Origin of the sequence: Rhodococcus sp. SJ-3 (assembly GCF_051918125.1) — a bacterium.
Lineage (GTDB): Bacteria > Actinomycetota > Actinomycetes > Mycobacteriales > Mycobacteriaceae > Rhodococcus.
In genome coordinates this window covers 1,950,126-2,063,338 of sequence record NZ_CM123306.1, presented here as the reverse complement: position 1 = coordinate 2,063,338, position 113,213 = coordinate 1,950,126, and the positions used below count along the sequence as shown (strand labels likewise).

At 63.9% G+C, this 113,213-nt stretch carries 108 protein-coding genes and 2 pseudogenes (2 of these 110 cut by a window edge); 70 read left to right on the top strand and 40 right to left on the bottom strand.

The window, feature by feature from the left end; all coding sequences use genetic code 11:
• Both ACTDXD_RS09390 and ACTDXD_RS09385 read left to right on the top strand, forming a co-directional pair.
• On the top strand, positions 1 to 1,484 hold the 3' portion of the coding sequence (locus ACTDXD_RS09390) for an acyl-CoA synthetase (RefSeq protein WP_440126781.1). 52 nt of this gene lie to the left of the window's left edge; only the last 1,484 of its 1,536 coding nucleotides appear in the window; its start codon lies off the left edge, out of view; the stop codon is at positions 1,482 to 1,484.
• Complete coding sequence (locus ACTDXD_RS09385; protein ID WP_440126780.1) at positions 1,481 to 2,989, top strand: aldehyde dehydrogenase family protein; 1,509 nt, start codon at positions 1,481 to 1,483, stop codon at positions 2,987 to 2,989. Before ACTDXD_RS09390 ends, ACTDXD_RS09385 begins: the two co-directional genes overlap by 4 nt.
• Here the strand turns inward: ACTDXD_RS09385 and ACTDXD_RS09380 are convergent.
• Entirely contained in the window at positions 2,977 to 3,612 is a 636-nt protein-coding gene (locus ACTDXD_RS09380) for a TetR/AcrR family transcriptional regulator (RefSeq protein ID WP_440126779.1), read from the bottom strand. The genes ACTDXD_RS09385 and ACTDXD_RS09380 overlap by 13 nt on opposite strands.
• Before the next feature lie 104 nt (positions 3,613 to 3,716).
• On the opposite strand from ACTDXD_RS09380, the gene ACTDXD_RS09375 reads away from it, so the two are divergent.
• The 9 genes and pseudogenes from ACTDXD_RS09375 (at position 3,717) to ACTDXD_RS09335 (ending at position 13,771) form a co-directional block, all read left to right on the top strand.
• The gene (locus tag ACTDXD_RS09375; protein ID WP_440126778.1) at positions 3,717 to 4,607 is read left to right on the top strand and encodes a metal-dependent hydrolase; all 891 of its coding nucleotides are present in this window, start codon (positions 3,717 to 3,719) and stop codon (positions 4,605 to 4,607) included.
• A pseudogene (locus ACTDXD_RS09370) lies at positions 4,604 to 5,663 on the top strand (PDR/VanB family oxidoreductase). Before ACTDXD_RS09375 ends, ACTDXD_RS09370 begins: the two are co-directional and overlap by 4 nt.
• A gap of 13 nt (positions 5,664 to 5,676) precedes the next feature.
• Complete coding sequence (locus ACTDXD_RS09365; RefSeq protein WP_440126777.1) at positions 5,677 to 7,182, top strand: flavin-containing monooxygenase; 1,506 nt, start codon at positions 5,677 to 5,679, stop codon at positions 7,180 to 7,182.
• Positions 7,179 to 8,033, top strand: a complete 855-nt coding sequence (locus tag ACTDXD_RS09360; RefSeq protein WP_440126776.1) for a short-chain dehydrogenase/reductase — start codon at positions 7,179 to 7,181, stop codon at positions 8,031 to 8,033. The genes ACTDXD_RS09365 and ACTDXD_RS09360 overlap by 4 nt, the downstream gene beginning before the upstream one ends.
• A gap of 13 nt (positions 8,034 to 8,046) precedes the next feature.
• Positions 8,047 to 9,507, top strand: coding sequence for an alpha/beta hydrolase fold domain-containing protein (locus ACTDXD_RS09355; protein WP_440126775.1), 1,461 nt, complete (start codon positions 8,047 to 8,049; stop codon positions 9,505 to 9,507).
• A gap of 157 nt (positions 9,508 to 9,664) precedes the next feature.
• Positions 9,665 to 10,933, top strand: a complete 1,269-nt coding sequence (locus ACTDXD_RS09350; protein ID WP_440126774.1) for a cytochrome P450 — start codon at positions 9,665 to 9,667, stop codon at positions 10,931 to 10,933.
• A gap of 69 nt (positions 10,934 to 11,002) precedes the next feature.
• Positions 11,003 to 12,187, top strand: a complete 1,185-nt coding sequence (locus tag ACTDXD_RS09345) for a thiolase family protein (RefSeq protein WP_440126773.1) — start codon at positions 11,003 to 11,005, stop codon at positions 12,185 to 12,187.
• A 12-nt stretch (positions 12,188 to 12,199) separates the two neighbouring features.
• Positions 12,200 to 12,961 carry a crotonase/enoyl-CoA hydratase family protein gene (locus ACTDXD_RS09340; RefSeq protein ID WP_440126772.1) on the top strand — a complete coding sequence of 254 codons (762 nt, stop codon included), beginning with the start codon at positions 12,200 to 12,202 and terminating at the stop codon, positions 12,959 to 12,961.
• 39 nt (positions 12,962 to 13,000) lie between these two features.
• Entirely contained in the window at positions 13,001 to 13,771 is a 771-nt protein-coding gene (locus tag ACTDXD_RS09335) for an SDR family NAD(P)-dependent oxidoreductase (protein ID WP_440126771.1), read from the top strand.
• A gap of 80 nt (positions 13,772 to 13,851) precedes the next feature.
• Here the strand turns inward: ACTDXD_RS09335 and ACTDXD_RS09330 are convergent, their stop codons facing one another.
• The gene (locus ACTDXD_RS09330; protein ID WP_440126770.1) at positions 13,852 to 15,534 is read right to left on the bottom strand and encodes an acyl-CoA synthetase; all 1,683 of its coding nucleotides are present in this window, start codon (positions 15,532 to 15,534) and stop codon (positions 13,852 to 13,854) included.
• Positions 15,535 to 15,653: 119 nt separating this feature from the next.
• Here ACTDXD_RS09330 and ACTDXD_RS09325 point away from each other — a divergent pair, with 119 nt between their 5' ends.
• Both ACTDXD_RS09325 and ACTDXD_RS09320 read left to right on the top strand, forming a co-directional pair.
• The gene (locus ACTDXD_RS09325; protein ID WP_440126769.1) at positions 15,654 to 17,174 is read left to right on the top strand and encodes an aldehyde dehydrogenase family protein; all 1,521 of its coding nucleotides are present in this window, start codon (positions 15,654 to 15,656) and stop codon (positions 17,172 to 17,174) included.
• A 70-nt stretch (positions 17,175 to 17,244) separates the two neighbouring features.
• Complete coding sequence (locus ACTDXD_RS09320; RefSeq protein ID WP_440126768.1) at positions 17,245 to 18,471, top strand: amidohydrolase family protein; 1,227 nt, start codon at positions 17,245 to 17,247, stop codon at positions 18,469 to 18,471.
• A 47-nt stretch (positions 18,472 to 18,518) separates the two neighbouring features.
• Here the strand turns inward: ACTDXD_RS09320 and ACTDXD_RS09315 are convergent, their stop codons facing one another.
• The 7 genes from ACTDXD_RS09315 to ACTDXD_RS09285 form a co-directional block, all read right to left on the bottom strand.
• On the bottom strand, positions 18,519 to 19,292 hold the full coding sequence (locus ACTDXD_RS09315; RefSeq protein ID WP_440126767.1) for a TetR/AcrR family transcriptional regulator: 774 nt from the start codon (positions 19,290 to 19,292) through the stop codon (positions 18,519 to 18,521).
• Positions 19,293 to 19,445: 153 nt separating this feature from the next.
• Positions 19,446 to 19,637 (bottom strand): ferredoxin, encoded by a 192-nt coding sequence (locus ACTDXD_RS09310; protein WP_440126766.1) that lies wholly within the window; start codon positions 19,635 to 19,637, stop codon positions 19,446 to 19,448.
• Positions 19,638 to 19,671: 34 nt separating this feature from the next.
• Positions 19,672 to 19,818: a DUF1059 domain-containing protein gene (locus ACTDXD_RS09305; RefSeq protein ID WP_440126765.1), complete on the bottom strand. Its 147-nt coding sequence runs from the start codon at positions 19,816 to 19,818 to the stop codon at positions 19,672 to 19,674.
• Between the two features lie 30 nt (positions 19,819 to 19,848).
• The gene (locus ACTDXD_RS09300; protein ID WP_440126764.1) at positions 19,849 to 21,423 is read right to left on the bottom strand and encodes a class I adenylate-forming enzyme family protein; all 1,575 of its coding nucleotides are present in this window, start codon (positions 21,421 to 21,423) and stop codon (positions 19,849 to 19,851) included.
• Complete coding sequence (locus ACTDXD_RS09295) at positions 21,416 to 22,948, bottom strand: class I adenylate-forming enzyme family protein (protein WP_440126763.1); 1,533 nt, start codon at positions 22,946 to 22,948, stop codon at positions 21,416 to 21,418. Before ACTDXD_RS09295 ends, ACTDXD_RS09300 begins: the two co-directional genes overlap by 8 nt.
• Positions 22,948 to 23,781: an enoyl-CoA hydratase/isomerase family protein gene (locus tag ACTDXD_RS09290; RefSeq protein ID WP_440126762.1), complete on the bottom strand. Its 834-nt coding sequence runs from the start codon at positions 23,779 to 23,781 to the stop codon at positions 22,948 to 22,950. Before ACTDXD_RS09290 ends, ACTDXD_RS09295 begins: the two co-directional genes overlap by 1 nt.
• Before the next feature lie 32 nt (positions 23,782 to 23,813).
• Positions 23,814 to 24,635: an enoyl-CoA hydratase/isomerase family protein gene (locus ACTDXD_RS09285; RefSeq protein WP_440126761.1), complete on the bottom strand. Its 822-nt coding sequence runs from the start codon at positions 24,633 to 24,635 to the stop codon at positions 23,814 to 23,816.
• Between the two features lie 118 nt (positions 24,636 to 24,753).
• Here ACTDXD_RS09285 and ACTDXD_RS09280 point away from each other — a divergent pair, with 118 nt between their 5' ends.
• The 3 genes from ACTDXD_RS09280 to ACTDXD_RS09270 all read left to right on the top strand — a co-directional run bounded on the left by ACTDXD_RS09280 (position 24,754) and on the right by ACTDXD_RS09270 (position 27,643).
• On the top strand, positions 24,754 to 25,437 hold the full coding sequence (locus ACTDXD_RS09280) for a hypothetical protein (RefSeq protein WP_440126760.1): 684 nt from the start codon (positions 24,754 to 24,756) through the stop codon (positions 25,435 to 25,437).
• A gap of 72 nt (positions 25,438 to 25,509) precedes the next feature.
• Positions 25,510 to 26,409 carry an enoyl-CoA hydratase/isomerase family protein gene (locus ACTDXD_RS09275; protein ID WP_440126759.1) on the top strand — a complete coding sequence of 300 codons (900 nt, stop codon included), beginning with the start codon at positions 25,510 to 25,512 and terminating at the stop codon, positions 26,407 to 26,409.
• Positions 26,410 to 26,428: 19 nt separating this feature from the next.
• Entirely contained in the window at positions 26,429 to 27,643 is a 1,215-nt protein-coding gene (locus ACTDXD_RS09270) for a cytochrome P450 (protein WP_440126758.1), read from the top strand.
• 89 nt (positions 27,644 to 27,732) lie between these two features.
• Here the strand turns inward: ACTDXD_RS09270 and ACTDXD_RS09265 are convergent, their stop codons facing one another.
• On the bottom strand, positions 27,733 to 28,875 hold the full coding sequence (locus ACTDXD_RS09265) for a thiolase family protein (RefSeq protein ID WP_440126757.1): 1,143 nt from the start codon (positions 28,873 to 28,875) through the stop codon (positions 27,733 to 27,735).
• A complete protein-coding gene (locus tag ACTDXD_RS09260) occupies positions 28,872 to 29,309 on the bottom strand; it encodes a Zn-ribbon domain-containing OB-fold protein (protein WP_440126756.1) in 438 nt (145 codons plus the stop codon). Before ACTDXD_RS09260 ends, ACTDXD_RS09265 begins: the two co-directional genes overlap by 4 nt.
• 139 nt (positions 29,310 to 29,448) lie before the next feature.
• Here ACTDXD_RS09260 and ACTDXD_RS09255 point away from each other — a divergent pair, with 139 nt between their 5' ends.
• From ACTDXD_RS09255 to ACTDXD_RS09245, 3 genes are read left to right on the top strand one after another with little or no spacing between them, the layout of a single operon-like run.
• The gene (locus tag ACTDXD_RS09255; RefSeq protein ID WP_440126755.1) at positions 29,449 to 30,288 is read left to right on the top strand and encodes an amidohydrolase family protein; all 840 of its coding nucleotides are present in this window, start codon (positions 29,449 to 29,451) and stop codon (positions 30,286 to 30,288) included.
• A 43-nt stretch (positions 30,289 to 30,331) separates the two neighbouring features.
• Entirely contained in the window at positions 30,332 to 31,399 is a 1,068-nt protein-coding gene (locus ACTDXD_RS09250) for an acyl-CoA dehydrogenase family protein (RefSeq protein WP_440126754.1), read from the top strand.
• Positions 31,400 to 31,410: 11 nt separating this feature from the next.
• Positions 31,411 to 32,598: an acyl-CoA dehydrogenase family protein gene (locus ACTDXD_RS09245; RefSeq protein WP_440126753.1), complete on the top strand. Its 1,188-nt coding sequence runs from the start codon at positions 31,411 to 31,413 to the stop codon at positions 32,596 to 32,598.
• 62 nt (positions 32,599 to 32,660) lie between these two features.
• Here ACTDXD_RS09245 and ACTDXD_RS09240 read toward each other — a convergent pair whose 3' ends face one another.
• Positions 32,661 to 33,881 (bottom strand): CaiB/BaiF CoA transferase family protein, encoded by a 1,221-nt coding sequence (locus ACTDXD_RS09240; protein WP_440126752.1) that lies wholly within the window; start codon positions 33,879 to 33,881, stop codon positions 32,661 to 32,663.
• Positions 33,882 to 33,979: 98 nt separating this feature from the next.
• Between ACTDXD_RS09240 and ACTDXD_RS09235 the strand changes: the two genes are divergently transcribed.
• From ACTDXD_RS09235 to ACTDXD_RS09220, 4 genes are read left to right on the top strand one after another with little or no spacing between them, the layout of a single operon-like run.
• On the top strand, positions 33,980 to 35,551 hold the full coding sequence (locus tag ACTDXD_RS09235) for an aldehyde dehydrogenase family protein (RefSeq protein WP_440126751.1): 1,572 nt from the start codon (positions 33,980 to 33,982) through the stop codon (positions 35,549 to 35,551).
• Positions 35,552 to 35,576: 25 nt separating this feature from the next.
• Positions 35,577 to 36,425 carry a mycofactocin-coupled SDR family oxidoreductase gene (locus ACTDXD_RS09230; RefSeq protein WP_440126750.1) on the top strand — a complete coding sequence of 283 codons (849 nt, stop codon included), beginning with the start codon at positions 35,577 to 35,579 and terminating at the stop codon, positions 36,423 to 36,425.
• Between the two features lie 8 nt (positions 36,426 to 36,433).
• Positions 36,434 to 37,267 carry an NAD(P)-dependent oxidoreductase gene (locus ACTDXD_RS09225; protein ID WP_440126749.1) on the top strand — a complete coding sequence of 278 codons (834 nt, stop codon included), beginning with the start codon at positions 36,434 to 36,436 and terminating at the stop codon, positions 37,265 to 37,267.
• Positions 37,264 to 37,566, top strand: a complete 303-nt coding sequence (locus ACTDXD_RS09220; RefSeq protein ID WP_440126748.1) for a hypothetical protein — start codon at positions 37,264 to 37,266, stop codon at positions 37,564 to 37,566. Before ACTDXD_RS09225 ends, ACTDXD_RS09220 begins: the two co-directional genes overlap by 4 nt.
• Before the next feature lie 15 nt (positions 37,567 to 37,581).
• On the opposite strand, the gene ACTDXD_RS09215 is transcribed toward ACTDXD_RS09220, so the two are convergent.
• The 5 genes from ACTDXD_RS09215 to ACTDXD_RS09195 all read right to left on the bottom strand — a co-directional run bounded on the left by ACTDXD_RS09215 (position 37,582) and on the right by ACTDXD_RS09195 (position 43,454).
• Complete coding sequence (locus ACTDXD_RS09215; RefSeq protein WP_440126747.1) at positions 37,582 to 38,202, bottom strand: cysteine hydrolase; 621 nt, start codon at positions 38,200 to 38,202, stop codon at positions 37,582 to 37,584.
• On the bottom strand, positions 38,199 to 39,215 hold the full coding sequence (locus ACTDXD_RS09210; RefSeq protein WP_440126746.1) for a Rieske 2Fe-2S domain-containing protein: 1,017 nt from the start codon (positions 39,213 to 39,215) through the stop codon (positions 38,199 to 38,201). The genes ACTDXD_RS09215 and ACTDXD_RS09210 overlap by 4 nt, the downstream gene beginning before the upstream one ends.
• Before the next feature lie 32 nt (positions 39,216 to 39,247).
• The gene (locus ACTDXD_RS09205; RefSeq protein WP_440126745.1) at positions 39,248 to 40,549 is read right to left on the bottom strand and encodes an amidohydrolase family protein; all 1,302 of its coding nucleotides are present in this window, start codon (positions 40,547 to 40,549) and stop codon (positions 39,248 to 39,250) included.
• Between the two features lie 39 nt (positions 40,550 to 40,588).
• Positions 40,589 to 41,821, bottom strand: coding sequence for an amidohydrolase family protein (locus tag ACTDXD_RS09200; protein ID WP_440126744.1), 1,233 nt, complete (start codon positions 41,819 to 41,821; stop codon positions 40,589 to 40,591).
• Between the two features lie 61 nt (positions 41,822 to 41,882).
• Positions 41,883 to 43,454, bottom strand: coding sequence for an ANL family adenylate-forming protein (locus ACTDXD_RS09195; RefSeq protein WP_440126743.1), 1,572 nt, complete (start codon positions 43,452 to 43,454; stop codon positions 41,883 to 41,885).
• Between the two features lie 75 nt (positions 43,455 to 43,529).
• Between ACTDXD_RS09195 and ACTDXD_RS09190 the strand changes: the two genes are divergently transcribed.
• Positions 43,530 to 43,922, top strand: coding sequence for a pyridoxamine 5'-phosphate oxidase family protein (locus ACTDXD_RS09190; RefSeq protein WP_440126742.1), 393 nt, complete (start codon positions 43,530 to 43,532; stop codon positions 43,920 to 43,922).
• Between the two features lie 48 nt (positions 43,923 to 43,970).
• Here the strand turns inward: ACTDXD_RS09190 and ACTDXD_RS09185 are convergent, their stop codons facing one another.
• Positions 43,971 to 44,690 carry a TetR/AcrR family transcriptional regulator gene (locus ACTDXD_RS09185; RefSeq protein WP_440126741.1) on the bottom strand — a complete coding sequence of 240 codons (720 nt, stop codon included), beginning with the start codon at positions 44,688 to 44,690 and terminating at the stop codon, positions 43,971 to 43,973.
• A gap of 115 nt (positions 44,691 to 44,805) precedes the next feature.
• Between ACTDXD_RS09185 and ACTDXD_RS09180 the strand changes: the two genes are divergently transcribed.
• Positions 44,806 to 45,603, top strand: coding sequence for an SDR family NAD(P)-dependent oxidoreductase (locus ACTDXD_RS09180; RefSeq protein ID WP_440126740.1), 798 nt, complete (start codon positions 44,806 to 44,808; stop codon positions 45,601 to 45,603).
• 21 nt (positions 45,604 to 45,624) lie between these two features.
• Here the strand turns inward: ACTDXD_RS09180 and ACTDXD_RS09175 are convergent, their stop codons facing one another.
• Genes ACTDXD_RS09175 through ACTDXD_RS09165 form a run of 3 tightly spaced genes read right to left on the bottom strand, consistent with a single transcriptional unit; the run spans position 45,625 to position 48,109 of the window.
• Positions 45,625 to 46,428 carry an enoyl-CoA hydratase/isomerase family protein gene (locus tag ACTDXD_RS09175; RefSeq protein ID WP_440126739.1) on the bottom strand — a complete coding sequence of 268 codons (804 nt, stop codon included), beginning with the start codon at positions 46,426 to 46,428 and terminating at the stop codon, positions 45,625 to 45,627.
• A gap of 56 nt (positions 46,429 to 46,484) precedes the next feature.
• On the bottom strand, positions 46,485 to 47,297 hold the full coding sequence (locus tag ACTDXD_RS09170; protein ID WP_440126738.1) for an enoyl-CoA hydratase/isomerase family protein: 813 nt from the start codon (positions 47,295 to 47,297) through the stop codon (positions 46,485 to 46,487).
• 26 nt (positions 47,298 to 47,323) lie between these two features.
• A complete protein-coding gene (locus ACTDXD_RS09165) occupies positions 47,324 to 48,109 on the bottom strand; it encodes a coniferyl-alcohol dehydrogenase (protein ID WP_440126737.1) in 786 nt (261 codons plus the stop codon).
• A 137-nt stretch (positions 48,110 to 48,246) separates the two neighbouring features.
• Here ACTDXD_RS09165 and ACTDXD_RS09160 point away from each other — a divergent pair, with 137 nt between their 5' ends.
• Genes ACTDXD_RS09160 through ACTDXD_RS09140 form a run of 5 tightly spaced genes read left to right on the top strand, consistent with a single transcriptional unit; the run spans position 48,247 to position 55,253 of the window.
• Positions 48,247 to 49,524, top strand: a complete 1,278-nt coding sequence (locus ACTDXD_RS09160) for a cytochrome P450 (RefSeq protein ID WP_440126736.1) — start codon at positions 48,247 to 48,249, stop codon at positions 49,522 to 49,524.
• A 17-nt stretch (positions 49,525 to 49,541) separates the two neighbouring features.
• A complete protein-coding gene (locus ACTDXD_RS09155; RefSeq protein ID WP_440126735.1) occupies positions 49,542 to 51,038 on the top strand; it encodes an acyl-CoA carboxylase subunit beta in 1,497 nt (498 codons plus the stop codon).
• Between the two features lie 53 nt (positions 51,039 to 51,091).
• On the top strand, positions 51,092 to 52,729 hold the full coding sequence (locus ACTDXD_RS09150) for an AMP-binding protein (RefSeq protein ID WP_440126734.1): 1,638 nt from the start codon (positions 51,092 to 51,094) through the stop codon (positions 52,727 to 52,729).
• Entirely contained in the window at positions 52,726 to 54,378 is a 1,653-nt protein-coding gene (locus ACTDXD_RS09145) for a thiolase C-terminal domain-containing protein (protein ID WP_440126733.1), read from the top strand. The genes ACTDXD_RS09150 and ACTDXD_RS09145 overlap by 4 nt, the downstream gene beginning before the upstream one ends.
• Positions 54,375 to 55,253 carry an alpha/beta hydrolase gene (locus ACTDXD_RS09140; RefSeq protein WP_440126732.1) on the top strand — a complete coding sequence of 293 codons (879 nt, stop codon included), beginning with the start codon at positions 54,375 to 54,377 and terminating at the stop codon, positions 55,251 to 55,253. The genes ACTDXD_RS09145 and ACTDXD_RS09140 overlap by 4 nt, the downstream gene beginning before the upstream one ends.
• A 6-nt stretch (positions 55,254 to 55,259) precedes the next feature.
• On the opposite strand, the gene ACTDXD_RS09135 is transcribed toward ACTDXD_RS09140, so the two are convergent.
• Genes ACTDXD_RS09135 through ACTDXD_RS09120 form a run of 4 tightly spaced genes read right to left on the bottom strand, consistent with a single transcriptional unit; the run spans position 55,260 to position 58,295 of the window.
• Positions 55,260 to 55,994 (bottom strand): ESX secretion-associated protein EspG, encoded by a 735-nt coding sequence (locus tag ACTDXD_RS09135; protein ID WP_440126731.1) that lies wholly within the window; start codon positions 55,992 to 55,994, stop codon positions 55,260 to 55,262.
• Positions 55,991 to 57,334, bottom strand: coding sequence for a PPE domain-containing protein (locus ACTDXD_RS09130; RefSeq protein WP_440126730.1), 1,344 nt, complete (start codon positions 57,332 to 57,334; stop codon positions 55,991 to 55,993). The genes ACTDXD_RS09135 and ACTDXD_RS09130 overlap by 4 nt, the downstream gene beginning before the upstream one ends.
• 2 nt (positions 57,335 to 57,336) lie before the next feature.
• Positions 57,337 to 57,666, bottom strand: a complete 330-nt coding sequence (locus tag ACTDXD_RS09125) for a hypothetical protein (RefSeq protein WP_440126729.1) — start codon at positions 57,664 to 57,666, stop codon at positions 57,337 to 57,339.
• On the bottom strand, positions 57,663 to 58,295 hold the full coding sequence (locus tag ACTDXD_RS09120) for a DUF3558 domain-containing protein (protein ID WP_440126728.1): 633 nt from the start codon (positions 58,293 to 58,295) through the stop codon (positions 57,663 to 57,665). Before ACTDXD_RS09120 ends, ACTDXD_RS09125 begins: the two co-directional genes overlap by 4 nt.
• A 265-nt stretch (positions 58,296 to 58,560) precedes the next feature.
• Between ACTDXD_RS09120 and ACTDXD_RS09115 the strand changes: the two genes are divergently transcribed.
• A complete protein-coding gene (locus ACTDXD_RS09115) occupies positions 58,561 to 59,895 on the top strand; it encodes a 3-hydroxyacyl-CoA dehydrogenase NAD-binding domain-containing protein (protein WP_440126727.1) in 1,335 nt (444 codons plus the stop codon).
• Between the two features lie 5 nt (positions 59,896 to 59,900).
• On the opposite strand, the gene ACTDXD_RS09110 is transcribed toward ACTDXD_RS09115, so the two are convergent.
• Entirely contained in the window at positions 59,901 to 60,755 is an 855-nt protein-coding gene (locus tag ACTDXD_RS09110; protein ID WP_440126726.1) for a helix-turn-helix transcriptional regulator, read from the bottom strand.
• A gap of 101 nt (positions 60,756 to 60,856) precedes the next feature.
• On the opposite strand from ACTDXD_RS09110, the gene ACTDXD_RS09105 reads away from it, so the two are divergent.
• A complete protein-coding gene (locus ACTDXD_RS09105; protein ID WP_440126725.1) occupies positions 60,857 to 61,615 on the top strand; it encodes an SDR family oxidoreductase in 759 nt (252 codons plus the stop codon).
• A gap of 5 nt (positions 61,616 to 61,620) precedes the next feature.
• Here the strand turns inward: ACTDXD_RS09105 and ACTDXD_RS09100 are convergent, their stop codons facing one another.
• Positions 61,621 to 62,070 carry an Lrp/AsnC family transcriptional regulator gene (locus tag ACTDXD_RS09100; RefSeq protein ID WP_440126724.1) on the bottom strand — a complete coding sequence of 150 codons (450 nt, stop codon included), beginning with the start codon at positions 62,068 to 62,070 and terminating at the stop codon, positions 61,621 to 61,623.
• Between the two features lie 80 nt (positions 62,071 to 62,150).
• Between ACTDXD_RS09100 and ACTDXD_RS09095 the strand changes: the two genes are divergently transcribed.
• The 3 genes from ACTDXD_RS09095 to ACTDXD_RS09085 all read left to right on the top strand — a co-directional run bounded on the left by ACTDXD_RS09095 (position 62,151) and on the right by ACTDXD_RS09085 (position 66,174).
• The gene (locus ACTDXD_RS09095) at positions 62,151 to 62,864 is read left to right on the top strand and encodes an AzlC family ABC transporter permease (RefSeq protein ID WP_440126723.1); all 714 of its coding nucleotides are present in this window, start codon (positions 62,151 to 62,153) and stop codon (positions 62,862 to 62,864) included.
• Positions 62,857 to 63,186, top strand: a complete 330-nt coding sequence (locus ACTDXD_RS09090; RefSeq protein WP_440126722.1) for an AzlD domain-containing protein — start codon at positions 62,857 to 62,859, stop codon at positions 63,184 to 63,186. The genes ACTDXD_RS09095 and ACTDXD_RS09090 overlap by 8 nt, the downstream gene beginning before the upstream one ends.
• 102 nt (positions 63,187 to 63,288) lie before the next feature.
• Complete coding sequence (locus tag ACTDXD_RS09085; RefSeq protein ID WP_440126721.1) at positions 63,289 to 66,174, top strand: UPF0182 family protein; 2,886 nt, start codon at positions 63,289 to 63,291, stop codon at positions 66,172 to 66,174.
• Here ACTDXD_RS09085 and ACTDXD_RS09080 read toward each other — a convergent pair.
• Complete coding sequence (locus ACTDXD_RS09080) at positions 66,168 to 66,719, bottom strand: TetR/AcrR family transcriptional regulator (protein WP_440127593.1); 552 nt, start codon at positions 66,717 to 66,719, stop codon at positions 66,168 to 66,170. The genes ACTDXD_RS09085 and ACTDXD_RS09080 overlap by 7 nt on opposite strands.
• Before the next feature lie 158 nt (positions 66,720 to 66,877).
• Between ACTDXD_RS09080 and ACTDXD_RS09075 the strand changes: the two genes are divergently transcribed.
• From ACTDXD_RS09075 to fabG, 4 genes are all read left to right on the top strand, one after another.
• Positions 66,878 to 68,023: an acyl-CoA dehydrogenase family protein gene (locus ACTDXD_RS09075; RefSeq protein WP_169689572.1), complete on the top strand. Its 1,146-nt coding sequence runs from the start codon at positions 66,878 to 66,880 to the stop codon at positions 68,021 to 68,023.
• A 31-nt stretch (positions 68,024 to 68,054) separates the two neighbouring features.
• The gene (locus ACTDXD_RS09070; protein ID WP_169689573.1) at positions 68,055 to 69,272 is read left to right on the top strand and encodes an acetyl-CoA C-acetyltransferase; all 1,218 of its coding nucleotides are present in this window, start codon (positions 68,055 to 68,057) and stop codon (positions 69,270 to 69,272) included.
• Between the two features lie 147 nt (positions 69,273 to 69,419).
• Positions 69,420 to 70,181 (top strand): glucose 1-dehydrogenase, encoded by a 762-nt coding sequence (locus ACTDXD_RS09065; protein ID WP_054810478.1) that lies wholly within the window; start codon positions 69,420 to 69,422, stop codon positions 70,179 to 70,181.
• A gap of 25 nt (positions 70,182 to 70,206) precedes the next feature.
• A complete protein-coding gene (fabG, locus tag ACTDXD_RS09060; RefSeq protein ID WP_440126720.1) occupies positions 70,207 to 70,965 on the top strand; it encodes a 3-oxoacyl-ACP reductase FabG in 759 nt (252 codons plus the stop codon).
• Here fabG and ACTDXD_RS09055 read toward each other — a convergent pair.
• Positions 70,934 to 72,748, bottom strand: a complete 1,815-nt coding sequence (locus tag ACTDXD_RS09055; RefSeq protein ID WP_440126719.1) for a flavin-containing monooxygenase — start codon at positions 72,746 to 72,748, stop codon at positions 70,934 to 70,936. The two genes, fabG and ACTDXD_RS09055, sit on opposite strands and share 32 nt — an antisense overlap.
• Before the next feature lie 327 nt (positions 72,749 to 73,075).
• Positions 73,076 to 73,549 (bottom strand): hypothetical protein, encoded by a 474-nt coding sequence (locus ACTDXD_RS09050; RefSeq protein ID WP_440126718.1) that lies wholly within the window; start codon positions 73,547 to 73,549, stop codon positions 73,076 to 73,078.
• An 842-nt stretch (positions 73,550 to 74,391) separates the two neighbouring features.
• On the opposite strand from ACTDXD_RS09050, the gene ACTDXD_RS09045 reads away from it, so the two are divergent.
• Positions 74,392 to 74,622, top strand: coding sequence for a cold shock domain-containing protein (locus ACTDXD_RS09045; RefSeq protein WP_440126717.1), 231 nt, complete (start codon positions 74,392 to 74,394; stop codon positions 74,620 to 74,622).
• 31 nt (positions 74,623 to 74,653) lie between these two features.
• On the opposite strand, the gene ACTDXD_RS09040 is transcribed toward ACTDXD_RS09045, so the two are convergent.
• Entirely contained in the window at positions 74,654 to 75,358 is a 705-nt protein-coding gene (locus tag ACTDXD_RS09040) for a hypothetical protein (protein ID WP_440126716.1), read from the bottom strand.
• Positions 75,359 to 75,688: 330 nt separating this feature from the next.
• On the bottom strand, positions 75,689 to 76,624 hold the full coding sequence (locus tag ACTDXD_RS09035) for a LysR family transcriptional regulator (RefSeq protein ID WP_440126715.1): 936 nt from the start codon (positions 76,622 to 76,624) through the stop codon (positions 75,689 to 75,691).
• Between the two features lie 99 nt (positions 76,625 to 76,723).
• Between ACTDXD_RS09035 and ACTDXD_RS09030 the strand changes: the two genes are divergently transcribed.
• The 7 genes from ACTDXD_RS09030 to ACTDXD_RS09000 all read left to right on the top strand — a co-directional run bounded on the left by ACTDXD_RS09030 (position 76,724) and on the right by ACTDXD_RS09000 (position 85,460).
• The gene (locus ACTDXD_RS09030; protein WP_440126714.1) at positions 76,724 to 77,515 is read left to right on the top strand and encodes a cyclase family protein; all 792 of its coding nucleotides are present in this window, start codon (positions 76,724 to 76,726) and stop codon (positions 77,513 to 77,515) included.
• A 24-nt stretch (positions 77,516 to 77,539) separates the two neighbouring features.
• Positions 77,540 to 79,174 carry a thiamine pyrophosphate-binding protein gene (locus tag ACTDXD_RS09025; RefSeq protein ID WP_440126713.1) on the top strand — a complete coding sequence of 545 codons (1,635 nt, stop codon included), beginning with the start codon at positions 77,540 to 77,542 and terminating at the stop codon, positions 79,172 to 79,174.
• Between the two features lie 40 nt (positions 79,175 to 79,214).
• Positions 79,215 to 80,630: an MFS transporter gene (locus ACTDXD_RS09020; protein ID WP_440126712.1), complete on the top strand. Its 1,416-nt coding sequence runs from the start codon at positions 79,215 to 79,217 to the stop codon at positions 80,628 to 80,630.
• On the top strand, positions 80,627 to 81,775 hold the full coding sequence (locus ACTDXD_RS09015; protein WP_440126711.1) for a thiolase family protein: 1,149 nt from the start codon (positions 80,627 to 80,629) through the stop codon (positions 81,773 to 81,775). The genes ACTDXD_RS09020 and ACTDXD_RS09015 overlap by 4 nt, the downstream gene beginning before the upstream one ends.
• A complete protein-coding gene (locus ACTDXD_RS09010) occupies positions 81,735 to 82,091 on the top strand; it encodes a Zn-ribbon domain-containing OB-fold protein (RefSeq protein ID WP_440126710.1) in 357 nt (118 codons plus the stop codon). The genes ACTDXD_RS09015 and ACTDXD_RS09010 overlap by 41 nt, the downstream gene beginning before the upstream one ends.
• Positions 82,092 to 82,097: 6 nt before the next feature.
• Positions 82,098 to 83,762 carry an ATP-dependent acyl-CoA ligase gene (locus tag ACTDXD_RS09005; RefSeq protein WP_440126709.1) on the top strand — a complete coding sequence of 555 codons (1,665 nt, stop codon included), beginning with the start codon at positions 82,098 to 82,100 and terminating at the stop codon, positions 83,760 to 83,762.
• A 186-nt stretch (positions 83,763 to 83,948) separates the two neighbouring features.
• Positions 83,949 to 85,460, top strand: a complete 1,512-nt coding sequence (locus ACTDXD_RS09000; RefSeq protein ID WP_440126708.1) for a 2-hydroxymuconic semialdehyde dehydrogenase — start codon at positions 83,949 to 83,951, stop codon at positions 85,458 to 85,460.
• Here ACTDXD_RS09000 and ACTDXD_RS08995 read toward each other — a convergent pair.
• Positions 85,424 to 85,876: a hypothetical protein gene (locus ACTDXD_RS08995; protein ID WP_440126707.1), complete on the bottom strand. Its 453-nt coding sequence runs from the start codon at positions 85,874 to 85,876 to the stop codon at positions 85,424 to 85,426. The two genes, ACTDXD_RS09000 and ACTDXD_RS08995, sit on opposite strands and share 37 nt — an antisense overlap.
• On the opposite strand from ACTDXD_RS08995, the gene ACTDXD_RS08990 reads away from it, so the two are divergent.
• From ACTDXD_RS08990 to ACTDXD_RS08970, 5 genes are all read left to right on the top strand, one after another.
• Complete coding sequence (locus ACTDXD_RS08990) at positions 85,868 to 86,290, top strand: hypothetical protein (RefSeq protein ID WP_440126706.1); 423 nt, start codon at positions 85,868 to 85,870, stop codon at positions 86,288 to 86,290. The genes ACTDXD_RS08995 and ACTDXD_RS08990 overlap by 9 nt on opposite strands.
• Positions 86,283 to 86,702, top strand: a complete 420-nt coding sequence (locus ACTDXD_RS08985) for a RidA family protein (RefSeq protein ID WP_440127592.1) — start codon at positions 86,283 to 86,285, stop codon at positions 86,700 to 86,702. The genes ACTDXD_RS08990 and ACTDXD_RS08985 overlap by 8 nt, the downstream gene beginning before the upstream one ends.
• A gap of 2 nt (positions 86,703 to 86,704) precedes the next feature.
• A complete protein-coding gene (locus ACTDXD_RS08980) occupies positions 86,705 to 87,229 on the top strand; it encodes a 3-hydroxyanthranilate 3,4-dioxygenase (RefSeq protein WP_054804887.1) in 525 nt (174 codons plus the stop codon).
• A 2-nt stretch (positions 87,230 to 87,231) separates the two neighbouring features.
• On the top strand, positions 87,232 to 88,257 hold the full coding sequence (locus ACTDXD_RS08975; protein ID WP_440126705.1) for an amidohydrolase family protein: 1,026 nt from the start codon (positions 87,232 to 87,234) through the stop codon (positions 88,255 to 88,257).
• Between the two features lie 578 nt (positions 88,258 to 88,835).
• A complete protein-coding gene (locus ACTDXD_RS08970; protein ID WP_440126704.1) occupies positions 88,836 to 89,441 on the top strand; it encodes an IS110 family transposase in 606 nt (201 codons plus the stop codon).
• A 112-nt stretch (positions 89,442 to 89,553) separates the two neighbouring features.
• Here the strand turns inward: ACTDXD_RS08970 and ACTDXD_RS08965 are convergent.
• Positions 89,554 to 90,477 (bottom strand): annotated as a pseudogene (locus tag ACTDXD_RS08965) (transposase).
• A 587-nt stretch (positions 90,478 to 91,064) separates the two neighbouring features.
• On the opposite strand from ACTDXD_RS08965, the gene ACTDXD_RS08960 reads away from it, so the two are divergent.
• The 13 genes from ACTDXD_RS08960 (at position 91,065) to ACTDXD_RS08900 (ending at position 102,994) form a co-directional block, all read left to right on the top strand.
• On the top strand, positions 91,065 to 91,619 hold the full coding sequence (locus ACTDXD_RS08960; protein WP_440126703.1) for an aromatic-ring-hydroxylating dioxygenase subunit beta: 555 nt from the start codon (positions 91,065 to 91,067) through the stop codon (positions 91,617 to 91,619).
• Positions 91,620 to 91,657: 38 nt separating this feature from the next.
• Entirely contained in the window at positions 91,658 to 93,067 is a 1,410-nt protein-coding gene (locus ACTDXD_RS08955; protein ID WP_440126702.1) for an aromatic ring-hydroxylating oxygenase subunit alpha, read from the top strand.
• The gene (locus ACTDXD_RS08950) at positions 93,064 to 93,702 is read left to right on the top strand and encodes an isochorismatase family protein (RefSeq protein WP_440126701.1); all 639 of its coding nucleotides are present in this window, start codon (positions 93,064 to 93,066) and stop codon (positions 93,700 to 93,702) included. The genes ACTDXD_RS08955 and ACTDXD_RS08950 overlap by 4 nt, the downstream gene beginning before the upstream one ends.
• Complete coding sequence (locus ACTDXD_RS08945) at positions 93,699 to 94,964, top strand: NADH-ubiquinone oxidoreductase-F iron-sulfur binding region domain-containing protein (protein ID WP_440126700.1); 1,266 nt, start codon at positions 93,699 to 93,701, stop codon at positions 94,962 to 94,964. Before ACTDXD_RS08950 ends, ACTDXD_RS08945 begins: the two co-directional genes overlap by 4 nt.
• Complete coding sequence (locus ACTDXD_RS08940) at positions 94,961 to 95,182, top strand: ferredoxin (protein WP_440126699.1); 222 nt, start codon at positions 94,961 to 94,963, stop codon at positions 95,180 to 95,182. The genes ACTDXD_RS08945 and ACTDXD_RS08940 overlap by 4 nt, the downstream gene beginning before the upstream one ends.
• Before the next feature lie 35 nt (positions 95,183 to 95,217).
• Complete coding sequence (locus ACTDXD_RS08935; protein ID WP_440126698.1) at positions 95,218 to 95,991, top strand: SDR family oxidoreductase; 774 nt, start codon at positions 95,218 to 95,220, stop codon at positions 95,989 to 95,991.
• Between the two features lie 36 nt (positions 95,992 to 96,027).
• Positions 96,028 to 97,041 (top strand): hypothetical protein, encoded by a 1,014-nt coding sequence (locus tag ACTDXD_RS08930; protein WP_440126697.1) that lies wholly within the window; start codon positions 96,028 to 96,030, stop codon positions 97,039 to 97,041.
• Between the two features lie 44 nt (positions 97,042 to 97,085).
• Positions 97,086 to 98,222 (top strand): protocatechuate 3,4-dioxygenase, encoded by a 1,137-nt coding sequence (locus ACTDXD_RS08925; protein ID WP_440126696.1) that lies wholly within the window; start codon positions 97,086 to 97,088, stop codon positions 98,220 to 98,222.
• Positions 98,219 to 99,109, top strand: coding sequence for a carbon-nitrogen hydrolase family protein (locus ACTDXD_RS08920; protein WP_440126695.1), 891 nt, complete (start codon positions 98,219 to 98,221; stop codon positions 99,107 to 99,109). The genes ACTDXD_RS08925 and ACTDXD_RS08920 overlap by 4 nt, the downstream gene beginning before the upstream one ends.
• The gene (locus tag ACTDXD_RS08915; protein ID WP_440126694.1) at positions 99,106 to 99,363 is read left to right on the top strand and encodes a hypothetical protein; all 258 of its coding nucleotides are present in this window, start codon (positions 99,106 to 99,108) and stop codon (positions 99,361 to 99,363) included. Before ACTDXD_RS08920 ends, ACTDXD_RS08915 begins: the two co-directional genes overlap by 4 nt.
• A gap of 2 nt (positions 99,364 to 99,365) precedes the next feature.
• Positions 99,366 to 100,220 carry a GntR family transcriptional regulator gene (locus tag ACTDXD_RS08910; protein ID WP_440126693.1) on the top strand — a complete coding sequence of 285 codons (855 nt, stop codon included), beginning with the start codon at positions 99,366 to 99,368 and terminating at the stop codon, positions 100,218 to 100,220.
• A 26-nt stretch (positions 100,221 to 100,246) separates the two neighbouring features.
• Entirely contained in the window at positions 100,247 to 100,996 is a 750-nt protein-coding gene (locus ACTDXD_RS08905; RefSeq protein WP_440126692.1) for a maleate cis-trans isomerase family protein, read from the top strand.
• A 63-nt stretch (positions 100,997 to 101,059) separates the two neighbouring features.
• Positions 101,060 to 102,994: an oxidoreductase gene (locus ACTDXD_RS08900; RefSeq protein WP_440126691.1), complete on the top strand. Its 1,935-nt coding sequence runs from the start codon at positions 101,060 to 101,062 to the stop codon at positions 102,992 to 102,994.
• A gap of 7 nt (positions 102,995 to 103,001) precedes the next feature.
• On the opposite strand, the gene ACTDXD_RS08895 is transcribed toward ACTDXD_RS08900, so the two are convergent.
• Positions 103,002 to 103,820, bottom strand: a complete 819-nt coding sequence (locus ACTDXD_RS08895; protein WP_054809633.1) for a GntR family transcriptional regulator — start codon at positions 103,818 to 103,820, stop codon at positions 103,002 to 103,004.
• A gap of 210 nt (positions 103,821 to 104,030) precedes the next feature.
• On the opposite strand from ACTDXD_RS08895, the gene ACTDXD_RS08890 reads away from it, so the two are divergent.
• The 5 genes from ACTDXD_RS08890 to ACTDXD_RS08870 all read left to right on the top strand — a co-directional run bounded on the left by ACTDXD_RS08890 (position 104,031) and on the right by ACTDXD_RS08870 (position 108,907).
• Entirely contained in the window at positions 104,031 to 105,464 is a 1,434-nt protein-coding gene (locus ACTDXD_RS08890; protein WP_440126690.1) for a purine-cytosine permease family protein, read from the top strand.
• Positions 105,465 to 105,578: 114 nt separating this feature from the next.
• Positions 105,579 to 106,412, top strand: coding sequence for a VOC family protein (locus tag ACTDXD_RS08885; RefSeq protein ID WP_440126689.1), 834 nt, complete (start codon positions 105,579 to 105,581; stop codon positions 106,410 to 106,412).
• Between the two features lie 80 nt (positions 106,413 to 106,492).
• Positions 106,493 to 107,293 carry an SDR family NAD(P)-dependent oxidoreductase gene (locus ACTDXD_RS08880; protein WP_440126688.1) on the top strand — a complete coding sequence of 267 codons (801 nt, stop codon included), beginning with the start codon at positions 106,493 to 106,495 and terminating at the stop codon, positions 107,291 to 107,293.
• On the top strand, positions 107,290 to 108,051 hold the full coding sequence (locus tag ACTDXD_RS08875; RefSeq protein WP_054804873.1) for an SDR family oxidoreductase: 762 nt from the start codon (positions 107,290 to 107,292) through the stop codon (positions 108,049 to 108,051). The genes ACTDXD_RS08880 and ACTDXD_RS08875 overlap by 4 nt, the downstream gene beginning before the upstream one ends.
• Positions 108,052 to 108,088: 37 nt before the next feature.
• Complete coding sequence (locus ACTDXD_RS08870) at positions 108,089 to 108,907, top strand: SDR family oxidoreductase (RefSeq protein ID WP_054810440.1); 819 nt, start codon at positions 108,089 to 108,091, stop codon at positions 108,905 to 108,907.
• Between the two features lie 63 nt (positions 108,908 to 108,970).
• Here ACTDXD_RS08870 and ACTDXD_RS08865 read toward each other — a convergent pair whose 3' ends face one another.
• From ACTDXD_RS08865 to ACTDXD_RS08845, 5 genes are all read right to left on the bottom strand, one after another.
• Entirely contained in the window at positions 108,971 to 109,852 is an 882-nt protein-coding gene (locus ACTDXD_RS08865) for an alpha/beta fold hydrolase (protein WP_440126687.1), read from the bottom strand.
• 189 nt (positions 109,853 to 110,041) lie between these two features.
• Positions 110,042 to 111,046: an acetamidase/formamidase family protein gene (locus tag ACTDXD_RS08860; protein WP_440126686.1), complete on the bottom strand. Its 1,005-nt coding sequence runs from the start codon at positions 111,044 to 111,046 to the stop codon at positions 110,042 to 110,044.
• Positions 111,043 to 111,369 (bottom strand): hypothetical protein, encoded by a 327-nt coding sequence (locus ACTDXD_RS08855; protein ID WP_054804870.1) that lies wholly within the window; start codon positions 111,367 to 111,369, stop codon positions 111,043 to 111,045. Before ACTDXD_RS08855 ends, ACTDXD_RS08860 begins: the two co-directional genes overlap by 4 nt.
• The gene (locus tag ACTDXD_RS08850; protein ID WP_440126685.1) at positions 111,366 to 112,250 is read right to left on the bottom strand and encodes a hypothetical protein; all 885 of its coding nucleotides are present in this window, start codon (positions 112,248 to 112,250) and stop codon (positions 111,366 to 111,368) included. Before ACTDXD_RS08850 ends, ACTDXD_RS08855 begins: the two co-directional genes overlap by 4 nt.
• A 57-nt stretch (positions 112,251 to 112,307) precedes the next feature.
• Positions 112,308 to 113,213 carry the 3' portion of a hydantoinase B/oxoprolinase family protein gene (locus ACTDXD_RS08845; protein ID WP_440126684.1) on the bottom strand. The gene runs 849 nt beyond the window's last position, so the window shows 906 of its 1,755 coding nt (coding positions 850–1,755); the start codon falls outside the window, past its right edge — the gene reads right to left on this strand; its stop codon occupies positions 112,308 to 112,310.

Sequence of the window (113,213 nt, the reverse complement as noted above, 5' to 3'; positions counted from 1 at the left end):
CCGCCACCATCTACGGCGACCGCACGCGCACCTTCCGCGAACACGTCGATCGGATCGCACGTCTCGCCGCAGGCCTGCACAGTCTCGGTGTGTCCTCCGGCGATCGCGTGGCGATGCTGTCACTCAACAGTGATCGCTACGCCGAGTACCTCATTGCGATCCCGTGGGCCGACGCCGTTCTCAATCCCGTCAACATCCGGTGGAGCCCCGCCGAGATCGCCTACTCGCTCAACGATTCGGGCACAACGGTGCTGATCGTCGACGACGCATTCGCCGCAGCAATACCTGCTCTGCGTGCCGCATGCCCCGACCTGGCCACCGTCGTGTACGCGGGGGAGCACGACGCCCCCGAAGGCACCGTGTCGTACGAAGAGCTGATTGCGTCGCACGGCCCGGTCGAGGATGCGCGCCGGTCCGGAGACCAGCTCGCCGGCATCTTCTACACCGGTGGGACGACGGGCTTCCCCAAGGGCGTGATGCTCAGCCACGCCAACATGGTGACCTCGGCAGCCGGAACCGTCGCGACCGGCGAACTGCTCTCCGGCGAAGCGCGTCTGCTCCATGCGGCCCCGATGTTCCACCTCGCGGACCTCGCCGCGTGGGCGGGCCAGGTCATGCTCGGTGGACCGCACATCGTCGTGCCGTTCTTCGAGCCGGTCGCTGTGCTGAAGGCCATCGAGCAGCATCGTCCCACCGACGTCCTGCTGGTCCCGACCATGCTCCAGCTCCTCGTCGACCATCCTTCGGTGGGCGAGCACGACCTGTCGGCGATGCAGCGGATCCTCTACGGGGGCTCGCCCATCGGCGAAGGTCTGGCCACCCGGATCCTGACGATGTTCCCGGGCGTGCGAATGACCCAGGCGTACGGCATGACCGAGGTTGCACCCGTCGCCTCGCTCCTGCTGCCCGACGATCACACTGGCGTCACGTTGCGCTCGGGCGGGCGGGCTGCGCCGCATTCGGAGCTGAGGGTGGTCGACCTCGACGGCACTCCCGTTCCGACCGGCACCGTCGGCGAGATCTGTGTGCGCGGCGGCCATGTCATGCAGGGATATTGGAACAAGCCGGACGAGACCGCAGCCGTACTGCGCGACGGCTGGTACCACACCGGCGACGGCGGCTACCTCGACGAGAACGGGTTCGTCTTTGTCGTCGACCGGCTCAAGGACATGATCGTCACCGGTGGGGAGAACGTGTACTCCGCCGAGGTCGAGAGCGCACTGAGCAAGCATCCGGCGGTCGCGCAGTCCGCGGTGATCGGATTGCCGTCCGAGACCTGGGGCGAAACCGTGCACGCCGTGGTGATCCTGGCAGCGGGTGTCGAGGTCACCGCGGAAGAGCTGCAGGCGTTCTGCAAGGAGCACATCGCCGGTTACAAGACCCCGCGAAGCTTCGACTTCGTCGATGCCATCCCGATGTCGGGCGCGGGCAAGATTCTCAAGCGTGAACTCCGGGAATCTTTGGCGGCGGACGGCACACGATGACTCCCGATATGGCGGGCGCCGATATCCGGTTGTCCGACGACGAATTCCGGTCGCTGGATCCGGCCACCGGCGACGAGATCGACCGGTTCCGAATCCACGACGAGCGTGCCGTGCAGACGCGGGTGGATCGCGCCCGGTCCACGTCGGCCTGGTGGCAGCACCAGGGGGCGACCGGCCGCGCCGAGCACCTGCGGCGGTGGCGCACGTGGATCTGGCGTCACGCGGACGAGGTCGTGGATCTGCTTCACCGGGAGAACGGCAAGCCCCGCGACGACGCCTTCATCGAGGTCGTCCTGACCGTCGAACACATGCGGTGGGCAGAGGAGAACGCGGCACGTGCGCTTACGCCACCGAAGTCGGGCCCGGGCCTGCTCTTCGCGAACTACACGACGTCGGTCGAGTACGTGCCGCTCGGGGTGGTCGGCATCATCTCGCCGTGGAACTACCCGCTCTACGCACCGAACAGTTCTGTGTCGTTCGCGCTTGCCGCCGGAAACACGGTCGTATTGAAGCCGAGCGAGTACACCCCGGCGGTGGCGGCCTGGTATGTAGAGGGGTTCTACCGAGCCAACCCGCATGCACCGCTCGGAATCGTCGGGCTTACAACGGGATTCGGTGAGACCGGCGCTCTGCTCTGCAATTCGGGTGTGGACAAGATCGGGTTCACAGGTTCGACGCGCACGGGCAAGAAGATCATGGAGCAGTGCGCCCGCACCCTGACGCCGGTGTTGCTCGAATGTGGTGGCAAGGATCCCGTCGTGGTCGCCGAGGACGCCGATCTGAGAGCGGCGGCACGGGCGATCGCGTGGGGAGCGTTCAGTAATGCGGGGCAGACGTGTGTCGGCGTCGAGCGCGTGTACGTGGTCGGCGGGGTCCGCGACAAGTTCCTCACCGAACTGCGCCGCCAACTCGAACAGGTACGACCGGGCAGCGGCGACGACGCCACCTACGGACCCATGACGATGCCCGCGCAGATCGAGGTGGTGCGCCGTCATATCGACGCGGCCGTCAAGGACGGTGGACAGTTGCTGCTGGGCGGCCCGGAGTCCGTGGGGGAGCGGTACATCGAGCCGGTCGTGATTCTCGATACGGCCGAGGAGTCGGACGCCGTCCGGGAGGAGACGTTCGGTCCGACCGTGACGGTGCGGACGGTCAGTGATGTCGACGCGGCCGTGAAGCTGGCCAACGCCAGTGATTTCGCGCTCGGGGCGTCGGTCTTCTCACGTCGGCGTGGTGTCGAGATCGCCGAGCAACTCCGTGCGGGTCAGGTGTCGATCAACTCCGTGGTCGCGTTCGCGGGGATGGGTGCAGTACCGATGGGTGGGGTCGGCGAGAGCGGATTCGGGCGTGTCCACGGTATCGACGGGATGCGGGAGTTCGTGCGTACCCGAAGTGTCGTGCGTCAGCGCTTCTCGTTGCCGGGTTTCGAGTTGATCGCGCTGCGTCGCAAGGCGCATGTGCTGCCGATTCTGCGGCGGGTCCTGGGGCTACGTCACGGGCGGTGAGGCGCCAGGATCGGTAACAGCCGTTCTCGCGCGAACGAGGCCAGATCCTCTCGGGTCTGCAGAGGAACCAGCGCCTGGGGGGTGAGGACGACGGAGTGCGCCACCCGCACGACGACTTCGGCACGGCCGACGAGGTCGTCGACGGGTGGCAGGAGGCCGGACGCGACTGCATCGTCGAGAATCGCCACCGCGGCGTGCGTGGCGGTGGTCAGGAGCGTGCCACCCTGGGTGGTCAGCCGGGGGAGTGCGCTGTCCGTCTCGAGGGACAGCATCCGGTTCCACACCGGGTGCTCGCGCATCCGCGTGACGGTGGTCGCGAAGACGTCACCGACGAGGTCGTCGATCGTCCCAGCCGCCTGCGCGGTGGCGACGACTTCGTCGATCAGGCGGGCAGCGCTGCGCGCGGTGACGGCCTGGGCTATCTCGTCGCGGCTGCCGATGCGCCGGTAGACGGTCACCCGCCCCACGCCGGCGCGTCGTGCGATGTCGTTGACGGTGGTCAGTCGCACCCCGACTTCACTGAACTGTGCCTCGGCCGCGTCGAGGATCGACTCGATCTCGGGCGGGTTGGTCGCGCCGATCGCCGGTGGCGATACGGCCGTGGGGGGTTGTTCGGCTGGCATCGGTCCAGGTTATCCCGATTTCAGCTGAAACATTGAAACATCTTATGTGTATATGTATCTTCTCTGTATCGAGTGGTTACACGTACCGACCGAGGAGACAAAGCATGCCGTCACATCACGGCGCTCCGACGCCCTACACCGAGGAAGCACTGGCGATCACCGCCCGTAACGTGCGCTTCGACTGGTCGGGGGTGCCCCTGCAGTACGTTCCCGGCGACTCGTACGCCACGCAGTTCTGGAACGTCATGCACCTCGTCCTTCCAGAAGGCGAACGCGCCATGGCCGATGTGTTCGGTCGATCCCTGGACTACATCGACGACCCGCGCCTGCACGAAGAGGTCGTCGGATTCGTCGGCCAGGAAGCAACGCACGCGAGCTCCCACGAGAGCTTCCGCAAGTACCTCTCCGAGCACGACGTCGACATCGCGCCCGTACTGGACCGCATCGGATACATCGTCGACCAGATCTTCGGCGACCACGGCCTCACGGGGCGTGCGGGACGGTTCTGGCTGCGCGAACGCCTCGGCATCTACGCCGCCGCCGAACATTTCACCGCCGTCGTCGGCGAGTGGCTGATCGACAACACACCGTTCGACCGCCGCGGAGTCGATCCGACGATGCTCGACCTGCTGCGCTGGCACGGCGCCGAGGAGATGGAACACCGCAACGTCGCGTACGACGCCTTCCAGTACGTCGACGGCAGCTACGCCCGCCGCGTGCGCACCGCGTTCATCGCGTTCGCGGGTCTAGCGCTCCTGTGGTTCAGCACCACCGCCTACATGTACCGCATCGACACCACCGAAACGCGTCGCGTGTCCTGGCCCCGCGCCTACCGACGTTCGGCGAAGGCATCGATGATCCCGACCCTGACCTTCCTCGCGAAGCAGATCCCGCCCTATCTCAGGCGCGACTTCCATCCGTCGCGGATGGGCGACATCGGCAAGGCTGTTCGTTACCTCGCGAAGTCGCCTGCCGCCAGGGAGGCCGCAGCATGAGCACCGCAACCACCCCGTCGCCGTTCCTCGGCGCGGTGATGCACGCGACCAGGGCCTACTCGAAGCTGTTCAGCGAGAGCAGGTTCGCGCCGATCCTGTCGAGGCCCGCTCCCGTGCGGCACAGCGACTACGATCGACTGCTGCGCGTCGAGACACGCACCGTAGAGGCCGACGGAGTCGTCTCGCTGACGCTGGTCTCCCCGGACGGCGGGGTACTGCCCACCTGGGTTCCCGGTGCGCACATCGATGTATTCCTGCCGTCGGGTCTGCAGCGTCAGTACTCGCTGTGCGGCGACCCCGCGGATCGCACCCGCTACCGCATCGCCGTGCGCCGCGTCGGCGACGGCGTGGGCTCCGCAGAGATCCACGAGACGGTCGCCGAACACAGCACGATTCGAGTCCGCGGACCCCGCAACGCATTTCCGCTCGCCGACGCGCCGTCGTACCTCTTCGTCGCCGCCGGGATCGGAATCACGCCGATCCTGCCGATGATCCGCAGTGTCGCAGGCACCGGCACTCCGTGGAAGTTGTACTACCTCGGCCGCTCCCGCGACACGATGCCGTTCCGGAACGAACTGTCGGCACTGACCGGTGGCGACGTCATGATCCGGCCCGACGACGAATTCGGCATCACCCCGATCGCCGAAATACTCGACCACGCGCAACCTCACGGTGCCATCTACCTGTGCGGTCCGGCGCCCCTGACGAAGGACGCACACCAGCAAGCCCCGCTCGTGGCACCCACCTGCTCGCTGCACACCGAACGATTCAGCCCGCCTCCCGTCGTCGGAGGGGGAACCCTTCGAACTGCGCCTCGCCCGGACCGGAACCACCGTCCAGGTCGCTGCGGACGGGACTGCCCTTTCCGCCATCCGGCGTGCGGTCCCCGGCGCGACCTACTCGTGCAGGCAAGGGTTCTGCGGCACCTGCAAGGTGCGTGTGCTGTCCGGCGACGTCGATCACCGCGACACACGCCTCTTGGATGAACAGCGAGCGGAATCGATGCTCCCATGCGTGTCGCGTGCGGCGGGACCTGTACTCGAAATCGATCTGTGAAACGAGCCGAATCATGACTGATACACACCTGCGTGTTGCCGTCGTCGGTGCCGGATTCGGTGGCCTGGGAACGGGAATCAGGCTCCTGCAGGACGGAATCGACGACTTCGCGATCTTCGAACGCGCCGAGACCCTCGGCGGGACCTGGCAGGCCAACACCTACCCGGGCGCTCAGTGCGACATACCGTCGATCCTCTACTCTTTCTCGTTTGCGCCCAAGCCCGACTGGAGCAGGCTCTACCCTCTGCAGGAAGAGATCCAGCAGTACCTCGAGGACTGCGCCGACAAGCACGGACTCCGCCCCCACCTGCATCTGGGGACCGAGGTGATCGAGGCAGCCTGGGACGACGCAGCGCAGCATTGGCGCGTGGAAACCGATCACGGAAACTACACCGCCGACATCCTGGTCGCTGCGATGGGCCCGTTCAGTGAGCCGTCCGTGCCGGATCTGCCCGGTCTCGACTCGTTCGCCGGTGCCACCTATCACTCGGCGGACTGGAATCACGAACATGATGTCGCCGGGCGCCGCGTGGCGGTGATCGGCACCGGAGCGTCCGCCGTGCAGTTCATCCCGCGTCTGCAACCACAGGTAGGCCATATGACGGTGTTCCAGCGGACACCCACCTGGATCCTCCCTCACCCCGACCGGCCGGTCGCCCCGCGTGTGCAGCGGCTCTTCGCGAAGGTGCCTGCCACTCAGCGGGCCGCGCGCAGAGCCCTGGATCTCGTTCAGGAAGCCCTCGTCCCTGGACTCGTCTACCGACCCGGATTGCTCAGCGGCGCTGCGGCTCTCGGCCGGTGGCACCTGCGGCGTCAGGTCGAAGACAAAGTCCTCGTCGAGAAGCTCACCCCCACATACGCCTTCGGTTGCAAGCGGCCCACGTTCTCCAACAAGTACTACCCGGCGCTGGCATCCGAGAACGTCGATGTCGTCACCACCGGTATCGATCATGTCGAACACGACGCGGTCGTGACGGGCGACGGCGCCAGGCACGAGGTCGACACCATCGTGTTCGGCACCGGATTCAAGCTGTTGAACAACAGTGGTTTCGCCCGACTGCGTGGCCGCGACGGTCGGTTGCTGTCGGAGCAGTGGTCGGGCGGCGAGATGACCGCCTACCTGGGGACCACGATCGAGAACTTCCCCAACATGTTCATGCTGCTGGGCCCGAACTCCGTGGTGTACACCTCCCAGGTGGTCACCATCGAGACACAGATCGAGTACCTGCTGGCGGCTCTGCATGCCATGGACGCCGCCCACATCGACAGTGTCGAGGTCCGGGCCGATGTCCAGCAGGATTTCGTCGAGGACACCGACCGTCGTCTCACCGGGTCGGTGTGGAACTCCGGTGGTTGCAGCAGCTACTACCTGAGTCCGTCGGGCCGCAACTTCACGTTCTGGCCCGGCTTCAACGCGTCGTTCCGGCGACGGATGTCGACATTCGAGCTCGCCGACTACCGCCTCGGCAAGGTCCTCGGCTCCACCCCGCGGCGCGCTTCGAAGGAGACCACGGTATGACGCGCGCACTCGACCTCGCGGGCAAGGTCGCTCTCGTGACCGGCGCTGCCCAGGGCATCGGATTGTCCATGGCCCGGGAACTTCTCGGACGCGGCGCTCGCGTGGTGCTCGTCGACCGCGACGAGACCACGCTGAAGAAGGCCGCCGACACCCTCGATGTGAACTCGACCTTCGTCGCGGTCGCCGACGTCACCGACCGTGATGCAATGGCCGATGTCGTCACCCGGGCCGCGGAGGACTTCGGTCCGATCGACGTGGTCATCGCCAACGCCGGGATCACCCCGCCGCCCGCGACCATCCGCACCTCCGATCTCGCCGAGTTCGACCGCGTGATGGCGGTGAACCTCACCGGCGCACTCAATACGATCCACCCCGCTCTCGACGGAGTCGTCGAACGCGGAGGGCACGTCGTCGTCGTGTCCTCCGCGGCTGCGTTCAGCCCGGGACTCGGCGGATCCGCGTACATGGCGAGTAAGGCCGCGGTCGAACAGGTCGGACGCGCTCTGCGACTCGAACTGGCTCACACCGGTGCGACGGTCACGGTGGCCTATTACGGATTCGTCGACACGGAACTGGCGCGCAACACGCTCGACCGCGATCCCTTGGGCGTGCGCGTCGGTCAGCTGTTGCCGTGGCCGATGAACAGGCGGGTGCACCCCGATCATGCGGCTGCTGTCACTGTGCGCGCGATCGAACGACGGGCACCACGCGTCGTCACGCCGATACTTTGGGGTGCGTACTCGGCTCTACGCGGGATTGTCAACCCTCTGATCGACGAGTGGGTCGTGCGGAACCGCACGGTGCACACCCTCATCGAGGACCTCGAGCGGCGTGAGTCGGTCGGGCGATGACCGGAGCCGATCGATGACCGTGAGTCGCCGTAGTAGAGCGCTCGCGGCAACCACCCGCACGCTGCTGCGCCCGATCTTCGAGCACGCCGACCCGTCCGGTCCCGGGCGCGCGATCCTCCGGGGCACGGTCGCAGCCGGTTCTGTACTCGGTGGATTGAGCGCGGCCACGGGCACCGCGGTCGTCGACGATGTCGTGCCCGGCGAGATGATCGTGCCTGAGCATGCCCTCGACAACGAGATCATCCTGTACCTGCACGGCGGCGGTTACGTCGCAGGGTCGGCGAGACAGGAGCGGGCAGTCACCTCGGATCTCGCCATTGCGACGGGAATGCGGGTGCTCGCACTCGACTACCGGCTCGCGCCCGCACATCGATTCCCTGCCGCTCGCACGGATGCCCTCGCCGCATACCGGTCGCTGATCGCCCGTGGCCATTCACCGGGCCGCATCGCGATCGTCGGAGTGTCGGCTGGAGCGCATCTCGCGATGAGCATGTTGACCACGTTGATCGAGAACGGCGACGCCGGGCCCGGCGCGGTCGTGTTGTTCTCCCCGCTGCTCGACACATCCGGTGAGGAGGCCCTGCGCGCCGACGCCCTGACCCGCGACCCGTTCCTACCGCCGATCTTCGCGCAGCGCTGCGCGGATATCTATGTGGGCAGCGAGGATCGGAGCTCGCCGCACGTCGACGTGTTCCGTGCGCCGCCGTCTATGCTTGCCGAAATGCCGCCCATCGCCAGCTTCGTCGGCTCCACCGAATGCTTCGGATCCGACGCCGCGCGCCTGAATGCCGCGCTACTCGACGCTGGTGTTCGCAGCTCGACGTTCACCGTGCCCGGACAGGTGCACTCGTTCGTCTCTCTGTGCCGTCGGCTTCCCGAGGCACACGCCGCTGTCGTCGACGCGGCCGCGTTCGTGCGCAGGCATCTGCGCGCCGAACCTCGAGAACTCTCCGAATACTCAGACCTCCCAGAAGAGGACAGCGCTATGACCGGTATGCATTCTTTGACGGCCACCGACGACTCGTTTTTCGACACGGCTCCCGTGCGGGGCAGCCACACCACATTCGTACCGATCTCGCCCGAACGACTGTGGCGTGCGCTGTCTGCCGACGACGCCGTGCAGGCGTGGAGCCCCGGTGTGACACAGGCGAAGTGGGACGACTCGGTCGACCGCGGCATCGGGGCCGTGCGCAACGTGACACTTCTCGGCGCGGCAACCGTCGAGGAACGTTTCTACCGCTGGGACGAGAACCGTCGCATGACGTTCACCGCCGACAGCATCAGCCGGCCGATCTGCCGTGCCTTCGCGGAGGATTACGTCCTCGAGCCGGAGGGGGCAGGTACCCGCTTCACGTGGCGTGCGGCGATGGACCCGGTGGGCCCGGCCTTCGTGCACAAGATCGCGGGCGCGGGACTGAGTGCGGTGCTCGCGCATATGACGAAGGGGCTGGTGCGCCGCAGCCTGGAGGGATAACGGGTTCGAATGTTCCCGGAAGAATGTGAGCCGTTGTTCTATCGACTTCCTTACGGAATGGTATACGGTATGGGTGTCCGGGCCCGCGCGGATGAGCGCGGGCCCGTTGCTCCACCCATAGCTTCGTCGCCATAACCAACCGGTATCCGGAGGTAGCATGAGCAACGTCTCCACTGCGTCGACTCGGCCGTACCACTCGCTGGATATCTCCGCGTCGTCCTTCTGGGACCAGGACTTCTTCGAGCGCGAACGGACCTTCGCACAGTTGCGCGCAGTCGACGGGCTCACCTGGCATCGCCCCACCGAGTCGCTCTTCCCTCATGAGGAACAGGGCTACTGGGCCGTCACTCGGCACGCCGATATTCGTTATGTGAGTGCACATCCCGAACTGTTCTGTTCGTCGGCCGGCATCAGCATGGATCCCATGCCTGCCGAGATCCAGAAGGGGATCAGCTTCTTCCTCACCATGGACCCCCCGGAACACACCCGCTATCGACGCTTGATCAGCATGGCGTTCACGCCCAAACAGGTGCGCACGATCGAAGAGCAGATCATCGCGAACGCCGCGGCGATCGTCGACGAATTCCTCCGCGAACTCGACTCGGGTGACCCCGTCGACTTCGTCCGGTCCGTATCCAAGAAACTGCCGATGCAGACCGTGTCGCAGATGATCGGGATCGATCCTGCGAAACATGAGGCCGTTGCGTACGCAGCGGAAGCACTCTTCAGCACCAGCGACGACGAATACGCCGGCATCGAAGAGCGCGCAACACACATGATGACCCAGCTCGGTGTGCTCACGCAGGCGGGCGTCGAACTCGCACAGCAACGCAGGGCAGATCCGCAGGGCGACCTGATGACCAACATCGTGCAGGCCGAGGTCGACGGTCACCGGCTCACCGACGAGGAAGCCGGATCGTTCATGGTCCTTCTTGCCTCTGCAGGCAACGACACCACCAAGCAAGCGACCTCGCATGCGTTCAAGGTGCTGAGCGAGAATCCCGAACAGATCGCATGGCTCCTCGAAAACTGGGACGAACGTGGACCGGACGCCGTGGACGAGTTCGTCAGGTGGTCGACTCCCGTGATCGAGTTCGCGCGTCACGCGGTGGTCGATACCGAGGTTGCGGGCACCCCGATCAAGGCAGGCGACAAGCTCGTCATGTTCTACTGCTCCGGAAACTTCGACGAGGAAGTCTTCGACCGGCCCCTCGAGTTCGATGTGGGTCGAGTTCCCAACCCGCACGTCGGCTTCGGTGGTGGCGGTCCGCACTTCTGTCTCGGCAAGCAGTTGGCCGTCCTGGAATTGAAACATCTGTTCCGTGAACTCCTGAACCGGCTTCCGAAGGTCGAAGTATCCGACCCCGAGTATGTGCACAGCGATTTCGTTCACGGCATCAAGAGGATGTCGGTCAGGAAGCTCTGACACTTCACCGATCGACTCCGTCCACCCGGGGTGGGCACAGTCACCCCCTGATCACGCGAGGTTCAACGCATGCCCAACCCTGTCATCGTCGGTGCGGTACGCACACCCATCGCACGATCCTTCAAAGGCTCTCTGGTCGACACCTCGGCGGAGGAACTTGCCACGGCCATCCTCCCGGAGGTGATCCGCCGCTCCGGCATCGATGCCGCAGACATCGACGACATCATTCTCGCCGAAGCCAACTACGGCGGCGGCGATCTCGCCCGGTACGCCGCTGTCGCTGCAGGACTCGAGAACGTTCCGGGTCAGGCCGTCAACCGTCATTGCGCAGGCAGTCTGACCGCGATCGGCAACGCCTCCGCGCAGATCGGCTCGGGCATGGAACGCGTGCTGATCGCAGGCGGTGTGCAGTCGCTGTCCACCGGTCCACTGATGAAGTGGCGTGTTCCCACACCGGGCGGAACCGAATACCGCGAGCCGTGGATCCCGCCGAGCCACCCCGAGACTCCGGATGCGCCGACGATGGACATGGCGATCACGGTCGGCTGGAACACCGCGAAAGCGGTCGGCATCTCGCGTGAAGACATGGATGCGTGGGCAGCCCGCTCGCATCAACGCGCCGTCGCTGCCATCGACGCGGGGAAGTTCGTCGAGGAGATCCTGCCTCTGAAGGTGGCCGGTGCTGACGGTTCGTTCATCGACTTCAGTGTGGACGAGCATCCGCGACGAGATACGACAGTCGAGAAATTGGCCGGGCTGAAAGTGTTGCATCCTGAGATCGAGGGATTTTCGGTGACTGCGGGTAACAGCAGCGGCATCAACGATGCTGCCGCAGCGGTTGTTCTTACCGACGGCGCCTATGCCCGCGACAAGGGGCTGAACGTGCTCGGCTCCGTGAAAGCGTGGGCATCCTCCGCAGTGGCGCCGCGGCACTGCGGACTCGGGGCCGTGACCGTGATCGACAAAGTGTTGGATCGCGCCGGCCTCACCCCGTCGGATGTGTCGCTGTGGGAAATCAACGAGGCTTTCGCCTCTGTCCCCATCGCCGCGTGCCGTGAGTTCCGCCTCGACGAAGAACTGGTGAATGTCTCCGGAAGCGGGTGCAGCCTCGGCCATCCGATCTCGGCGTCGGGTGCCCGCATGGTCACGACGATGATCTACGAATTGTCCCGGCGTGGTGGAGGAATAGGTGTGGCCGCCATGTGTGCAGGCGGCGGCCAGGGTGGCGCCGTCGTGATCGAAGTAGAAGGCTGAGAGGGAAACCGCATGTCGGACGAAGTACTGGTCGAGCGCCGCGGGCGCATACTGATCGCCACGATCAATCGGCCGGATGCACGAAATGCCGTGAATCGCGCGGTCAGCCAGCGGCTCGCCGATGCGATGGACGAGTTGGACGAGAGTCCCGAACTGTCCGTCGGTATCGTTACCGGTGCCGGTGGAAATTTCAGCGCGGGAATGGATTTGAAAGCATACGCCGCCGGCGAAATTGCCGCCGTCGAAGGACGCGGTCTCGGGTTCACCGAGAAGCCGCCCCGGAAGCCGCTCATCTCGGCTGTCGAAGGCAACGCTCTTGCCGGAGGAACCGAGATCGTCCTCGCCACAGACCTCGTCGTGGCGTCGAAGGACGCAAAGTTCGGGTTGCCCGAGGTCAAGCGCGGTCTCGTCGCCGGTGGTGGTGGCCTCCTTCGGCTGCCCGAACGCATTCCCTACCAGAAGGCCGTCGAGCTCGCCTTGACCGGCGACACATTCAGCGCTGAAGAGGGCGCCGGCTACGGGTTCGTCAACGTGGTATCGGAGCCGGGTCAGGCTCTGACCGAAGCGATCCGGTTGGCGGAACGCATCACCGAGAACGGGCCCCTGGCAGTAGCTGCGACCAAACAGATACTCGCCGAGTCGCGGAGCTGGTCGGACGACGAGAAGTGGAAGAAACAGATGGATCTGCTCATCCCGGTCTTCATGTCCAAGGATGCAGCCGAAGGCGCGAAAGCGTTCGCCGAGAAGCGGAAACCGAACTGGACCGGTAGTTGATACCGGGCGCGAAGCAACCGAACAACAGGAGGGGAACATATGTCATTCGAGGGTGAGGTCGTACTTGTCACCGGCGGCGCCGGCGGGCTCGGTGCGGCCACAGTACGGAAGCTGCACGCAGAAGGGGCGTCGGTGGTGATCGCCGACATCGCCGACGAGTCTGCGCAGAAACTGGCCGATGAACTCGGCAACAAGGTCGTGTATGCGCGCACCGACGTGCTGGACGACGACTCCGTGGAGCAGACGCTGGCGAAGGCCGATGAGCTCGGCACCCTCAGGTACGCCGTGATCGCCCACGGCGGGATCGGGGTGCTGGAGAAGGTCGTCAACCGCGACGGCACACCGCACTCGCGCAAGGGATTCACCGACACGATCTCGCTCTACCTCACGGGCACGTACAACGTGCTCCGCCTCGCCGCGGCCAAGATCGCGAAGTTGGATCCCAAGCCGAACGGGGAGCGGGGCGCCATCGTGATGACCAGCTCCATCGCCGGCTTCGAAGGGCAGATGGGGCAGTCCGCGTACTCGGCGGCGAAGGCCGGCGTCATCGGTCTGACATTGACGGGTGCTCGTGATCTCAGTTCGGTCGGTATCCGGCTCAACTCCATCGCCCCGGGAACCATGCGCACACCGCTGCTCGAGCTGATCGGTGAAGAAGGACTCGAGAAGTTCGCCAAGAACATCCCGTTCCCCAAACGCCTCGGCACACCCGACGAGTATGCGTTCCTCGCCCAGCATCTGCTGGAGAACCCGTACATCAACGGCGAGGTCGTGCGTCTCGATGGAGCACAGCGATTCCAGACTCGCTGAGTTGCACGCTGCGAAGGGGAGTGTCCTCCGTAGGCCGGGAGGACACTCCCCTTCGTCGTCGGGAACTATGACGTCGGGAACTATTCGGTACCGAGCGACGCGGCCTGCGCACGGGCCCAGCGGTAGTCGGCCTTGCCCACGGGGCTCCGCTGGATCGTCTCGGCGAAGATCACCGACTTCGGAAGCTTGTAGCGCCCGATCGACTTCGCGGCGTGATCCACCACATCGTCGGCCGTCGCTTCATGGCCCGGCAGTAGCTGGACGATGGCAACGACCGCTTCACCCCACTTGTCGCTCGGCCTTCCGGCGACGAGAACGTCGGCGACAGCGGGATGCGAGCTGATCGCCATCTCCACTTCTTCGACGAAGATCTTCTCGCCGCCGGAGTTGATGGTGACCGAGTCGCGGCCGAGGAGATGGATCGAGCCGTCGTCGAGCAGTTGCGCGCGATCGCCCGGCAGGACGAACCGCTCACCGTGGACCAGCGGAAATGTTGCCGTGGTCTTCTTTGCGTCGCCCTTGTAACCGAGTGGTACGAACCCGCGTTGCGCGAGCCACCCCAGGTCGTCGTGCCCCGGCTCTGCGAGGCGGTCGAGATCCTCGGTCAGGACACAGGTGTTCGATCCGGGAGTGAACTGCCCCGTCGAGATCGAACCTGCGTTGGATACATGTGTCATCTGCGTTCCGGTCTCGGACGAGCCGGCGCCGTCGACCACCACAGCGTTCGGTACGAGGTCGAGAAGACGCTGTTTGACCGTGGGCGACAGGATTGCGCCACCGTTCGCGAGGATGGACAGGGAAGACAGGTCGGCGTCGGTCTTCTCGAACTCGGAGGCGAGGGGACGTGCGATTGCGTCGCCCACCATCATCAGCGCTGCGGGTCGTTCGGAGGCGATCGTCCGCACTACCGCTTCCGGATCCAAGCGGTCGACGACCGGTGAGAACACGAGGGTCTGGCCGGTGAGAATTCCCGTGAGGGCCGCCCATTGAGCTGCGCCGTGAATCAGGGGCGGCAGCACGAACAGTGTGAGTCCCGGATTGTCGGCTGCGCGGGTGGCCAATTCGTCGGGCGACGAGATGCATTCGCCGGTGAATACGTTCCGGCCGCCACATGAGGCCATGAAAATGTCGTGCTGGCGCCACAGAACGCCTTTCGGCATTCCCGTGGTCCCACCGGTGTAGAGAATGTAGAGGTCGTCCGGCGACAGCGTGTCGAGTTCGGCCTCCGGTGAGGAGTCGGCCAGCACGGTTTCGTAGTCGACCGCACCGGGGAGCAGGGGGGCACCCGATCCGTCGGCGATCTGGATCAGCACTTCGAGGTGGGGGAGGTGCGGCAGTACTCGTGCCAACTGCGGCGCGAATGCCGCGTTGTAGACGAGCGCCGTCGTCCCCGCGTCGGAGAGAAGGTATTCGAGTTCCTTCTCCACATAGCGGTAGTTGACATTGAACGGTGCCACACGAGCGCGGAATGCGCCGAGCATCGCCTCGAGATATTCGTTTCCGTTGTAGGCGTAGATGCCGAGGGTGTCCTGGCCGACTTCGTGTCCGTCGAGTTGGTCGCGTTCGATTCGTGCGCCGAGCCCTCGGGAATTCACATAGGCGGCGAGTCTTCGTGATCGCTCGGCGAGCTGGCTCTGGGTCAGCCGCCGGTCGCCGAAGACGACGACTTCTCGGTCGGGGATGGACGACGCGACAGCGTCGACGAGTTCCGGAATGGTGAATTCTCGGGTGACCGTCGTGGACTGGGCGGTGAGGTCGGTCAAAGCGACTCCTGTGGGATCAGCTAACCCGTCACATGAACTATTCGTCCGACTGTAATATATACGGCAACCCTTGCGGTAGGGTTCGGGCCTGGTAACTCGAAGTCGAATGGGGGATGACGATGAGCACGGTCGAAAACCTCGACGTCACAACGCAACACGAATCCGGTGCGGAATTGTCACGCATCCTCGAGCTCCAGCGCAGCGCCTTCCTAGCCGACGGGTTTCCCTCGGCCCGGACGCGTCGAGGCCGCATCGATCGGCTCGTGGCGCTGATGGTCGACAATGCGGACGAGTTCGTCGGCGCGCTGATCCGGGATTTCGGCAGTAAATCACGCACAGGCACGATGTCGATGGAGATCGTCGGCATCATCGGCGCACTCGAGCACACCCGTGCGCACGTGGCGAAGTGGATGAGAACCACACCGCTGATGCGTGCGGCCAGGGCGGTCGGGCTTCGTGCCGAAGTGGTGCCGTCGCCACTGGGGGTCGTGGGAATCATCGGGCCGTGGAATTTCCCACTTCATCTGGTGATCATGCCTGCTGCGGCGGCGTTCGCAGCGGGAAATCGCGTGATGATCAAGATGTCCGAGATCACCCCGGAGACGGCGGACCTGTTCGCGTCCCTGGCCCCGAAGTACTTCGACGAGTCGGAGCTGGCCGTTGTCACCGGCGGCCCGGAGGTCGGTGCAGCGTTCTCGTCGCTCCCACTCGACCATCTCTTCTTCACAGGTTCGACGAGTGTCGGGAAACGGATTCACGCAGCAGCGGCGCAGAATCTGGTACCTGTCACGCTCGAGCTCGGCGGCAAGAACCCCGTCGTGGTGGGGCCGCGTGCCGACGTCGAACGTGCCGCCGAGAGGGTGGGTCTCGGGCGCATGGTCAACGGCGGTCAGGTCTGCATCTGCCCCGACTACGTGATGGTGCACGAAAGGGAAGCCGAAAGGTTCTCCACTGCGGTGCTTTCCACGTGGCGCAGACGATTCCCCACCGTGGTCGAGAACCCCGAGTACCCCTCGTGTGTCAACGCCGCGAATTTCGACCGGGTGGTGGGACTGATCGACGACGCCCGCTCCCGCGGTGCCCACGTACAGGTTGCTGTGCCGAGCGGCGAGCAACTCCCCGATGCATCGACGCGTAAGGTTCCTCCGACCCTCATCTCGAACGTCTCCGACGACATGCGTATCACCCAGGAGGAGATCTTCGGCCCGGCGCTCGTCCTCATTACTTACCGCGAACTCACCGAGGTCGTGGACTACGTGAACCGGCGGCCCTCGCCGCTGGTTGCCTACTGGTTCGGCCCGGACGACGACGACTTCCGCCGGTTCGTCCGCAGTACTCGCACCGGTGGAGTGGCGCGAAACGAGTTCGGGATTCATATGCTTCCGTCTGCCGCGCCATTCGGTGGAGTGGGCAACAGCGGAATGGGGGCTTATCACGGTCGCGCAGGTTTCGACACGTTCAGTCATCACCGGTCCGTTGTGGGAACCGATCTTCCCTTCATGCTCACCACGTCGAGCGCTGTACCGCCGTTCGGGTGGGTGCCGCGCGCGATCGTGTCTCTGACGATGCGGATTGCCCGACGCCGCAGCGGCAAGCGCCTGCGCGGCAAACATACTGTATTGACAACAGTAAGGGTGTAGTCTGGGCTCGACGCGGGGGCTGATCTGCGCGCGCACCGTGTACTGAAACTTCGACCGGAGGTGAACGACGATGACCGTCGTGTCCGAGAATTCAACCCGCATCGACGAAGTCGTGTACGACCGGCCTGTCGACTGCGACAACCACTACTACGAAAAGATCGATGCGTTCACACGGCACCTCGATCCCGCATTCAAGGATCGCGGCGTCGAAGTGATCAAACGTGGGCGCCACACCGAATTGCTGGCCGGTGGAAAGCTTTTCGAGTTCGTTCCGAACCCGACATTCGATCCTGTGATCGTCCCCGGAGCGCTGGACCTGCTGTTCCGCGGACAGGTCCCGGACGATGTCGACCCGCGAAGCCTGATGAAGGTCGAGCCGCTCAACCCTGCCTACCAGGATCGCGACGTTCGCGTCGGCATGATCGCGCAACAGGAGATGTCAGGGGTCATTCTGCTTCCCACGCTCGCATGCGGCGTCGAGGAGGCGCTCAAGAACGACATCCCCGCAACCATGGCGAGCGTGACGGCATTCAACAAGTGGCTGGACGAGGACTGGGGATTCAACTACAAGGGCCGCATCTTCTCCGCGCCCATGCTGGCGCTGGCAGACCCCGACGAGGCCGCCGCGGAAATCGACCGGCTTCTCGAACGCGACGTGAAACTCGTCTACATCCGTCCCGCGCCGGTGCCTGCCGGCCACGGGACATCGAAGTCACTGGGCGACCTGACCTACGACAAGGTGTGGGCGAAACTGGAAGAAGCCGATATTCCGGTCGCGTTCCATCTCAGCGACAGCGGATACAACGGTTCGATCGCACGTGCGTGGGGTGCACCGGAACGGTTCGTGCCGTTCAAGACGTCGAACCCGCTCGCGAACATCGTCGTCTCCGATCGCGCAATTCATGACACCATGGCGAGCTTGATCCTCGACGGTGTGTTCACACGCCATCCGAAGCTGCGCATCGCCAGCATCGAAAACGGTTCGGACTGGGTGCAGCTACTGGTCAAGCGACTGAACAAACAGGCGAACCAGACCCCGTGGGCATTCACGGAGGCGCCGGCCGACACGATTCGCCGGCACCTGTGGGTCGCGCCGTACTACGAGGACGACGTTCGAGCGCTGGCCGACCTCGTCGGCACAGATCGCGTCCTGTTCGGTTCCGACTGGCCGCACGGTGAAGGCCTCGAGAAGCCGACGGATTTCGTCGAAGAGCTGGACGATTTCGACGAGACCGAGAAGGACGCGATCATGCGTACCAACGTCCTCGACTACCTGGGCATCTCCTACACCCGGTGATTCCGGGGTGGGTGTGCTCGCCCGGCGAGCACACCCACACTGCTCTTCTATTCCGCGGGCGCGGTCTTCGCCCGGGACGCGCGCGCGGTGGTCTTCTTGGTCTTGCTCGCAGCCGGCTTCTCCTGCTCGAGGAGTCGGCTCGTGTAGTCGAGGATGCAGTTGAGGCCGTACTCGAAGTTGTCATCGTTCGGTGCCCCGCCGACCCGGCCGTGTGCTGCGGCTTCTGCCAGAAGCGGTGTGCTGTCCGGGGTGATGACCAAATTCTCGTAGTACGCCTGCGACGTCGGGTCGTACTTCTTGCCGCGCTCCTGCAAACGTGCGAGCACGACGGATCCGCGCACATGTAGCTGGACGGCCGAGTACGCGTCGAATGCGTCGTCGAGAGACAGACCGCCCTTCACGAGATCGGCGATGATGTGCTCGATCTCGCGCGCGCCCAACGTGGCGTTTCTGGGGCTGAGCGACGATCTGATGAGGATCAGGTCGCAGAGGATCGGGTTCTCCATGAAGGCCTTGCGCGCCGCGTGTGCGTGATTGTAGAGGCGTTCCCGCCAATCCGAACCCGAGTCGCCCATCACGGCCTCGACCTGCATCTGTTCGAGGGCGCGATCGGTCATCGCATTGAGGAGTTCGTCCTTCTTGCGGAAGTACCAGTAGATGCTCGTGACGCCGACTCCGAGGTGCTTCGCGAGCTGCGGCATGCTCAGATTGTCGACCGGGATCTCCTCGGCGAGTTCGAACGCGCCGGCGATGATGTCCTCGGGGTTGATGGATCCGCGCTCACGCCGTTCGCGCTTCTGAGGTTCTTCTTTTCGCGCCATTGCTCTCCGACTTCCGTCCACAGTTGATCCGCAGAGTCGGGCAGCGCAGGCCTGAAGCGGCCCGCGGTGGTACGGACTGCCGGTGGCACCGAGTGCTGCCGACCCCATGGTCGCTCACTGTAGCTCATACCGGAACACCGCCGGGAAGCCAGCTCACTCGATGACACGGAGTGCAGCAGAGGGACAGTTGTTCACTGCTGTGCGCAGATCCGATTCATTGCAGGCGGCTGCGGCCTCGTCATCGATGATCACGTAACCTCCGTCGCCTACCTCGAACACGTCTGGTGCGGTGGCCTCGCACAATCCGTGGCCGACGCACCTGTCGCCGTCGACTTCCACGCGCATGTGTCACTCCTTTCCGGATCGGCGGGATTCAGGTTCAGTACGCCATGAACAGAATCTCGTCGCGGCTGTACTCGTGGTCGGGGTGGCGTTCACTGAGGTGCTGCCTCACCTTCTCGACGAGATCGTCCTCGTCGGTACCGCGCACGTACTCGCCGCATGGGCAGGTCAATCGTTTCTTCATGTCGTCCTTCGCTCCGGTCGGGGCTGTGGTTCATGCATTGCTGGTCGTCAGTAGGTGGCGAAGTCGAGTCGCGTCGACCTTTCCTGTGCCTCCGCGCGGAATGGTCTCGTCCGAATCGAGCACGAGCCACACCGTCGGAACTTTGAACGAACTCAACAGTTCTTTTGCTGCCGAGCGTAATTCGGACGGATCGAACGGGCGTGAGCAGATCACCGCGGCAGCCACTCGTGGACCGGTATCGTCGCCGACCCGCGTGACGAAGGCGTTCTCCACTCCGTCGATCCTTTTCAAGGCCGCCTGAACTTCGCTCGGGTACACGGTAGCTCCGCTGACCTTGAACATGTCGTCGATCCGTCCACGGTAGAAGAGGAAACCCGCATCGTCGATGTAACCGAGATCGCCCGTGGGATAGAAGCCGTCGGGTGTGAAGACATCCTCGCGGCTGCGGCCGCAGATGCCGTGCAGGACATGGGGTCCTCGGACCTCGATCCGGCCCTCTCGGCCGGTGAGCGCCTGCTTGCCCGATTCGATGTCTGTGATACGGACTTCCATGCCGTCGAACGGTATGCCGCAACTGCCCCAGGCTCCTCGCGGCATATCGGTGTCCAGGGGGTAGCCGGCGTAGGGGCCGAAGGTCTCGGTCATCCCGAACAGATTCGCGCGGGAGCCGGGTTCGCCACGTTCGCCGACGGGTAACAGCGCGGCGAGACTGCCGGGCCGCAACCACGAAAGGTCGACTCCCACTTCGTCGACCGCGCGCGCCAATGCTTCGGCCTGGTCGGGCCACCCCCGGAACAAGGTCACCCGTTCTCGTTCGAGGAGTTGCAAGGTCGTGGCGGCCACCGGTATCTCCTCGGTGACGAGGGTGGCGCCCGCTAGCAGCGCCGAGAGGATCCCTGCACCGAAACCCCCGACCCAGAAGAACGGCATCGGCAGATAAAGGCGGCTGTCGGAGGTGATGCAGCGAACGGCCAAGCCGGATGCGACGGCACCGAGTGCACTGCCGTGTGAATGCATGACGCCCTTGGGTGCACCGCTGCTTCCCGAGGTGAAGACGATGACCATCGTGTCGGACGGTGCCACGGTGTCCGCCATGGCAGCGGCAACCGCGTGGGAGCGGGCCGCCGGCTGCGCGTCGAGGACGTCCGCGACTCGCCAGATTCTCCGCAGGGACGGCAGTTCGGGATCGAGAACATCGCCCGGTTCGAGTTCGGGCAGTCCGACTTCGGAGGCGAGGTCGTCGCGGTAGCGGCGACCGCGGAACTCGTCGACGGTGACGAGATGGGCGATCGACGCGGTCCGGATCTGTGCGCGGAGTTCGGCTCCCGTGAGCAGAGTGCTCAGCGGGACCAGTACGGCGCCGATCCGAGTGATCGCCACGGCGATCTGCACCCATCCGGTGTTGTTCGGCATGATCAGCCCGACACGGGTGCCTGCACTGACTCCGCCCTCGACGAGTACTGCGGCGATGTGGAGCGTGGAGGTGTCGAGCTCGCGGTAGCCGACCCTGTTCACCGGGTCCACCACCATGTCCTTCGTCGGTGTTTCGGATGCTCGCGCGCGGACCAGCGACGCCATCGTGATCCCCGGGAGAAGATCAGGCATGCTGCACTCCGTCCTCCGCGTGCGTCTGGGTGAGGAGCCGGCTCCGGACCGCTGTGAGGTCTGCTTTGCCCGAGGGCGTACGGGGGATGGTGTCGACGACTGCGATCGCGGTCGGAATCTCGTAGCGAGCGAGCCGCGCGGACAGGTAGTCCACCAGATCGGCCGACGTGACCTCTGCATCGGGGCGGGGCTCGACCATGGCAACAGGAGTTTCTCCCAATCGCGCATCGGGACGACCGACGACAGCGGCGTTCTCCACCGCGGGATGGGTTTCGAGTGCCTTCCGGATGTCGTCCGGCATGATCTTGAATCCGCCTCGGATGATCGCCTGGTCGGCGCGACCGTGGATCCAGAGGAACCCGTCGGCATCGATGCGTGCGAGATCGGTGGTCCGCATCCAGTCCGTTGCCTCACCGCGCTGCGCGGGTTTGACCTCGAGCAGCCCGACGGTGTCGGTATCGACCTCGGTCCCGGACTCGTCTACGACGCGCAGCAGAGAGCCGGATTCGGCGCGCCCCACGCTCCCTCGTTTCGTCGACCAGTATTGCCGGTGGTCGGCGAGACTCCATCCGGCCACACCACCGCCGAACTCCGTCGCGGCATACGACGTCAGTACCGGGATACCGAACTTGTCGGTGAAGGCGTCGGCGTCGTCTGCCGACAGCGGGGCGGTGCCCGAGGTGACCACCCGGAGACTCGAGAGGTCGTCGCGGGTGAGATCGGAGTGCAGCACCATCCGCAGTGCCGTCGGGACGAGGGAGACGGCGCGGGGGCGGTGCCTGCGGACCGCATCTGCCCATGCTGCGAGTTCGAACCGTGGCAGGAGCACGTACGGTCGTGCCGCGACGATGCACTGCAACGTTCGATACACCCCGCCGATATGGACAAGTGGCGCGTTGACGATCGCAACCCCCGAGCTGAGCTTGTGGGGTGGCGTGTCGCCGGCCGTGGGAGGCCCGAGCACACTGTGGGCAAGCATGTCGTGGGTGAGTTCGACGCGCTTGGGGGGTCCGGTGGTGCCGCTGGTCAGCATGAGGATTGCCGTGCCCGGGCGGTTCTCCGATGGCCGCGGACGTTCGGTTGCGGGCACGACCTCGGGTTCGTGCGAGATCCTGCCGACCGTCACGGTGGTCGTACCGGGTGGCCTGCCGGCGAGCGTGTCGATGTCGTCGGCCTCACCGATGACCACGGGTAGGCCCAGCGCCGCGATGTCGGTGCGGGTCCGCTCGTCTCCGCGCGACGGATTGACGACCACGAGGCACCGCCCGGAGAGCAGCACCCCGAGGAGCGTGGCCACATGCACGGGGCGGTTGCGTAGCAGCACACCGATTCCCGCTCCATCGGCGGGACCGTACCGTCGGCAGATCGTGTTGATGCGGTCGGCGCAGCGGGCGATCTGTGCCCACGTGATCCATTCACCGTCGTACTCGATCGCGCCTGCCTCGGGATCGAGGCCGAGCACCGCCGCGATCCGGCGTGTGAGCCGGTGGTCGGTGACGGTTTCGTCGAGCACGGTTCGGGTCATCAGCGGATCCTCGGTGGGTGTGTGACGCGGGATGCCTGCGTCTCGGGGTCGGGCGTGGCGAGTTCGTTCTTCGCGATCGGATTGCCGAGTCGTGTGTAGATCAGGCCTTGATCCATCGCTGCCCGATACGGCTTGTCGAGGGATTCCCAGATGGCTTTCACTGTTCCCTGGGTTGCAGTCGGAGGCTTGGCGGCGATCCCGGCGGCGATGTCGTGGGCGCGTGTCCACAGTTGTTCGCGTGACGTGATTTCGGTGACGAGCCCGATGCGGAGGGCTGTCTCTGCCCCCACACGTTCGTCGTTGCCCATCAGTGCGATCCGCAGGGTCTCGGCGAGACCCACGCGGCGCATCAATCCGACGGGTTCGAGAGCGGATACCAACCCGGCCGAAACATGAGAGTCGAAGAAGGTGGCGTCGGTGGAGCAGATGACGACATCGGATTCGTTGACGAAGTACAGCGCTCCCGCCGTGCACATTCCCTGGACGGCGCACACCACGGGCTTCCACATCTTCTGCCATTTCGGGCTGAGGAGCTCACCCGGATCCTCATGGTTCCAGACGTTGTCGGGTTGACCGTAGGAGGACTTGATGTCGAGACCTGCGCTGAATGCGCGGTCGCCGGTTGCTCGCAGGACCACCGCGTGCACCCGCTCGTCGAATTTGACGATGCGCCACGCATCCTTCATCTCGTTGCACATCGTGCGATCGAACGAATTCAACCGTTCCGGTCGATTCAGGGTGATCGTGGCGACGTGTCGGTCGGCGTCGATGTCGAGCAGGATCGTGTCGAACTCGGGGATCGACGATTCGTCGAAGGTTGTCGGCAAGGCCATTCCGGGTCTCCGATTCTCCATCAGGTCTGGGGTCAGCGGCCGTGGAACTCGGGTTCGGTCCGTTCCCGGAACGCGCTCAGGCCGGATTTGAAATCATCTGTACGACAAGCTAATTCGAGAGCGTACAACTCTTGGTTCATCGCCTCGGCCAATGATGTGGTGTGGCTACGGTTGATTGCCTGTTTGGCGAGTCCGAGCGCCACGGTCGGGCCGGATGCGAGACGCTCCAGTATTGATGCGCCGGCGGCGTCGACGTCGGATGCGGGGGTCGAGCGGTAGATCAGACCCCACTCGCACGCGTCGGGTGCGCCGATTTTCTCTCCGAGCATCAGCATCTGCTTCGCCCGCGCTGTCCCCGCGAGTCGGGGTACGAGCCAGGTGGCGCCGGAGTCGGGGCTGAAACCGCGCGTGATGAACGGTTCCCAGAAGATCGCGTCTTCGTCCGCAACGGTGAAATCGGCGGCGAATGCGAGACTGCAGCCGAGACCCACCGCCCATCCGCGGACTGTGCACACCACGGGAAGGTGGAGATCGTGAACCAGTTCGACGATGCGATGCGCCTGGTGGGGGACGCGGCGAACCAGATTCCCGGCACGGGGCCGCGGTGCGTCCTTGCTGTTCGCCCCGACCCAGTCCGCGCCGCCGCAGAAGTTCTCTCCGGCTCCGGTGATATGCACCGCGCGGAGGGAATCATCGTGCGCGGCGGCGGTGAGGGAGTGGACGAGAGTGTGCACCATTGCCGGGTTCAGTGAGTTGAGCGCCTTGGGCCGGTCGAGAGTCAGCCTGAGGATCGGCCCGTCGTGTTCGACGCGTACCTCACCGACTCGTTCGGATGAACCATCCTCGTCACTCACCGTGGTAACCGCCCCTCGGAATCTATACTGTGATGTATACGGTATGTAGTACCGTTGCCTCCTACACAAGTTAGCAAGGAACCCGGTCAGGCGGAACCGGGTCGGCCGAAAGAAGATTATGACCAGCAATGAGGTGGAGCCGACATCCTTCTCGGGCGAACGCTCCGTTCCGGGGAGGTTCGGCGAAACTCCGCTCAGGCAGACCGAACGTGCCGCGTCCTCACTCCGCCGGCTCAGCGGATTGCTGCTGTCGCTCGAGCACGAACACGATGTGGTCGACGAGATGCTCTCCCGATTCGCCGAGTGGGAGCAGATTCTGGCAGCGGAGGCGCCCTCGGACACCCGGCTCCGGCTCGCCGACGACCGAGACGACGATCGGCGCGTCTACCTCGACCACGCATTCGATGTCGGCTCGTTCAATCCGCACTTCCCCGAGTACGAACTTCGTTCCTACGACGCCGACAGTGCGTCCGGCACCGTGTACTTCCCCGTGGTGTACGAAGGACCGCCCGGGCTTGTGCACGGCGGATTCCTCGCAGTGTTCTTCGATTGTATGATCCAGCACCACAATTGCGCGGTGGGGGTCGCGGGTAAGACACGGCTCCTCAGCATCCGGTATCGGCGTCCCACGCCGTTGCTCACCCCGTTGGATTTCGATGTCGTCCGGCGGACGACCGAGCGCGGGCTGGTGTCCGAAGCGCGCCTCATGCGGAACGGTGAAGTGTTGTGTATCGCCGAGCTCGATTCGGTAGCGGTCCGAATCGACGCGCTGGAGACCACCGAACTCGGCCGGAGGCGATGACCCGGTGTCGAGAATGACGCAGCGCCGAGCTGTACTCCGCTGCACAGATCAACTATTCGGAAGGGCATATCGATGACCGACGCCAAGACCTCCGACGGCAGAGTGCTGTTCGATGTCGATCGGGAGGCACGGATCGCGACCGTGACCCTCAACAATCCGTCTCAGCGGAATTCCTACGATCAGGCGATGCGCGACGAGATCGCGCGCTACCTCGACATCGTCGTCGACGACGACGACATCACCGTGGTACTGCTGCGAGGAGCGGAAGGCGTCTTCAGCACCGGCGCAAACATGAACAACGCCTACGGCTGGTACGGCGAGGGCCGGAACGGAGACTCTCCCGCACCGGAGAAGCGCAGGCCGAGCCAGCGGCGCCGATTGATCGTGGATCGCAAGACCTTCGGCTTCTACCACGAGTTCCTGGGCTTCCCGAAGGTCACCGTGGGCGAGATCAGCGGATTCGCGCTGGGCGGCGGATTCGAGATGGCATTGATGACAGACATCTCCGTCATCGCACGTGACACGCGAATCGGCATGCCCGCGACACGGTTCCTCGGCCCGGCCCTGGGGAGCCTGCACATGTTCTTCCATCGCCTCGGACCCGTCCTGGCACGGCAGCTGCTGCTGACCGGCGACATCGTCACTGCAGGCTCCGTCGAACATCTCGGTGTGTTCACCGAGACCTGCGACCCCGCGCACGTCACGGCCCGCGCACGGTACTGGGCCGACAAGGCCGCCAAGATGCCCGCCGACGGTGTGGTCATCGCGAAGGAGGCGTTCCGCCTGGTGGAGCAGAGCCAGGCGTACCAGGGCGAGGAAGTGGCCAGTTACCTGTTCCATGCCTTCGGCACCAATCTGCAGTTCTCGCCCGGCGAGTTCAACTTCGTCAAGACGCGGGCCCAACACGGAACGAAAGAAGCATTCCGTCTTCGTGACGAGCACTTCCACGTCCCCGAGCCGGACCTGACATGAGTTCCTACAGGAGGATGCAGTGACCCAGACGAAGCTCGTCTTCGACCCGTTCTCTCGGGAGTTCTTCGACGGACCGTACGACATCTACGCCCGGATGCGCGACGAAGCACCTGTCTACTACAGCGAGGAATACGATTTCTATGCGCTGAGCAGGTACGCAGACGTCGCCCCGGCGTACCGCAACTTCGCAACGTACTCCTCGGCACGCGGACTCGACCTCGATACCGTCCGCAAGGGTGAGATCTCGTCGTACAAGACGATCATCGTCCTCGACCCACCCGAACACCGGCACATGCGTCGACTGGTCAGCAAGGTGTTCACACCTCGTGCAATCAACGACCTACGCGACATGGTCGACGCGCAGATCGTCCGATTCCTCGAACAGGTGGATCCCTCCGGATTCGACATGGTCCACGATTTCTCGGCGCACTTCCCGATGGAGATCATCTCGGAGATGCTCGGCGTCCCACCGGAGAACAGGACCCAGCTGCGTCTGTGGACCGACGCGTCGCTGCACCGCGAAGTCGGCCAGATCGAGATGACCCAGGCCGGACTCGACGCCGTCGTCGATGTGATGCGCTTCTACTACGGGCTGGTCAAAGAGCGCCGGGCGCACCCCCAGGACGACATGATCACCAAGCTCACCCAAGCCGAGATCGAGCGCGACGACGATCAGCCTCCGAAGTTGACCACCATGGAGATCGCGATGTTCGCATCGCTGCTCGGTGGTGCCGGAGCGGAGACCGTCGCGAAACTGATCGGCGGCGCGCCCGTGACGTTCGCGCGATTCCCGGATCAGTGGGCCAGGCTCAGAGAGGACCGCTCGCTGATCCCGGATGCCGTCGAAGAACTGCTTCGCTTCGAGTCACCGAATCAGTACAACGTGCGGTACTCCATGCGCGACGTCGAGCTTCACGGAGTCACGATTCCCGCGGGTAAACCTGTCTTCCTGTTGCTGGGGTCGGCGAACCGGGATCCCGCCGCATTCGACGAGCCGGACGTCTTCGACATCGAGCGTGATCGTTCGGGAGCGCAGAGCCTCGCGTTCGGTTCGGGAATCCACAGTTGTCTCGGAGCGGCGCTCGCACGGATGGAAAGCGCTGTGGCGCTGGGCCACATGCTCGAGTTCATGCCCGAGTTCGACGTCGATTTCGACAACTGCACCCGCGTGAGTATGCAGAATGTGGCGGGGTACGACCACGTCCCAGTAAGGGTCCGCCCTCGGCCGCAATGATGCCGGGCAGCGATTGCAACGCCAATAGACAGAAACAACCCTCCCGGAACGTTGTTTCTGTCTATTGGCGTTGTGATGTGTGATCGCGTCTATGTGGACACCACGGTCGCGCCAGCGGTGCCCGGAGCTCCGTAGAGCAGGGCGAATCCTGCGGTCGGCTTGCCCGGTACCTGACGTGGGCCTGCGTCGCCGCGCAACTGGAGAACGAGTTCGTGCAGTTGTCGCAGGCCGGAGGCGCCGATGGGCTCGCCGTTGGCGATCAGCCCGCCATCGGTATTGACCGGAAGGCTTCCTCCGATTTCGGTGGCACCGTCTGCGATCAGCTTCTCCTGATCGCCGTCGGCGCAGAAGCCGGCTTCTGCCATGTGGATCACCTCAGCACCGGCGTCGGTGTCCTGGAGCTGGACGACGCCGACGTCCTGCGGCGCGATCCCGGCGGCTTCGAAGGCAGCGCGAGAAGCAAACACCGACGGCGAGGGGACTTCCTCGACAGGCGCATAGGTGGTGTTGACCTCGTATGCGCCGTAGGTCCGCGTGCGCACTTCCACCGAACGCACATAGATCGGCTTCGAAGTGAAACGGTGCGCGATGTCTGTCCGGCACATGATCACCGCGGCTGCACCCTCGTCCGGTGCGCAGAACATGTAGTGCGTGAGCGGGTAATTGAGCATCGGAGAATCCAGGATCTGCTGCTCCGATATCGGCTTTCTCCGAAACGCGTTCGGGTTGTCCACGCCGTTCCGATAGTTCTTCGCGGCGACTTTCGCCAGGGTACGCACGGAGATGTCGTGGTCGTGCAGGTACCGGTTCGCCTTCATTCCGAAGAACTGTGTGGTGAGGTACTGGCCGTTCTCGCCGTACCAGGAAGGCATCCCGACGAGGGTGGGATCCACCGTGAATGCGCCGCGCGGATGTTTGTCGAGTCCGATCGCGATGCCGATGTCGTACTTGCCGAGCCGGATCGCATCTGCGCAGGACTCCGTTGCGCTGGCTGCGGTGGCACACGCGTTGAACACGTTGGTGAACGGGATTCCCGTCAGTCCCATCAGGCCCACGATCGCGTCGGGATTCGCGACCTCCCAGCTGCCACCGACGGCGAACTGGATGTCCTTCCATTCGAGACCGGCATCGGCGAGCGCAGCGCGGATGGCATCGGTGCCCATCTCCATGGCTGTCTTGTCGAATCGCCCGAAGGGGTGCATCCCGATTCCGATGATTGCTACCTCGTTCATTTCGACACTCCCTTCGGATCGATCGGCCGGAACGCGAAAGTGAGGACTTCGTCGCCGTTCTCGTCGTGTCCGAGCGGAATCATCGTCAGTTCCACTTCCATACCGAACTCGAGGACCGACGGGCTGTTCTGGGTGAGGCGCCCCTCCACTCGAACTACGTCGCCCAACTGCACGAGCCCGACGCCGAACGGTACGAATGTCTCAGGAGTTTCGTCGCCGAGATACGGTGCGCCGGGAAGGAAGCCCTGCGTGGTCCAGGCCACGAGTGTCCCTGTGCGGGGGAGTGCGACGTCGGTCATCTGCTCGCGGCTGCATCGGGGGCAGAGCGGCTGCACGGGGAAAACCGTAGCGCCGCAGTCGTCGCACGTGCTGGCGAGGAGTTGTGGTCGGTCGTCGGGCCAAGTCGATATCTCTGGGGCGATTGCTCTCTGCACGGTCCGTCCTCGGGTTGCTGGGACTGGGAATGGTGGCGTGCGGCCACCTGGTCAGATATTGCGGTATATCATACCGATAGGTATACAGTAGGAGCGGTTAGCGCGCGATCGTCCACACTTCCGCACGAACGGAGTTCATATGCCGCGCAATGTCATCGACTGTCTGGTCAACGTCCACTTCGGGGAGACACAGACGCAACCGAAGTGGATGACCTCGGTCCGCGACAACTACTTCAAGGGACCGAAGTCGATGTTCGAAGCCGTCGAGATGTCGCAACTGCTCGACGAGATGGACGAGATGGGCGTCCAGAAGGCCATCTTGATGGACTCCGTGGTCACTCCACGCCTGACTGCCCGGAAGTTCGCCGAGGCCCATCCGGAACGGTTCTCCCTGGCGATGGGGGTGGGCAATCTTCTCCGGCCGATCGGGATGTTGCGCGAACTCGCCGCGGTGGCACAGGTCCTGCCGGTCAGCTACGCCGCGATAGGACCGAGCTTCTGGGGCGACGGTGACTATCCACCCAGCGACGCCGTCTACTACCCGCTGTACACGAAATGCGCCGAAATGGGCCTGCCGCTGTGCGTGAACACCGGGATCCCGGGCCCGCCGCTCCCCGCCGAAGCGCAGAACCCGATACACCTCGACAAGGTGTGCGTGCGCTTCCCGGAACTGAAACTCTGCATGATCCACGGAGCGGACCCGTGGTGGGACGTCGCAATCCGGATGCTGATCAGATTCCCGAACCTGAGGCTCATGACATCGGCGTGGTCGCCGAAGCGGCTGCCGGAGAATCTGCTGCACTTCATGCGGACACGAGGACAGGACAAAGTGATCTTCGCATCCGACTGGCCGGTTCTGTCGCAGCGCAGGATCGTCCCCGAGGCGCTCGAGCTCGATCTGCCCGAGGCTGCGCTCGACAACTTCCTGTTCAACAACGCGGAGGAGTTCTTCTTCGGCGCCCGGCAGCCCCTCATCTGATCTCGGCACGAGCCTGATTCCGACAAGACACAGAGGAGTAGAGATGGATCGGTACGAGCTACGGCGCGAGGACTACAGCCTGAGCGAGGACCAACTGGATCTGCAGAACGCGTACGCGAAGTTCTTCGAGACCCACTGCACTATCGATACGGTGCACGCAGCCGAGGCCGCAGGGCTCGATCGCGCGCTCTGGGAACGGCTCTGCTCGACCGGTGCCACAACGATGGCCCTCCCCGAGGATGCAGGTGGTGACGGAGCGACGCTGGTCGATCTGACGCTGGTCGCCGAGGAAGTAGGCCGGTACTTGGCACCTGTGCCGTGGATCGACCACGTCTGTGCCGCACGCCTGTTGGCACGGCTCGATGTCCAGGACCTCGGTGCGATCGCGTCGGGGCAGCGAATCGTCGGGCTCGATCCGCACCTCGGTGACGTGTCCGGCCGACGGTTGATCCCCGCCGCGTCGGTCGCCGACGATCTCGTCGTCCGCGACGGTGAGGACATCGTGCTCATGACGTTCGACTCCGCTCCGGAACGGGTCGAGAATCTAGGGAAGCTGCCGATGGCGTGGGTCGACCCTGCCGAGGCGACGCACAGAACTGTTCTTGCGTGTGGGCCCGCTGCCCTCGAAGAATTCGATCGAGCGCTCGCCGAATGGCGCCTGCTGACCGCCTCGGCTCTCGTCGGGTTGGTGGAGCAGTCCATGCGTATCGCGGCAGAGTTCGCGAAGTCGCGCTACACACTGGGAGTTCCCATTTCGTCGCTGCAGGGCATCTCGCACCCTTTGGCGAATATGGCGATCACGGTAGAGGGTGGGCGGGCGCTGGCACGCAAGGCAGCGTGGTTCCTCGACAACGAACCGGAGGTGCGCCCCGAGTTGGCCGGAGCCGCATTCGTTTTCATGGCTGATGAGGCGTCGCGCGCAGCAACGATGTCGGTGCATGTTCAAGGCGGTCTCGGAGTGTCCACCGAGGCCGCGGCAAGTTCGTATCTGGTGCGGGCGCGTGGCTGGTCGCTGGCAGGCGGAGATCCGGCCGACACCGCCCGACACGTCGCTCGGATCGTGGCGGAGAAGCGGTCGGCGAGTGCCCATGCGGCTCTGGCTGCGGTGTAGAGGAGGGGACCATGGATTTTTCACGGGTTGAGCTGACCGGCGACGAACAGGCGTTTCTCGATGAGATCCGCACGTTTCTCGACAAACATGTCACCGACGAAGTTCGGCGACGTGATCGCGAAACGGGCGACAACTTCGATGAGGGCGTCCACCTCGCGATGGGCGAAGCCGGCTATCTGGAACGCGAGTACCGCAAGGCGGACGAGGGCGGTTTCTCACGGGTCGAGAGCCGCCTGTGGGCGCTCGAGCGCCGACGTTCCCATGTTCCGTGGGTGACGTGGGGAACCACCATCCTGGTCTCGCATTCCGTCGAGGCGTACGGTTCGCCGGAACTGCGTGACGAGGTGATGCCCGGGGTCTTCAGCGGTCACGTGCGTATGTGCCTCGGCTACACGGAGCCCGAGGGTGGCTCGGATATCGCCACCTGCAAGACCCGGGCGGTGCGCGACGGCGACGACTGGGTGATCAACGGCTCGAAGATGTTCACCACCGGCGCGCACAATTGCCGGTACGTCTTCCTGATCACGAACACCGACCCGAACGCAGAAAAAAAGCACAAGAGCCTGACGATGTTCCTGGTCCCGCTGGACACGCCGGGCATCGAGATCCAGGGCCTGTGGACCGTCGACGGCGATCGCACCAACATCGTCTATTACAACGACGTCCGGATTCCCGACAAGTATCGACTCGGGGAAGTGAACGGCGGCTGGGCCGTTCTGCGTGGCCCGCTCGACGCTGAACACGGGGTGGTCGCGGCGGACGCCGACGGACTCGACGACATCGCGATCCTCCAGCATCAGGGCATGTTCATGGGTACGGCTGTCGACAAGGTGGCGACCATTGTGGACCGCCCCGGGGTCGACGGGCTTCGACGCATCGACGACGAGTCCGTCGCACACCGTCTGGGCAAGGCCGTCGCCCGGATCGAGGTGGCGCTCAGTACATCGAACATGTACGGCCGTGTGGCGATTGCGCAGACGATGCGCGATGTCGCCCCCGAGTTGATGGACATCCTGGGCCCCGCATCCGCGTTGCCGGTGGAGACCGACGGGGCACTCGACGACGGAGCGAGTGAATACCTGTACCGGTGGGCTCCTCTGTGTGGAATATACGGCGGCACCCTCGAGGTGTTCCGCAACATGATCGGCCAGTACATGCTGGGCTTGGGCCGGCCGATATATGCGCCGGTGAAGAGCTGAGTTGTCACGACGAGAACGCCGGCCGGACCACTGTGGTCCGGCCGGCGTTGTGTATCAGGGGTTTACAGAACGGCGCCGGAGACCTTCGCCGCGATGATGTCGTCCCAGCTCATCCCCAGCTCTTCGAGGATTTGGTCGGTGTGTTCCCCGTGCTCGGGTGAGCGCCCCGGTTTCGGGGGCGTCTCGTCGAACTGGATCGGGGCGGAGACCGTCTTGAACAATTCGCCGTCGTCGTCGGCGACGGTCATCAGATAGCCGTTGGCGACGGCCTGCGCGTCGTCGAGTGCTTCCGCCGGTGTCGCGAGCGGTGCCCACACGCCGGGCTCGTCGGCGAGGACCTCCTGCCATTCTGCGAGATCGCGCTCGGCGAAGATCTTGCGCAGAATGGCGGTGGCATCGTCCTTGTTGGCAATGAGGTTGGCCAGCGGCGTGAATCTTTCGTCGTCCGAGAGTTCGGGATGTCCGATCCGCTCGCAGAATCCCTTCCAGTAGCGGTCTGCTTGCAGGAACACGAGTTGGAGCCACCGGTCGTCGCGGGTCTTGTATCGATTCACCACGGGGTTCGGTGCTTCGCCCGGCGCGTAGGCGGGAATGCGGTCGATGCCGTAGTAGTCGGCGGCGCAGATGTCCGGTGCCACGGCCCACATTCCTTGGGCCAGCAGCGATCCGTCGACCGTCCGTGCCACTCCGGTCCGTTCTCGATGGAAGAGAGCGGCAACGATACCGCCGGCCAGGGTGCTACCGCCCTGCAGGTCGCCGAATGCGGGGCCCTGTGCGAATGGGAACTCTTGGCCGTCCGGGGTGAGTGCATAGGCAACACCGGCGCGAGCGGTGTATCCGGAGGCGTCGAATCCGCCTTTGTCGCGGTCGGGGCCGAGGGGGCCCTGGCCGCTTCCACGCGCGATGATCAGCTTCGGGTTGAAGGCGCGGAGCGTGTCCACCGACAGGTCGGCGCGTTCGAGTGCGCCGGGAAGCCAGTTCGTCAGGAGGACATCGGCCTTGGCGATGAGCTTGGCAAAGATCTCGCGACCCTCGGGTGTCTTGATGTCGATCGCGATGCTGCGTTTTCCGTGGTTGCCGATTTCCATCATGAAGTTCGCTTTCACGCGGGACTCCGCGGGGTCGAGGCCACCGACCGTCAGGTAGCGACAGGGATCGCCGCCGCGAGTGTCTTCGACCTTGATGACATCGGCCCCCCAATCCCGGAGAACGACACCGGCACTCGGAACATAAGTCCAGGAAGCAAGTTCCACCACCGTGACACCGTTGAGGAGATCGGACATCGGCGTTCCCTTCTTGCAGAAAGTCGGCTGTACAGCTTCCCAAGACATTACTGTATTGATTACAGTTAGTCATCCGGTTTCGTAGTCGAGGAGAATGTATGAGTGGAGTCGCTGACCGTCGGGGCGAGCTGAGCGACGGGAGGGGTCGTCTCGAGACCGCGACAAGTGTGGAGTGGGGTCGTCGCGTTGCGCAACAAGCAGAAACCCGTCTGCTCATCGACGGAGCGCTGACCGAAGCGACGGGCGGTGCGACATATCGAAATCTCAGTCCGGCCACCGGGCTCGTACTCGGAGATGCTGCCGCGGCGAGCGCACCGGATATGGAACGGGCAATCGGCGCTGCCCGACGCGCATTCGACGAGACCTCGTGGTCGACCGACCGCGGCCTGCGGCGGCGCTGCCTCGAACAGTTGCAGGCCGCACTCGAGTCCGAGAAGGAAGACCTGCGTGCCGAACTCGTCGCGGAGGTGGGATGCCCGGTGATGGCCACCTCCGACGCCCAGCTGGACTGGCCGCTGGCCGATTCGCTCCGTTACCCTGCGTCGCTGATCGACTCCTTCGAATGGGAGCGGACCCTCGACGGTGGAGGCCTGTTCGGCCCGCGCAACGTGCGCACCGTCGTCAAAGAAGCCGCCGGGGTGGTCGCAGCAATCACGCCCTCGAACTACCCGATCGAAGTGATCCTCAACAAGATCGGGCCTGCCCTGGCTGCGGGAAATACTGTGATCCTCAAGCCGGATCCGAATACGCCGTGGAACGCGGCTCGTCTCGGTCGGCTCGTAGCGGAGAAGACCGATATTCCCCCTGGCGTGTTCAATGTGGTGACCACACCCGACAACGACGTGGCGGGTCAGCTCGCGGACGATCCCCGGGTCGACCTCATCTCGTTCACCGGATCGACCGCCGTCGGGCGCATTCTTATGCAGCGAGCAGCCGCGACGATGAAGCGGACGTTCCTCGAACTCGGCGGTAAATCCGCTCTCATCGTGACCGACGGTGCCGATCTGTCGAAGGCGATCATGGCGACGATCGGCGCGTGCTCCCACGCGGGGCAGGCCTGCGCAGTCAATACGCGAATTCTCGTGCACAAGTCTTTGTTCGACGATATGGCGGCGGGTGCGACCGAGGCGTACAAGCAGATTCCGGTCGGCGACCCGGTGAATCCGGGAACGTTCGTGGGGCCACTCATCAGCGCAGCCCAGAAACAGAAGGTGCTCGGCATACTCGATCAGGCACGCGCCGACGGTGCGCGATTCCTCACCGGCGGTGGTGAGGTCGACGGTCTGGCCGAACACCTGCAGGGGGGCCACTTCGTGGCGCCCACCCTAGTCACCGGAGTCGACAACAGCGCCGCCATCGCGCAGGAAGAGGTGTTCGGTCCGGTCGCGATACTGATTCCGTTCGAGAATGACGACGAAGCCGTAGGGCTCGCCAACGACAGCCACTTCGGTCTTGCCGGTGCAGTCATGTCGGACACGGCCGAACGAGGGATGGCACTTGCCAGGCGCGTGCGTACCGGAGCTATCGGCGTCAACGGCGGAATGTTCTACGGGGCCGACGCGCCCTTCGGTGGATACAAGAACAGTGGTATCGGAAGACAGTGCGGGATAGAAGGTTTCGATCAGTATCTCGAAACGAAAACAATTGCGTGCAGGCTTCCTCGCGGGTGATCATACGGCTACGAAAGGCATACGGATGGGCAAGCTGGACAACAAGGTTGCACTGGTCTCGGGAGCAGCCCGCGGACAGGGAAGATCGCACGCGATTCACCTGGCCGCCGAGGGTGCAAGCATCATCGCTCTCGACCTGTGCGCAGACCTCGACGGCAACACATATCCCCTGGCGCGCCGAGAGGATCTCGACGAGACCGCACGTCTCGTCGAGAAGGAGGGCGTCCGTGTTCACACCGTGGTCGCCGATGTGCGGGAGCGGCGCGACGTATGGAACGCAATTGCCGAGGGAGTGAAGGATCTCGGGCGGCTCGACATCGTCGTTGCCAACGCGGGAATCTGCCCGATGGGCGACGGACAGACGCTGCAATCCTGGTCCGACACCATCGATACCGATCTGGCAGGCGTATTCAACGTGGTGCAGGGCAGCATTCCGCATCTCGGCAAGGGCGCGTCGATCATTGCGACCGGCTCTCTGGCCGCTCAGTTGGGTAGCGCCACCAATCAGGGGCCGGGTGGTTCGGCGTACAGCCTTGCGAAACAGATCGTGGCACGGTACGTCAACGACCTCGCAGTGCAGTTGGCGAAGAAGGACATCCGAATCAATGCGGTGCACCCGACGAATGTGAACACCGACATGCTCCACAACGCGGGAATGTACCGGGTGTTCAGGCCCGACCTCGAACATCCCACCCGGGAGGAGGCGGAGATGGCGTTTCCGGCCATGCAGGCGATGCGTGTGCCGTACATCGAACCGCACGACGTCTCGGAGGCCGTGCTCTTCCTCGCGAGCGACGCGTCGCGTTTCATCACCGGAACCCAACTGCGGATCGATGCCGGTGGCTATGTGAAGTCCGTGCCCTGGAAGGGATGAGTATTGCCATGCCCGAAGTCATCGGATTCCTCGGAGCCGGCCAGATGGGTGAACCCATGGTTCGCCGGCTTCTCGCCGCCGGGTACGACGTCCGCCTCTACGCCCGCCGCGAGGAGGTACGCATGCGTCTCGGCAGTGTGGGCGCGTACCTCGCCGACTCGGTCGCCGACGTGGCACGACAAGCAGACATCCTCTTCGTCTGCCTGTTCTCGGATGCGCAACTGGTCGATCTGGCCGGCGGCCCCGACGGTTTCATGGAGAACGCGAAGGAGACGTCGATCGTCGTATCGCACACCACCGGTACCGTGGGTACACTCGCGAAGATCCGCGCCGATCACCCGGACGGCCCGACGCTCGTCGATGCGCCGGTGAGCGGATCGGCCGACGATATCGCGGCAGGAACGCTGACCGTTCTCTTGGGCGGCGAGGCGAACGTGCTGGACCGGGTCGAGCCCGTGGTGAGTGCCTATGCCGATCCGGTCATCAGGACCGGGGGGCTCGGCACTGCGCTGAACCTGAAACTGGTGAACAACATCCTGTTTGCCGCCAACGCTCAACTTGCCGCAGCAGCAGTGGAACTCGGCGATCGGCTCGGCATCGGACGCAACGAACTGCTCGACGCTGTGTCGTTGAGTAGTGGACGCAGTCATGCACTCGCCTCGATCAGGAAGATCGGTGGCGTCGAAGCATTCTCCGAGGTTGCCTCCCCGTTCCTGCGCAAGGATGTTGCCGCATGTGACGCAGCCGCCGCGGACGCAGGTGTCGATCTCGGCTGGATCGGTTCTGTGGTGGCAGAAGGCCCAATTGCATTGACGAGTGAGAAACGGAGAGCCGACGGATGATCAAGACAGGCACACGCTTGGAGAGCCGAACCTGCAGCACACAGGTGATCGTTGTTGCCGCAGCGGAGTCCCTCGACGACCTCCGGTGTGGAGGAGCCACGATGGCGACGGTGGGGGCAGCGAAGCAGGACGGTATCTCGCTCGACGAGAAGCATTCGGGCGGAACACTCATCGGCAAGCGTTACGTCACCGACGACGGAGCCGAGGTGCTGGTGACCAAACCGGGCGCAGGAAGTCTGTCCGTGGGAGACACCCCGCTACATGTGAGGGATTCCAAGGCGCTACCTGCCAGTGATTGACGAGGCGTTGCTACGTCACCGTCTCCACGCGGCGAGGATGTCGTCGGTCGTGGTGACGGTGGCCAGCACACTCAGGGTGTGGTCGATCATCGCTGTGCCGTAGTCGGCGGGAATCCCCGCGACGGCGTCGCGGGGGACCACCACCCGATACGATTTGTTCACCGCATCCATCACCAGGTTGGGGATCGCGACGTTCAGGGACACCCCGACCGCCACGATCGTGTCGACGCCGAGGTTGCGGAGGACGGCATCGAGATCCGTACCTCCCATCGGACCCAGACCGTGCATCCGGGTCAATACCAGATCCGATGGGGCAGGCCCGAATTGCGGCAGGAGGGTTGCACCCGGGCTTCCTGGGGCCATCGACGTCGTGCGACGCCCGACCGCGAAGAGTTTTGCGTTGTGGTTCGATCCCTGATTGTCGTCGCGACGGTGGACGAGGCAGTGCACGATACGAACACCGGCTTCTCGTGCCGCGGGCAGGAGCCGAGCGATAGTGGGAAGAGCGTGACGCCCTGCCTCCTGCGCGAGTGCCGGCATGCCGGAATCCGGACCGACGACCGCGCCCTGCAGCTCCTGCGTGACGATCGCTGTCCGGCCCGGATCCACGAGCTCGGCCAGCGACGGTGCGCTCACGCAGGCTCCTTGGCATTGCTCTCAGCGGGTACCTCGTAGAACTGCTTCGCCCATCGGCGCATCGCCATGTACGGCTTGGCGTCGACGCGACCGAGCGGGGGATTCTCGACGTAGATCTGGTAGCGCCAGATGCTGAGGTCTTCGAAGACGGTGTGGAGGAACCGGCGTTCGACCTTCTCCTGCACGGCGGGCGGCGGGACTTCCGAGGTATCCCCGTCGTTGCGGGGCCACCAGATCGAATAGAAGAGATCGGAATGTCCGTCGTCGACGGGAGTGCAGGCGAAGATCAGTCGATAGTTCTGGGTGCCCTCGAATGCGCTCATCGCGTACCCCAGTCCTGAGAAGTGGCTGTGGATGCGAAGAGCCATCTTGTCGGGGTCGTCGCTGGTGGTGTCCGGCCAGCCGGTGAGGAACCGCCATTCGTTGTCGACCGCTTCCCACCCGAGCGACACCGGTGTCACGCTCGCACCGTGCACATACCGGAAATGTGCACTGTCGGGGCCGTTCTCGGCGACAACCTGTGGGTGCACCGGCTCGTACTCTGCTCGGCGTGAGAACTCGGGATAGACACGATAGTAGCTGTCGGGGCCGGAGACGATCTCGGGGAACTTCGTGAACGGGTCGGGTAGCTCCCATTGCGGTGGTTTTCCGTCGGGCTGATGCCACATGTACACGATTCCGTGCTGCTCCTGAATCGGGTAGACACGCAGTTTCAGCGCCTTGTTCGGTCGGTCGGGGTCGTACGGGATGTAGCGGTTGGTCCCATCCGGCCCCCACCGCCACCCGTGAAACGGGCACTCGATGCAGTCACCCACGACCTTGCCGCCGTGTCCGAGGTGCGCGCCGAGATGGCGGCAGTGCCCGGTCATGACGTGGAGTTCACCGCTGTCGTCGCGGTAGGCGACGAGATCCTCCCCGAAATAGCGCAGGGCCCTGCTGTGCCCGGTCTCGAACTCTTCCGACCAGCCGATCACGAACCAGCCCGTGACCTTCCAGGTGAACGGTACGTCCAACGGTTGTCTCCTCGATGTCGGATCGAACGAGCTCAGTTCGAGCGCTGCATCTGCGATGCGGCGGCGATCTGCTGGTCCCAGACGGCCAGCTTCTCCTCGGCGCTCGTCTGATGGTGGCTCAGTGCGCGGATACTCACGTCGTGCCCTGCTGCCGCAGCCCGCAGGGCTCCGACGGTGGCCTGGTCGCGTGGCACGTGCGTGAACGGGTCGAACGAGTACCACCGCATGGCGTTCAAGTGGGTCATCTTGTCGATCTCGTCGGCGGGCACATGTTCGTCGGTGAAGACACCACTGAGCTCCTCGGGAGCGCCCGGCCACATCGAATCACTGTGCGGATAGTCCATTTCCCACGAAATATTGTCGATACCGATGTCGTGGCGGAGTTTGACCCCGAGCGGGTCGCTGATGAAGCACGTGAGGAAATGCTCCCGGAACACCTCGCTGGGCAACTTGCCGCCGAAATCCTGCAGCGTCCACGTCGAGTGCATCTCGAACGTCCGGTCGACGCGTTCGAGGAAGTACGGGATCCAGCCCGTCCCACCCTCGGAGAGGGCGATCTTGAGGTCTGGGAATTCCTTGACCGGCCGTGACCACAGTAGATCGGCTGCCGCGTTCACGATGTTCATCGGCTGGAGCGTGATCATCACATCGGGGGGTGAATCCGTTGCGGGGATGGAGAGTTTGCCCGAGGAGCCGATGTGGATGGACAGGACGGTGTCGGTGTCGACGAGCGCCTTCCACAGTGGATTCCAATACTCGTCGTGGAAGCTGGGGTAGCCGAGCGCGGCGGGATTCTCCGTGAAGGTCAGGGAGTGCACCCCTTTCTTCGCGAGGCGCCGGACCTCCTGCGCGCACAGTTCGGCGTCCCAGATGACCGGGAGTCCCATGGGGATGAACCGGCCCGGGTACGCACCGCACCACTCCTCGACATGCCAATCGTTGTAGGCCTGGACGAGTGCCAGTGAGAAGTCCGAGTCCTCGGTCGCGAACAGTCGGGCAGCGAAGCCGGGGAACGAGGGGAAGTTCATCTGTGCCAGAACACCGCCCGCGTTCATGTCCTTGACGCGTTCATGAACGTCGTAACAACCCGGACGGATCTCGTCGAGGCCCTCGGGCTCCAGGCCGTACTCTTCCTTGGGGCGTCCGGCGACAGCATTGAGGGCCACATTCGGAATGATGCGATCGCGGAACTTCCACATGTCCGCGCCGTTGTCCATGTGCACGAGACGCGGTGCATCGTCGGCGTATTTCGCGGGCAGGTGGTTGGTGAACATGTCGGGCGGCTCGATGATGTGGTCGTCGACGCTGATCAGGATCATGTCGTTCTTGTCCATGCTCGTTCCCTTCCGAGGACCGTACGGATTCGTGGCCGATTACCTTGCTGTGGCGAGTTTCGGTGGGTTCGCAGCTTCCGGATCGGGATTCGCGATCGGTAGACCCATGAACCGCCGGGCGTTGTCGCCCATGAAATCCCACGTGCGCCGGCGATCCATACCTTCCGCGTACTTCCAGTAGCCCTTCGGCTCGGGAAGGCCCTCGGGGTGTGGATAGTCGGATCCGAACATGACCTTGTCCCAGCCGACCATGTCGACGACATCGGCGACCGACCCTTCCCAGAACGGACTGACCCAGACGTTGCGCCGGAAGACCTCGAGCGGATCCTCCGGGAAGTTCTGGGGCATCTTCCTGGTGAGATCCTCGAGGTCGTGGAACAGCGGGCGGATCCACGAACTTCCGTTCTCCACGCTGGCGATTCGCAGTTTCGGGAAGCGCGTGAGGGTTCCGTGGCAGATCAGGCTACCGAGCATGTCCGAGATCTCGCGGTGTCCGAGCGCGAGCCACCGGAACGCGCTCATCGCCATGAAATTCTGGGTGTTCGGTGGTTCCCATTTGTTGACGTACTCGTCGAGCGGCGGCTGGCTGGCGTGGAGCGCGATCGGAAGGCCGGCTTGTTCCACCTCGCGCCAGAACGGATCGAACTCGGGCAAGGCGGGTGATCGCCACCCGTGCACGCCTTTCACCGGTGCGGGCTTGATCAGTGCCACCTTTGCGCCGTGCTCGAGGAGATACGCGAGCTCTCGACGCGCACCGTCCACCTCGGCGCAGTTGATCACCGGTGTGGTGAAAACCCGCCTCCTGTAGTCGAATCCCCAGTGCTCGTGCATCCACTGATTCAACGCGTGGACGATCGCAAGTGTCAGTTGCGGGTCGTCGGCGGACGAGTGTTCGACGAGGCTTGCGAGCGTGGGGAAGACCAGCGATTCGCGTACTCCCTGCCGGTCCATCTCGGCGAGGCGTTCTTCGGGCCCGCGAGTCGCGGGTGGGCAATCGATGGCCGAGCCCTGCATTTCGCGGAGCGTCAGTCCGTCGACGTTCTCGCCGGCGAAGAACTTCTCGTGGGCTCCCGGCGCCGCGACCCGGTCGAATGTGGGATTCGGAATGAAATCTGTGATCCTGCCGTCGATGGCGAGCCGCGTACGACGGCCGATCTGCACGTACTGGACTGCTTCGGCGTATTCGGCGGGGAGAAATCTGGTCAATGCCTCCGACGTCTCGTACATGTGCGTGTCGGCATCGAAGATCGGTGCGTCGTCGGACCCTGCCATGCCAGTTCTCCTTGTTCGTCGCCGGTCGTGGATCAAGACTCGCAGCGCAGTGACTGTTATGTCAACAGTCGGTATTACCGTAACTTAATCTGTTCTGGTCGGAGTGTGTTCGAGCGCGGTGATGGTTCGCGTCCTCGTACAGGCCTGCGACCTTCCGCACTTCCACCTTCCACGCTGCGTTACGTGGTAGCCGATCGACGATCGAGATCGACACGGGGACATGGTGGCTCGGCAGGTGTTCACGGACGAGCGCCTTCAGGTCGTCCGGCGTCGGGGTCGATGCGTCTCGACGCAGCTCGACTGCCGCGAACGGAACCTGACCGAGGAGCCGGTCGTCGACGCCGACAACAGAGGCATCGAGCACCGAAGGATGCGTCACGAGCACCGAACGCACTCGCTCGGGGAGGATCTTGAACCCGCCTCGATTGATGGCGCCGTCGCCTCGCCCGTGGATGTAGACGAACCCATCGGCATCGACCGACGCCAGATCGGTGGTGCCGGTCCACTGCGGACCCATGACCGCGACGCGCGCATGGAGGTATCCGCGTTCGCCGATCGGCACTTCCGCGCCCGTCTCGGTATCCACGATGCGTACGTCGACGCCGGGTAGGGGACGTCCTACGCTCAGCGGTTTCTCGGCGCCGAAGCGGGCATGGTCGTCCGGTGTCCAGGCGCATACCGAGCCGGCGAATTCGGTGGCCCCGTAGCCCCACAGCAATGTGATGCCGTATTTCGCCTCGAATGCTTGGCGTAATTCCGGGTCGAGCGGCCCCGATCCCCCGGGAAGGTACTTCAGTGACGCGAGATCATCCTCAGGTACGTCGGCGTCGAGCAGCATCCGCAGAAGTGCCGGCTGGATGCCGGCGCGCTCGATGCGGAAGTCTCTGATCGCACGCACCCACTCGTCGACGGTGAACTTCTCGAGCAGCACCATTCGCTTGTCGAGGAACGGGGCCGCGAGCAGCTGACACACACCGACACTGCCGAATGGCCAGTAGACGAGCTCGGGCGGGTCGGTGTAGCGCCCAGCCCCGCCCATCGTCATGGTGTGGACCGTATGGCTGAGCACATCGATCGGCAGAGCGAACCGCTTCGGGGGTCCGGTGGTGCCACTCGACAGGATGTGCAGGCCGGGATCGATGTCGGAGCGTTGCGACATGGTCGAGGGTCGCGTCCTGTCCGGCGCCTCCGACAGGACGTTCACCGCCAGCGGTGCCGACGACAACGCCACTGCTGCGCACCCGGATCTGCGTGCGGCCCCGAGGGTGACCTCGGTCCAATCCTGTTCGTCCGCGATCACCACTGCAGGAAGCAGGCTTTCGATGTCGCGGGCGATGGCCTGCTCGGATTGGTACGAGTAGATCATCGCGATATGGCGACCTGCCGCGAGGAGGCCGAGCGTCGCTGCGGCGTGCGGGATCCTGTTCCTGGCTACGAGGCCGATCGGCGCATGTTGCGGGACTCCTGCCTGGTCGAGCGCAGCGCCGACGTCGTCGATGTACGCGGTGATCTCGTCGCCCGAGTACCAACGGCGTACGTATTCGATGAATGCCTTCGAGCCGTAACCGGCGAGGTGGCGGCCGAGTTGATCGGCGAAGGTTCCGAGCTCCGGCTTCGAATCGGACGGTCTCATCTTCACGACGATACAGATGCCGACAGACTTACCGTTGTACTTTCAATATCGGCGCGGGCGTCCTACAGTAATGCCATGATGTCGACAGTGCCGCCAGGGTACGAGGATCTTCTCGAACGGCCGATCATCGGTGTGCTCGGCACGGTCGGTCCCGATGGGTCACCGAGCCTGACGCCGATGCGATTCACCTGGGACGGAGCGCATCTGAGGGTGAGCCACACCATTCCTCGCAAGAAATTCGTGAGCCTGCAGGCGAATCCCAACTACTCGTTCCTCATCACCGACCCTGAAGATCGGGAGCGGTGCCTCGAAGTGCGCGGGTGGCTCGTCACAGTGGAGGGCGACCACGACGGATCGTTCTACGCGTCACTGGGGAGGCGGTACGGCCAGGCCGATCCTCAGCCGCCCGGCGATGTCGACGACCGCGTGGTCATGATCCTCGACGCAACCCGCTTCACCGCGAAATGACCGTGCAGGAGACGCACTCGAACTGAGCGGAAGGGCGTTGGTGCCGGGCTACCGTTCCGCCCCCGCATGAATCGCATCCTGATGGTCCGGCATCCGGAGTGCATGCGCGGCATGGTCGAGGATGCACTCCAGCCCATATTCGAAGTTCCGGTCGTTGGGCTCGCCGCTCTGGAGACCGTTCTCGCTCGCTTCTGCGAGTAGCGGGGTGGTTTCGGCGGAGATCGACAGGATTTCGTAGTATGCCCCGGACGGTTCCTGCGACTGCCGATTCTTGTCCTGTAGTCGCTGGAGCACGACCATGCCGTGGACGTGTAGTTGCACGGAAGAATAGATGTTCACCGCGTCGGCAAGCGTGAAACCGGACTCGACGAGACCGGTGATCACACTTTCGTTGTGCCTGGCGCCGAGCCGGGCGGCATTGGAACTCAGGGACGGCCGGATCAGGACGAGGTCGCACAGGATCGGGCTGTCGAGGAACGTGCGTCGGACCGTGCGCGCGTGAGTGCGCAGGGTGTCGCGCCAGTTCGCTGCCTCCACGACGGGCATGGAACGTGTGGATTCGCGCAGCACGTGATCGGCCATCGCGGTGAGTAGTTCGTCCTTCTTGCGGAAGTACCAGTAGATGCTTGTCACGCCGATGTCGAGGTGGCGCGCGAGCATCGGCATGCTCAGATTGTCGACGGTGACCTCCTCGGCGAGCTCGAATGCGCCCCGGAGGATGTCGTCGGGATTGAGGGACCCTCGCTCGAGCCGTGCCCGCTTCGCCATGATGGATACCGCCTTTGTACGTTCCGTCTGTGATGTGCCGACGCATTCCGCTGTGGATATGCTTACCGTATAGTCTTCGGTATCGATGTGGATTGCAATTGCGGGAAGGATTCCCATGGATCTCGGGCTGGAGGATGCTGCGGCGGTCGTGGTGGGCGGAAGCCGTGGAATGGGTTTCGCGACCGCACGGTGTCTGGCGGAAGAGGGGGCGCGCGTCGCAGTAGTCGGCCGGTCTCGGGAGGATGTGGAAGTCGCCGCGGAGAGCCTGTCCGAGTGTGGAAGTCCCGATCCCGTCGGGCTCGTCGCAAATGTGCGCGACGGGGATGCGGTGTCAGAGCTCTTCGTCGAGCTCGGAGACCGCTGGGGCGGGACGCTCAACGTGCTCGTCAACACGGTGGGACCGAATGCGCAGGGGGCATTCGATATCCTGACCGACGACCAATGGCGCGAGGCCGTCGAAGACGGTGTGCTCTCGATGGTGCGTTGCGTGAGGGCGTCCCTCCCCTTCCTTCGGGCTGCGGAATGGGCGCGCATCGTCAACTTCTCTGCGCAATCCACTCAGCGACAGAGTGTTCCGCTCGTGGCATACACGGCGGCGAAATCGATGTTGACGAGTGCTTCGAAAAACCTGTCGCAACTCCTGGCGCCTGATGAAATCCTGGTGAACGTTGTCTCTCCCGGAACCATCGTGACGCCGTCGCTGATCGAGTGGGCGAGGTCGGTGGGTGTCGAATCCAGCGATCCGTACGCGCTGATGGGCGCCATCGGAACGCATTTCGGGCATCCAGCGCAGATGCCGCGTGCGGGCCTACCCGAGGAAGTGGGCCCGCTGGTGGCATTTCTGGCCTCGCGGCGTAACTCGTACATCACCGGAGCCGACATCAACATCGACGGCGGCTCGGACTTCACCTGACCGTCTATTTGCCCTGACCGTCTATTTACACTGCCACACGGGGGCGCGCTTCTCGACGAAGGCGCGGGGGCCCTCGAGCGCATCCTCGGTACGCGTCACGCGCTCGCGGAACGATTCGGCGAGCATCTCGGCCTCGTGCAGCGGCAGGTCCAGGCCCTTGAGGATGGCCAGCCGAGTTCCCCGAACTGCCAGTGGTGCATTGGAGTTGACGATGTCGGCGATCTCGTGTGCCCGCTCCAGCAGGAGGTCGTGGTCGACGATCTCGGTGATCATGCCCAGGTCGTATGCCCGCTGGGCGGTCATTCGTTCGTGCTTGCCCATCAGCGCCATGCGCAACGCAACGGTTCGGGGGAGAACTCGTGCGGCGCGCACCACCTCGCGTCCCGCGACAAGTCCGATGCTGACGTGAGGGTCGAAGAAGGTGGCCTTCTCTGAGGCGATGACGATGTCGCCGGTGGTGACCCAGTCCATGCCGGCACCGCAACAGATTCCGTTGACGGCGACGATGATCGGCTTGGTCATCGAACGAAACGGAGGCGTGCCTTCCTGCGGTGCTTCCCACTGCTCGTAGGTGGACAGGTACGGTCGCTCGTTGATCACCTTGCCGTCGCCGGGAATCTCCTTGACGTCCGCACCCGTGCAGAATGCCCGACCATTGGCGGTGACGACGAGAGTCCAGATCTTGTCGTCGTTCTCGGCCTCGTCGTACGCCGCACGCAGCTCGGTGATCATCGACGGGCTCAGCGCATTGAGGGCTTCCGGCCGGTCGAGGGTGAGGGTTGCGGTGTGGCCGTCGACGGCGTACTCGATGGTCTCGTACGTCACTGTTTTTCCTTCTGCCACTGTTCTTCCTTCTGCACGGAGGTCGGAGGTCCGGTGATTCACTGCGCGGCCGCGGCGCGGGAGTAGTCGGGATCGCGCTTCTCCGAGAATGCGGCGAAGGCTTCCAGTACGTCGGGGCCCTGAAGGTTCGCGGCCTGTGCGTGTGATTCGCACTCGAGTGCCTCGGTCAACGTCCGGTCGAGACCGCGGTTGAGCAGATCTTTTGTCTGTGCGAGTGCGAGCGGGGGGCCCGAAGAGAGGCGTGTTGCGATGCCGTGGGTGAATTCGTCGAGTGACTCCGGCGCCGACACCCACGTGACGAGACCGAGCGACTGCGCCTCGTCGGCGCCGATCATCTCGGCCAGGAGGGTCAGCCGTTTCGCCTGCTGCAGCCCGACGAGACGCGGGAGCAGCCACGACCCGCCCGTGTCCAGCGACAACGCGCGTCGCGCGAAGATCTGGGAGAACCGCGCATCCGACGCAGCCACCACGAGGTCGCATGCGAGCGTGAGATTCCAGCCCGCTCCGACCGCGACCCCGCGCACCTTCGCGACGGTCGGCACCGGCAGTTCGTGGAGTAGGCGGATGCTGTCGTTGATGGTGTCGATCAGATCGGACGGGTCGGGGAACTCGTCCATACCCGCGGTGTCGGCGATGTCGGCGCCGCTGCAGAACGTGCCGCCTGCCCCGGTGAGCACCACCGCGCGGACCTCGTTGCTCGCGCTCGCTTCGCGGAGACGGTCGCGGAGACGCGCCCACATTTCGGGCGTGATCGCGTTCTTTCGTTCGGGTCGGTTGAGAGTGAGTGTCAGGATGCCGGCGTGCTGTTCGGCGAGCAGCGGTCCGTGAGAGCTCACGGCGTTGTCGGGCATGGTCACCTCGGGATGTCGGAGAGTGGTCAGAGCTGGATGGGTGCGCCGACGGTGAGCGGGGCGACGAACCCGCCGTCGACGTGGATGTCCTGACCGTTCACCCACCGTGCTGCCGGTGACCCGAGGAACGCGATGACCGGCACGATGTCGGTGACGGTGGCGTGGCGGCCGATGGTGGCTTTCACCGAGTCGAGAACTTCCTTGCCCATCGATTCCTCGAAGTCGCCGAGGATGGGAGTTTCGGTGGGCCCCGGGCTCACGGTATTGACCCGGACTCCGTACTTCTGCCACGCGGCGGGGGCGAGACGCTTCGCGTAGATGATCGCCGCCTGCTTCGAGGTGCTGTACACGGGATAGTTCGGATCCTGTTCTGCCTGCCAGCGCTCGGCGCTTTCGCCGTCGGTTGCTTCGAGGAGCCCGGTGAGTTCGTTCAGGCGGTCCTGCCAGCCGAGTGCCGCGACCGACGCGACGGTGACGACGGCTCCGCCTTCGCGGAGCAGTGGCAGCATGCCTTCGACGAACAGCCGCATACCGAGATAGTTGACCTTCAGTACGTCGGCAGCGGGCGCGGTTCCGGGGACCCCGGCCACATAGGCGAGCAGATCCCAGTCGGCTCCGATCGAGCCGAGGAGTTTGGCGATCTGCTTCGCATCGCGCAGGTCGCACTGCGCATGCTCCGACGCCTGTGCGTCATCCGGACGAAGATCGACTGCGAGTACGTGATCACCCTGCTCGTGAAAGTGGGCGGCGGTCGCAGCGCCGATCCCGGACCCCGCACCGACGACGACAATCCTGCGCTGATCAGTTGGCATATGGCTCCGAACCTTTCCCGGAAATGAACTCGACGAAAGCTATATAGAATGCTTGACAGTAAGGCACACTATAAATCACTCTGGGGCGGGAAGACCAGGGTTCGGGCCTGCGGCGCCGGATGAGGAACGCCGCCACAATGCGCGGGAACGGAGTGTCGTTCGTGAACCAGCGAATCGTCGGGGATGGGACAGTCGGGGATGGGACAGGGGTCTTGGCGACCCCCACCGCGTACAAGGATGAAGAGCGCCTCCACGCGGCATTGGCCCGGACGCGGGCAACCGCACCGGTGACGAGAGTGGAAGTGCCGTCGTACCGGCCCTTCTGGGCAGTCGTCAAGCACGCCGACGTCATGGCCGTCGAACGTGCGCACCAGCTCTTCACCAACTGGCCGCGACCGGTGCTCATGACGGCGGAATCCGACGAGATGCAGGCGGCTGCGGGGGTGCGCACGCTCATTCACATGGACGGTGCGCAACACCGCGTGATGCGTGCCATCGCAACGGACTGGTTCCGCCCGAAGGCCATGAGAGCCATGGAAGTGCGCATCGAAGAACTGGCGAAGCACCACGTCGACCGGATGGCGGCTGCCGGAGGGGAATGCGATTTCGTATCCGAAGTTGCAGTGAACTATCCGCTGTACGTGATCATGTCACTCCTCGGGGTACCCGAATCGGACTTCCCGAAGATGCTGCGCCTGACGCAGGAACTCGTGGGCAGCGACGACGACGAACTCAAACGCAGTGAACCCGCAGACGAAACCATGAACGCCCTGCTGGAGATGTTCGAGTACTTCAGTGCGCTCACCGCATCCCGGCGTGAAAATCCCACCGCCGACATGGCATCCGCGATCGCGAACGCGCGCGTCGATGGCGAGCCGCTCTCGGATATCGAGACCATGTCGTACTACACGATCATCGCGACCGCCGGACACGATACGACGAGCAGCTGCATCTCGGGCGGGCTTCGTGCGTTGATCGATCATCCGGATCAACGGCATGCGTTGAGCAGCGACCTCGATCTGCTGCCGCAGGCCACCGAGGAGATGATCCGATGGGTCACTCCTGTCAAAGCGTTCATGCGCACCGCTGCAGAAGACACCGAGGTCGGCGGGGTGCCCATCGCTGCCGGTGATTCACTACTGCTGTCGTACGCGTCGGCCAACCGCGACGAGGATGTCTTCGAGAATCCGTTCACCTTCGACATCGGGCGCGATCCCAACAACCACGTCGCGTTCGGGTTCGGCGTGCACTTCTGCCTGGGCGCAGGTCTGGCGCGGATGGAGATGAAGAAATTCTTCGCCGAACTGCTTCCGCGTCTGAATTCGGTCGAACTCGCCGGCGAACCGGAACTGACCGCGACGACCTTCGTCGGTGGACTCAAGCACCTGCCGATCCGTTACACGATGGCCACATGACAATGCGAGGACCTCACATGACACATGCGCGGACTTGGGACGACACGCTCGAGGACCTCTCGCGCCGCCGAGCACACTCGCAGGGGATGGGCGGTCCGGAACGTCTGGCCAAACACCGTGCCAAAGGCAAGCTCGATGCTCGGGCTCGGATCGAGCATCTGCTCGACAAGGGCAGCTTCCACGAATTCGGCACCCTCGTCGGAGGTGAGATCCCGTCCGACGCGATCATCACCGGTTCCGGACTCATCCACGGTATGCCCGTGATGGTGGGAGCCGAGGACTTCACCACGGTCGCGGGCACCATCGCACCGGGCAGCAACTCCAAGCGGTACCGGCTCGCGGAACTCGCTGTCCGAAACAAGGTTCCGCTCGTCATGCTCCTCGAAGGAGCAGGGTTCCGTCCCACCGGAGACCACTACGGCCGAACGCCGACGGATCTGCTTGCGCAGGCCCAGTGCTCGGGCAAGGTACCCGTGGTCACCGCGGTCCTCGGTGCCTCCGCGGGGCACGGCGCGCTGATCGCGCCGGTCGCGGACTTCGCTATCATGAGTCGGCAGGGTGCGATCTTCACGGCAGGCCCACCGGTCGTGAAGGTATCCACGGGAGAAGATATCTCGAAGGAAGATCTCGGCGGTCCCGATGTGGCCGTGGCCAGCGGGCTGGTCCACAACGTCGTCGAGACCGACGAAGAGGTCCTCGACGAGATCCGCCGCTACCTGTCGTACTTCCCGCCGAGTGCCTGGTCGTATCCGATCGCCACCGAGCCCGACGAGTTCTCCGAACCCCGCGACACACCCGAACTTCTCGACATCATCTCCCGCGACAATCGCAGCACCTACGACATGAGGGCGGTCCTCGACGCGGTCTTCGACACGAAGGACTGGTTCGAGGTGCAGCCCGACTTCGGGCAGGCCATCATCTGTGCGCTGGCTCATCTGGGAGGCCATCCCGTCGCGGTGGTCGCGAATCAACCGCAGGTGATTGCCGGCTCGATCGACTCCGACGCAGCAGACAAAGCGGCCCACTTCATCTCGGTTGCCGACGCGTTCCATCTACCGCTGGTGTTCCTCGCCGACAATCCGGGGATGTTGCCGGGCAGTGAATCCGAACGCGAAGGTGTGCTTCGTAGCGGCGCACGGATGTTCGTCGCGCAAACCACCGCCACCACAATGAAGATGCATGTGACGCTGAGGAAGGCGTACGGGTTCGGGTCGATGGTCATGTCGCTGATCGGATTCGACGGGCAGACCGCGGCCTACGCGTACCCCGGCGCGACGATGGGTGCCATGAGCGCCGCTGCGCTGAGCGGTGCGTCGAACGCCGACGACGACCTCGATGCGAGCCTGCGCGAGATGGAACTCGAAGCGTCCTACCGCTCAGCCGAACACATGGGTTTCGACGAGCTCATCAGCCCCGAGGAAACCCGCAACGCCCTGCTCACCTCGCTGCAGCGGGGAATCTACGCACGACAGGCAGTAGCGGAACCCGTCAGCCGCTGCGCGATCGTCCCCTGACTCTCGCTGATCCACCGAATTTCGCTGATAGACACTGACACAGGAGAGATGCGTTGACCGAATGGACTCTCGGCGAGGTGTTCGATGCCGTCGCAGATGCAGTACCCGATCGAATCATGACCGTCTGCGGAGACCGCAGGAACACTTTCGGTGAGACTGCGCTACGCACACGACGTTTTGCGAATTTCCTCGCCGATCGTGGATTCGGGGCCCACACACCCAGGGACGGGCTCGAGCGATGGGAGTGCGGCCAGGATCGCATCGCCATGCTCATGTACAACGACCTGTACCCCGATGTGCTGATCGGATGCCTCAAAGCGCGGGTGGTGCCCGTCAACATCAACCCGCGCTACACATCCCAGGAAATTCGCAGCCTTCTCGAATACATCGCCCCGCGAGGAATCGTCTATCACCGGTCGTTCGGCCCCGCGGTCGCCGAGGCGCTCGACGGCAGCGCAGAACTGACGGCCGGCGTGGAATTGCGGGTGTCCGTGGACGACGGCACCGACACTCCCGAGCTGGACGGCGCAGTGTCGTTCGACGAGGCCGTCGCACAAGGTGATCCGGCACGAGTGATCGCGGGGTCGCCCGACGACCTGATGATGATGTGCACGGGCGGGACGACGGGCCGGCCGAAGGCAGTGCTGTGGCGGCAGGGCGACGCATACGTGTCGTCGATGAACGGCTCCGACCACGAGACCGACGAACCGATACGGGCGCTCACCGCGTTGACGGGGCAGAGTTGGTTCGCAGTGTCGCCGCTGTCGCACGCGGCCGGTACCTGGACCGCATTCTCAGGACTGCTCGCAGGTCAGACCATTGTGCTCTACGACGATCGGAACACGTTCGACGCACGGCGTGCCCTGGAAATCGTCGAGAAAGAGAACGTTCTGTTGATGACCATCGTCGGCGACGCGTACGCCGGACCACTCGTCGACGAAATGCGCAAGCGCAGAAACAACTTCGACTCTTTGATGGTCATCGCTAGCGGTGGAGCCGCAACGAATGCCGTCCACCGGAAGGCATTCCTCGAATTGCTCCCGCACGCGACGATCGTGGAAGGATACGGATCGACCGAGACCGGTGGCATGGGGTTCGGGCGGAGCAATCGCGGCGCCGAGGTCGACACATTCGCCCCGATGCCCGGGGGATACGCGGTGTCACACGATCGCACCCGAATGCTGAAACCGGGCGACGACGAGATCGGATGGGCTGCACGCGCAGGCCGCGTCCCCCTCGGATACTTCCGCGACCGGCACGCCACCGAGCACACCTTCCCCGTGGTCGACGGTCAGCGGATGGCGATACCGGGCGACCGCGTGAGGCTCGCGGACGACGGATCGCTCCGCCTGCTCGGCAGGGACTCTCTCGTGATCAATACCGGCGGCGAGAAGGTCTTCGTCGAAGAGGTCGAGGAAGTGCTGCGCGCGCATCCGGCAGTGATCGACGCCCTGGTTGTCGGTCGCGCCAGCGAGCGGTGGGGGCAGGAGATCGTCGCCCTGGTACAGGCGGTGGACGAAGCGCAGTGCCCTACGGAGGACTTGAAGAGGGTATGCGGAGAATCGCTGGCGAGGTACAAGACCCCGAAGCAATTCATGTTCGTCCCTGCGATACGCCGCCTCGGCAACGGCAAGCCGGACTACCGTTGGGCTGCACAGCAAGTACAAGGCCGAGGAGCTGTGCTTTCGTGAGCGCACCGACCGCGCGGCCGGCTCCTGAGATCTCTCCGGAGACGGAGTTCTTCTGGACATCCGGTGCAGACGGCAGCTTGCGGATCCAGGAATGCCGGGATTGCGCCGCACTGATCCATCCACCGCGCCCCGCATGCCGGTACTGCCACAGCAGAGACATGGGTGTGCGTATCGTCTCGGGTTTCGCGACGCTCGTCGGCTTCACCGTCAACCATCGGTTCGCGCCGCCGGGAATGCCCCCGCCGTACATCGTCGCTCAGGTGATGCTCGAAGACGATCCACAGGTGCGTCTGACGACCAACGCGGTCGAATGTACCGCCGACGCCCTTTCACTCGGTATGCGGATGGAAGTGGTCTTCGAGAAGGCAGAAGACGTGTGGCTCCCACTGTTCCGTCCGACGGATCCCGTGGCCGTGACAGCGCTGCCGGAGGAACCGGACGCCGCTGCGATCCGCCGCAGCGTGCGGCCGATGGCGCGTACCGACAAATTCGAGGACGCAGTTGCGCTCACCGGAATCGGGATGTCGCGTCTCGGTCGGCGCCTCATGGCAGATCCTTTGTCGCTGACCGTCGATGCCTGCCGCGCAGCGATCGACGACGCGGGCCTCACTGCCGACGACATCGACGGACTGTCCACCTATCCGGGTGCTGGGTCGCTCGGTCCGTTCACCGAAGGCGGGGTCACCGCGGTTGAGTCGACCCTCGGGCTGAAACCTACGTGGCACAACGGAGCAATCGAAACATTCGGGCCCGGAGGCTCGGTGATCGCGGCGATGCTTGCCGTCGCATCCGGTCTCGCCCGACACGTGTTGTGCTTCCGCACGGTATGGGAATCGACCTACGGCGAACTCGTCCGCACGGGCCGCACTGCACCGGCGGCCGGATTGTCGGACGAATGGTTCGCGCCGTTCGGTGCCGTGTCGGCCGCGCACCTGCTTGCGCAGACCGCGCAACGGCACTTCCACCGCTACGGGACCGATCGCGAAACGCTCGGCTGGATTGCGCTCAACCAGCGCGCGAATGCGGCCAGAACCGCCGAGGCGATCTACCGTGAGCCACTCACGATGGACGACTATCTCGATGCCCGTCCGATCACCACACCGTTCGGTCTCTACGACTGCGACGTGCCGTGCGACGGCGCGGTGGCGGTCATCGTCTCGGCCCGCGACACCGCGCGCGACCTCGCCCAACCACCGGTTTTCGTCGAAGCGGTCGGTACACAGATACTCGAGCGCCTCGACTGGGACCAGAGCACCCTCACCCACGAACCACAGGTTCTCGGCCAGGCCGCGCACATGTGGAGTCGCACCACACTGCGTCCCGACGACGTCGACGTCGCGGAACTCTACGACGGATTCACCTTCAACTGCCTGTCGTGGATCGAGGCATTGGGATTCTGCGACATCGGGGGAGCCAGAGACTTCCTGAACAGGGGAACGAACATCGCGCTCGACGGAAGGTTGCCATTGAACACCCACGGAGGTCAGCTCTCGCACGGACGAACCCACGGAATGGGGCTCGTGCACGAGGCGATCACACAGATGCGGGGGCACGGGGGCGCACGGCAGGTCGCCGATGCACGTGTCGCGGTGGTGAGCAGCGGAGGGCTGACGCCCAGCGGTGTCATGTTGCTGAGGGCAGACCGGTGAATGCCGCAGGTGTCGGAGAGCTCGACGAGACCGTGATCGCCCGGACAGTCGATGTGGACGGAACCCGGATCTCGGCTCTGTGCTCGTACGTCGAGCGTCCGCGCGCAGTGATCGTCGCCTTGCATGGAGGCGCCACGACCTCCCGGTATTTCGATCTTGACGGCCACCCCGAATTGTCCCTGCTCCGAACCGCAGCGACACTCGGCCACACCGTCCTCGCGATCGACCGCCCGGGCTACGCAGACTCGTTCGAATGCCAGGAACGGTTCGACGATCCCGACAGCCGCGTCGACGCCGCTTACGGTGCTGTGGACAAGCTGCTCGAGAATTGTTCACGCGGAGCCGGAGTCTTCCTTCTTGCTCACTCGGCGGGCTGCGACCTCGGTCTCCGGATGGCCGCGGACCCGCGGGGTGCGTCGTTGCTCGGTGTCGAACTCGCGGGGACGGGTACACGTAAGCAACGCGAGGCGCTCGAGATCATCAAGCGGATGCGGACGACGCGCAACCGGGGAGCTATCCGGGATCTGCTGTGGTACCCGGAGGAGCTGTATCCGCCGGAGGTCCGTGGCGGACGCAGTCTCACGTGCATCACTCCGCGCTACGAGACGGTGGTGGCGGCCGAATGGCCCCGCGATTTCATGCGCCTCGCTCCGAAGGTCCGAATTCCGGTGCGGCTCACCTACGCCGAGTACGAACGAGTGTGGGACACCGACGACGCGGTGCGCGAGAAGATCAGGGCGGCATTCGTCGCGACCCCGAGGTTCGTCGAATATCGGCAGACCGACAGTGGACACAACATGAGTGTGGGGTTTGCGGCGACCGAGTATCACCGTGGCGTGGTGTCGTTCGTCGACGAGTGCGCAGCACGCGGCTGACACCCGTCACCAAGGTGTCGGTGTGTCCTGCCGTCGGCGGACGTGAGTCCGATCGATCCGGCGGGTGAGTTCGACGCCCAGCTCGTCGTTGGTGGCGGGCATCACTCGCACGTCCGCACCCGGCACGAACATGTAGCGTCCGTCGTCGACGACGTCGAACCAGCCGATGTCCGATTCGGTCGTGAAGCGGCCGTGAGCATTCGGAGCGAGGATCCGGATACTGCCCGCACCGGAACGGTCGCGGAGAAGGAGGCGACGCAGTGCCCGCGGCTCATTCTCGCCGATCTGCTCTCTCACAGCTGTGGTGCCGCCGGGTTCGGAGAGTTCGCGCATGGACACGGTCCGCGTCTGCTCACGTCCGCGTCGCGCATCCGGAATCTGTGCGACGACGGCGCGCACGAGTGTGTCCGACTGGATCGGGATGATCTGGATGTCCCCGGAGGCGTGCTGGCGTGCGACGACAGCGAATGCGCCCTCGGCTCCACCGCGCACTCGGATGTCTCCGGTGGTTGCATTGCCGTAGACCTCGACGGCGACTTCGCCCGCGTGCAGGATGCGGATCGCGTGCTCGAGTCGCGGATCGGACAGTTCCCGCCGCCATTCGTGCGCGGCGCGCAGATCGGCATCGTGTTCGTCCTCCCACACCGACGTCGATCGGTAGCGCAGCGGAAAGGGGAATTCGTCGCTCCCCGCAGTCGTCCAGAGCGACAGGAAACGGTCGGGCGTAACGACCCAGGTCAAAGCGGATCAACTCCTAGGACGGGCGGGGCGGTGTCGGGAAGCGACCCGATCAGTTCGTTGCCGTGATCGTTGGTGACGAGATAACTCGCGACCCTCTGTTCTTCGTCGTTGCCGCGCTGCTGACCGGCCATCATGCCGGGATACATACCCATCGGGCGCATCGCACCGGACCGGGCAGCGGCTGTTCCCTGCTGGGAGGCGGCAGGCGCTGAGGCGGCGGCCGCACCGACGCCACCGACAGCGCCGGGGCCGAGCGTAGAACCACCTCCACCCCCTCCACCAGTTCCGGTCACGCCGCTACCTCCGCCGCTACTGCCGTAGCCTCCGCTTCCGGGCAGTCCGGAGCCGGTAGCCGAAGAACCATACGGTTGCGCGGTTGTGTTGCCGGGAAGAGCCGACGTCTGGGTCGTCGAGGTCGGTGAGGTGCGAGCAGATTCCGATTGGGGTGCTTCTGACGCCTCGGATCTCTCGGGTTGCTGCTGAGCGTTTCGGGAACTGTCAGTGTCGGAACTGTTGGTGTCGGAACTGTCACTGTCGGAACTGTCGGTCGTATTGTTGCCGTTCACGGTGACCGTGGATCCGGACTGTTGAGCACCCGCGGCCCCGGCCCCGTCGGACGACAACGATGAATTGGTGCCTGCTGCCGAGGGGTTCCCGGCCCCCACCGCGCCCGCGCTTGCGGAGCCGGCGCCGCCGGCGGTGTCCTGGGGCGGAGGTAGAACGGGAACCGCAGATCCGGAATCGCGGTAGTACGGCTTGTAGAGAGATTCCATGATGCGAATCGCCTGCTGCCGTGCAGCCTCCTGCTGACGCTCCCTATCTGCCGCTGCGATGGGGCTGAGCACGTCCATCGGCAACGGGACAGAGGCAGACGGGGGAGCGACCGACGACTTCACTCGTGCACCCACATCCGAAGCGATCGCGAGCTTCTGCGACACCGCGAGCGACGCATCGCTCAACCGCTGCGCAGAGGTGCCGAACAGTTCCGTCGCCGACGATGCGGCTTCCGCAGCGCCCCCTTCCCAATGCTGGGCGATCTTGTCGCGGATCATCGCGGTGGCCATGGAGACCGTGAAGCTGAATACCGTTCCGAGATCCCTCCATTCGTGCGCGAGTGTGGACATCGCGACCGGGCTGATCGTCTGACTGAGTTGATAGATCTCCGCGTGTTCCATGCCGTGGAAATTCTCGAACTGCGCGATGTAATCGGGATCGACGCCGCTGCCGACCCGTCCCGCCAGTTCGTCGTGGCGAGCTTGGCGACGCGCGACCGACTCCGGTGGCACAGTGCCCAGTAACGGAGTGAGGAGTTCGCGGATCGGATTGTCGTTGTCGGACATCGTCACAACTCCTGTTCGATGGAGACGAGCTGACGGACCCAGTCGAACTCTGCCTCGAGAAAGGCTTCGCCACCGGAGGCGAATGCGTCGCGTAACTGGGTGAAGGCAACGATGAACTGGTCGACGCGCTCTTTTGCCGACTCGGGTGTGCCTGCGCCTTTGCGGGCGAAACCGGTGGCGAGCTGCTTGGCGGATTCGAACTCGCCGAATCCCTCGGCTTGACCGAGATACTTTGCGACCTCGGCTGCCCTGTCGAGTTCTGCCAGTACGGTGTCGCAGATGGCGAGGATCTCGTCGATCACGTGTGGTTCGAGGCGGACGAATTCGCTCACTGCGGCCTCTTCCCGGGATTGTTGTCGATGAACGGTTCGAACAATGCGACGGTGTCGGCAAGCCCGCCGCAGCGTTCGTCGCGGGTGAGTGTGCGGGTGTGGTCGGCGTGGTAAAGACGGCTGAAGATGACGATTCCGAAGTCAGTTTGCACCGCGATGGAGCAGGTGTTGTCCGGCTTGGGGTCGTATTCCAGCAGCGCACGACGCCCGTTGACTGTTGTTTCGCTGGCGATGTCGCCGACTTTGGCGAGTTCTTCGTCGATCGTGACGTTCCCGGAGAGGATGCCGAGCCCGTAGGAGCGGATCACGCCGGGGATCGCGACGGGAGCCCGGTATTTGCACCCGATGAAGGTGTAGTGCTCCATCGGGTAATCGGCCGAGTCCTCGGTGCGGGGGTCGTAGCCGGCCTCGGCGAGGACGTCGTCGGGGATGTCGAGGCACGGGTCGAAGGTGATGTCGGGTCGGCCCGACTCGTCGGTGATACGTGGTGCGCGGGTCGTCGGGGTTGTCGTTGTGTCTTCGGCTGCGCCCACCGTGGCCTCGCTTGCGGTGCAGCCGCTGAGCACGACACCCGCGGTGATGAGCGCCGCCCCCACCTTTGCGGCACCGAGAAGACGTGAATACGCCATTGCCAAGGATCCCCCCGATCCGTCCGGTCGGGCAGATATTAACGCAGATCCGGGCACGCGACCGAGCGAGTGTCGTCACTGCGAAACTTTCGCCCGGCCGTCCGGGTTCCCGTTGCCTCACGACCCGTGGCAATCCGGACAACGTGAGGAAAGTGGCGGGGTATTGGGACCTGTATCACAATTGGCTGTCCATCCATCCGGCAGACAATTGGGTGACCACCGATCACGGCACCTTGTGCCCCGACCCTCAGAGGAAGTGCGGCTCGTGAGTACTCCCACCTCTACCGACAGCCCGGAATCCGCCGCCGAGCAGTATCTGGCCACCGCTGTCGCGGACGCGTCCAAGGTCGCCGACATTCCCGATTCGGTGACGCAGCGCCCGATCAAGCGCGTCGCCGTGATCGGCGCGGGCACCATGGGCTCGGGTATCGCCATGGCGTTTGCCAACGGAGGCTTGTCGGTCGCGTTGATCGAGCAGAGCTCCGAGGCGCTGGACCGGGGGATCAACACGGTTCGCAAGAACTACGAGTCGTCGGCGTCCAAGGGCAAGATCACCGCTGAACAGGCACAGGAGCGTGTGGCACTGATCGAACCGCACCTCGACTTCGCGGCGGCCTCCGACGCAGACCTCGTCATCGAAGCCGTCTTCGAGGACATGGGTGTCAAGAAGGAGGTGTTCGGGAAACTCGACGAGCTGTGCAAGGCCGGGGCGATTCTTTCGTCGAACACGTCCCGGCTCGATCTCGACGAGATCGCGCGCAGCACGTCCCGTCCGCAGGACGTGATCGGGTTGCACTTCTTCAGCCCGGCACATGTCATGAAGCTCGTCGAGGTCGTGCGCGGTGATGTCACCGCCGACGATGTTGTCGTGACTTCCATGGCGCTGGCACAGACGATCGGCAAGGTCCCGGTGCTCGCGAAGGTCTGCGAAGGATTCATCGGCAACCGCATGCTCACCCCGTACCGGCGCGAAGCCGACTTCCTGCTCGAGGAAGGCGCGACCCCGCAACAGGTGGACGCAGCGTTGAAGGCATTCGGACTCGCCATGGGACCGTTCGCCATGGCCGACCTGGCCGGCAACGACATCTCGTGGGCCGCGCGCAAGCGACTCGCCCCGACCCGACCGAAGGATCTGCGCTACTCGCGTGTGGCCGATACCCTCTGCGAGGCAGGACGTTTCGGTCAGAAAACGGGATCCGGTTACTACAAGTACGAAGAGGGAAGTCGGACACCGATTCCCGACCCGGCCGTCGAGGAGATCATTCGTAAGTGCGCGGAAGAAGACGGTATCGAACGTCGCACCATCACCGACGAGGAAATCGTCGACCGCTGCATCCTCGCACTGGTCAACGAAGGCGCGGCGTTGCTCGGTGAAGGTATCGCGCAGCGGGCATCCGACATCGACGTCGTCTACACCAACGGTTACGGATTCCCCAAGCACCGCGGTGGCCCGATGCACTACGCCGAGACGGTCGGCCTCGACGTCGTACTGAGCAAGATCCGTGAGTTCGAGAAGGTCCACGGTCGAGTGTGGACACCGGCGTCGACGCTCGTGGACCGCGCCGAAGGTGGGCACTCCACCTGCTCTGCCGGACGCTGACCGAGTCAGCTCGTAGTGCTCGGCGAGAAATTCTGGATTCCGACGACGCCGAGTAACCGAATCTTCTCCGCCGCTTCGGTTCCCGGCGCGGCGGTGAGAACGAGTAACGCCTGCACCCGGTCTTCGGTGAACAGGGCCTGACAATCGACCTCGATCTCGCCGACCTCAGGGTGTACGAGCACCTTGTGGTCGGCGAACCGGCGCGCTACTTCCTGCCGTTCCCACAGCTGCGTGAATTCGGCGCTCTCGCGTCGCAGGGTGCTCACCAGCTCACCGGCTCTCGAATCCCGCCCGAGTATCGCTACGGCCGAGCGAAGGCTCGCGACCAGTGCGCGACCCTGCCGATCGCGGTCGTCTGCGGGATAGATGGTCCGCGCAGTCTCCGGGTGCGCGAACCACCGGTAGATCTCACTGCGGTCCCATCCCCCGCGCGCAGTGGCGTCGCCGTACAGAGCGCGGGCGAGGTCGTTCTGCGCGAGGGTCTCGCCGAGCGGACCGAGTATCAGGGCGGGGGTGTCGTCGAGCCGGTCGAGGACGCGTCGAAGTGCAGGTGCGACGTGATCGGCATCTGTCGCGCGGTCAGGGACGCCGTGCCCCGCGACACGGTAGAGATAGTCGCGTTCATCAGAGGTCAGGCGCAGTGCGCGCGCGACGGACGAGAGGATCTGTGTGCTGGGTTGAGGGCCGCGTTGCTGTTCGAGGCGCGTGTAGTAGTCCGTGGACATGAGTGCGAGTTGCGCGACCTCCTCGCGGCGCAGGCCCGGCGCGCGCCGCCGCAGTCCGGCAGGTAACCCGACGTCGCTCGGCTGCAGTGATTCGCGGTGGGTGCGCAGGAAGTCGGCGAGTGCGGGGCGGTCCATGTGTCTCATCGTCCCGGTCCGCCGCGACACGTGCCAGGGATCGCGAATCCCCCGTTCGACGGACTCTGCCTCGGCCGACGGCAGGGGCAGACGATCAGGACATGGACATCACGAACAGCACCGTTTTCATTCCCGGAGCGACGAGCGGCATCGGCTTGGCGCTCGCTGTTGCACTCCACGAGCAGGGCAGCACTGTTGTCGTCGGCGGGCGCCGCACCGAACTGCTCGCGCGGATCGCCACCGAGCATCCAGGCATCGACACCGTCCGCATCGACACCACCGACCCCGAGAGCATCGCCGCAGCTGCGAAAGAAGTGCTGGGGCGTCACCCCGACCTCGACACTCTTGTAGCGATGGCCGGCGTCATGCGCGTCGAGGACTGGCATCGCTCGGACGGCTTTCTCGATACAGCGGAGGAGACGATCACGACCAACGTTCTCGGCCCTGTCCGCCTCATCGGTGCGTTCATCGAGCATCTGCAGACCCGGCCACGCGCGACGATCATGACCGTCTCTTCCGGACTCGCCTTCACTCCGCTCGCGGCCACTCCCAGCTACGACGCTTCCAAGGCCGCGATCCACATGCTCAGTGAAGCTCTCCGCCTGCAGCTCGCCGACACCGACGTCAGCGTGATCGAGCTCGTGCCGCCGTCGGTCGCTACCGATCTCATGCCCGGACACAGGGAAGACGCGTTCGCGATGCCGCTGGACGAGTACGTGTCCGAAGCCGTCGAACTGCTGCGCACCCGACCCGACGCCCACGAGGTACTTGTCGAGCGCGTCAAGTTCCTCCGTCACGGTGAAGCGCGGGGCGACTACGACGAGACGGTGCGGATACTCAATGCCTCCGGCACCAACTGAGCCGCTCAGACTCCCCGCGCGTTGGGTTTGATGACCTTCATGGGGAAGCTCGACGACACTTTCTGGATTCCGGGAATGGTCTGGACCTTCTCGCTCAGGAAGTGCTCGTAGGCGGAGAGGTCGGCGACGGCGATGCGCACGAAGTAGTCGGGTGATCCGAACAGCCGGTACAACTCCTGCACTTCGTCGAACGCACTCATCGTCGACTCGAAGGTGTCGATACTTTTCCGATCGAAGTTCGTCATCTCGATGTCGACGAGCACTTCGAAGCCGCGACCGACGGCCTCCGGTGCGAGGACAGCGCGATACCCGACGATGATGCCTTCGGCCTCGAGCCGCTGGACTCGCCGTAGGCACGGTCCCGGCGTCAATCCGACGCGTTCGGCCAGAGCAACGTTCGGTATCCGTGCGTCTCGGCGGAGCACCTCGATTATTGCTCGATCCAAATCATCCATGACCAATAATTGCACGAGCTGGATATTCAGCGGAAGAATCGGCAATCAAATGTCGCGCCATAAATGAGATTCTTGAACCTATGACGCAGGTGTGTGAAAAGGTCGAATTCTCACGGCGGCAAGAAATCAGCACGGGTATCCGGCTCTCACTTGCGGCCGGCTTGGGCATCTTCCCGATCGGGGTGGCATTCGGACTTCTCGTAGTGCAGTCGGGACTGCCCTGGTGGGTGGCCCCGGCCATGTCGCTCGTGGGATTCTCCGGTTCGCTCGAACTGCTTCTGATCGGGATGATGGCTGTCGCCACGCCGCTCGCGCCGATTGCGCTCACCACCTTCCTCGTGAATTTCAGGCACGTGTTCTATGCGTTCTCGTTCCCGTTGCGAGTAGTGCGCAATCCCATCGCCCGTTTCTATTCGGCCTTCGCGCTCGTCGACGAGGCCTACGCTGTCACCTCGGCACGACCCGAGGGGTGGACCTCGTGGAGACTGCTGTCGATGCAGCTCGCCTTCCACACGTACTGGATCGGTGGAGGGCTCGTCGGATTGGCCGTAGCCGGTCTGCTACCAGGCCCTGTCGTGGGGTTGGAATTCGCGCTGTGCGCACTGTTCCTCACCTTGACGCTCGACGCGTGCCGCACCGGAGAACAGGTGCCCTCTTTGCTCATGGCGGGGGCGAGTTTCGCGTTCGCGACCCTGCTGACACCCGACGCCGTCATGTTCACAGGACTCGTTCTGTTCGTGGCAGCGCTCATCGTGCGTTACGTCGCTACGCAGCGGAGGGTCGCGCATGTCTGAAAGCTGTTATATCGTCGTGGTTCTCGGGGTCATGTTCACCATCACCTTCGCGTTGCGTGCACTTCCCTTCGCAGTGATCGGGCCGCTGAGGGAATCGGTGTTCGTGACGAGGTTGGCGCTCTGGATGCCTGCCGGGATCCTGGGGTTCTTCGCTTTGTCGACGCTGCACACCTCTGCGCTGGGCGGTACCGAAAGTTTCGTGTGGGAAGCCGCCGTGGCCGCGGCCGTCACGATTGTCACGCATCTTGCATCCGGTCGTCGTACCCTCGTCAGCGTCGGCCTCGGCACGGTGACGTTCGTCGCGCTCGTCAACGTCTTCTAGGGATACGTCTTCTGGGGATACACCGAACTCGTAATCCGTAGACTGGCAGCACGCGGGCGCCGTACGAGAGCTCGGCGCCCGACTCCCGACAGGGAGGGAGCCATGCGCACGCGGACACGGGCCACGGTCGTTGCAGCGGTGGCGTTGCTGGTGCTGCTTGCCTTCGTGCCGCCGATCGTCCGGGCGTACACGGATTGGCTGTGGTTCGGAGAGGTCGGATACCGCGGTGTGTGGGTCCGCGTGTTCCTCACCCGGTGGGCGGTGTTCCTTGTCATCGGCGCGTTGGTCGGGGGTGCGATCTTCGCCGGGATGGGGTCGGCGTTCCGGACCAGGCCGCTGTTGATGCCTTCGCGCAGCGACCCGCTCGAGCCGTATCGCCGGGTGGTGCTGCAGCGACTCCGCGTGTTCGGTATCGGCATTCCGGTGGTCATCGGAGCGCTGGCAGGGTTGATCGCACAGAACAATTGGGCAACTGTCCAGTTGTTCGTGCATGGAGCAGCGTTCGGCTCTGTCGATCCGGAATTCGGACTCGACGTCGGCTTCTTCGTATTCGATCTGCCGTTCTACCGGTGGGTGCTGGGCTGGCTGTTCGTTGCGGTGTTCCTGGCGGGAATCGCGAATGTCACCACGAACTATCTGTTCGGTGGGATCACCGTCGGCGGCAAGTTACGCAAGGTGTTCTCCTCGCCTGCGCTGATCCAGGTGGCGCTGCTGGCCGGAGTTTTCGTGTTGCTCAAAGCCGTTGCCTATTGGCTCGACCGCTACGCTCTGGTGTCGGCAGGGCATCGTGAGCCCGCCTTCGCCGGTGCGGGATACACCGACATCAACGCTGTCCTTCCCGCAAAGTTCATCCTCTGCGCCATCGCGTTGTTGTGCGCGGTGGCGTGTTTCGCTGTGATCAAACTTCGGGACCTGCGTATACCGCTGCTGGCGCTGGCGTTGCTGTTCCTGTCGTCGATCCTGGTCGGGGGTGTCTGGCCGTTCGTGGTCGAACAGTTCTCGGTGCGGCCGAACGCCGCAGTGCGCGAAGCCCCTTACATCGAACGTGGCATCGAGGCCACGCGGCAGGCCTATCGCGTGGGGGACGACACCGTCGAATACGTCCCGTACCGGGGTGTCGGTACCACGCCGCCCCAGGACGTTCCCTCCGACGTCACGACCATCGCCAATATCCGGTTGCTCGACCCCGACGTGCTGTCGCGCACATTCACCCAGCAACAGCAGTTGAAGAACTTCTACGAGTTCCCCCGCAACCTCGATCTCGACCGCTACCGGATCGACGGACAAATGCGGGACTTCGTGGTGGGGGTGCGGGAACTCTCACCCGAGCGACTCACCGGAAACCAGACCCATTGGGTCAACCGGCACACGGTCTACACCCACGGCAACGGGTTCGTCGCGGCCCCGGCCAACCGGGTCAACGCGGCGGTGCGGGATGCGACCGATGGTGCGTCGAGCAGCGACAGTGGATACCCGCTGTACACGGTGAGCGACATCGCGACGCACAGCACCGAGCAGGTGATCCCGGTCGAGCAACCCCGCGTGTATTTCGGTGAGGTGATCGGGCAGTCCGGTCAGGAGTACGTGATCGTGGGAGGTGACCCCGGGGAGGCGCCCCGTGAGTACGACACCGACACCTCGTCGTACACCTACGACGGCGAGGGTGGTGTCGCGATCGGGAACTGGTTCAACCGGCTCGCGTTCTCGGTCCGATACGGCGAACGCAACATCATCTTCTCGGGCGAGATCGGTTCGGAATCGAAGATTCTGTTCCACCGAGACCCCGCCGAGCGGGTGCACATGGTGGCGCCCTGGCTCGAGACGGACACGAATCCCTACCCGGCGGTGGTGGATGGGCGGATCGTGTGGATCGTCGACGGATACACCACGGCCGACCAGTATCCGTATTCGCAGCGCAGTGCGCTTCCCGAGCCTGATGCGATGCGCCCGCAGGCGATCAACTACATGCGGAATTCGGTGAAGGCCACCGTCGATGCCTACGACGGCACTGTCACGCTCTACGAGGTCGACTCGGCCGATCCGGTGTTGCAGACGTGGATGGGGGTGTTTCCCGGCACCGTCCGACCGGAGAGCGAGGTGCCCGACGGCCTGCGCGACCACTTCCGTTATCCGGAAGATCTGTTCCGGGTGCAGCGGGAGATTCTGGCCCGCTATCACGTCGACGATCCGGTGGAGTTCTTCACCACCAACGCATTCTGGTCGGTGCCGAGCGATCCCACCGTCGACACGAATCCGAATCAGCCGCCGTACTACGTGCTCGTCGGCGACGAGGAGGCCGCGCAGCCGTCGTTCCGGCTGGCAGGGGCAATGGTGGGTTTTCATCGAGAGTTCTTGTCGGCCTACATTTCTGCGCGCTCCGATCCGGATGGATACGGCAAGATCACTGTGCTCGAACTGCCCACCGACAGTCTCACCCAGGGGCCGCAGCAGACGCAGAACTCGATGATCTCGGATACGCGTGTCGCGTCGGAGCGCACGCTGCTCGAACGATCGAACCGCATCCACTACGGCAATCTGCTGACACTGCCGATCGCCGAGGGCGGGATGCTCTACGTCGAACCGCTGTACACCGAGCGGATGTCCGCGGCGACCGACGGATCGACCTTCCCGCAGTTGGCGCGAGTGCTGGTGAGTTACCGCGACCCGCAGACCGGTGGTGTCCTCGTCGGATATGCCCCGACATTGGCGGAGGCGCTCGATCAGGTGCTCGGTCGCGGTGCGGGGAGCGCGGCGACGCCGCCGGGCGGCGATGCCGCGACCGTGCCCGAGGAAGCGCCCCCGCCGGTGGCGACGCCTGCGCCTGCAGAAAACCCGGAAGCGGCAACGGCCGCGCAGAACTTGCAGGCGGCTCTCGACGAGCTGCGATCAGCGCAGCGCAGCGGTGACTTCCGCACGTTGGGTGCCGCACTGGATCGGCTGCAGTCTGCGGTGGACGCGTACGTCGTCGCGACCGGAGGAGGTCAGTGAACCGCCCCCACCAGCCGTAATGACAGGTCGGCGTAGAGAGAGCCGAGAGTGCCGGGCTCGCTGTAGCGACCGGACGGGTACCAGCGGCAGATGTCGACGCACAGCGACATGAGTGCGAGGGTGACGCCCTCGGCGTCGGGCACCGTGAACTGGCCCGACGCGATGCCGAGGTCGACGACGTCGCGGACCACCTTGGTGGTGTCGCGTCGCAGGCCGGTGATGACGCGATAGTGGTCGGGTTCGAGCGCGGTCAGCTCGTACTGGATGACGCGGGCGCGTCGATGGTTCTGGGCTTGCCACTCGACGAAGCGCCGAATGATCGAGATGAGACGCGCGATGGCGTCGGCGTCGGGGAGGTCGGCGTCGCGCACGACTTGTAGTGCCAGGTCGTGGCCCTCGTATGCGATGGCGTAGAGAAGCTCTTCCTTCGACTTGTAGTGCGGGTACATCGCGGCCGGGCTCATGTCGAGGCGCGCGGCGATCTGCCGCGTAGTGGTGCTGCCGTAGCCGTTCTCCGCGAACGCCTCGATCGCGGCCTCCCGCATGCGCGCGGCGGCCTTGGAGCTGCTGATCACGGTGTTCTCGGGTGCGCTCACGGTGGGTCCGGCTTCCTTTCCTCTGTGGTTGACAAGCAAACCACAGCGACGTTTAATAAGCGAGCGCTTAGAATCTAAGCGCGCGCTTATCTATGAGGAGCAGTTGAATGCGACGCACCCTGTACGGCCCCGACCACGAGGCGTTCCGCGAGTCCGTTCGCGAGTTCGTGAATCGGTTCGTACTTTCCCGCGCTGAGGAGCTCATCGAGCGGCACGAGATCCCGCGCGACATCTGGATCGAGGCCGGTAAGGCCGGCATCCTCGGGCTCGAGATTCCCGAGCGCTTCGGCGGCAGTGAAGCCGGCGACTACCGGTTCAACGCGGTCGTCGCCGAGGAGATGGCCCGCGCGAACATGGCGTTGTCGTCGTCGATCGGCATCCACTCCGACATCACCGTCCCGTACATCGTTCATCTCGGTAACGACGAGCAGCGCGAACGCTGGCTGCCCAAGTGCGCGACCGGTGAACTCATCTGCGCGATCGGCATGACGGAGCCCTCGGGCGGTTCCGACCTCGCGAATCTCAAGACGACCGCGGTGCGCGACGGCGACGACTGGATCCTCAACGGCGCGAAGACGTTCATCACCAACGGTTACAACTGCGATCTCGTGGTCGTGGCCGCGCGCACTGATCCGAGCAAGGGCGCGAAGGGCATCTCCCTGCTCGTCGTCGAGCGTGGGATGGAGGGTTTCGAAAACGGCCGCAAGCTCGACAAGGTCGGCCAGCCCGAAGCCGACACCGCGGAACTGTTCTTCGAGAACGTGCGCGTCCCGCAGGCCAACATGCTCGGCGAAGAAGGCATGGGTTTCATCTCGATGATGAAACTGCTGCCGCAGGAACGGCTCGGCTCCGCGGTCAACAACGTGCATCATGCCAAGCAGATCCTGCTCGAGACCATCGAGTACGCGAAGGAACGCAAGGCCTTCGGCAAGGCCATCGGCACGATGCAGTACAACAAGTTCCTGCTCGCCGAGCTCGTGACGAAGATCGAGGTTGCGGAGGCCTACGTCGACCAGGCCGTCGAGGCCCACGCCGACGGCGAGCTGACCGCGGTGGATGCCGCGAAGGCGAAGTGGTGGAGTGCACAGTCCCAGTCAGAGGTATTGGATGCGTGCGTGCAGATCCACGGAGGCTACGGTTTCATGAACGAATATCGTGTGGCCCGCGCATGGAAGGATGCTCGCGTGACGAAGATCTGGGCGGGGACCAACGAGATCATGAAGGAACTGATCGGCCGCGACCTGGGCCTGTAGCCCGGTAACGACAACCCACGAGGAGCATGTAATGCCCGAAGCTGTGATCGTGTCCGCTGTTCGCTCGCCCATCGGGCGCGCCATGAAGGGCTCGCTCAAAACCGTCCGTCCGGACGATCTGGCGACGCAGATGGTGGCCGCCGCGCTGGCGAAGGTCCCCGAGCTCGACCCCACCGAGATCGACGACATCATGCTCGGCTGTGGTCAGCCTGCCGGTCAGTCGGGCTTCAACATCGCTCGCGTCGTTGCAGTCCAGCTCGGCTACGACTTCCTGCCCGGCGTCACCGTCAACCGGTACTGCTCGTCGTCGCTGCAGACCACCCGGATGGCGCTGCACGCGATCAAGGCGGGCGAAGGGGACGTGTTCATCTCCGCGGGTGTCGAGTCCGTGTCGAGCTTCGTCACCGGCAACGCCGACGGCCTCCCCGACACGAAGAACCCCCTCTTCGACGACGCACAGGCGCGCAGCGCCAAGCTCGCCGAGGGTGGCACCGCGTGGACCGATCCGCGTGCAGAAGGCTTGATTCCCGACGTGTACCTCGCGATGGGGCAGACCGCGGAGAACGTCGCCTCCTTCACCGGCATCTCCCGTGAAGACCAGGACCGCTGGGGCGTGCGCTCACACAACCGTGCCGAGGAAGCCATCAAGTCGGGCTTCTTCGAGCGGGAGATCACCCCGGTCACGCTCGCCGACGGCACCGTGGTGTCCACCGACGACGGGCCGCGTCCCGGCACCACCTACGAGGCCGTCAGCCAGCTCAAGCCGGTGTTCCGTCCCGACGGCACGGTCACGGCGGGCAACGCATGCCCGCTCAACGACGGTGCTGCCGCGCTGGTGATCATGTCCGACACCAAGGCCAAGGCGCTGGGCCTGACGCCGCTCGCGCGGATCGTGTCGACCGGTGTATCGGGTCTGTCCCCCGAGATCATGGGTCTCGGTCCCATCGAGGCCACCAAGAAGGCTCTCGCAATTGCCGGCATGGGCGTCTCCGATATCGATCTGTTCGAGATCAACGAGGCGTTCGCCGTGCAGGTGCTCGGGTCGGCTCGTGAGCTCGGGATCGACGAGGACAAGCTCAACGTCTCCGGTGGTGCGATCGCGCTCGGCCACCCGTTCGGCATGACGGGAGCGCGGATCACGAATACGCTTCTCAACAACCTCCGTACCCAGGACAAGCAGTTCGGCGTCGAGACCATGTGTGTCGGCGGCGGCCAGGGTATGGCGATGGTGCTCGAGCGCCTGAACTGATCCACACATAGGTTCGGGCTAAGTCATCGTTAGGCCGCATGTCTGAAAAGACATGCGGCCTAACGCGTTTCAACTGTGTTTTGCCTTTGTCATCGGACTTCACTTGGGCTATACATACGTAGGCCCGTCACAGGAGGAGATCACTGCATGTCCGTACTCGACAGGTTCCGCCTCGACGGCCGCGTCGCGATCGTCACCGGCGCATCGTCCGGTCTCGGCGTTGCATTCGCACAAGCTCTCGCCGAAGCGGGCGCTGATGTCGTTCTCGCGGCGCGGCGCGCCGACCGGCTCGAGCAGACCGCAGAACTCGTCCGCGCCGCGGGACGACGCGCCGTTACGGTCGAGACCGACATCGCAGATCCCGAGCAGGCGCAGCGCATGGTCGAGGTGGCCGTCGAGCAACTCGGCAAGGTCGACGTCCTCATCAACAACGCAGGTATCGGCACCGCGGTGCCTGCCACCAAGGAAACCCCCGACGAATTCCGGCGGGTCATCGACATCAACCTGAACGGATCGTACTGGGCGGCGCAGGCGGCCGGCCGTGTCATGCAGCCAGGCAGCTCGATCCTCAACATCTCCTCGGTGCTCGGCCTGACCACCGCGCGCCTGCCGCAGGCCGCGTACGCGTCGAGTAAAGCCGCGATCATCGGCCTCACCCGCGACCTCGCTCAGCAGTGGGGCACCAGGAAGGGAATCCGCGTCAATGCGATCGCGCCGGGCTTCTTCGAAACCGAGATGACAGACGAGTACCTGCCCGGCTATCTCGACAGCATGAAGCCGCGCATCGTTCTGGGTCGCACCGGTGATCCGGAAGAAATCGCCGCCACCGCAGTGTGGCTGGTATCCGAGGCGGCCGGGTATGTCACCGGCCAGACCATCGTGGTCGATGGTGGCCTCACCATCAATTGACCGCATCACTTCACGGAGGTTTGCAGTGAGCTCAACAGTCCGCACCGCCATCGTCACCGGAGCCGCACGCGGTATCGGTGCCGCAGTAGCCAAGCGTCTCGCCGCCGACGGCATGCAGGTCGCCGTCCTCGACCTCGATGCTGCGTCGTGCGCCGACACCGTCTCCGCCATCGAGGCCGCCGGTGGTAAGGCCCTCGCCGTGGGCGCGAATGTCGCCGACGAAGCGTCCGTCGCCGCTGCTGTCGAGAAGGTCGCCGAGGAGTTGGGCGAACCCACCGTGCTGATCAACAATGCGGGCATCACGCGCGACAACCTGCTGTTCAAGATGACGGTCGAAGACTGGGACGCCGTCATGAGCGTTCACCTGCGTGGCGCATTCCTCATGGCGCGCGCCACCCAGAAGTACATGGTGGACAACAAGTTCGGTCGTATCGTCAACCTGTCGAGTACGTCGGCACAGGGAAACCGCGGCCAGGTCAACTACTCGGCTGCCAAGGCAGGCATGCAGGGCTTCACCAAGACACTGGCGGTCGAACTCGGCAAGTTCGGTGTCACCGCGAACGCGATCGCCCCCGGCTTCATCGCGACGGAGATGACCGCCGCAACCGCAGAGCGCGTCGGCGTCCCGTTCGAGGACTACAAAGCCGCTGCCGCACAGCAAATCCCGGTCGCACGTGTCGGTGAGCCGGACGACATCGCCCACACCGCGTCGTTCCTCGCGTCCGAAGGCGCAGGCTTCGTGTCGGGGCAGGTCATCTACGTTGCCGGTGGCCCGAAGGACTGACTTCGTCGTCGGGTGCGGGGACGAGGACATCGCTCATATCGCCCTCGCGCCACTGCGAGATCACACGATGAAATGCGACGGGGCCGGGCGCGTACGACGATGATGTCGTGCGCGTCCCCTCCCCGTTGTAATAGCCCGGCGTGCACTCGGTCAGGAACGCGGAATTGTCGACCGCCTTCTCGGCGATCGTGTCGCACCACGCTTGCACCACCTCCGCCGTCGGCTCCACCCACCTCGCGCCGGTCTTGTCTGCCATTGCGATGACCGCGGCGATGTGAGCAGCTTGATCCTGCAGCACGTGAGAGATGTTGACCGAGTTCCCATTCTGAATCGACGCCAGGTGGAACAGGTTCGGGAATCCGTGGGTGTAGAAGCCGTGCAATGTGCGCGGGCCCCGCGCCCACGCTTCGAGCAGCGTCGTCCCGTTTCGCCCGTAGACCGGTAGCGTGCCGGACAGCACGCCCGAGATTCCGACCTCGAATCCGGTGGCGAAGATGACGCAGTCGACCTCGTACTCCGTCTCGCCCACCACGACTGCGTTCTCGGTCATCCGGGTGATTCCGCCGTGATCCGCTGTGTCCACGAGTGTGACGTTCGGCCGGTTGAACGTCGGCAGATAGAGGTCGCTGAAACCGGGGCGCTTGCACATGTACCGGTACCAGGGTTTGAGTGCCTCGGCGGTGGCCGGATCGTCGACGGCCTCCTCGATGCGGGCGCGCATCCTGTTCATGGTCACGAAGTCGGCCAGCTCGTCGCGACGTTCGCGCTCGGCGGGGTCGAGGGTCGTGTCCAGCGCGCCCGTCATCATCTTGCGTTGAAGGCGTGCGTTCGCCGTCCATCCGTCCTGGACGAGGTCCTCCGCGGCGTCCTCCCCGGAGATGATGGCCAGGAAGTTGTCCATCCGCTCGCGTTGCCAGCCCGGTTGCAGGGTGGCAGCCCATGCGGGATCGGTCGGGCGGTTGTCTCGCACATCCACGGTCGACGGCGTCCGCTGCATCACGAACAGATGCTGTGCGCCCTCGGCGACGTGCGGAATGGCCTGGAGGCCGGTCGCGCCGGTGCCGACGACGGCGACGCGCTTGTCCGCGAGCCCGGTCAGGCCGCCGTCGGGACCGCCACCGGTGTATTCGTAGTCCCAGCGGCTGGTGTGGAAGGTGTGGCCGCGGAAATCTTCGATACCGGGAATGCCGGGCAGTTTGGCTTGGGTGAGCGTCCCAGAGGATGCGATGACGTAGCGCGCGCGAATGGTGTCGCCGCGGTCGGTGCGCACCGTCCACTCGACTGCCTCTTCGTTCCACGTGAAGTCGGTCGCCCGGGTGTGGAAGACAGCATCGCGATAGAGGCTGTAGTGCTCTGCGATGGCGACCGCGTGCTGCCGGATCTCCTCGCCGGGAGCGTACCGCCATTTCGGGATGTACCCGATCTCTTCCAACAAAGGCATGTACACGTACGATTCGATGTCGCAGTGGATGCCCGGGTAGCGGTTCCAGTACCACGTACCACCGAAGTCGCCGGCCTCGTCCATCATGCGGATGGATTCGAACCCGGCCTCACGCAGGCGGGCGCCGACCAGCAATCCACCGAATCCACCACCGATGACGAGTACCTCGACGCGGTCGGTCAGTGGTGCACGCTCCACGCGCTCGGTGTACGGATCATGCATGTAGTAGCCGAACTTCCCCGCCGCGCGCTGGTACTGCGCATTGCCCTCCGGGCGGATGCGTCGATCCCGTTCGTGACGGTATTTCGCGCGCAGGGCATCGGCATCGAAGTCGGGAGGCATCGTTGATCCGGGCACTGAGGTACCCCTTTCGTCGAAGGAAGTGGTCGCCGTCACTTTCGTGGTCGGGGACCTTACTCCAATTTCCTTGACGTCATTGCCGGGCGACTCGGGTACGGCGCCACAGGTTCGGGCTGCCTGAGGATGTCGCTGTATGGCTTCCCCTTTTCGCCACTGGTCTGGGTGACGAACCCGGCCCGCAGCGGATGCCACCCAACTGTCTCACGAGGTCGGGGTCGTAGCCCGAGAGTGCGGCGCGGCGGATCGCCGCATGCGCCGCCGCCCCGACACACATGCGATTCGAATGCTCCGCGGTGCGCACCAACCGAATCACTGCCGGGACGGCCGTCGGTGTCGAAGGCGGCCACGATCTGGGCCCACCACATCCACGCACACGGCGGACAACTCGTATGCGTGGGCGAACGGCAGCGCCCGAATGTGCCCGCGGCCTTCCTGATCGGTCTCCGATATCCGCATGCGACGGTGCATCCGTCGAGTCGATGCAGTCTGGCGTCCTCCCGGGTCAGCGCGACGAGTTCGCTGCGCCGGAAGGGCCCAGGCAAACCCGAGCAGCAGGATTGCGCTGCCGCGGCGTTCGAGCACCTCGTCGGCCCAACCCTGGCAGTGGGCCCGCGCTTTCTCGACGATTGCGAGGACATCGGCGCCCGGGAACGCGGCGGCGGCCGGATGCGCCGGCAACGATCCGGGTCGCAGCGGAGGGGCGAGGTCCGGCAGGGGGCCCTGCGGAGATCTCGCGGGTACCGTGAACTGCTGCTCGTCTGTGGTTTCCGGCCGTCTGTGCACGAGGAGGGGCTGTATCGGACGGCTCCGACACCGCCTTCTGCACCGGAAAACGCGCTCACCTCGGGTTTCCGTGGGATAGGTGCGTAAACGGTATTTTTCGTCGGTCACCCCGCACGAACCGTGAGTGACATACCCCCAGGTCACAATAAACGCCCGAATTGTCCTGTTGTAGGTTCTCGTGTCCTGTGCCACTCGATCCGAGGCTGAGAGGACGCACGAAATTGTCAGCGGGTCGACCTGGGGAAACGTCACTCGATGTCAGCGAAAACAGGCGGAATTGCATCTGGTGCAACATTCCGCAGGTGGCGTGCGTCGACATTCCTGCAGGTGGGTGAGACTCTGCACGAGAATTTCAGTGGTGTGACCTGGGGGTTCGTCAGTGCATGTCCACCGGTTAGGCCGCACGGAATGTCAGCAGCATTCAGGCAGGATTCGCTTGTTGACCTAGGTCATGCAGTCGATCCTGCTCCCGGTGCTGCCATTTTCATGCGGCCTCCCGCTGACACTTTTGTGCCGCCTCTCATCTGCAAACGGTGCCGCGTTTCTGCTCATCCGGTTCGAAGCACAGCCGGGAACACGTGTGAGACTTCCCACTGGGATGTCAGTGCGGCGAACAGGGCTTTTCCCGAAGGGTGTCAGTGGGTTTTCCCACTTGATGTCAGTGAAGTCCCGTCCGAGCCTGATCCGGAATGCGCGCCGACCCGGGCCTTACGAGCGAGCGGTGTCTTGTTCCTGGTCCGAGGGAGCAACGCTTCCGGTGACCGGCTTCCTCTCCCACCGGGAGTCTGATCGGCGTTGCTGACTTCATGCGGCGAATCAGGGAGTAGAGGCATGCTCGGCAGATGACTTCACGAGGTTTTGTGCGTGTGTGGCATCGCGAGGACGGATGGGGTGTTCTCGAGTGCGCGGAGACTCCGGGCGGCTGCTGGGTGCACTTCAGCGAGGTCGAGGTCCCGGGCTTCCGCGCACTCGATCCGGGACAGCAGGTCGACTTCGAGTGGCAGCGGGCGAGTGGCCTAGTGGAGGGGTTGGTCTTCGTAGCTTCCCAAGTGCGCCCGGTTTCCGCCGAGTGACTAGACGAATGCAGGGCGCCGACACCGGGAGTCAGGGAGCGTCCAGGGCGAGGTTGAGGATGCCGGTCCGGTAGAGCCAGCCATCGCGCCACCGGTGCAGGGCCGGGATCGTCAACCCGCACGTGGCTGCGGTCCGGCGCAGCCTGCCGGTCCTCCCGACTGCCTCGATGAACAGTGCGCCGGTGGGGTTGGTGCGCGTTCGTTGGAAGATGGCGGCGGCGTGCAGCAACGGTCGTGCCGGCTGGGGGATCACCCAGAGGCGCAGGTCGGTGGGGCGTGCAGCAGCGGATACGCCGACGGTGATCAAGGTGTCCCCGGTCAGCGCGAGTCGGGGGAGCGATCGGAGTTCGTCGAAGGTGGCGCCGGTGAACAGCAGAGTGGCCAGCGCGGCGGCATGTGCGGGGTTGGCGGCGTGTACCCGGATCGCGATGGTGGTCAGTCCCGGACCGACCATGTGCGCCAGGTTCGGTGGCAGCGTCAGCAGCAGACCGTGCTGCTCGAATGCGGCCTGGGCGCCGCGGAGCCGGGCGAGGGTGTGGCTGCGGCCGGGACTGTCGGCGACGAGGCCACCGAGGGACCGGTAGAGGCCGACGGCGGTGTGCCAGCGGCGGATTCGACGGAGGGGGATCGTGCCGTAGAGCGTGCGCAGTTGGGCGCGCGGTGTGGACAGGTAGGCGAGCATCCGCTGCGGTAGGTCGGGAGCCATGCCGCAACGGGTCAACCGGCGATCGGTCATCTCGGCGGCCTGGTGGTAGACCGCGGCGAACTGTGCCGTCGATTCGTCGAGACAATCGGAACTTCACCGGAGGCGAAAGCTGCGGCGGATCCGCATCGGATGACCTGGGAGATGCAGGTGCGGAAAGTCTGCAGTCACCCTCTCATCGGCACTATGCCGGATCTTCTGTTCGGCCACCAACTGTGGCCATATCTCTTGTACATGAGTCGACTCAAGCTCAACCCGTTGTGGCGCTGGCTGACTATGCGCCGACGTGGTGCGGATCGCGGGCGCAGCCGATCGGCTGGGGGCCTCAGAATTCCTTGCTGGCGACTCTAGAGCGAAGGGTGCTTACAATAGTTCCGCCTCAATCTCCTTGGCGCCTTTGAGAAGATGATCGATAAATAGCAGGACACTGTCACTCAGTTCAGCACTCGACGAATGGGTGAGACCGAGCTTGCTCGGTACCGCGTCAAGCTCGACCGAGAGCACCTGCAGGTGCTCATCCTCCGCGCCGACCAGCATGGGCAACGGCGCCAGAGTGTCGGTAGCGCGCAAAATCGACCGAATCGTGAGGATCGAAGTGCATTCGATGAGGTTCGCGGGCGCCCACACTCCGACCTGACCAAACGAAGTACCGAGTCGACTCCCCACCGCGGTCGGGGGCGGCAGCACCCATGGAAAAGCTGCGAGATCCTCAAGCTGCGGATCCGTCAGCCCGAACACAGGATGACCGACCCGCCCCACGACTCGGATGGGTTCGTCGTAGAGATGTATCTGTGTAATGTCCCGGCCACCGCCGGGTGTCATCCGACCGATCAGTACGTCAATTTGGTTGTGGGCCAACTGCTCGAGCAGCGACTCGTCCGTACTTTCGACGACCGATACTTTGAGGGTGGGATGAGCCGATTTGAGGGATACCAGCGCGCGAGGCAGTAGAGCATGGGACCCTGTCATGTTCGTGCCCACTCTGATCGGCCGGTTGCCGCTGTCTTGAAGATGATCGATGTTCTCGGCCAACCGCTCCACGCTGGTCAGGATCGTGACGGCGTGTTCTAGAAGTAGCGTCCCGTAAGGGGTGGGGGTGACACCCCGTGGTCCGCGATCGAACAGGGTGACTCCCAGGATTTCTTCGGCCTCCCGGAGGCCTCTCGTCACTACGGGTTGCGTGACATACAGATCCCGAGCCGCGCCGGCGATCGTGCCGTTCTCCGCGATTGTCGTGATCAGTCGCAGGTGGCGCAACTTGAACCCGCCGTCCAGCAAGTTCCTCAGCCGACGCTCCATGGCGAGATCATACCTAAGGGTGCAGGCATAGCCATATAGGCATACTTGGTGCGGAAAGGGCATTATGCGGATTGCCACAAGGAATGAAGTATCTACCACATGCCTCCACTTCTCCCCTCTGCCGAGATCCTGGTAAAGGCGTTGAGAGACAGAATGATCAACGTCATCGACCTCACCGCCCCATTGTCCGACTCGACACCGGTACTCCCACTGCCTGAAGGCATGGAGCCGATCCCACACTTTGCACTCGAAGAGCTAGCCCGTTACGACGAACGGGGTGAGACCTCCTACCAGAACGGAATCCGCACTGGTGAACACGTGGGGACGCACTTCGACGCCCCGTGCCACTGGATTACCGGCCGCGATCTTGCAGATGTCGCAAGTGTTCCGCCTGAGGAACTGATCAGCCCCTTCGTTGTCATCGATAAGTCGCAGGAAGCGGCAGACAACCCGGACTTTCTCCTCGAGATCGAACACGTGCAGAAGTGGGAACAACGGCACGGTGCGCTCCCGACGGGCGGGTGGCTACTCTACCGCAGCGGTTGGGATCGCCGTTCCACAGACCAACAGCAGTTCATCAACGCCGACGAACGCGGTCCCCATACACCCGGCGTCTCGGTCGAATGTGCCAAGTGGCTGGCCGGCGAGGCCCCGATCAGAGGACTTGGGGTGGAAACCGTGGGCATCGACGCAGGCCAAGCATTTGCCTTCGACCCTCCCTTCCCCTGCCACCACTACCTACTCGGTGCCGGAAAGTACGGCGTCACCCAGCTACAGAATCTCGAATCTCTCCCCACCGTCGGAGGGGTACTTGTTGTAGCTCCATTGAAGATCGTCGGTGGGTCGGGAAGCCCCGCCCGAGTGTTGGCGATCGTCGACGCACCAGCTTAATCATCGAAGAAGGAGGGCTGACCCATGTATGTTCGCGACGCGATCGGCCGAGCACTGTACGAACTCGGTGTCCGCATGGCATTCGGAGTGGTTGGTAGCGGCAACTTCCACTACACGAACGCTCTCGTGGACGCCGGAGCCCGCTTCGTTGCTGCTCGCCACGAAGGTGGAGCCGCTGTCATGGCAGATGCACACGCACGCATGAGCGACGAAGTCACCGTACTATCCCTTCACCAAGGGTGCGGCTACACGAATGCCCTGACCGGAATTGTCGAGGCAGCAAAAAGTGGGAGCCCGCTCCTCGTCTTGACTGCGGAGGCGACTGATCCGAAGTCCAACTTCTACATCGATCAGCAGGCAATCGCCCAGGGATGCGGAGCCGTCGCCCTCCGCGTGCGCTCGGCAGAAACAGCCATCGCCGACATCTCCAACGCCTATAACATCTGCGCGACGCAGAACCGCACCGTGGTGCTCAACATTCCGATCGACGTTCAAGATCACGTCCTTCCCGAGCTTGGCGTCGTCGCACCACCTCTCGCGCGGCAAGCACCTCGCCCCCAGCGAGCAGAGGTCGAAAAGCTCACGGCGCTACTCGGGCAATCCGAGCGTCCCGTGTTCGTCGCTGGCCGTGGAGCACGAGGAGGTTCTGCCAAACACACTCTGATCGAGCTCGCCGACCGGTGCGGCGCTCTACTCGCCACCTCCGCGGTCTCGCGCGGCATGTTCGAGGGCGAACCGTGGGGAATCGATGTTGCGGGTGGATTTTCGACGCCCCTCGCCGCTGACCTCATCGCCAACGCCGACCTCATTGTCGGTTGGGGGTGCGGGCTGAACATGTGGACAATGCGTCACGGCCGACTCATCGCCGACGACGCCAAGGTCGTGCAGGTCGACATCGACCAAGGTGCACTCGGACGACATCGACCGGTCGATCTCGGCGTGTGGGCCGACGTCGCCGCGACCGCCGCGGACGCTTCTGCGCTGCTGGCCACCCAGGGAATCTCCAAGACGGGCTACAGAACAGAAGAGATCCTTGAGCAGATCCGTTCCGAAGGACGCTGGCACCAGATCCCGTTCGACGACGAAAGCACAGGCGAGCGCATCGATCCTAGGTTGATGAGCGCACATCTCAATCGATTGCTTCCGCGCTCACGAGTCCTGTCCGTCGATTCCGGAAACTTTCTCGGCTATCCGAGCATGTATCTCGACGTCCCCGACGAATACGGTTTCTGCTTCACACAGGCATTCCAGTCGGTCGGCCTCGGACTGGCCACGGCAATCGGCGCCGCGATCGCCCAGCCTGACCGACTTCCGATCGCAGCCTGCGGCGACGGAGGGTTCATGATGGGCCTCAGCGAGCTCGAAACCGCGGCACGGCTCAAGCTGCCGATGCTGGTAATTGTCTACAACGATGCCAAGTATGGCGCAGAGGTTCATCACTTCGGGTCGGACGTCGTCCTCGATACCGTGACCTTCCCTGATACCGACATCGCCGCCATCGCCCGAGGCTTCGGCTGTGACGCTCTCACCGTCAGACACCCCGATGACTTGCTACCGGTCAAGTCGTGGGCGGATCGACCCGACCGACCAATGGTCTTGGACGCCAAGATCGTCTCCGACGAAGGGTCGTGGTGGCTGGTCGAAGCCTTCGGCCACTAGCCGCCGGCTATCCGAACCGGTCGACACAGAACTGTCTCGCATGATCGCTGATGAGTGCGGCCCGACGATGCGCCGCAGCCGGGCTCGAAATATGCAGAACGAAACGGATCCTGTCATGTCCAATCACACAGCAGAAACGCGGACGCGGAAAGCGGCCGCCGCAAGTCTTATCGGAAGCGCGCTCGAATGGTACGACTTCTTCTTGTATGGAACAGCCGCGGCCCTCATATTCGGCCCGCTCTTCTTTACCGGGGACGACTCCTTGACGGGTACGCTGGCCGCCTTCGGGACGTTCGCGATCGGATTCATCGCAAGACCGTTCGGCGGGGTCATTTTCGGCCACTTCGGAGATCGTGTCGGGCGTAAATCGATGCTCGTCATCACCCTGATGATGATGGGCATCTGCACTGCATTGATCGGCCTGCTCCCGACCTACGCGCAGATCGGCATGTGGGCGCCGATCCTCCTGGTGACCCTGCGCGTCATCCAAGGCATCGCGGTAGGCGGCGAATGGGGCGGTGCTGTACTGCTGATCAGCGAGAACGCCCCACCGCGTCGCCGGGGATTCTTCTCCGCCTTCAGTCAGGTCGGCGTCACGCTGGGCTTCATCCTGTCATCGTCCGTCTTTGCGCTGGTCAGCCTACTACCTGAAGACGACTTCCTTTCCTGGGGATGGAGAATTCCCTTCGTTCTGGGTTTGGTGCTCATGATTGCGGGCCTCGTGATTCGCATGAAAGTTGAAGAAACGCCGGTGTTCGAGGAGTTGCAATCGGGCGGAAGCAACGTCCGCTATCCCGCGCTCGAGGCCATCAAGACGCAGCGTCGTTCCATCTTGATCACCGTGGGTGCCCGGATGGCGGAAAACGGCGGATCGTACATATTCGCAGTGTTTTCGCTTGCTTACGGTGTTCATATCGGCGTCGGGAGCGGAGTGATCCTGACGGCAATCATTGCGGCGAACATATTGGAAGCCTTCACGATGGTCGGATTCGCTGCTCTCTCTGACCGGATCGGGCGACGTCCCGTGTATCTCATCGGTGCAGTCGGTGTGATCGTGTGGGCAGCACCGTTCTTCCTGTTGATCAATACGAAGAATACGGCGTTGATCTGGATCGCGATCATCGTGGCAATCAGCATCTGTCACAGTGCCATGATCGGCACACAGCCGAGCTTCTTCAGCGAACTCTTCACTGGCAATGTGCGCTACAGCGGGCTTTCGATCGGCCATGAAGTCGCGGCGATCTTCGCCGGCGGCGTCGCTCCCCTGATCGCCACGGCGCTGCTCGCGTGGTCGGGAACGTATTGGCCCATTGCGGTGTACCTCGCATGTTTCGGTGTCCTCAGCACTATCGCTGTGATCAAGGCACCGGAAACAAGGCCCACGGATGATCTCCTGACAAGCTCGGAGTCTGCTTCAGAGGCACGCCCGACGAACGAAGTGGGCGAGCGTGTATGAACCATTCCCACGCAGTCATCGTCAGCGCTGTCGAGGTTCCCTATACCCGGCACCCCGGTGATGATGTGACGACCGAAGCCCTCCTCACCACAGCAATCCGCAATGCCATCTCGAATGCTGGGCTCGAATTCTCGGACGTCGACGGGCTAGGCGTCTCCAGCTTCACGCTCGGTCCCGATCACGCTGTCGATCTCGCCCTCCGAAGCGGTCTGGCCCTGAGTTGGATCATGGAAGACACCAACGGAGGAGCCAGTGGGATCAACATGCTCCAGCATGCCGTACGCGCAATCGAAGCAGGAGACGCCAAAGCCATCGTTCTTGTCGCCGGCGACCGAATGACCTCGACAGAGTTTCAGGCGGTCGTCGACGAATACAACGTCATCACCAGGGACTACGTGGCGCCACTCGGTATGGGGGGTCCGAATGCCATGTTCGCGATGCTCACGCAACGTCATATGAGTCGCCATGGCCTCGACGAAACCGCTTACGGTTCCGTGGCTGTCTCTCAAAGACGTTGGGCCACGATGAATCCTGGAGCGGTATACAGAACGGACATGACGATGGATGACTATCTGATGTCACCCGTCGTCGCTTCACCACTACGTCGATTCGATTGCGTTCCTCCGGTTTCAGGCGCTGACGCGATCGTCGTCACCAGGCAGGACCGAGTACCGGCCAGCAGGGTTGCAGTTCGTGTGCGTGCTGTCGGCGGTTCTGTGAACTTCGATCTCCATGAAGGCGACGGCCTCCGCACGGGACTTGCCGGTATCGCTCCCACGTTGTGGAATCGAGCCGGGCTGGATCCATCCGATGTCGACGTGATCAGCGTCTACGACGACTATCCGGTCATGGTGCTGATCCAACTCGCCGACATGGGCTTCGCGCCCGACGGCGATATTCGGAAACTTGCCCACCGTCTTCGTAGTGCGGACTGGCCCGTCAATACCTCGGGTGGGCAACTGTCCGCAGGCCAAGCCGGTTCTGCCGCTGGAATGCATGGCCTCGTCGAGGCTGTGACTCAACTGCTCGGCGGGGCCGAAGACCGCCAGGTTCCCGACGCACATATTGCTGCGGTGAGCGGCTACGGCATGGTCACGTATCGCTATGGCGCATGCGCCAACCTTGCCATATTGGAAAGGGTTTGATGTGGGTATCGAAATGCAGCGCTGCGTCGATTGCGCACAGGCAGTGTTTCCTCCCCGAAGCATGTGTCCGCACTGCCACAGCGATGCCTTCGCGCCCGCGACGGCCAGCCGAGGGGTCATAGAGGAAACAACCCTTCAGACCGGTTCACCGCCCATACTGTTCGGCTCCATCCGAACCGACCTCGGACCGATCGTCGTGGCAGAGATCGTCGGGGAAGGCGGGGCCCCGGGCACGGAAATCACCCTTGTATCAACGAACAAGAGGCAGACCGGTGGGTTGATCGCCGTTGTTCCGCAGCCTTCCATCAAGGAGTAGTGAAACATGCAGAACGCCGTAGCCATCACCGCCCCACTTCGCGGGCTACCGCTGACCGAATGCACGATCCCGTCGCTGTTGACACGGCAAGCCGAGCAGTACGGTCCGAAGACCCTGCTGAGAATCGGGGAGTCGACATTGTCATACGCGCAGGTCCGAGACCTCGCGGCAGGCACCGCAGAAATTCTGCAGGCAAACGGGATCAGCCACGGCGACAAAGTCGCGATCCTGTCGGAGAACCGCCTCGAACTGCTACAGATCATTCTCGGATGCGCATGGATGGGTGCCGTTGCCGTACCGCTGAACGCGGCACTGCAAGGTGCTCAACTCCACCACGCGCTGGAAGATTCGAACTCGCAGATACTGGCAGTCGAATCCGACCTGCTCTCCCGACTCGAGTCAGTAACGCCGCCCCCCGCTCTGGAACAGGTATGGTGCCTCGGCCAAGTCACCGAGCCGAGTGTCGACGGCTACGACGTGCGAACCATGCCCCCGATCACAGGGTCAGTGCCGGCCGGCGATGTCGCTCCTGGTGATACTGCCGCCTTGCTGTACACATCTGGCACTACCGGGGTATCCAAGGGAGTGTGCTGCCCACACGCCCAGTTCTACTGGTGGGGCATCTCCGTCACAGAGCAGTTGGAGATCACCGAGGACGACACCTTGTTCACGGTGCTGCCCTTGTTCCACACCAATGCCCTCAACGCCTTCGTACAAGCGCTTGTTGCAGGAGCAACAATGGTGGTGGGGCAAAGGTTTTCGGCAAGCCGCTTCTGGGACCAGCTGAAGGAATCGAAAGCAACCATCACATATCTGCTCGGAGCCATGATCAACATCCTCTGGTCCCGGGATCCCGATCCGCTCGAGCGAGAACACTCCGCCCGGATCGCGCTCTCGCCCGCCACACCCGCAACACTGGCCGCCCCCTTCTGTGAACGCTTCGGCATCCAGCTGATCGACGGATTCGGCTCCACAGAAACCAATTCCGTTCTGACCTCGGCCCCGGACGCGCCGCGACCGGGGTACCTTGGTCAGACGCAACCCGACTATGAAGCGATCGTCGTAGACGAACATGACGCCCCAGTTCCTGACGGAACACCGGGCGAGCTCCTGCTGCGTTCGCGCGTTCCGTACGCGTTCGCGACCGGGTACTACGGGATGCCCGACAAGACCACAGAAGCTTGGCGCAACCTCTGGTTCCACACCGGAGACCGGGTGATACGCGAGCCCGACGGATGGTTCCGCTTCGTCGACCGGATGAAGGATGTCATTCGCAGGCGGGGCGAGAACATTTCATCGTTCGAAGTCGAGCAGGTCATCGGTCTACATCCAGCAGTCGAGACAGTAGCCGCATACCCAGTACCTTCGGAAATGGCCGAGGACGAAGTCATGGTGGCGATCGTCGCCAAGGCCGGCACTGGCCTTACTCCTCAGGACATCATTGAGCACTGCCACGGACGCTTGACGAAGTTCGCCGTTCCACGATTTATCGACATCGTCGCCGATTTGCCGAAGACCGAGAACGGCAAGATTCGGAAGGTCGTTCTGCGCGAACGTGGAAGAACCCCCAGCACCTGGGATCGCGAATCCGACAAGGCTGTCATGTTCGATGGGAGCTCCCTGCACGATGCTGCGGTTGATGATCAGGGCAGCCCTTCGGTGGATCTGTAGCCGGTAGCCGACTTTCGCAGCGAGGTCACACTCCGACTGTCGTCGAGGAGTGACGCTGTCTCATCTCAGCAACCAGCGGCCCGAACGGGGCCGACTCGGACTTGACGCAGAACACATCCCACAGGGCGGGCAACTCGCCTACCCAAGCCCTCGGCTTATACCCATCTGTGCATAGAAGGTGATGTAATGACACTAGACGAACATGCCGTGCAGTCCTACGGTCAGAACACGTCTGTCCCGTCGAAGACGGAGATCCTCAATGTGGTCGGTGCCCAACGCGTTCCGGGCAGACGGGTCTTCGACAAGGTCAATCCTGTCGATGGCTCGGTCAACGTCCAGGTGCACGAGGCCGACCAGAGCGTTGTCGATCAGGCAGTCAGTGCGGCCCGCGCCTCGTTGACCAGCCCATGGGCATCGATGCCGGTCACCACGAGAGCGGAGCTACTACGTCGTATCGCGGACGTCATCGACGAGCGATTCGAAGATCTCGTCGCAGCCGAGATCGCTGACACCGGAAAACCCGAGAAACTGGTACGTGAACTCGATGTCCCTCGCGCAGCACACAACTTCCGCGCTTTCGCGGACATCATTTCCACCGCCGGCCTGGATTCCTTTCTCACTGACCTGTCCGACGGGAGCTCAGCACTCAACTATGCAGTTCGGAAACCACTTGGCGTCGTGGCAGTCATTGTCCCCTGGAACCTGCCCCTCCTACTCCTGACATGGAAACTCGCACCGGCACTCGCCTGCGGCAACGCGGTGGTCGTCAAACCGTCCGAGGAAACACCCTCGACCGCGACACTGCTCGCCGAGATCATGACTCAAGCCGGCCTGCCCGAGGGCGTGTACAACGTCGTCCACGGCTTTGGAGTGGACTCCGCCGGCGAGTACCTGACCACGCATCCCGACGTCGACGGCGTCACCTTCACTGGTGAATCGTCGACCGGTTCGGCCATCATGCGAGCCGTGGCACCATCGGTCCGACCCGTATCGTTCGAACTGGGCGGTAAGAATGCAGCCCTCGTCTTCGCGGATTGCGATCTGGACAAGACAATCGACGGCCTGACCCGTTCGATCTTCCTCAACACCGGGCAGGTCTGCCTTTGCACCGAACGGGTATACATTCAGCGGCCAATCTTCGAGACGGTCGTCGAACGCCTCACCCAACGGGCCCGGCAACTCACTCTCGGCAACCCGATGAACCCGGAAACCACCACCGGTCCCCTCATCTCCCAAGAACACCGCAAGAAGGTGCTTTCCTACTTCGATCTTGCACGCAGCGAGGGGGCCAACACGGTCGTAGGTGGGGGCATCCCACAACTCGGGCAGGACCTCGAGAGGGGAGCCTGGGTCGAGCCGACACTGTGGACCGGATTGGACAACAGCAGTCGAGTGGTCCGCGAGGAGATCTTCGGACCGGCGGCAGCACTGATCCCCTTTGACACCGAAGAAGAAGCCATCCGCATGGCAAACGACACCAAATACGGCTTGGCCGCAGCCGTATGGACGACCGATCTACAGCGCGGTCACCGGGTAGCCCAGCAAATGAAAGTGGGGATGGCATGGGTCAACACGTGGTATCTGCGCGACCTGCGCTCACCGTTCGGTGGAGTTGGACTCTCAGGAATCGGGCGTGAGGGCGGAATGCACTCGCTGCACTTCTACTCCGAGCCCACCAACGTGTGCGTGCAGTTGTGATGACCGAGTTCACTAAAGTGAGGAAAGCTGTGCACCACACCGAATTCGTGCAGATTGCTCGGAAACTCGCCGACGCAACAGACAGCGGGCAGGCCATCCCACAGGTCGCCGAGCAAGCCGACCTCGATCTGACCGACGCCTACGCTGTCCAGCACGCGGGCATTTCCCTTCGGAAAGATCGCGGCGAGAACACAGTCGGGGTCAAACTCGGCTTCACCAGTCGAGCCAAAGCCGAACAAATGGGCGTATCCGACGTCATCATCGGAACCTTGACCTCCTCCATGGGAGTATCGAACGGCGGTGAAATCGATCTCACGCGAGGCGTTCACCCCCGAATCGAGCCCGAGGTCGCATTCCTGTTCGGTCATCCCGCTGGCGGCCAGAACGATCCGGATACCACCCCAGTCGTGACTCATATTGCTCCGGCGCTCGAAGTGATAGACAGCCGATTCGAGGCCTTCAAGTTCAGCCTCGAGGACGTGGTTGCCGACAACACGTCGGCATCGGCATTCGTCATCGGCAACTGGGTGCCGGTCGAAAAGGTCGAAGGACGCCTCGATCTGAGCAAGCAACCTGTCTTCCTCTTCGAGGACGACGACGTGATCGCCGAGGGCACCACCGCTGACATCCTCGGCAATCCATGGGAAGCCATCGCCGCAGCACAGCGCATGTCGGCCACCTATGGACACGAGATCACAGCCGGCTCGATACTGCTCGCCGGCGCGGCGACGCCCGCCGCACCGATCACGGTCGGGCACTCGTACCGCGCCATGGTCTACGGGCTGGGCACCGTCTCGGTCCGGACAGGAGATGCACGCAGCCATGGTTGAGTCGAAAGTCATCGAAGGAAAAGCCACTCCTCGCGGACGCTTCCCCCACGTGAAGGTGGTCGGCAACCTGGTCTACGTTTCCGGCACCAGTAGTCGTCGACCCGACAACTCTTTCGAAGGCGTGAAAGTTGACCATCTCGGGGTGGTCGATCTCGACATTCGAACTCAAACACGCGCTGTGATCGAGAACATCTCAGACATCCTTCGCACGGTCGGAGCAGATCTGAGCAATCTTGTTCAGATCACGACGTATCTCGTCAACATGAATGACTTCGGCGGATACAACGAGGTCTACGGAAGCTACTTCGACGAAGACGGGCCGACGAGAACCACAGTCGCTGTCCATCAACTCCCGCACCCACACCTACTCATTGAGATTCAGGCTGTTGCCTGGCTTCCGACAAGGAGCTGACCATGACCGCCATACCGCCTGTCTTCGACTTCGAGCGCTGGATCAAGGAGCACGAAGACGAACTCCAGCCGCCGGTGAACAACGCGCAGATGTGGGAACCCATGGGCGACTTCATCGTCCAAGTGGTCGGCGGTCCGAACGAACGCACCGACTACCACCTCGACCCGTACGAGGAGTGGTTCTACCAGTATCGGGGCGATATGCACATCAACCTCATGACCAAGGACGGCCCACAGCGCATCGACCTCCGGGAAGGCGAGATGTGGCTGCTTCCGCGGAATCTGTACCACTCCCCGCAGCGTCCTGAGCCGGGCTCGATCGGCATCGTCATCGAGCGCATCCGAAAGGAGGGCACCCTCGAGAAGTTCAACTGGTTCTGCCCGGAGTGCAATCACCTCGTCCATGAGATCGAACTTCAGGTTCGTCACATCGTCGAGGATCTGCCGCCGGTCTTCCAGGAATTCTACGACTCGGAAGAAGCCCGCACCTGCGGCAACTGCGGTGCGCTGCATCCTGGGAAGGGGTAGACATGGGCGCGATTGATATCCATACCCACTCGGTTCCTCGCCAGTGGCCGGATCTGGGTGCTGGCAAGCCCTGGCTGCGCATCGACAGCGAGCGTGACGCGATGATCATGATCGACTCACGGGAGTTCAGACCGATCGGGGCCGAATGCTGGGACCCTGACATCCGGCTTCGCGATATGGATGCCGACAACATCGACATTCAGGTCGTGTCACCGACTCCGGTGTTCTTCAACTACGACGCATCCCCACGTGAGGGCGAGAAGATCGCACGAATCTTCAACGATCTCGCCATCGAGATGTGTGCACCGGTGGGCCCACGGCTTGTCCCGTTCTGCCAGGTCCCGCTCCAGGACACTGACGCGGCATGTCGAGAACTTGAACGTGCCGTTCAGGCAGGACATCGGGGCGTCGAAATCGGGAACCATGTCGGTGACCGAGATTTGGACGACGCAGGAATTGTGACTTTCCTGCAGCACGCGGCAGCTCTGGACGTCCCGGTGTTCGTTCATCCCTGGGACATGCCCGATTCGCCTCGACTCGACCGCTGGATGGCACGGTGGCTCACAGGCATGCCATCGGAGACTCACCTCTCGATCATTGCGATGATTCTCGGTGGCGTGTTCGACCGGATTCCACTCTCCCTGCGCATCTGTTTCGCCCATGGCGGTGGATCTTTCAGCTTCTGGCTTGGGCGTTTCGAGAACGCGTGGCATCAGCGGTCGGACCTGATTGCAAAATCCGCGCTACCACCGTCGCACTACCTCGACCGTTTCAGCGTCGACTCGGTGGTGTTTCATCCCAGCGCGCTGCGCAATTTGGTGGAAACACTCGGCAGCAGCCAGGTGATGGTCGGCTCCGACTACCCGTATCCGCTCGGCGAGCGACCAGCAGGTGAGGTTGTACGACGCTCCGACTTCCTCACGGAAGCACAAACCGCGGCCATCCTCCACGGAAACGCACGTCGCTACCTCGGTGAGGCCACTGTAGAGCTCGGCTTGAAAAAGCAAGCGCCGCCCTCACCTCGGTGAGGGCGCACGTCGTAGAAGCCCGGTCGACGGGTTCGGCGGGAGACTCCGTTCGCGTACGATTCAGCGATGCAAGGGATGACCGGAGCCCTCGATGGCATCGCTATGCCGTCGCAGTGACGCTGACAAAGCGGGGAACCGATCCAAGACCGAGGCAGCGTTGGTGGGGCGTTGTCAGGACCCCCGGCAACACCCACCACACTCGAACGGGCATATCCACCTCGTCTCAGTTCGTTGTCTGCCACGGTGTGAGACGCTGTGATCATCCGACACGTCAAGAAGGGCCGCAGACTGGGGGACGGGCTGCTCGTGATCGCCGCTACCGTCACTCCGGGATGCTCACTGAACAACCATGGTCGTACCGACTGCCTTTTGAAAGGGTGGTGGGTGCTGAACCCGGTAGCCGCTGGGCCACTGCTGTGGATGCTCGCCCTTCGAGGGCCAATAGGAGTTCCGCAGGACCCGGCGGCCCGGCGTTGAGACTGGCGATAGGGCCATGCGCTTCGAGCGCCTTGCAGTGAGCGACCAGCACCAACGCCTTCCACCTGGTGAAGCATCCCGACGATGCGGAGAAGGTGCGTATGCAGGAACCAAGTGCGGTAGCTGGGATCGACTGGGCCGCTGAACGTCACGCGGTATGTGTCCTCGACAGCGCCGGCAAGATGATCGAGCGGTTCGACATCACACACGATAGCCAGGCGTTTCGCGCGATGGTGTCCCGGCTCCGGAAGAATGGGGTGGCCACGGTAGCGATCGAGCGCGGCGACGGGCCGGTCGTGCAGGTATTGATCGATGCCGGCCTCGCGGTGTTCGTTGTCCCGTCACGTCAGATCAAAGCCTTGCGGACCCGTTACGGCTCTGCCGGCAACAAAGATGATCGTCTCGACGCGTACGTCCTCGCGGACACGCTACGCACCGACGGGCACCGGTGGAGGCCGCTGCGGGAGGATCACCCGGAGACGGAAGGTATTGCGGGCGATGTGCCGGGCTCGCTAGGAGCTCGTAGAGATGCGTGTGCAGGTGATGAACCAGCTCCGGTGCAACCTCGAACTTGCGTTCCCTGGGGCCCTCGGGTTCGCCCTCGACTCGACAATCCTGCAAACACGAACAAACCGTGTTTCGTTGGTCGTGCGCCGGGGTCATGGACTTCGCGAACGGCAGCCGCCTCGGCGACGAGTGGGCGATGAGCGTCTACCAGCGGGCCATCGCCAAAGGCTGTCGACACCCTCATGCCATCCGGATCTTTGCACGCGCCTGGATCCGCATCATCTGGCGCTGCTGGGCAAGACGAAATCCCCTTCAGTCCGCAACTACACACCAGTCGAAAACTCTCAGCTGCTTGACATAGGGCACTTCTATATCTGTCAAGCATCCCGAGGAAACGATACGGCAGTGACGCTTACGGAAGACTTGTCTGGTCACGTAGCGTTTGAGGCACCACATGATTTCCTTGGTGTTGCAACCTTCCGCACGTCGCCGTGCGATGTAGGCGCGGGTATCCGGATCGGTCCTCACCCGGACGACCAGCGCCGGTCGCCGCCACGATTGAGCCGGTGTCGCATGGTGTTTCCAGAGGACGCCGGGATCGGGCAGGTCCCCGCGAGGGACGCGAAAGCCCCCTCGCTGCGGACACGCCCTGGGTGCGACCATGCGATGAGGATCGACGCGGCGACCACGGCACCGACGCCGGGGAGGTCGACCAGTTTCGGGGCGCAGGCCTTGACGACGGCATCGAGCTTCTTGCGGTTGTCGGCAAGCTCGGACTCGAGCGCGCAGATTTCTCCGCGCCAACCGGACCGCCTCGTGGCGACAGGTGTGCAGCACGGCGTCCTCGTCACGGCGCCGTCAAGCGCAGATCGTCGAAATTTGGCTGTGGGCCAAGGGCTTACGTGCGTCAATGCCGAGGTCGACGGTGCGGACGAGTGCAGTCAATGCATTGATCGCACGGGTGCGCTCGCAGGTCATCTGCTCCCGGGCGACCACGAGAACACGCATCGCCACACGCGGGCCATCCGCGCGGGGCGTACGGAGCCTCGCCAGGTCGATGCTCAGCACGGACCGCGCGATCCAGTCCCGAGCACGGTCGAGTCCTGCCGCACTGACGGGGAACGTCGCCGGCGCCCCTGGCGCGCCGGTGGCTGCTGTCACGACGTTCATTGTGTGGGTTGCGGCGTGTGTGTCGACACCGATGACGTGTTGGTAGTGGTCTGCGACGATGGTCATTGCGGCGGTTCTCCTTTCCAACGGGCGGACGTCGTGTTCCGGCGTCGGTCCGGAAGGAGCTTCGAGGCAGGCCTGTAATGGGCCACAACCTGGGTAAACAGGTCGGGCAGGCTTCTAATCAAGCCACCGAAGCGAGACCGGGCCAGCGTCGCCGCCGCTCGAGCGATGGACAGATCCCGGGAAGTGTACCCCCAGGCAGGGGGCAAGACGATTCACGAGTCACAGCGGATGAGGGCGACGACACCGATCCTGTCAGCCAGCCCGGGCCGGCCACTGCCAACACTTACAGACGATTCACTGCGCTCGCAGTACGCTGACCTGTGGGTCTGCTGACGTAAGTGTCCTGAGTGGTTGATCGGATATTGCGTTGGTCAATTCCACGAACCAGCGCTGCGGGTCTGTATCAGGGTTGCGTGCGTGCATGGTACGGGGTGGGCAGGCGTAGCTGTCGATACGAGAGTTGCGGGTGGCCGGTGAGAGGTCTGCGATCAGGAGCAACTCCGATTTCACAAATTGGGTCTTGCAGTAATCCAGATCACCAGTCATCCTAAGTGCATCCAAAAGTGTATCCAGTTAGGAGACGTCTGGTGACTGCTCTGAACCAGCCCGAGACAGTGACTCGACCCTTGTCCGTGTCCGACCCTCGACACGCCGAAGCAGCGGATTTCCTGCACTACGAGGCCGAGTTGCTCGATGGTCTCGCCGAGCGCACATGGCTCACCGAACTTGTCAGCCGCGACATCGTGTACCGGATTCCGGTCCGCGAAACCGTCGAACGAGCGCGCGGCCGCGGATTCCACTCGTCAACGTTCCACCTCGACGAGACATACGGGTCGCTGGATTCACGGGTCACCCGCGGGGAGACGAAGTACGCCTGGGCGGAGGACCCGCCATCGCGGGTGCGCCACTTCGTCACCAACATCCGGGTCCGACCGACCCTTGACTCGGATCCCGACCTGCTCGACGTCAGGAGCAATCTCCTGATCTACCGCACGCGTCAGGAACAGACGATTCCGCAGCTTCTCTCGGGAGAGCGCCACGACATCCTGCGCCGGGAGGACGGTCGATGGCTGCTGCTCCAGCGGCTCGTCTACCTCGATCTCACCGTCATCGGAACGCACAACTTCGCCCTCTTCTTCTGACGATTTCTCGTCCTACACGCAAATCAGGAAGTGCAGCCATGAACCCCGTGATCAACAGAGGTCAGCCTGAGACCAAGCCGGCATCGACCCTGAAGCCGACGGTCCGTGAAGTGATGGACCGCATCGACGACGGTCTGTCACGCGGCCGGATCCCCGCCGAGATATTCGGTAATCCCGACATCTATCAAGCTGAACTGCGTCGAATCTTCGGCCGTGCCTGGGTGTTCATGGCGCACGAGTCGGAGATCGAAGCGAACGGCGACTATGTCGTCCGCAAGATCGGCGAAGATTCGTTCGTCGTCACCCGCGACGAACACGGACAGATCCACGTCCTGTTCGACGCATGTCGCCACCGGGGCGTGCAAATCTGCCGATCCGACTCCGGGAACTCCTCCCACTTCCGATGCCCCTATCACGGCTGGACATACTCATCGGATGGATCCCTTGTCGGGGCACCCCTGTGGAAAAATGCACTCGGAGGCATGACGAAGGAGAACAACGGTCTCGCCAAGGCGGCCCAGGTGGAGTCCTTCCACGGCTTGATCTTCGCGACCCTCGACCCGACTGCCCCACCGCTGCGGACTTACCTCGGGGGCATGGCCTGGTACCTCGACCTCGTCTTCGGTCTGGACAAGGACGGTGTCGAAATTCTTGGCGCGCCACAACGTTTCGTCGTCGATGCCAACTGGAAATCCGGTGCGGACAACTTCTCCGGCGACGACTACCACCTCGGCACCCTGCACAAATCGGTGTGGAGCATCGGCGCCTTCCCGGTCCCGTTCAGCGAGAACATGATGGGGTACCACATTCAGGCCTCGCCGGGGCACTCGTTGTCGTTCTCCATGGCCGAGTACGCCGACGAGCCAGGACCCAACTTCTTCGGGTTTCCCGAATCGATTTCGAAGCACTTCGACAGCGTCAACATCTCACCCGAACAACTCGAGGTGGCTCGCCGATCGCGGGTGTTCGTCGGGAACGTGTTCCCCAACTTCTCGATTCTGGCCCTGCCGATGACCGAGGACGGTGCCAACCATGTACCGACCGGCATCCTCACCATCCGAACCTGGCAGCCCAAGGGGCCCGGGCAGATCGAGATCTGGAATTGGTTCGTCGGTTACAAGAACATGACACCCGAGCAGAAGGAGCGGACCTACCACGCGGCCCTCGGCACCTTCTCGCTCGGCGGGTCGTTCGAGATGGACGATACCGAACCGTGGATCACGGTGACGCGCACCGGTGGTTCGGTGGCCGGTGAACTCCTCGGATTCGAGCTGAACTACGAGATGGGCATGCCCGGAATCGGCATGGCAACACCGGTGTCCGACTGGCCTGGCCCCGGAAAGGTGTACTGGACACGCTACGAGGAAGGCGTCCAACGCAACCTGTACCAGTTCTACGCCGACATGATGCGCGCGGAGCAGGGCGAATGGCCGGAGTTCGAGTTTTGACCGCCCATGACGCCGTCCGCGACAAGTATGTGGCAGGGGGTCTGCTCGGACGACTGACACCGGGACACAACATCGGCGTGGTTGTGGTCGACCTCCAATACGGGTTCACTGAAGCCGAGTACGGTCCGGGCTTCGATCTCGACCAGGTCGTGGCGGACACGCGCACGTTGGTAGACGCGGCCCGCAGCCGGGGGATACCCGTGTGGTTCACCACCATCGCATTCCCGGCGGACGGAGACGGGAGGGGCGCCACCTGGCTCGCCAAGATGCCCGCACTCGCGGGACTGCGCGAAGGCGAGCGCAGCACCCGGATCGACGAGCGACTGGCGATGCGTTCCGATGAGAAGCTCGTCATCAAGCAGACGGCCTCCGCATTCGCACACACCGACCTCGCGCAGCAGCTCCATGCAGCCGAGGTCGACACGATCCTCGTTACCGGCGCCACCACCTCCGGCTGTATTCGCGCCACCGTCGTCGACGCCTGCGCTGCGGACATTCCCGCGTTCGTGGTCCGCGAATGCGTGGGTGATCGCGAAGCAGCACCGCACGACGCGTCTCTGTTCGACATCGAGGCGAAGTACGGCGATGTCGTCTCACTCAACGAAGCACTCGACCTTGTCAGGGGAAAGCCATGACAATCGCGATCGACACGGCTCTGTACCGTGCCCCCTCGCTCGACACGCCCGCCCGGGTCGTCGAATCCACGCCGCCGAGACTTGTGCTTCCCGGAGTCGGCAGCGGAGACTGGGGATTGCGAAACGAACGTGAACTCGGCTTCTTCGGCGAACCCGTCGATGGGCCCGCATTTCTCGCGGAGCTCGAGCGGTCGGGCTTGCGAGGACGTGGCGGCGCCGGCTTCCCCGCCCACCGTAAGTGGGCCACGGTCGCAGCGGCAGCCGGACCGAAGGTCGTCGTGGCCAACGGGCACGAAGGCGAACCGGCCTCGCTCAAGGACACGTGGTTGCTCACTCGTCGACCCCACCTCGTCCTCGACGGGTTGCTCCTGGCCGCCGCGGTGGTCGGAGCCGACGACGCCCTCGTGTACGCGTCTCATCCGGAGGCCGTGGCCGCCGTGGAACGCGCGATCGGGGAGATTCGTTCGGCAGGGCTGGTGCCCGAGAATGTGCGCCTGCGCGTGCACCTCGCGGAGGACACCTACGTTGCCGGCGAGGAATCCGCAGTCTGTCAGTCCATCAATGGTTTCCCCGCCAAACCGACGAGCAAGCCACCACGCCCCTACCAACAGGGCGTGAACGGGCTTCCGACACTGGTCAGCAATGTCGAGACTCTCGCGCACGCGGCGTGGATCCATGTGCACGGTGCCACCGAGTTCGCGTCGGTCGGTAGCGGATCATCCAAGGGCACAGCGTTGTTCACGCTCACCGGCGCGTGTTCGTCACCAGGTGTATACGAAATGTCCTTGGGGCGACCGGTACTCGACCTTGCCACCGCAGGCACGATGGCTGGGACGATGACAGGAATGCTGATCGGTGGATGGTTCGGCGGCATCCTCACCGGCGACCACAGCGCTCTGCACTGCTGCTACGACGCGGTTCGCGCCGCCGGTAGTGGCCTCGGCTGCGCCGCGGTCACCGTCCTGGGTCCCGATGACGACATCATCGAGATCGCCGGTGAACTCAGTGCCTGGTTCCGGCAGGAATCCGCGATGCAGTGCGGAGTCTGTGTGAGCGGCACGAACGCGATCGCCCGCGCCTTCCGGCAGGTCCTCAGCGGCAGTCACGACCCCGCCCACCGGTATAACCTGATGCGCTGGGGAACGACGACTCCCGGACGCGGAGCATGCGGCTTCGCCGACGGGGCATTCACGCTTGCGCGTACTGCCGGAGCCGAACTCGCTCGCCGGGAAGAGAACTCGAACAAGGGAGTGCTGCCGTGAAAGTCGAGCACAAGACCGAGGTCATGAAAGTCGCTGTCGACGCAACCAAGTGCGACGGGTACGGCATCTGTTTCGACGTGTGCCCGTCGGTTTTCCGCTCGGACGAGTGGGGCTATGCCGCTGCTGCCGGAGACGGAACAGTTCCGGAACGCGACCAGGACAAGGCGCGCCGAGCTATTTCACTGTGCCCTGAGCAGGCAATCCGCGAAATTTTCTGAGTCTCCACACACCATAGTTTTCGAAGGAGTTCATCGTGTATCTCGGACTGGACAAAGGCATCGCCCTGGTCACCGCTGCATCGCGAGGTATCGGCCGCGCGACCGCCGAGCGTCTCGCGATGGAGGGGATGACCGTCGTCGTGGCGGCGCGCAGCGTCGGCACGGAACGTGAAGATCTCGGTGAAGGACACATCGTCCCCATCGAGGCCGACCTCGGTGATGCCGCGGCGACGGCCACCCTCGTCGATACTGTCGTCGAACAATATGGAAGCCTCGACGTCGCGGTGCTCAACACGCCCGGCCCACCCATCGTCTCTGCTCTGGACACGTCGTGGTCGGATTGGCAGAAAGCTCATGACCTGCTGCTGCGCCCGATCGTCCAGCTCGGGATCGCGGCAGCACGACAGATGCAAACGCAGCGTCGCGGCTCGATCGTCCTGATGTCATCCACGTGGGTACGGCAGCCGGCAGCCGGTGGCGTACTCTCCGCGTCGTACCGCTCCGCGGCATCCGCGTTCGTGAAGACGTTGTCGAGCGAAGTGGCCGGCGACGGTGTGCGAGTCAACCAGGTGATGCCCGGTGCGACGGGAACCGACCGGATGCAGGGCATCGTCGAGATGAAATCACGCAACAACGGCACCACGGTCGACGCCGAGATCGCGAAAGTGGTGCAGGACATCCCCATGGGCCGGTGGGCGGAGGCCAGCGAGATCGCGGACACCGTTGCGTTCCTGGCCTCTCCGCGGGCCGCATTCATCACCGGCACGTCCCTGTCCGTGGACGGCGGCGCAGTGCGCGCCGCGCACTGACAACCGAGCCGGATAGAACTCATACAAGGAGCAGAAATGCCGAACACCCTGACCGAGAACTTCGTCGAACAGTTCACGCTGTGCAAGGTCACAGCAGACGAAACTGTCGGCATCATCGCAGAACTCGGGCAGAAGGACGAGTACGTCGCCGCTGCGGTAGCTGCCGCCCGGCAACTCGGAGCCGGTGTGCTCGTCCTCCATGCCTCCAGCCTGTCCAACCCGAACCTCCCGCCCTACGTGGCCGACGGGCGGGAGGTCGCGCCGCTCCTGGCTGCTGCGGGCGAATGCGACTTCGTCGTCGATGTCACCGTCGGCGGGCTGATCCACTCCGACGTCCGCACCCGGATCACCGGCAACGGCAAGCGAATGCTGTTCGTCGCCGAGCCCAATGACGTACTCGAACGCTTGTCAGGCAACATCGACCTGCGCTCCGCGGTCGAAAGTGGCGGCAACCGCCTGCGCTCGGGAAGTACCCTCCGCGTCACCAATGCCGCCGGCATGGATCTCACCGCCGATATCTCGGGCGAGGACCTGCCAATCACCCACCAGTGGGGGTACGTCGACGAGCCCGGACGCTGGGACCACTGGCCCTCGGGTTTCGTCGCATGCTTCCCTCACGACCGCACAGCGGAAGGCCGGATCGTCCTGCAACCGGGCGACGCCCTCATCCCGTGGCAGCGCTACGTCCGCGACACCGTCACCCTCGAGGTGGAGAAGGGCTTCATCAAGAGCATCTCCGGAGAGGGTGCCGACGCGCATCTCCTCAACGACTACTTCGAGGCGTGGAACGACAGTGAGGTCTGGGCGCTGAGCCACATGGGTTGGGGCTTGCTCGAACGCGCCCGATGGTCGGCGTTCGACGTCTACGATCCACGCACCCTGTACGGCCAGGAACTGCGTTCCACTGCCGGCAACTTCATGTGGTCGACCGGGTCGAATCGCTTCGCGGACCGCGAGACCCCGGCACACCTCGACATCCCGATGCGCGGCTGCACCGTCGAGATCGACGGCGTCGCGGTGGTCCGCGACGGCAAGCTTGTCACCGACTGACACATTCGACCCGAACCTGATCGATGAAGAAAGACGTGATCGACATGGACAAGAGCAGGATCGAAGCCGCCATTCTCGCGATGGCACGCGACAGCGATCTGCTGGCCGAGGTGAAAGCGGCACCGTCGCGCGCACCGGAACTGCTGGGCATCGAAGAGGAATGGGCGTCGACCATCCTCGCCGGTGATCGCGATCGGTTGCGGTCGATCGGCCTCGGCGACGGGCTGACGATTCTCGTCAGCCGCTGGTTCAACGACGACCTCGGTGACACCTCGAGTTCCGGCGGATTCGTGGTGGACGAGTCGATACCGCTGCCGACGCCGGATGTTCCGCGGAACCTGGTGTTCGCGGGCGGATGTTCCCACGTCCCGGATCTCCTGGCCCGGCCGGAAATCGATCCAGACGATGCTGTGGCGCGCTTGCTCGCCGGCTACGCGAAGCTCGCGGCAGACCTCGCCGCGGCGGACCCCGACGTCATCCTCGTTTCTGCGGACTGCCACTTCCAGAGCTTCGACACCGGCCACTTCGTGCTCGGCGTCGGTGAGGGGCACACCGGTTCGATGGAGTTCTTCAAGCGACCCGATCTGGACCTCGACCTGACCGGACATCCCGAGTTCGCACGGTCGCTCGTCGATGCGGTCCGGGCCGGCGGCCTCGAAGTGGAAGCGGCGCCACGCGTCGACCTCGACCACGGACTCGTCGTACCGCTGCGACTGCTCCTGCCCCGGCCCGATCTGCCGGTCATCCCGGTGATCACCCAGCCGGCCCGGAGCTTCTCGCCGTTCAATGCTCGACGGTTCGGTGAGGCGATGCGTGGCGCGATCGAGAACTCCGGGCTCAAGGTTGCCTTCCTCGCCACGGGCGGACTGTCGCACTGGCTCGACCCGGGACACTTCGGCGGTGTCGACACCGAATTCGACACCTACATCCTGCAGTTGCTCCAGAGCGGTCGTGGCCTCGAGATATGTTCGCTCGAACCCTTCCCGCTGCTCGAGCACGGCCAGTACGAAATCCTGAACTGGATGATCATGCTCGGCGTTGTCGGACCGGCTGTTCGAGGCAACGTCTATGCCTACGAGCCGATGGAGGCATCCGGCGGCGGCTGGACCGTGGTCGACATGGACCTCGAGGACGCGCGCGAGCGTTCCGGCGCATTGGTTTCCAAGGCGGGTCGGTCGTGACCACATCGCCTCGAACCCTGAAAGTGGGTCTGACCCAGTGGCATCCGACCACCGACATCGGGTCGAACCTGGAGAAGGCAGCCCGTGTGATCGAGCGCGCAGCAGCCGACGGAGCCTCCGTCGTGGTGCTGCCGGAGAACGGATTGATTCTGGGCACCAACTCCGAGATGCGTGAAGCCGCGTTGAGCGTGGACTCCACTCCGATACTTGCACTGCGCGAGCAGGCGCGCCGCATCGGCGTCGTCATCGTGCTCGGAGGAATGAAAAACCGCACTGATGAAGGAATATTCAACTCCGCCGTAGTTATCGACGCCGAGGGCTCGGTCGTTGCGCGCTACGACAAGCTGCACCTCTTCGATGCCAACATCGACGGGCAGTCGTTCGAGGCGTCGTCGGTAGAGCAACCCGGTGACAGACTCGTCGTGATCGAGATCGACGGGATCAAGGTGGGGCTGACAATCTGCTACGATGTCCGCTTTCCTGAACTGTTCCGTGCTCTCGCTGCGGCGGGCGCCGAGGTTCTGCTCGTTCCGGCGGCATTCACCCAGACCACGGGCGAAGCCCACTGGCATACGTTGCTGCGGGCGCGGGCGATCGAGAATCACGCGTTCGTCGTCGCCCCGGCCACGGTGCATTCACCGACAACCGACTACACGGACGCCTTTGCCACCTACGGGCATGCGCTGGTGGTGGGGCCGTGGGGCGATATCCTCGCCGACCTCGGAGAATCGGCCGAGGGGGTGCAGGTCGTCGAACTCGACGTCGGTGAAGTCGAGCGTGCGCGCACGAAGCTGCCCGTCCTCTCCGGTCGGCGCGACCCGCGGGTCTACGCCGGTGAACCGGACGTCATTCGTATCCCGATCGAACAGAAGGAGCCGGCGCGATGACTGAACAGCATGGTCCACAGGATCTTCCTCGCGGCGTCGTCGATGCCGAGCCGTGGAACGGGGTCGGTAACGAGTTCGCGGGTGTGCAGTTCCGGAAGGTGTCCACCCGGAACGGCGAACGCCTCGAAATCTACGTACCGAGGACGGAGGCACGGATCCTCCTGGATCCGATGGCGCTCGAGGTCCTTGCGGATCAGCAGCCGGAGTTCTTCACCGGACTCATCGCGACACGGCTCGGTTCAGCGGACCATTGACCGTGGTCGCTGCGAAGCAGGTCGGCAGCGACCCAGGTGTGTCGGCGCCACGGCGGGGCGACACCGTCGATCGGACGTATTGCCTACTACGCGAGAGGATCCTGTCGGGGACATATCGCCCCGGCGTCAACCTGTCGCAGGTGCGTCTCGCCGAGGAGCTCGCCGTGTCGCGGACACCGTTGCGCGAAGCGCTGCGGCGGCTCGAGGCAGAGAACCTGGTGGTCAATCAGGCGAACCGCGGTGTGGTCGTTGCACCGATCCGGTTGCGTGATGTCGAGGATTCGTACTCGGCGCGGCTCCTGGTCGAGCCGGCTCTGATCTCGGCGGTGCTGAACGAGGTCACCGATGCGGACGCCGATGCCATGGCGGCTGCGCTCGCCGACATGGAGGATTCCCGCATTTCGCCGCGCGATTTCCAATTGGCGCACTGGCGGTACCACCGGGTGATCCTCGACAGGTTTCCGAATGGAATGCAGGACGTGATCGAGTCCCACCTCACCGTGATCGACAGGCACCAACGGATGTATTTCGAACGGCCTGCCGCGGTGGGTGACATCACTGCAACCGACACCCTGTTTCTCGATGCGATCCGCAACCGCGACGGCCTTCGGGCCAGGTCGGTACTCGAGTTCCACCTACTCGACACAGCGCTGGGAATGATCATGTCCATCGACACCGACCATGAGTTCGATTCCTTGACAACGACCTTGAAGGGAATGGGGATCACGCTTGATGATTTCGATCGGCTGCGTGCGGGCGAGTCCGCCCGAATCGGCTGGCGAGGTGACTCCGATGCCCCAGTGCTGGCAACAACCAATCTCGTCACGACCGCCGACTACCTGCCGGCAGCGTCGTAGACACCCACCGAATCGAGGTAAACACAATGACTTCCAACTACCGCATCGGCATGATCGTGCCGAGTTCGAACACCACGATGGAGACGGAAATCCCGGCGATGCTCCGCGCGCGTGAGGAAATTCGTCCTGACCGGTTCACATTCCACTCTTCGAGGATGCGAATGCAGCACGTCACGCCCGAACAACTTGCGGCAATGGACGCCGATTCGCTGCGGTGCGCGGCCGAACTCGCCGACGCGCGCGTGGACGCCATGGCCTACGCCTGCCTGGTAGCGATCATGTCGCAGGGGCGCGGATATCACTCCGAGTCGGAATCGAAGTTGTCGGCGGTCGCGCGGCAGGAGAGTGGTACCGAGATTCCCGTCCTGTCCTCGGCCGGCGCTCTCACCGAGGCGCTGGCACATCTCGGAGTCAAGAACATCGCGGTCGTCACGCCGTACATGAAGCCGCTGACCGCCACTGTCTGCGACTACATCGAACACGAGGGCTTCAACGTAGTGGATTCGCTTTCGCTCGAGGTGCCCGACAATCTCGCGGTGGGACGACTCGATCCGCAAAACCTGCTCGAACACGTCCGCCGGGTCGATATCAGTGGGGCCGATGCGCTCGTGCTCAGCGCCTGCGTGCAGATGCCGTCGCTACCGGTCCTCGACGCCGTACAGCAGCAGTTCGATATTCCGGTGGTGTCCGCGGCTGCGGCAACCACATGGCGGATTCTGAGCCGGCTCGGTCTCGACCCGGTGGTGCCCCGCGCTGGTGCGTTGCTCGCTCCCTGACCGCACCTACTCCTGCAGTTCCTCCGAAGCGCCGTCGGGCGCCTGTCGTCACATGGAGTCTCAGTGAAGTTTCCCGCGTTGTTCACACCCGGTCGGATCGGCTCCATCGAGATCCCCAACCGAATCCTGAAATCACCGCAGAGTACTGCCACGTCCAATTCGGATGGGACCGTCAGCCAACGAACCGTCAACCACTATCGCCGGCTGGGTGAGGGCGGCGCGGGGCTGGTGATGGTCGAGTACAGCCATATCGACGACGATGCGTCGAAGGCCATCCACAACCAACTCGGGAACTCCTGTCGCGAGCATGTCCCGGGTCTGGGGTGGTTGGCCGACGAGGTGCACTCGACCGGTGCGAAGGTGGGACTGCAGATCGCGCACGGGGGTCGGCAGAAGTTTCTGGGCACCGCACCGATCAAATCGGCGACCGCCTCGTCCTGGTCCGACGTGGAAGGGCAGTACGGCGTGGTCCCGACGCCGATGACGGTCGAAGAAATCGATGCGGTGGTGAAGTCGTTCGGCGCGGCGGCGGCCCGGGCGTGGGCCGCCCGATTCGACCTGGTCGAAGTACATGCAGGCCACGGTTATCTCATCACCAATTTCTTGTCCCCCCACACGAACTGGCGCGACGACGAGTACGGTGGCAGCTTCGAGAACCGTGCACGACTGCTGTTGCGCATCGTGGATGAGATCCGGGCGTCGGTGCCGGAGAGCTTCCCGCTGAGCATCCGGTTGTCGGTGACCGATTACGAACCGGACGGGATCACCATCGAAGACACCGTCGAATTGTGCCGGCTTCTCGAAGCTCACGGTGTCGACGTGCTCCACTGCTCGGGTGGCCACCACGCCGGAATGGAGTGGGAGGTCAGCCCGTGGTACCAGGTGCGTGCGCCGCATCGGTGGGGGTGGGAGAAGATCAAGGAGGCAGTGACGATTCCGGTGATCGCGTCCGGCTCGCTCGTGACGCCCGAGGTCGCCGACGAGATCATCGCGTCCGGCTCCGCCGACTTCGTCTCGCTCGGCCGGGCGATGCTCGCAGATCCTGATTGGGCCCGGAAGGCAAGGGACGGTCGAGTTCTGGAGATTACCCCGTGCATTCGCTGTAATGACGGATGTTTGCACCGGGGGCTCAATCGCGGGCGCAGCGCCGGGTGCAGTGTCAATCCTCATGTCACCGAGGAAGGGCGGTTCGCGGTACTGGTGAGCGACACGCGCAAGCGAGTGGCCGTGGTCGGTGGTGGGCCCGCTGGCTTACGTAGCGCTGCGGTGCTCCACGATCGCGGCCACGACGTCACGGTGTTCGAACCCGGCGAGATCGGTGGTCTGCTGGCCCACGCACAGGCTTCGACGGTCAAGCAGGATCTGGCTGGACTGGTCCGTCACCTCGTGCATGAGGTCGAGCGCCGTGGAATTGTGATCGCAGCCGAGTATGCGGACGTCGAGAAGCTCACGACACAGGGCTTCGACACGGTTGTGGCCGCCACCGGCGCACCGTTACGTCGCGCAGACTTCCCGATTTCAACCGCGTCACCGGTGCTCTATGCGGGCGACGTCCGGGCAAGTCGACCGCTCATGGGGACGGTTGTGGTGGTCGGTGGTGGACTGCAGGGTTGCGAGGTGGCGCTGCGAGTTGCCGGCATGGACAGTGCCAAAGTGACGATCCTCGAGGCCGGGCCCCGGCTACTGGCGGGCGATGAGGTGTTCACCGATCAGGAGCGGCTACCCCTGTTTTTAGGTGCGGCGGGTGTCGATGTGCGTACCGGGGTGAGAGTCACGGCTGTGGACGATTCCGGTGTGCACGCGACCGGTGACGGCGTCGACGAATTCATACCTGCCGACACGGTGGTCCTGGCGCTCGGTCGGGTCGAGGCCGATACCCACTTCGTCACGAGCTTGCGCGATGCGGGTCTGGAAGTGAAGGTGGTCGGTTCGGCCGCCGCGCCGGGGAGAGTGTTCGACGCGATCCATTCAGCGTTCTTCACGGCACGTCTGGTGTGACCCGGATTCAGTATGGCGGTCGTAGGATCAGGTTCTGCGTCACACGGTCCGGCACGTCGACCTGTTCACCTGAGGTCCAGCGGATTTCGGCGGGCCGGTCGATGCGGCCGTCGGGATGGTGTGCAATCGCGATCTGTCGTCCTTCCATCGCGACGAGGAGGGCTTCGAACTGGTGGTCCGGGTCGGCGTCGAGCACGAGGCCGATCGCCGCGTCGATGAGGTGGAACTCCATGATGCGACGCACCTGTCCGGAGTCGCCGATCTTGACGGCGTTCACGAGGTCGGCGTCCAACTCGATGAAGTCGTCGGGTGTCCGCTGATGCGAGAGGTAGACACGCTGGTGCCGGTAGATCCTCATGTGCAGCTGGTCGATCAGCTGCCGGAAGTAGTTGGGGTACCGGCGCAGCGCCACATCGTGGAAGCGCTGGTGAGCCTCCTGAAACCGTCGGCTGTGGGCCCGATGGTCCTGCATCTCGTCGAGCAACAGCTCCATATCCGCGATGTCTGTCTCGGTGAGCTTTGATGAGACGGCAGCGATGGTCGGGGGTTCGACAAGTACGCGCAGGGCATAGCTCTGCTCGGTCTCCGAGTTCACGATGGGTGCGACGTGCATTCCCCGGTTCGCGTAGGCCACGACGAGCCCGTCCGATTCGAGGCGTTGGAGTGCTTCGCGCAACGGGGTGCGGCTCACCTCGAAGTCGGTCGCCAGCTGCTCCTGGGACATCCTCAGGCCTGGCTGATAAGTGCCGTCGATAATGCGTTCGCGCAGTGCGGCATACACATCGTCCACCGTTGTACCTGCGCGGACGCGTCCTGCCGTTGCCATGGATTCTCCGATCGAAGGTCACTCGAGCCGCTGCAATTTGCATACAGTTTTCCCAACGATACTGCGTATCGGTCTTCTTGTGTGCCGCTGAGCCATTGCCCGGGTCGAGATCCGGTGGCTCGCAGATTCCTCACCGGCACCCCTTGATCGGGGAGTGATTCCCGTTACACTCATTTTGAATCCATTTATGTATACAGTTTGGAGACCTACATGCCTGCACTGCCCTCGGTCTCATCCGACCGCAACGGTGGGATCGACCCCGACGAGAACTTCAGTACCACCGCGGTGCCCATTTCGGTACGACTCGGTCGGTGGCAGATCACCATGTCGTTCTGGTCATTGCTGAGTGCGATGGTGTGGCTGTTCTACGGTGCTCTCGCGGCGTCGCTGTACGGCACGATGAATGCCATCGGGGCGATCGTGCTCGCTGCGGTTGTGTACGGAGTGGCCAACATAGTGATGGTCCGCCTCGGAATCCGTTCCGGGCTCAACACGTATCTGCTGACCATCCCCATGTTCGGACGATGGGGCGCCTTGGTGACGTCACTTCTGATCGCTGCTACCACCTTGTACTACGCGCTTTTCGAGAGCAGCACCCTGGCAGTGGCGTTCCAGTCGTACTTCGGAATCGGAGACATCCGGATCTGGTACGCGGTGGTGGTGGTCGCGATGCTCCCCCTGATGCTCGGAAGCGTTCAATCCTGGATGGCCAAGCTCAACGGCTTACTGCTCCCGTTCTACGGTCTCGGCCTAGTCGCGACTCTTGTCGCCGCGTACATTAAATTCGGCGGCGATTCGGCGTGGCTCAACTTCACCGGCCTCGTGCCGTCCGAGGCCCGGACACTTCCCGGCTGGGTTCTCGGGTTCGTTCTCTACATGGGCATTTTCATCACCATGCCGACGACCGTCGATTTCGCGCGGTTCGCTGACCGTCGGGACGAGAAGTTCCATGAGAATGTCACCTTCGGTTGGGTCTTCTATCTGATGCTTTTCGTGGTCAACGGCGTCGCCGGCATCTATCTGGTGCAGACAGTGTTGCCCAACGAGCCAGCCTCCGAAATCGGGGTCGTACAGGCAATCCTCGGCAGCCTCGGTCTTGCCGGTCTGCTCTTTATCGTGGTCTCTCAGACCAGGGTGAACACCTTGAACTACTACCAGTGCACCACCAACTTCGAACGAATCGTCAGCACGTTCACGTCATTGCGCTTTCCCCGATTCATATGGGTCATCGGCGTCTCGATCGCAGTCTTCCTGCTGATGCTCACCGATGTGTTCAGCTATGTACAGACGGCACTGAACTGGCAAGGCGTCCTGATCGTTGGCTGGGTCGGCATCGTGTTCACTCATGTCGTACTCAGCCGCACCGACCGCCGCTACACCCTGGCGGAATCGGATTGCTCTCGTGCGCCTCAGCTTTCCTGGGGGCTCGTGGCCTGGCTCGTGCCGTCCGTGATCGGCGTCGTTTTGATCGAGACACCCACTGTCCCAGCGATCCTGAACCAGTCGGCTCAGCTCATCGTCCTCGTGTTGTCCGTCGTGGCCTACGCCTCTGTGTACCTGCTGACTCGATCCTCACGACCGCGCTCCGGCCGGCCCACAGAGTCCACGCGGAAGGGCCCCGACTTGATTTCCGCGGCAGAGTGACGTGCATCGTTCAACTCGGGCCCTTGACGCGGTCCACCCTCGTACAACACCATTCGACTCCCTCGAGCGAACGAGCCGAATTTGCTTGCACGGCCTCTTTGGAAGGAACATCACGTGAAGGTCTACGGAATGGGGTGGGTCGGATCCCGCACCTCGAACTTCGAGCAGATGCGCGAATTCGTCGCGGATAAACTCGGACTCACCATGACCCTCGACCAGAAGAATGCGGTCGTTTTCTCATTCGCCGATGGAACGGCGTTCGAGGTGTTCAAGCCGGTCGACACCGACCACTCGTTCTTCGACCATCCGGTGCCGGGCCTCATCGTCGACGACGTGTACGAGGTGCGAGCCGAACTCGAGGCTCGGGGTGTGGACTTCATAGGTGAGGTACACAAAGGAGTCGAAGACTCCTGGGGCACGGCATGGTCACATTTCCGTGCACCCGACGGCAACATCTATGCCTTGATCAGCCGGCCTGCGATGCATCCCGCGAACACCGCACGTCGGTTCGACGAGATGCGGATCTGTTTGAAGGTCAACGACCTCGACGAGGCAGTGCGCGTCTATCGTGATGGTCTGGGATTGCCGATCGTCGATGAGTGGGTCCACCCGGGAGGCCAGCGCGGCGTGCTATTCGGTGTGGCTCCCGCCGCGCTCGAACTGTTCGATGAGTCGCAGTGGGACTTCGTCGACGACGCGGAGACCGGAGTACGACTGAACGCCGACCATGCCCTACGCATCGAGGTCCGCGACGACACAGTGATCGAAGACCTCGCACGACGACTCGAGGATGCCGGAGCCACACGCTCGGGCACGATGACCGACACACCGTGGGAGCAGCAGTGTCTCCAGCTCATGACCCCGGAGACGGGGCAATTGACCCTGTTCACGCTGCCCGAGTCCGAACGGGTTGTACGAGAGCAGGCACGCGCCCGGCTTCCTTACTGACCACCCCCAGAAACACCACCCGGCCGCGGGTCTCCACGACACACGCCCGGCGAATCGATGAAGAATGGAGAAGAAGTCACATGGGTGCACTGGACAATCAGGTTGTCGTCTTTACCGGCGCCGGTGCCGGAATCGGCCGATCGGTCGTCACGCGGTTCGTGGCCGAGGGCGCGCGAGTAGTCGCCGTCGACATCGCCGCGACAGTCGTCGACCTCGCGGCCGAGCTCGGGGACGCGGTAGTACCCGTAGTCGCGAATGTTGCCACCTGGTCGGGCAACACGACTGCGGCGCAGACCGCGCTGGACACCTGGGGCAAGATCGATGTTTTCGTCGGCAACGCCGGTATCACCGACGGCGCGCGCGGTCTTGAGGACATCACAGGTGAGCAGCTACCCAAGGCGTTCGACGAGCTCTTCGGTGTCAACGTGCTCGCGCCGATGCTCGGCGTGCGGGCCTGCCTCGACGCACTCGTCGCATCACGAGGCAGCGTAATCCTCACCGGGTCGTTCGCGAGTACCAACGCAGCCGGAGGTGGCTCGCTGTATACCGCCTCCAAGCATGCCGTGCACGGTCTGATCCGCCAATTCGCGTACGAGTTCGCGCCGGACGTGCGCGTCAACGGTGTCGCGCCCGGTGTCGCCCCGACTCGGTTGCGCGGCACCGAATCGCTCGATCAGGCGATCACCGACTCGGTACTCGACGGGACCGATCGGGCGCTGCCGACCCAAGAGGTCGCGCCGGTCTCTGCCTACGACGGTGTATTCACGATGCTGGCATCGCGCGCCGAGTCGGCCGCGATGACGGGCACCCTGGTGTCCGTCGACAGCGGCCTGGCCATTCGCGGCATCGCCAAGCCGGGCGGACGGGTCGGTGCCCGATGACAGCGCTCGGTCTGACCGGCCGGGTCGCAGTGGTGACCGGCGCCCGCCGCGGTATCGGTGCCGCGATCGCCGCGGCGCTGCTCGATCATGGTGCGACCGTCGTCGTGTGTGCCCGCGACCCCAGGCAGGTGGAAGAGAAGGTGCACGAACTCGACAAGACGGCACCGGGCCGGGTGCGTGGGTGTGCAAGTGATCTGACAACTGCGCAGGGCCGGACTACACTGTTGCAGACGGTCGACGCGGTCGACATCCTGGTCAACAATGCCGGGGGATTCACCCGGCCGGTCGACACGCTCAACTCGACTCCGGACGAGTGGAACGGCCACCTTGCTGTCAATCTCACGGTGCCATTCCTGCTGTGCCAGTCGGTACTACCGGGAATGATCGAGCGCGGGTGGGGACGCATCGTCAACATCGGGTCGATCGTCACGACGGCTCCGCAGCGCGGCAACGCCATCGGTTATGTCGCCGCCAAATCCGGGCTCGTCGGGTTCACTCGCCAGCTTGCGCTCGAGGTCGCTGCCCACGGCGTTACGGCGAATGTGGTCAACCCCGGAACCATCGGAACCGAGCACCTCGCGGACTACTTCGCCGTGTCCGGAGGCGACGGCGAAGCTGCGATGACGAGTCGCATCCCGATGGGTCGGCTCGGCCGTCCCGACGAGATCGCGGGAGTGATCCCGTATCTCGTCTCCGATGCCGGTGGATTCATCACCGGTTCGGTCATCGACATCAACGGCGGCGCGGTTACAGCCTGACGCTGTAACCGCGCCCGGAAGAGATAGGAACAACGACATGGGATCCTTGGCAGGAAAAGTCGCTCTGGTCACCGGAGGTGCGAACGGAATCGGGCGCGCAGTCGTAGAGGGATTTCTCGAGGCCGGCGCACGGGTTGCGGTGCTGGATCGAGACGTCGACGCGTCGAAGCAGCTCGCGAGCGACCTCGGGTCGGACGCACATGTCACGATCGGCTCGGTCGAGACTCTTGCCGACAACCGGACCGCGGTCGCCGAGGCCGTCGACCGCTTCGGTCGGCTCGACATCTTCGTGGGGAACGCAGGCGTCGGCGCGGGCAATCTTCCGCTGTCGCAGATCCCACTGGACCGGCTCGAGGCAGCTGTGGACGAGATCTACGCGATCAATGTCAAGGGGTATCTCCTGGGCGCCCGTGCCGCACTACCCGAACTGCTACGCACCGGCGGCAACATCATCTTCTCGTGTTCGCTCGCGAGCTACCGCGCTGTCGACGACGGCGCGTTGTACGTGTCCACCAAGCATGCGAACCTGGGCATCGTGCGCGGACTGGCGTGGGAGTTCGCGCCGCACGTGCGTGTCAACGGCGTGGCAATCGGTGTTGCCCGCACGCGGATGGAAGGTCTGGCACATCTCGATCAGCAACCGATCGACGCGGTCCTGCCTGGAGCCGAAGAAGTCATACCACTCGGCTTCATCCCGGAGCCCGCGGACTACGCCGCTGCGTTCACTTACCTGGCATCGGATGCCGCCAAGATTGTGACCGGCGAATGCCTCTGGGCAGACAGTGGGTTCGGTATTCGAGGTATCGGAAGCCCTGCAGGCGGACGACATCTGCCCGCCGCGAACCTCGAGGTATGACACCGACGGAGACTGCGCGGTGCCACCCGTCGACACCGCGCAGTCTCCGTCTGTTCCTCGAGGTCAGGAGGAGGGGGAGTAGCCCGGGGTAACTCCGTGCCGGACGAGATACTGGCTGACCACCTCATTGAATTCGTCGGCGCGTTCTATCTGGGTCCAGTGACCACACCTGTTGAAGATGTGTGAGTCGGCGCTGGGGATGGTGTTGAGCAGTTCCCACGTCCGCGAGGCCGGAATGACCTCGTCTTGCAGGCCGTGGATCAGCAGCACCGGGAGATCCAGAGTGGACAGAACATCGAAGTCGAGAGGTAGTGCTTCCCGGTCCCGGTCGCGAGCCGAGACCACCTCGATGAGGCGTTCGGAGGCCGTGTCGTTCAGTGCTGCTCGGTAGCGGAGGCTCACCAGTTCGTCAGTGATGAGGGAGGTATCCACCACGAACTGCTCCAGGGTGCGGCGAATGCCGGCTTCGGACAGTTCAGGCGTGGAATGACCCGCCAGGGCAGCGGTTTTCTTCGCTCCACCGGTACCCATCGAGACGATGCCCAGCAGCCGTTCGGGAAAGTCGATGGCGAACTGCAGGGCGACCCAGCCGCCGATGGAATTTCCCACAATCCATGTCTTGTCGATGCCCAGGGCGTCCAGCACGCGTACCGCGTGCCGGACCCATTCCCGGATACCGTATTCGGTGTCTGGGGCCACGATCGACTGGCCGTAGCCGATGGAGTCGATCGCGATGCAGCGACCTTGTTCCGCGATCCGGGGCAGATTCAGCCACCAGTTGGCCGCAGCGGTCACACCGGTTCCGGAACCGTGCAGGAACAGGATCGGGGTGCCCGCACCCAGCTCGTGATAGTGGGTGAGCTCGCCGTCACCGGTCTGCAGCCATTTGTCTTCGAGGCCGAAGAAGGCGTCGGTCCGGTAGTCGGGGATGGGCAGGGTCGTCATCGACCTTCCTTTCACTGAGATGAGTGGCGATTCCCCGGTTTACGGGGACGCCGTTGTATGCTGTGCGCACCTTGTCGAGGCGACGTGTCGCGAGGGCCGCCCCGGTTCGACACAGCCCGGAGCCGGTGTCGTACCAGCGACCGGCGTGCCGACATCTCGGTCTCGGTGGGGGCGGTCTGCATCGGTCGATCAGGGCCGACGGGTGAGTTTCTCGATGACGGTGTGGACTCCGACGATGTTGTTCACCATCTGGGTCACGCGGACATCCGCTGCGATGGAGCAAAGACTGTAGGCGTCGTCGGCGCTGAGGCCGTCGTCCACCAACCAGTTCACCAGGTCGTCCACCGCGTCGTGCGCGGCATCCTCGAGAGTGCCCCCGAAGCCGGTCGAGACCAAATGGTGTGCGGTTTCGACGCGGGGTGTGCGCAACCGGGCACCGCGTTCCACGGAGAACCGCAGCCGCGCATGGTCCATGGCCGTCTCGATGGCGGTCTGGTTCACCTCGCCGTCCCCCTGGACGGCGTGGGCGTCGCCACAGTAGAAGCCGGCGCCGTCGCGGAAGACCGGCAACCTCAGACGGGCGCCGACCACCAATTCGGAGAGGTCCATATTGCCCCCGAACGGTCCGGGCTCCACAGTGCTCCGCGGGCCGTCGTCGGCGGGAGCCACTCCCATGATGCCCAGGAACGGCTTCAGCGGCACCGTCACGTTCCCGCCGAGCGTGGTCGTCATGGATTCGCGATCCAAGGCGAAGTGGCGGATCATCCCGTCGGGGAAACGGCTGCGCAAGACACCCCGCCCGCGGGGGTGGGCCACCACGAGGTTGAACCCGTGGCCCGCCGGGACGAGTTCGAGCACGTCGACCACCAGCGTGTCGCCGGGACGAGTTCCGCGCACGTGGATCGGTCCGGTAATCGAGTGCGGACCGAGTGCCTCCGGAAAACCCTCCCGGATGCGTGGGAAGTCCCCGATGACCGTCTCCGGTGTCACCTGGTTTCCCCAGTGCCCCCAGGTGGACAGCGTGACCTCGTCGCCCGGGTTCACGGTGAGCACCGGCGGCGCGGCCGCGTCGATGACCCCCACGCGGACGGTGTCCGGCCCGGCGGGCAGATGATGGACGCGGTGCTGCTCCCCGGCCCTTGGGGCTTGCGTCCCGGGAACGGCGGACGGATGCGCGACGGTATCGGGAGTCATGGCCGACTCCCGTCCGGCTCGCTCGGTGCGGATTCCTGACGGATCGATGCGAGTAGGAGCTGGACCGCGCTGGTGGCTCCGGATTTGTTGTTGGCAAACAGGATCCGAGCGAACTGTGCCCCCAGATAGGGGTGGAACCCGAGGTCGTAGAGGGCGCGGAAGTCCCGCTGTTCGATGGCTGTACGCTCCGCCGGTGTCAGGTCGTAGCGGTCGAGGACGGCTGCCTCGTCCTGCTCGAATTCCTGGCGCAGGTCAGCGTTCCATTTGAGATCCTGCACCAGATCGTGGGAGACCAGGGCTCGGTTGATGTTCTCGAGACTCACCGTTGCTTCACCTCCTCGTTTCCGGCAAGCGTCGAGGTCATGTCCCAGCTGACGGCGCCGATGCCGCAGCGCCACTGGTCCCAGGCGGTGTACCCGAGTACGTCGCAGAACCGCTCGCCGATGGCACCCATGACCAGGATCCAGCTGAGCAGTTCCCCGGTGCCGCCGATGCCGGCCTGGTCGAGGCGCTCCGGTGTGACCTCGGACAGAATCTTGTCGTGATCGCCGTTGGCGAGCAGCGCGAGGAACCACTGGTCGAATTCCTCATCGATCCAGAAGTCCCGTACGCCGCCCGGCTCGTGGCTCATGCCGCCGGTGGCGAACAGTCCCACGCGTAGACCGTCCGGCAGGTCGTGTTCGATGATGTCCGCGAGCTGCTGTCCGATCGCGTAGCAGCGGTGCTGATCCGGGATGGGCGGAACCGTGACGTTCTGGAGGATGGGGATGATCGGAACGCCGCTGGCTTCGATCTCGGTCTTGACCACCGGAACCGAAATGTTGTCGTCGAAGTTCAGGTTCTCACGAGTTGCGGACGCGCGGATGCCCCGCCGGCTCAGGCCGTTGAAGATCGCTTCCGCGATGTCGGGGCGGCCGGGAATCGTGTACTCGCCGCACCCCAGCCAGTCCTTGAAGAATTCGGCCGGTCCGCGATGTTCCGGAGACATGCCGATCACGAAATCGGGGTACTCCCGGATCCGGTTGTTGGCCATGTGGTCGTTGGCGACCATGAGGATCACGTCGAGGTCGGCGTCGCGAATGTGTTGTGCAATGGAACCGTAAGCGGAGGACACCACCGTTTGCGATTCGGTCGGGGCCTGGTCGAACATGCCGATCAGTCCGGGTGCGTGGCTGGCGGCCACCGCGAATGCGGTTGTGGCCATGGTGAAACTCCTTTGTTGCGTAGAATGTTCGCCCGCATATGTCTGCGGGGCAAGGTGTCAGCGAGTGGCGGCGCGTAGGCTTCGGGTCTCGTCCTGCCGGATGTCCAGGGTGTCCGGGTCGATGTCGACGCCGTAGACCGTGCGCGCGGCGTCGACGGACACCACACCGTCCCGGACGTCGCGCAGCACCAGTTCGACGTCGCGCCGATGCGGGTCGCCGTATCCGCCGCCGCCGCTGGAGATGACTTCGAAGACGTCTCCCTCGCCGAGCGTGTAGAAGGAGTTGGTGTCGATCTCGGTGGGGTCGGCGCCCTCGGGGGTCAGGGTGAGGCGCTGGACGATGCCGGGCCGGCCACCGAGCAGGCCCACGGGTGCGGTCTCCGGCGTGAATCCGCTGCCGTAGGTTGCGCACGCAATGTCGCTGGCCTGTACCCTCCACCGGTAACGCACGCCCAGTCCGCCACGCCACTGGCCACCGCCCGCGCTGTCCGGAAGGTACTCGAGCTCCTCCAGCAGGTACGGGGTGTCCAGTTCATGAAGTTCGGGGTCCGGGGTGCGCAGTCCGCCCAGGGTGTTCGCGGGTGACAGGTGGTCCCATCCGTCGAACCCTTCGGTGGCGCCGCTACCGCCCTTGCCAAGGAAGTGCAGGTCGCCGAAGGGGCGCCCGGTGCGGGGATTGACCCCCATGGTGGCCGGGGTGCACCAGCGTGCCCAGCCGGCGTGTGCAAGGCTCGGTATGGCCTGGGACAGGGCCACCCAAACCGCCCCGGCGATGGCTTCGCAGGTAGGAACGGTGCAGGCCGCCACGGGCGCCGGGTCGCTGGGATTGACGATGGAGCCCACAGGGGCGACGACCTCGATCGGATCGATGGCGCCGCTGTTGTAGCGGATGTCCGGATCGATGGATCCGAACAGGGCGAGGTGGGCCGAGGCGACAGTGTTGGCGATCGGGCTGTTGATGAA

Coding starts and splice junctions, on each gene's coding strand:
- ACTDXD_RS09380 (WP_440126779.1), bottom strand. CDS start 3,612: ATGCCAGCCGAACAACCCCCCACGGCCGTATCGCCACCGGCGATCGGC.
- ACTDXD_RS09005 (WP_440126709.1), top strand. CDS start 82,098: ATGCAGAACGCCGTAGCCATCACCGCCCCACTTCGCGGGCTACCGCTG.
- ACTDXD_RS09090 (WP_440126722.1), top strand. CDS start 62,857: ATGTCTGAAAGCTGTTATATCGTCGTGGTTCTCGGGGTCATGTTCACC.
- ACTDXD_RS09320 (WP_440126768.1), top strand. CDS start 17,245: ATGACCGTCGTGTCCGAGAATTCAACCCGCATCGACGAAGTCGTGTAC.
- ACTDXD_RS09375 (WP_440126778.1), top strand. CDS start 3,717: ATGCCGTCACATCACGGCGCTCCGACGCCCTACACCGAGGAAGCACTG.
- ACTDXD_RS09350 (WP_440126774.1), top strand. CDS start 9,665: ATGAGCAACGTCTCCACTGCGTCGACTCGGCCGTACCACTCGCTGGAT.
- ACTDXD_RS09295 (WP_440126763.1), bottom strand. CDS start 22,948: ATGACCCGAACCGTGCTCGACGAAACCGTCACCGACCACCGGCTCACA.
- ACTDXD_RS09365 (WP_440126777.1), top strand. CDS start 5,677: ATGACTGATACACACCTGCGTGTTGCCGTCGTCGGTGCCGGATTCGGT.
- ACTDXD_RS09230 (WP_440126750.1), top strand. CDS start 35,577: ATGGGCAAGCTGGACAACAAGGTTGCACTGGTCTCGGGAGCAGCCCGC.
- ACTDXD_RS09055 (WP_440126719.1), bottom strand. CDS start 72,748: ATGCCTCCCGACTTCGATGCCGATGCCCTGCGCGCGAAATACCGTCAC.
- ACTDXD_RS08970 (WP_440126704.1), top strand. CDS start 88,836: ATGCAGGAACCAAGTGCGGTAGCTGGGATCGACTGGGCCGCTGAACGT.
- ACTDXD_RS09070 (WP_169689573.1), top strand. CDS start 68,055: ATGCCCGAAGCTGTGATCGTGTCCGCTGTTCGCTCGCCCATCGGGCGC.
- ACTDXD_RS08915 (WP_440126694.1), top strand. CDS start 99,106: ATGACTGAACAGCATGGTCCACAGGATCTTCCTCGCGGCGTCGTCGAT.
- ACTDXD_RS09280 (WP_440126760.1), top strand. CDS start 24,754: ATGACCAGCAATGAGGTGGAGCCGACATCCTTCTCGGGCGAACGCTCC.
- ACTDXD_RS08870 (WP_054810440.1), top strand. CDS start 108,089: ATGGGATCCTTGGCAGGAAAAGTCGCTCTGGTCACCGGAGGTGCGAAC.
- ACTDXD_RS09190 (WP_440126742.1), top strand. CDS start 43,530: ATGATGTCGACAGTGCCGCCAGGGTACGAGGATCTTCTCGAACGGCCG.
- ACTDXD_RS08980 (WP_054804887.1), top strand. CDS start 86,705: ATGACCGCCATACCGCCTGTCTTCGACTTCGAGCGCTGGATCAAGGAG.
- ACTDXD_RS09245 (WP_440126753.1), top strand. CDS start 31,411: ATGGATTTTTCACGGGTTGAGCTGACCGGCGACGAACAGGCGTTTCTC.
- ACTDXD_RS09095 (WP_440126723.1), top strand. CDS start 62,151: ATGACGCAGGTGTGTGAAAAGGTCGAATTCTCACGGCGGCAAGAAATC.
- ACTDXD_RS09155 (WP_440126735.1), top strand. CDS start 49,542: ATGACACATGCGCGGACTTGGGACGACACGCTCGAGGACCTCTCGCGC.
- ACTDXD_RS09220 (WP_440126748.1), top strand. CDS start 37,264: ATGATCAAGACAGGCACACGCTTGGAGAGCCGAACCTGCAGCACACAG.
- ACTDXD_RS09255 (WP_440126755.1), top strand. CDS start 29,449: ATGCCGCGCAATGTCATCGACTGTCTGGTCAACGTCCACTTCGGGGAG.
- ACTDXD_RS09355 (WP_440126775.1), top strand. CDS start 8,047: ATGACCGTGAGTCGCCGTAGTAGAGCGCTCGCGGCAACCACCCGCACG.
- ACTDXD_RS09080 (WP_440127593.1), bottom strand. CDS start 66,719: ATGCGGGAGGCCGCGATCGAGGCGTTCGCGGAGAACGGCTACGGCAGC.
- ACTDXD_RS09075 (WP_169689572.1), top strand. CDS start 66,878: ATGCGACGCACCCTGTACGGCCCCGACCACGAGGCGTTCCGCGAGTCC.
- ACTDXD_RS09015 (WP_440126711.1), top strand. CDS start 80,627: ATGAACCATTCCCACGCAGTCATCGTCAGCGCTGTCGAGGTTCCCTAT.
- ACTDXD_RS08850 (WP_440126685.1), bottom strand. CDS start 112,250: ATGGCCACAACCGCATTCGCGGTGGCCGCCAGCCACGCACCCGGACTG.
- ACTDXD_RS09235 (WP_440126751.1), top strand. CDS start 33,980: ATGAGTGGAGTCGCTGACCGTCGGGGCGAGCTGAGCGACGGGAGGGGT.
- ACTDXD_RS08955 (WP_440126702.1), top strand. CDS start 91,658: ATGAACCCCGTGATCAACAGAGGTCAGCCTGAGACCAAGCCGGCATCG.
- ACTDXD_RS09130 (WP_440126730.1), bottom strand. CDS start 57,334: ATGTCCGACAACGACAATCCGATCCGCGAACTCCTCACTCCGTTACTG.
- ACTDXD_RS09025 (WP_440126713.1), top strand. CDS start 77,540: ATGTATGTTCGCGACGCGATCGGCCGAGCACTGTACGAACTCGGTGTC.
- ACTDXD_RS09180 (WP_440126740.1), top strand. CDS start 44,806: ATGGATCTCGGGCTGGAGGATGCTGCGGCGGTCGTGGTGGGCGGAAGC.
- ACTDXD_RS09085 (WP_440126721.1), top strand. CDS start 63,289: ATGCGCACGCGGACACGGGCCACGGTCGTTGCAGCGGTGGCGTTGCTG.
- ACTDXD_RS09065 (WP_054810478.1), top strand. CDS start 69,420: ATGTCCGTACTCGACAGGTTCCGCCTCGACGGCCGCGTCGCGATCGTC.
- ACTDXD_RS08875 (WP_054804873.1), top strand. CDS start 107,290: ATGACAGCGCTCGGTCTGACCGGCCGGGTCGCAGTGGTGACCGGCGCC.
- ACTDXD_RS09110 (WP_440126726.1), bottom strand. CDS start 60,755: ATGGACCGCCCCGCACTCGCCGACTTCCTGCGCACCCACCGCGAATCA.
- ACTDXD_RS09020 (WP_440126712.1), top strand. CDS start 79,215: ATGATCGCTGATGAGTGCGGCCCGACGATGCGCCGCAGCCGGGCTCGA.
- ACTDXD_RS09290 (WP_440126762.1), bottom strand. CDS start 23,781: ATGGCCTTGCCGACAACCTTCGACGAATCGTCGATCCCCGAGTTCGAC.
- ACTDXD_RS09250 (WP_440126754.1), top strand. CDS start 30,332: ATGGATCGGTACGAGCTACGGCGCGAGGACTACAGCCTGAGCGAGGAC.
- ACTDXD_RS08890 (WP_440126690.1), top strand. CDS start 104,031: ATGCCTGCACTGCCCTCGGTCTCATCCGACCGCAACGGTGGGATCGAC.
- ACTDXD_RS09160 (WP_440126736.1), top strand. CDS start 48,247: ATGCGCGGGAACGGAGTGTCGTTCGTGAACCAGCGAATCGTCGGGGAT.
- ACTDXD_RS09200 (WP_440126744.1), bottom strand. CDS start 41,821: ATGGCAGGGTCCGACGACGCACCGATCTTCGATGCCGACACGCACATG.
- ACTDXD_RS09225 (WP_440126749.1), top strand. CDS start 36,434: ATGCCCGAAGTCATCGGATTCCTCGGAGCCGGCCAGATGGGTGAACCC.
- ACTDXD_RS08895 (WP_054809633.1), bottom strand. CDS start 103,820: ATGGCAACGGCAGGACGCGTCCGCGCAGGTACAACGGTGGACGATGTG.
- ACTDXD_RS08865 (WP_440126687.1), bottom strand. CDS start 109,852: ATGACGACCCTGCCCATCCCCGACTACCGGACCGACGCCTTCTTCGGC.
- ACTDXD_RS09385 (WP_440126780.1), top strand. CDS start 1,481: ATGACTCCCGATATGGCGGGCGCCGATATCCGGTTGTCCGACGACGAA.
- ACTDXD_RS09275 (WP_440126759.1), top strand. CDS start 25,510: ATGACCGACGCCAAGACCTCCGACGGCAGAGTGCTGTTCGATGTCGAT.
- ACTDXD_RS09035 (WP_440126715.1), bottom strand. CDS start 76,624: ATGGAGCGTCGGCTGAGGAACTTGCTGGACGGCGGGTTCAAGTTGCGC.
- ACTDXD_RS09300 (WP_440126764.1), bottom strand. CDS start 21,423: ATGCCTGATCTTCTCCCGGGGATCACGATGGCGTCGCTGGTCCGCGCG.
- ACTDXD_RS08905 (WP_440126692.1), top strand. CDS start 100,247: ATGACTTCCAACTACCGCATCGGCATGATCGTGCCGAGTTCGAACACC.
- ACTDXD_RS09000 (WP_440126708.1), top strand. CDS start 83,949: ATGACACTAGACGAACATGCCGTGCAGTCCTACGGTCAGAACACGTCT.
- ACTDXD_RS08975 (WP_440126705.1), top strand. CDS start 87,232: ATGGGCGCGATTGATATCCATACCCACTCGGTTCCTCGCCAGTGGCCG.
- ACTDXD_RS09315 (WP_440126767.1), bottom strand. CDS start 19,292: ATGGCGCGAAAAGAAGAACCTCAGAAGCGCGAACGGCGTGAGCGCGGA.
- ACTDXD_RS08995 (WP_440126707.1), bottom strand. CDS start 85,876: ATGAGTCACGACTGGGGTGGTATCCGGATCGTTCTGGCCGCCAGCGGG.
- ACTDXD_RS08985 (WP_440127592.1), top strand. CDS start 86,283: ATGGTTGAGTCGAAAGTCATCGAAGGAAAAGCCACTCCTCGCGGACGC.
- ACTDXD_RS09195 (WP_440126743.1), bottom strand. CDS start 43,454: ATGAGACCGTCCGATTCGAAGCCGGAGCTCGGAACCTTCGCCGATCAA.
- ACTDXD_RS09265 (WP_440126757.1), bottom strand. CDS start 28,875: ATGAACGAGGTAGCAATCATCGGAATCGGGATGCACCCCTTCGGGCGA.
- ACTDXD_RS08930 (WP_440126697.1), top strand. CDS start 96,028: ATGCCGAACACCCTGACCGAGAACTTCGTCGAACAGTTCACGCTGTGC.
- ACTDXD_RS09310 (WP_440126766.1), bottom strand. CDS start 19,637: ATGCGCGTGGAAGTCGACGGCGACAGGTGCGTCGGCCACGGATTGTGC.
- ACTDXD_RS09360 (WP_440126776.1), top strand. CDS start 7,179: ATGACGCGCGCACTCGACCTCGCGGGCAAGGTCGCTCTCGTGACCGGC.
- ACTDXD_RS09040 (WP_440126716.1), bottom strand. CDS start 75,358: ATGACCGATCGCCGGTTGACCCGTTGCGGCATGGCTCCCGACCTACCG.
- ACTDXD_RS08925 (WP_440126696.1), top strand. CDS start 97,086: ATGGACAAGAGCAGGATCGAAGCCGCCATTCTCGCGATGGCACGCGAC.
- ACTDXD_RS09030 (WP_440126714.1), top strand. CDS start 76,724: ATGCCTCCACTTCTCCCCTCTGCCGAGATCCTGGTAAAGGCGTTGAGA.
- ACTDXD_RS09105 (WP_440126725.1), top strand. CDS start 60,857: ATGGACATCACGAACAGCACCGTTTTCATTCCCGGAGCGACGAGCGGC.
- ACTDXD_RS08945 (WP_440126700.1), top strand. CDS start 93,699: ATGACAATCGCGATCGACACGGCTCTGTACCGTGCCCCCTCGCTCGAC.
- ACTDXD_RS09010 (WP_440126710.1), top strand. CDS start 81,735: ATGGCGCATGCGCCAACCTTGCCATATTGGAAAGGGTTTGATGTGGGT.
- ACTDXD_RS08880 (WP_440126688.1), top strand. CDS start 106,493: ATGGGTGCACTGGACAATCAGGTTGTCGTCTTTACCGGCGCCGGTGCC.
- ACTDXD_RS09170 (WP_440126738.1), bottom strand. CDS start 47,297: ATGCCCGACAACGCCGTGAGCTCTCACGGACCGCTGCTCGCCGAACAG.
- ACTDXD_RS09335 (WP_440126771.1), top strand. CDS start 13,001: ATGTCATTCGAGGGTGAGGTCGTACTTGTCACCGGCGGCGCCGGCGGG.
- ACTDXD_RS09045 (WP_440126717.1), top strand. CDS start 74,392: ATGACTTCACGAGGTTTTGTGCGTGTGTGGCATCGCGAGGACGGATGG.
- ACTDXD_RS09185 (WP_440126741.1), bottom strand. CDS start 44,690: ATGGCGAAGCGGGCACGGCTCGAGCGAGGGTCCCTCAATCCCGACGAC.
- ACTDXD_RS09240 (WP_440126752.1), bottom strand. CDS start 33,881: ATGTCCGATCTCCTCAACGGTGTCACGGTGGTGGAACTTGCTTCCTGG.
- ACTDXD_RS08860 (WP_440126686.1), bottom strand. CDS start 111,046: ATGACTCCCGATACCGTCGCGCATCCGTCCGCCGTTCCCGGGACGCAA.
- ACTDXD_RS09305 (WP_440126765.1), bottom strand. CDS start 19,818: ATGAAGAAACGATTGACCTGCCCATGCGGCGAGTACGTGCGCGGTACC.
- ACTDXD_RS09205 (WP_440126745.1), bottom strand. CDS start 40,549: ATGGACAAGAACGACATGATCCTGATCAGCGTCGACGACCACATCATC.
- ACTDXD_RS09165 (WP_440126737.1), bottom strand. CDS start 48,109: ATGCCAACTGATCAGCGCAGGATTGTCGTCGTCGGTGCGGGGTCCGGG.
- ACTDXD_RS09325 (WP_440126769.1), top strand. CDS start 15,654: ATGAGCACGGTCGAAAACCTCGACGTCACAACGCAACACGAATCCGGT.
- ACTDXD_RS09100 (WP_440126724.1), bottom strand. CDS start 62,070: ATGGATGATTTGGATCGAGCAATAATCGAGGTGCTCCGCCGAGACGCA.
- ACTDXD_RS09345 (WP_440126773.1), top strand. CDS start 11,003: ATGCCCAACCCTGTCATCGTCGGTGCGGTACGCACACCCATCGCACGA.
- ACTDXD_RS09120 (WP_440126728.1), bottom strand. CDS start 58,295: ATGGCGTATTCACGTCTTCTCGGTGCCGCAAAGGTGGGGGCGGCGCTC.
- ACTDXD_RS09340 (WP_440126772.1), top strand. CDS start 12,200: ATGTCGGACGAAGTACTGGTCGAGCGCCGCGGGCGCATACTGATCGCC.